Genomic DNA, 109,005 nt, shown 5'->3' with positions numbered 1-109,005 from the left:
AAAGGCCGTGTCGTCGTCTTCGAGGGCAAGGTCGTCGTCGACGTCGACCCTGCCGCCATCCGCAACCGAGAAAAGTAAGAGCGCCATGTTCGCCACTCTCTCCGCCCCTGTCCGGGCCGCCAGCCTTTTCGTTCTTGCCGCGGGCTTCGCACTGGCCGCGGGCCATGCCGGCGCCCAGCAGACGGCGAGCAAGATGAAGGGCGTGCAGCTCTCGAACGACCAGCCGATCCAGATCCAGAGCGACGCGCTGGAAATCCGCGACCAGGAGAACAAGGCCGAATTCACCGGCAATGTGAAGGTCGTGCAGGGCACGACGACGCTGCAGGCCGGCCGCATGGTCGTTCACTACAAGTCGGGCGGCAAGGGCTCGGTCGCCAGCGGCAATGCCGACATCGAGAAGATCGACGTCTTCGACAAGGTCTACCTGAAGTCGCAGACGCAGGAAGCGACCGCCGATACCGGAACGTTCAACCTCGACAACGAGACGCTGGTCCTCAAGGGCAAGAAGGTGGTGCTGTCGGAAGGCGAGAACGTCTTCGTCGGTTGTCAGCTCTCCGTCACCATGCGCACCGGTGAAGCGAAGCTGGATGCCTGCGGCGGCCGCGTCATGATCCAGCTCGACCCCAAATCCCGCCAGAAAACGAACTGATATAGCGCTTCTCCCGTGTCATCTTCCCTGCTCACCCGCCTGACGCGCCACCCGAAGAAGGGTGCGCAGGAACCCCACCGCAGCACCGACCTGTCGCGCTACGAGGGAACCCTCATTGCGCGAGGGCTGACGAAGACCTATCGCGACCGGCGCGTCGTCAACGGCGTGTCGCTCGTCGTCCGGCGCGGCGAGGCCGTGGGTCTGCTCGGCCCGAACGGCGCCGGCAAGACGACCTGTTTCTACATGATCACCGGTCTCGTGCCCGTCGACGAGGGCTCGATCGAGATCAACGGCCATGACGTCACCACCATGCCGATGTACCGCCGGGCGCGCCTCGGCGTCGGCTATCTGCCGCAGGAAGCCTCGATCTTCCGCGGTCTCACGGTGGAGGAGAACATCCGTGCCGTGCTGGAAGTGCACGACAAGGACAAGGCGCGGCGGGAGGAAAAACTCGACAGCCTGCTTGCCGAATTCTCGATCTCGCATCTTCGCAAGTCGCCCGCCATCGCGCTTTCCGGCGGCGAGCGCCGGCGCCTCGAGATCGCCCGTGCGCTTGCCACCGACCCGACCTTCATGCTGCTCGACGAACCCTTCGCGGGCGTCGACCCGATCTCGGTCGCCGACATCCAGGCGCTGGTGCGTCACCTCACCTCGCGCGGCATCGGCGTCCTGATCACTGACCATAACGTGCGCGAGACGCTCGGCCTCATTGACCGCGCCTATATCATCCATGCCGGCGAGGTGCTGACCCACGGCCGGGCGAACGACATCGTCAGCAATGCCGACGTGCGCCGCCTCTATCTCGGCGACAATTTCAGCCTCTGAGGGCAGGACGCGCCCGGTTGCCGCGATCTTCATCAAGTTCGCGCCCGCCGCTTGACCAAACGCTTTTAAAAAGCAATTTTTGGGCCAGTTGGTTTCTGCCGCCCCGATCCTGTGGCTTCGGGCGGATTTCCGGAGAGTAGAGCGTCCGCATGGCCCTCGCCGCCAGCCTTTTCCTGCGCCAGAACCAGTCGCTGGTCATGACGCCGCAGCTCATGCAGTCGATACAGCTGCTGCAGATGACGCATGGCGAGCTGACGCAGTTCATCGAGCAGGAAGTCGAGAAGAACCCGCTCCTCGAAATCGCCGCGAACGACGACGGTGGGCGCGACGAGCGCTTTACCGCCGAGGCCGAGCCATCCCCCACCGAGCGCGGCGGGGATGGCAGCCAGGCGGACCTTTACGAAACCGCCACCAGCGGCACCGCCGGCAGCGCACCCGAAACCCTCGACGGCGGGCTCGACAATGTCTTTCCCGACGATGCCGGGCCCCGCGCGGCGGACGCGCCGGAGCTGATCGGCCAGTGGAAGTCCATGCCGGGCGGCGGCGGGGACGGCGAGGGCTACGACCTCGACGACTTCGTGGCGAGCCGCAAGACGCTGCGCGACGTCCTGAACGAGCAGATCCCCTTCGCCCTTGCCGACCCCGTCGACCGGCTGATCGCCCAGCATCTCGTCGACCAGCTCGACGAGGCCGGCTATCTCCAGGGCAGCACGGCGGAGACCGCCGCGAAGCTCGGCAAGCCCGCCGCCGAGATCGAGCGCGTGCTCGCCCGCCTGCAGGAGCTCGATCCGCCCGGCGTCTTCGCCCGCTCGCTCAGCGAATGCCTTGCGATCCAGCTGAGGGCCAGGGACCGGCTCGACCCCGCCATGGCGGCGCTCGTCGGTAATCTCGAACTGCTCGCCCGGCGCGACTTCGCGACGCTGAAGAAACTCTGCGGCGTCGGCGAGGAGGACCTTCTCGACATGTTGGCAGAAATCCGCAAGCTCGACCCGAAGCCCGGCACGCGCTACGAGACCGGCGCTTCCGAGGCCGTGGTGCCGGATATCGTCGTGCGCGCAGCGCCCGACGGAAGCTGGCATGTCGAGCTCAATGCCGACACCCTGCCCCGCGTGCTGGTCAACCGCGACTACTATACCGCTGTTTCCAGCCGCACGAGCCGCGACAGCGCGGATTACGGCTTTCTCAACGAATGCCTCCAGACGGCCAATTGGCTGACGCGCAGCCTCGACCAGCGCGCCCGCACCATCCTGAAGGTGGCGAGCGAGATCGTGCGCCAGCAGGACGCCTTCCTCGTCAACGGGGTCGACCACCTGCGCCCGCTGAACCTGAAAACGATCGCCGAGGCGATCAGGATGCATGAATCGACGGTGAGCCGCGTCACCTCGAACAAGTACATGCTGACGCCGCGCGGCCTGTTCGAGCTGAAATATTTCTTCACCGTCTCGATCGGCTCGGCCGAGGGCGGCGATTCCCATTCGGCCGAGAGCGTGCGCCACCGCATCCGCAGCATGATCGCGCAGGAAGCGCCCGAGGCGGTGCTCTCCGACGACGACATCGTCGATGTCCTGCGCAAGGGCGGCGTGGAGCTTGCCCGCCGCACGGTGGCGAAGTACCGCGAGGCGATGAACATCCCCTCCTCCGTGCAGCGCCGGCGCGAAAAACGCGCGCTCGCCAAGGCCTCGGCCACCTGAAACAAAGCCTGGGACAGCCGCGTTCCGGCCTGTGAGAAGTTAACGATGGCTGAATCGGCCGATTGACTTCGCGGGCTGGAAGGGCTAATGCGCGCCCCACTTCCGAAGGGAAGGCAGGCCGGACTTCCAGACTATCCCCGCTTTTCCCAAGCGTGCGATGCAGCAAACAGCGCGTGTGTGAAACGCTTGGAACGCAGATGAGGTTGGAATAGACTGGTGTACGCAAATCATGAAAGAGAGGTACCCTCCATGAGTGTGCGTGTGTCCGGTAAACATATGGAAATCGGCGACAGCTTCCGCCAGCGTATTGAAGAGCAGGTGGAGGAGGCCGTAACCAAATATTTCGACGGAGGATATTCGAGCCAGGTCACCGTGGAAAAGGCGGGATCGCGGTACAGTGCGGACTGCAAGCTTCACCTGGACACAGGTACGGCGTTGCAGGCCAATGGCGAGGCCAACGATCCCCTGGCAGCCTTCCAGGCAGCCTCGGAGCGGATCGAAAAGCGCCTGCGCCGGTACAAGCGCAAACTCAAGGCACACCATAACGGCAACGGTCATGACGCCTTTGCAGAGGTGGCCTACACGGTGATGGATTCGGTCCCCGACGAAGACGAAGAGCTTCCCGAGGACTACGCGCCGACCATCGTCGCGGAAAGCACGAAGAAACTCCGGACCCTGTCCGTGGCAAGCGCCGTCATGGCGCTCGACATGACGGACGAACCGGTTCTTCTTTTCCGCAGCGCGGGGTCGGAGCAGCTCAATATCGTCTACCGACGCAACGACGGAAATATTGGCTGGATCGATGCAGCCAGTATCAAAGGCTGAGTGACGGGAGCGTGGTGCCGGGACGGGCACCACGCTTCTTCAAACCCTTCACCCAGCGCACGAGGACAAGAGCATGGCATTGGCAGGTCTACTGCAGCAGAGTGCGATTATTCCGGCGATGAAGGCCAATTCCAAGAAGCAGCTGCTTCAGGAGCTGGCAGCAAAAGCGGCAAAGATTACCGGGATTCCGGAACGCGAAATCTTCGACGTCATCCTTCAGCGTGAGCGCCTCGGTTCGACCGGCGTCGGCAATGGCATCGCCATTCCGCACGGCAAGCTGAAGGAGCTTTCGCAGATCACCGGCCTCTTCGCGAGGCTCGAAACCCCCGTGGACTTCGAGGCACTGGACGACCAGCCGGTGGACCTCGTCTTCCTGCTGCTCGCGCCGGAAGGCGCCGGCGCGGACCATCTGAAGGCCCTTTCGCGCATCGCCCGCGTGCTGCGCGACCCGGCCATGGTCGCAAAGCTGCGCGCCTCCGACAGCGAGAGCGCCATCTATGCCTGCCTCAGCGAGGAACAGGCATCCGCGGCCTGAGGCTGCGCAATATCCTATTCGATTGCTTGGGATGACCGCCGCGGACCAGAATCCTGCGGCGGTCTTCGCGTTTCGGGCGCATCGGAAACGGCACAGGAAAACGCCCGCACCATTGCTGATGCGGGCGTTGGAACTTACCTGGGAGACCGGTCAGGCCTGCGCGGTGCTCGTCTCGCCGGCAGGGGCCTTCGGGCCGCCCTTGGAGACGCCGACCATGGCGGGGCGCAGGACGCGCTCGCCGATGACGTAGCCGTCCTGCACGACCTGGACGACGGTGTTGCTGGCGACGTCGGGGTTCGGCACCTCGAACATGGCCTGGTGGAAATGCGGGTCGAACTTCTCACCGATCGGATCGAGCTTGCGCACGCCATGGCGCTCCAGCGCCGACAGCATGGAACGCTCGGTCATCTCGACGCCGTCCGCCAGCGCCTTGAGGCCGGCATCGTCGCCTGCAAGGGCTTCGGCCGGGATGGCGTCGAGCGCACGGCGCAGGTTGTCGGACACGGCCAGCATGTCGCGCGCAAAGCCCGCGACGGAATAGGACTTGGCGTCCTTCACGTCGCGTTCGGTGCGGCGGCGCAGGTTGTCCATCTCGGCGGCGAGGCGCAGGTACTTGTCGCGAAGGTCGGCGTTCTCCGCCTTCAGAACCTCGACCGGATCGGGTTCGGCCGCGACTTCCGCCTCGACGGCGGCGTCCGCTGCGGATGCTTCAGCGGCAAGGTTGCTGTCCACCGCTTCGTCAGGTCCGTGTTTCTTGGTCTCGTCGGTCATGACGTACTCCGAATTGCATTGCTAAGGGGTTGCGCCCGATATCGAGCTTCGGGCCTGAAAAATCAAGGGCTGACGGCCGGAAAGCCGGCGCATCGGATGGCATGCCGTTCGCGCAGGGCCACTGCACGCCTTCACGCGGCATGCTTCAGCGCGAAAGCCGCGACATCAATTGCGCCGTATAGTCCACCATCGGCACGATGCGGGAATAGTTGAGCCGCGTCGGACCGATGACGCCGACCGCACCGACGATCTTGTCGTCGCCATCCCGGTAGGGCGCGACGATGAGCGAGGAACCGGAGAGCGAGAAGAGCTTGTTCTCCGAGCCGATGAAGATGCGCACACCCGGCCCTGTCTCGGCGAGGTTCAGGAGCTCGATCAGGCTGTCCTTGCGCTCGAGGTCATCGAAGAGCATGCGCAGGCGGTCGATATCATCGGCGCCGGCAAGGCCTTCCAGCAGGTTCGCCCGGCCGCGCACGATGAGGCGCGTCGGCTTTGCCTCCTCGAAGCCGCCGGACCAGACGGCAAGGCCGCGCTCGACGAGGTCCTGCGACAGCTTGTCGAGCTCGCTGCTGATCTCGCCGCGCAGGCGCTCCAGCTGCGAGCGGGCCTCCAGCAGCGTGTTGCCCGACAGATGCGCGTTGAGGAAATTGGCCGCCTCGGTGAGTTGCGAACTGGTCACGCCCGCCGGCAGCTCGATGATGCGGTTCTCCACCTGGTCGTGATCGCCCACCAGCACGACCAGCGCCTTGGTCGGCTCCAGCCGGATGAACTCGACATGCTTCAGCACGGCGTCGTTCTTGGTGGTGATGACGAGGCCGGCGCCGCGCGACATGCCGGACAGCGCCTGGCTCGCCTCGTTCATCATGGTCTCGACGGCCGAGTGCTTCTGGCCGTGCGGGCGCACATGGCGCTCGATGGAGGCGCGGTCCTCGGCGGAGATATTGCCGACCTGCATGAAGGCATCGACGAAGAAGCGCAGGCCCAGCTGCGTCGGCAGGCGGCCGGCGCTGATATGCGGCGAATAGATGAGGCCGAGCTCCTCCAGGTCGCTCATCACGTTGCGCACGGAGGCGGGCGAGAGCGACATGGGCAGGATGCGCGACAGGTTGCGCGAGCCGAGCGGCTCGCCGCTTTCCAGATAGGTCTCGACGATGCGGCGGAAGATCTCGCCCGAACGCTCGTCGAGCGCCGCCTGAATGTCAGATCCCGGAGGATTCTTCAAAACCATCTTCGAACTGCAACCCTGTTGTCCGCCCGGAATATAGTGATTTCACCGGCCGGCGCAAAACGGATTTTCCCCCACCTTGCCCCTCCGCCATTCCCTCGCCCGGCGAAACGGTCTAAAGCAGCCTCACACATATCTCAGACAGGAGTTCGCGATGCGGCCGTCCGGCAGAAAAACCGATCAGATGCGCAAGGTTTCCTTCGAGCGCAACGTTTCCAAGCATGCCGAGGGTTCCTGTCTCGTCAAGTTCGGCGACACGCATGTGCTGGTGACGGCAAGCCTGGAAGACAAGACGCCGCCGTGGCTGCGCAACAGCGGCAAGGGCTGGGTGACGGCCGAATACGGCATGCTGCCGCGCGCCACCGGCGACCGCATGAAGCGTGAAGCCGCCGCCGGCAAGCAGGGCGGCCGCACGCAGGAAATCCAGCGCCTCATCGGCCGGTCGCTGCGCGCCATCGTCGACCTCGAAGCCCTCGGCGAGCGCCAGATCACCGTCGACTGCGACGTCATCCAGGCGGACGGCGGCACGCGCACCGCCTCCATCACCGGCGCATGGATCGCCCTCCATGACTGCCTGAAGTGGATGGAAGCGCGCAGCATGATCAAGGTCGAGAAGGTCCTGAAGGACCACGTCGCCGCGATCTCCTGCGGCATCTTCGCCGCACAGTCGGTGATCGACCTCGACTATCTCGAAGATTCCGCCGCCGAGACCGACGCCAATTTCGTCATGACCGGCTCGGGCGGCATCGTCGAAATCCAGGGCACCGCGGAAGGCAAGCCGTTCACGGAGGAGGAATTCTCCAGCCTGATGGCGCTTGCCCGGGGCGGCATCGCCGACCTCGTCGCCCTGCAGAAGCAGGCCATCGCCTGAGAAAAGGCGCAAGACCATGACCGCCGTGATCGAAGGCATTCTCGAAACCGCGCTTTACGCGGATGACCTCGACGCGGCGGAGGCCTTCTATGGCGGCATTCTCGGTCTCGAGAAGATCACGCGGCACGGCAACCGCCACGTCTTCTTCCGCTGCGGCCCCGGCGTTCTCCTGATCTTCAATGCGAGGGAGACCGCCGTGCCCCCGCCGCCGCAGGCCTTTCCCGTGCCGGTGCACGGCGCCAGTGGCCCCGGCCATGCCTGTTTCCGCGTTGCCGGCCCCGCGCTTGATTTCTGGGTGAAAAAGCTGGAAGAAGCCGGCATCGCCATCGAAGCGGATTTTCGCTGGCCGAACGGCGCCCGCTCCATCTATTTCCGCGACCCCGCCGGCAACAGTCTCGAATGTGCAGAGCCTGGTCTCTGGAACATCGCTTAGGAACCCTTATGCGCAAGCTCGATACCAAGACGATCGTCGTCGCCAGCCACAATGCCGGAAAGATCCGCGAGATCGAGGACCTGATCGGCCCCTTCGGCTTTTCCGCCAAGTCCGCCGCGGAACTGAAGTTCGAGGAACCGGACGAGACCGGCACGACCTTCGAGGAAAACGCGACGATCAAGGCGCTCGCCTCGGCAAAGGCCTCCGGCCTGCCGGCCCTTTCGGACGATTCCGGCCTCGTGATCGACGCGCTGGGCGGCGCGCCGGGCGTCTACACCGCCAACTGGGCGGAGAAGGAAGACGGCACGCGCGATTTCGCCATGGCCATGGAGAAGGTCGAAAAGGCCCTTTCGGAAAAGGGCGCGACGGATGCCAAGGACCGCACTGCGCGCTTCGTCTCCGTGCTGTGCCTTGCCTGGCCGGACGGTCATACGGAACTCTTCCGCGGCGAGGTGGAAGGCCATGTGGTCTGGCCGCCGCGCGGCGACAAGGGTTTCGGCTATGACCCCGTCTTCCAGCCGGAAGGCTACGAGACGACCTTCGGCGAGATGAGCGCGGAAGAAAAGCACGGCTGGAAGCCGGGTGACGCGACCGCGCTCTCGCACCGCGCGCGCGCCTTCAAGATCTTCGTCGAAACCTGCCTGAAAGCCTGACGCATCATGACGGCGGTGCCCTTCGATATCCGGCCGAGCATGGGAACGGACCTCTCCGATCCCGGCTTCGGCATCTATGTGCACTGGCCGTTCTGTGCCGCCAAATGCCCTTACTGCGACTTCAACAGCCATGTGCGCCACCAGCCGGTCGACCAGCCGCGCTTCGTGCAGGCTTTCCTGAAGGAAATGGCGACGATGCGCCGGCTGACCGGCTCGCGCACTGTCACCAGCATCTTCATGGGTGGGGGCACGCCCTCGCTGATGGCGCCGGAGACGGTGGATGCCATTCTTAACGGCATCGCCCGCCACTGGCATGTGCCCGATGGTATCGAGATCACCATGGAGGCGAACCCGTCCAGCGTGGAGGCCGAGCGTTTTCGCGGCTACCGCGCCGCCGGCGTCAACCGCGTCTCGCTCGGCGTGCAGGCGCTGAACGACCGGGACCTGAAATTCCTCGGGCGGCTGCATGACGTCGCCGATGCGCTGAAGGCCATACGCCTTGCGCGCGACATCTTCCCGCGCATGTCCTTCGACCTCATCTACGCCCGCCCGAACCAGACCGTGGAGGAATGGGACCGGGAGCTGAAGGAAGCGGTCTCCTACGCGGTCGACCACCTCTCGCTCTACCAGCTCACCATCGAAGAGGGCACGCCCTTCTACGGCCTCGCCAAGGCCGGCAAGCTGGTGGTGCCGGATGGAGAGCAATCCGCCGTGCTCTACGAGGCGACCCAGGAGATCACCGAGCGCGAGGGCATGCCGGCCTATGAGGTCTCCAACCACGCCCGCCCCGGCTCGGAAAGCCGCCACAACCTCACCTACTGGCGCTATGGCGACTATGTCGGCATCGGCCCCGGCGCCCATGGCCGGCTGACGACGGGTGGCGCGAAGATCGCGACCGCGACGGAGCGCAAGCCCGAGGGCTGGCTGTCGCTCGTCGAGGCCGAAGGCCACGGCATGGTCGATCAGGAGGCGCTGGAATACGAGGCGCAGGCCGACGAGCTTCTGCTGATGGGCCTGCGGCTGAAGGAAGGCGTGGACCTTGCCCGCTGGCAGAGCCTTTCCGGCCGCGATCTCGACCCGGATCGCGAGCAGTTCCTCATCGACCACGGTTTCATCGAGCGACTCGGCAATTCGCGGCTGCGCTGCACGCCAGCCGGGATGCTGATCCTCGACGCCGTCGTCGCCGATCTCGCCTGCTAGGGCCGGCGCTCTCTCCCATATCTGTCTTGAACGCCGACCGCCTGGCTCGCTCCGAGGGTCCGCGCACGCCCACGCAACCCCCGTGACGCAGAGGGACTTTCGATCCCGCGGCAAAGAAAAGGGGCCTTGCGGCCCCTTTTTTAAGCAGAGCCCGGTCGGCCCCCCACTATTCGTTGATCAGGCGCTTCAGAAGCTCGATCTCGTGGCTGAGCTTGGTATCGCCCGAGATCAGTTCCTCGATCTTGCGCACGGCATGCAGCACGGTCGTATGGTCACGCCCGCCGAAGCGGCGGCCGATCTCCGGGAAGGAGCGCGGCGTCAGGGTCTTCGACAGATACATGGCGATCTGGCGCGGCTTGACGATGACGCGCGTGCGGCGGTTCGAGACCAGTTCCTGACGCGAGACGTTGTAGTGCTTGGCGACGACGCGCTGGATGTCCTCGATGCGCACGCGGCGCGGCTCGCCGGCGGCGACCAGATGGCCGAGCAGCTCGTCGACGCGCTCGATCGTCAGGTTCGGCTCGAAGGAGCGGCGGAAAAGGAGCTGGTTGAAGGCGCCCTCCAGCTCGCGGCCGCTGGCCGTGATGTTGCGCGCGACATGGCTGAGGATCTCGACCGGGATGTCGAGCGACTGGTCTTCCTGCTGCGCAGCGGCAAGGCGGCGCTTGAGGATTTCAAGGCGCATCTCGTAGTCCGGCGCTTCCATCTCGATGGCGACGCCGCCCTGCAGGCGCGAGCGCACGCGCGGGTCGAGCGATTCCAGCTCCCAGGGCGCGCGGTCGGCAGCGACCACGACCTGCTTGGCCGAATCGAGCAGCATGTTGAGCAGGTGGCAGAACTCGTTCTGGATCGAGTTGCCCTGCAGGAACTGCATGTCGTCGATGATCAGGAGATCGATGTTGCGCAGCGTCTCCTTGAGGGAGAGCGCATCGTTGTCGCGGATCGCGGTGGCGAAACGCCACATGAAGTATTCGGCCGTCAGGTAGACGACGCGCGGGTTGCGGGCGCTGGAGAGCGCGCCGAGCGCGATCGCCTGGAGAAGGTGCGTCTTGCCGAGGCCGACGCTGGAATGGACGAAGAGCGGGTTGAAGCGCACGGCGCCGGCACCGGCTTCCGCGATGGTGCGGGCGGCGGCAAGGGCGACGCGGTTCGAGGTGCCCTCAACGAAGGCGTCGAACGTGTAGCGCTGGTCGAGCGGCGAGCCGAAGAGCGGGCCGGAATGCTGGGCGCGCGGCTGAGCCGTGGCGGTGACGGAAGCGGCGACGCTTGCCACCGGCTGCGGGCTACCCGACGAACGGCGCGGCTGGGCCTGCGGTGCGGGCTCCGCCACGGCAACGGCGTCGTCGGCCACGCCGATGCGCACGCCGCGGGTCGCGGTCCGCACAAGAATCTCCACCTTGAGGATTTCCGCATCCTCCTGCTGGAAGAGGCTGGTGATGAGGTCGAGATAACGGTTGTTGATCCAGGATTTCAGGAACGTCGTCGGCACCGACAGACGCACCACGCTCTTGGATACGGAATGGATTTTCAGGCGTCCGAACCAGCTTGCGAAAACGTCCGGTCCAACCTGCGCCTTCAGGCGCGCACTGACCCGTTCGAAAAGCGCATCATGCTTCATGTCGGATGCAACCCCCGCCGCCTCTTGCGCTCCTTCTTGCGGAAGCGTCTGTCGTGCATTTTCCCCGTTTGCGAATGCACCAGCCGTCCTGGCCGTATTCATCTGCATCTTGCCGCCTTTCATGCTCAATTCGCCACGTCGGCATTTCTGCCGGCGCCTTTCATGTTTGCCGTCCCCCGGCCGTGCCGAGCCATCGCCCGGTCCGGGATCTGGTGCCCCGATTGCACCGGCCCCCTGCTTCCGGCGCAATCCCTGTTTGCCAAACACAAATCGGTCCCACCCGATCCGGCGTCATGCCGGATCCGCAGTCCCGTCTGTGGCCGCGCCGCTCACTCCCTCGTAGAGCGCCCGGCGGGCATGCCCCTCAATCATCCGGCCGCTTTCGCGGCCTTCAACCGGCAAAACCGATAGTCGCAAAGACCTTTGCCAGCGCGCCGTGGGGCACCTGGGGCAAGCTCTGCCGATTGGATGATTTTACGAAGCGGAGCCGCTCCGTTACAGGGGACAAACAACCACCGCTGCCTCGTGAGACAGTCTTGTCGGCGATCATTCTAAGGCTATGTCCGCGCCCCCTGTGGAAAGCATTTAGGCAGGATCAGGCACCAAGATCAATCACGAATTTTACGCAAAATTAAGGGGCGGGCGTTGACTCGGGATGCCGTTTTTGACTCGGAATCGCCCTCTCGGGGGAGAATCCATTACGAATCAATGGCTTTGTTTTCGGGTGGCTTTCGGGCGGCTCCGAAAACGAAAAAAATAAAAATTCGCTTGACTCCAGAAGCTGTCAAACTCCCGCAACGAAAGGGCGAACGGCAGAGGACAACCTCCCGCAAATAACTGAATTTAAAGGATTTTTCTCGTCACTCTTTTGACACGATCGAGCCTTGCGCATTAACCATGGCCGGGCCAGAAAAGCAAAGAAAAAGCCCGGTGCGGGCACCGGGCTTTTACTAATATTGCATAGCTCTGTGGCGGGGCCGATCAGGCCGTCATCGCCTTCACCCGGCCGGCGAGGCGCGAAACCTTGCGGGAAGCCGTGTTGGAATGAAGCACGCCCTTGGTGGCGGCACGCATCAGTTCCGGCTGGGCGGCCTTGAGGGCGGCGGCTGCTACAGCCTGATCGCCCGCGGCGATCGCCTCTTCGACCTTGCGGATGAAGTTGCGGACGCGCGAACGGCGCGACTTGTTGACTGCGGTGCGCGCGGCGATCTTGCGGGTCGCCTTCTTAGCCGAGGTAGTATTGGCCATGTATGCCTCTCTTCAGAAATCTGACACAAACTCCACCCTCGCCGTGCCGGGTCACTGCGACCTGTCATCAAAGCAATTCGGGAGCAATATCGGAAAACCTTGGAGTGCGGCTTTCCAAACTGTGGGCGGCGTATAGCCGGAAACCGCGATGGCGTCAACGCGGATTCTGCAAGAAACGCCGCGCGAAGGCGTGTCGCGACCCTTTGGATCGGCCGGCCACGCCTTCGCGCTCCGATTCCCGCATGCCGCCCGGCGGCAGCGCCCGCCTAGCGATGGCGGAAGGCGGGCTTCCTCTTCTCGATGAAGGCCGTCATGCCTTCCTTCTGGTCCTCGGTGGCGAAGAGCGCGTGGAACAGCCGGCGCTCGGCGCGCATGCCCTCCGACAGCACCGTCTCGTAGGCGCGGTTCACCGCCTCCTTGGCCATGATGGCGGACGGGAGCGAGAAGCCGGCGATCTTCTCCGCCGCCGCCAGCGCCTCCTCCAGCAGTTTCTCCGGCGCCACCACGCGGGCGACGAGGCCCGAGCGCTCGGCCTCCGCCGCATCCATCATGCGGCCGGTGAGGATGAGGTCCATGGCCTTCGACTTGCCGATCGCCCGCGTCAGGCGCTGGGTGCCGCCCATGCCGGGAATGACGCCGAGCGTGATCTCCGGCTGGCCGAACTTCGCCGTCTCGGACGCGATGATGAAATCGCACATCATGGCGACCTCGCAGCCGCCACCGAGCGCAAAGCCGCTGACGGCCGCGATCATCGGCTTGCGGAAGGCGGCCACCTCGTCCCAGCCGGCGGCAAGGTCTTCCACCACCGCCTCGGCGAAGCCGTAAGGCTGCATCTCCTTGATGTCGGCGCCAGCGGCGAAGGCCTTTTCCGAGCCGGTGAGGACGACCGCGCCGATGCCGGCATCGGCCTCGAAGCCGGCGAGCACGGCCCTCAACTCGTCGAGAAGCTGGCGGTTCAGCGCGTTCAGCGCCTGCGGCCGGTTGAGCGTGATGAGGCCGACGCGGCCACGCGTCTCGACCAGCAGGGTTTCATGGGCCATGTTTGTCTCCTCTTCTATTATTTCTGGCAGACGGCGCAGTGGAAGGTCGACCGGCCGCTCTGCACGATGCGGCCGATTGTGCCCGTGCAGCCCGGCGTGCGGCAAGGCTCCTTCTCGCGGTCATAGACGGAAAAGGAGTGCTGGAAATAGCCGAGCGAGCCGTCGGCGCGGATATGGTCTCGCAGGGTCGAGCCGCCGGCCTCGATGGCGTCGGCGATGACCTGGCGGATCGCTTCGGTCAGCGCCACCAGTTCCTTCTTCGGCTTGCCGACCGCCGTCACCAGCGTTCCGGCCAGCCGCTCGGGCGAAAGATGGGCGCGCCACAGCGCCTCGCAGACATAGATGTTGCCGAGGCCGGCAATGTTCTTCTGGTCGAGCAGCGCCGCCTTCAGCGGCGCCTGGCGACCGCGGAACTTGGCCGCGATATAGTCGGCGTCGAGCGTGTTGCCGGTCGGTTCCTCGCCGAGATCACGGAAGAAGGGGTGGGCGGCCAGATCCTCGCGGCGGGCGAGATCCATGAAGCCGAAGCGGCGCGGGTCGTTGTAGACGACGCGGCGCTCGCCCTCCGCCGTCTCCAGATGGAAGACGACATGGTCGTGGCGCGTGTCCTTGCTCCGCGGAATTTGGAAGTCGCCGGGCGTCTCGGCCTCCGGCGCGCCCTCCACCCGGAACGAGCCGGACATGCCAAGATGGGCGATCACCACGTCGCCGCCCTCGATATCGATCAGCAGGTATTTGGCACGGCGGCCGAGAGAAACGATGCGGCGGCCTTCCAGCGCCTCGGAAAAGCCGGCCGGGAAGGGAAAGCGCAGGTCCGGGCGGCGCAGCTCCGCGCGGCGGATGCGCGATCCTTCCATGACGGGCGCAAGGCCGCGTTTGACCGTTTCCACTTCCGGCAGTTCCGGCATCCCGTTCTCCTTGAAGACGATTTAACCTTGAGCGCATTTGCCGCGGTCCGGCATTTCCCTCCCGGCCATCAATGTCCTATATACCCGGCGAAGCGTTCAGATAGCGCGGCCAAAGCCAATTCGCTATGGTCTTGCCAGCATTAAGGCTGCGACAGACCGGCCCATGGAGACGACGATGACCGAACAGCGCACATCCGCAGACGGCGGCATGGAAACCTCCTACGGCTTCCGCGAGGTGCGGGAAGGCGAGAAGCAGGCGCTGGTCAACGACGTGTTCCACAAGGTCGCCAAGCGCTACGACATCATGAACGACGTCATGTCCGCCGGCCTGCACCGGGCCTGGAAGGATGCGATGATCGCGAGCCTCAACCCGCGCAAGGACCCCTCCTACAGGTCGCTCGACGTCGCCGGCGGCACCGGCGACATCGCCTTCCGCATCGTGGAAGCATCCGACCGCCTCGCCCATTCGACGGTGCTCGATATCAACGGCTCCATGCTCGGCGTCGGCGCCGACCGGGCGGCGAAGAAGGGGCTTTCGGCCAATCTCGAATTCGTCGAGGCCAATGCCGAGGAACTGCCCTTCGATTCCGGCACCTTCGACGCCTATACGATCGCCTTCGGCATCCGCAACGTGCCGCGCATCGATGTCGCGCTTTCGGAAGCCTATCGCGTACTGAAGCGCGGCGGGAGGCTGCTGGTGCTGGAATTCTCCGAGGTGGAGATGCCGCTGCTCGACAAGGTCTATGACGCCTGGTCGTTCAAGGCGATCCCGCAATTCGGCAAGATGATCACGGGCGACGCCGAACCCTACCAGTATCTCGTGGAATCGATCCGCAAGTTCCCCAATCAGGAAGACTTCGCGGCGATGATCCGCACGGCCGGCTTCTCGCGCGTGTCCTACACCAACTATACCGGCGGCATCGCGGCGCTGCATTCGGGCTGGAAGCTCTGAGCATGGCCCTCTTCCCCACCAAGGACGGCCTTTCCGCATGAGCGTAGTCGGCGCCTATTTCCGCCTTGCCCGCGTGGGCTGGGTTCTCGTGCGCGAAGGCGTGGTCTCGGCGCTGCCGACTGAGGGCATGCCGACGCTTGCCCGCACCGCCCATGCCTTTGCCGGCCTCTTCGAGCGGCGCAAGGCCGCCAAGGGCGTGCGCGGCGACAACCTTGCCCGCGCCATCGAGCGCCTCGGCCCCTCCTATGTGAAGATGGGCCAGTTCCTGGCGACCCGCCCCGATGTCGTCGGCGCGGAGATCGCCGTCGAGCTTTCGGCCCTGCAGGACCGCATGGCGACCTTCCCGAAGGAAGCGGCCGTCGCGACGGTGGAAGGCTCGCTCGGCCGCTCGCTCAGCGATCTCTATGTGAGCTTCGGCGATCCCATCGCCGCCGCCTCCATCGCGCAGGTCCATCCCGCGACGGTGCGCGATGGCAGCGGGGAACGGCAGGTCGCGGTGAAGGTCATCCGCCCCGGCGTGCGCCAGCGCTTCGCCCATGACCTCGAGGCCATGTATGCCGCCTCGCGTCTTCAGGAGAAGATTCTACCGAATACGCGAAGGCTGAAGCCCGTCGAGGTGACGCGGACGCTGGAGCAGACGACCAAGGTCGAGATGGATCTCCGGCTGGAGGCGGCCGCCCTTTCCGAACTCGGCGAGAACACCAAGGACGACCCAGGCTTCCGCGTGCCGACGGTCGACTGGGAGCGTACCGGCCGCGACGTCGTCACCATGGAATGGATCGACGGCATCAAGATGTCCGACGTCGAGGGCCTGCGCGCCGCCGGCCACGACCTCGACAAGCTGGCGGACACGCTGATCCAGTCGTTCCTGCGCCATACGCTGCGCGACGGCTTCTTCCATGCCGACATGCACCAGGGCAATCTCTTCGTCGATCCTGAGGGCGTCATCGTCGCGGTCGACATGGGCATCGTCGGGCGGCTCGGCAAGAAGGAGCGCCGCTTCCTTGCCGAAATCCTCTACGGCTTCATCACGCGCGACTACCAGCGCGTCGCCGACGTGCATTTCGAGGCCGGCTATGTGCCTTCGCACCACGACACGGCGAGCTTCGCTCAGGCGATCCGCGCCATCGGCGAGCCGATCCATGGCCAGCCGGCCGAGACGATCTCGATGGCCAAGCTCCTGACGCTGCTCTTCGAGGTGACGGAACTCTTCGACATGGAGACCCGCACCGAGCTGGTCATGCTGCAGAAGACCATGGTGGTGGTGGAGGGCGTGTCGCGCACGCTGAACCCGCGCTTCAACATGTGGAAGGCCTCCGAGGGGGTCGTGGGCGACTGGATTCGCGACAATCTCGGCCCCAAGCGCCTGCTGGCGGACCTGCGCGACGGCGCGCATGCCGCGCTCCGGCTGGCCGAGGCCGCCCCCGAGATCGCCGCCAAGGCGGAGAAGTTCTCGCAGGACCTTACCGCCATGGCGGAAAAGGGCCTGCGTTTCGACGCGGAGACGGCGGAAGCCATCGGCCGCTCCGAGGCGCGGCACAGCCGGTCCGGCCGTCTCGCGCTCTGGGTGATCGCCGCCACGCTCGTCTATATCGCCTGGAAGCTGACCTGACCCGGCTCCGCTTGACCGGCGCCAGCCGGGCGCTAGTCTCTCCTTCATGACAGACGAGCCCCTGAGCGATGCCGAACCGCAACCCTTCATCGAAAGGCTGCGCCGGCAGTTGCGCGGGCTCTATTTCGGGCGCGACCGGGAGGCGATCCGCTTCCAGCTGGCGATGCTGCTGCTCGACATCGCCATCCTCGTCTTCTTCGTCGCCGGCCCCTATCTGCGCGCCGGCTCGACCTATGTCATCGTCGATTATCTCATCGCGGCGGTCATCGCCTTCGAACTTGGCGCGCGGGCGCTGATCGCGCCGAACCTGCGCTACTGGCTGCTGCGGCCGATGACCTGGGTGGATATCGTCATCCTCGGCACGCTGCTCGTTCCAAGCCACCTCCACAATTTCGCGTTCCTGCGCGTCCTGCGCATCTGGGCGATCAGCCAAAGCAAGCTGGTGACGCTGATGCTCCACCGCACGGGCAATGGCGACAAGGAGGACATCATCCAGGCTTGCGCCAATTTCCTCGTCTTCCTCTTCCTCGTCGCCGGCTTCGTCTACAGCAATTTCTTCTACGGCGCGGAGGGCTTTGCCGGTTTCGTCGACGCGCTCTATTTCACGGTCGCGACCGTCACCACAACGGGCTTCGGCGATATCGTGCTGCCCGGCACGCTCGGCAAGCTCACCGCCATCGTCACCATGATCATCGGCATCTCGCTCTTCGTGCGGCTCGCGCAGGCGATCGTGCGGCCCTACAAGGTGACCTTCCCCTGCCCGCAATGCGGCCTATCGCGCCACGAAGCGGACGCCGTGCACTGCAAGGCCTGCGGCCATGTTCTCAACATTCCCGACGAGGGGGCCTGAGCCGAAACGGCTTGGAAAAGCGCTTTCAAAGGGATAGGAGGATTTGACGGCCTTCGGGCCTGCCATGCGCCTTACGAGGATCCGCCATGTCGCTTGCAGGAAAACGCATCCTCCTCGTCATCTCCGGCGGCATCGCCGCCTACAAGAGCCTCGACCTGATCCGGCGTCTGCGCGAGCGCGGCGCGGAGGTGCGGCCGGTCATGACGGCTGGCGCGCGCGAATTCGTGACGCCGCTCGCCGTCGGCGCGCTCTCCTCCGGCCATGTCTATACCGACCTCTTCTCCCGCGAGGACGAGCAGGATGTCGGCCATATCCGCCTTGCGCGCGACTGCGACCTCATCGTCGTCGCACCGGCGACCGCCGACCTGATGGCGAAGATGGCGAACGGCCTTGCCGACGACCTCGCTTCGACCGTGCTGCTCGCCACCGACCGCCCCGTGCTCGTCGCGCCCGCGATGAACCCGAAGATGTGGTCGCACGCCGCCACGCGGCGCAATGTCGAGACGCTCCGCCGCGACGGCATCGCCTTCATCGGCCCCAATGCCGGCGAAATGGCGGAGGGCGGCGAGGCCGGCCTCGGCCGCATGGCCGAGCCGCTGGAAATCGTCGCCGCGGCGGAAGACCTGCTCGACGGCGGCAGGAAGCCGCTCGCCGGCCGCAGGGCCGTGGTCACGTCAGGCCCGACGCATGAGCCGATCGACCCGGTGCGCTACATCGCCAACCGCTCCTCCGGCCGGCAGGGTCACGCCATCGCCGCCGCTCTTGCGAAGCTCGGCGCCGACGTGACGCTCGTTTCCGGCCCGGTGACGCTGCCCGATCCGCGCGGCGTCAGGGTGATCAAGGTCGAGCGGGCGGAGGAGATGCTTGCAGCCGTTCTCGGCGCGCTGCCGGCCGATATCGCCGTCATGGTCGCCGCCGTCGCGGACTGGCGGGTGGCGACGGAGAATACCGAGAAGATCAAGAAGAAGCCCGGCGAAGGCCCGCCGCCGCTGATGCTGGCGGAGAACCCGGATATCCTGAAGACCATCGGCCATCATGCGCAGCGCCCGAAGGTCGTCGTCGGCTTTGCCGCCGAGACGCAGGATGTCGAGGACAACGGCCGGGTGAAGCTCCAGAAGAAGGGCGCGGACCTCATCGTCGCCAACGACGTCTCGCCCGAGACCGGCATCATGGGCGGCACGCGCAACAGCGTGAAGCTGATCACTGCCGCCGGCATCGAAGAGTGGCCGGATCTTTCCAAGGACGAGGTCGCCGGGCGCCTTGCCGGCTGGATCGCCGAACGGCTCAGCTGACGAGGGCGAGCCCCGCGTCCATCGTGCTCGCCGGCCGGCCGGCGGGCGAGAAGATGCGCACGTCCACCCCGTTTTCCCCGAGCACGACGGCGCTGCCGTCGGGGATTTCCACCCAGGCTTCCGTGTCGTCGTTCAGCGGCTCGGAGACGAGGCAGTAGCCGCCCGTCTCGCCCATCGGCGCAGCATAGAGCGTGGGGGCCGCATAATCCGTCGCATAGCGCACGGCATAGAGCTGCCTGCCGTCGGAAAACGCCGCCGTGAAGCGCACCAGTACCTTGCGCTCCAGATGCGCGGCGAGGCGCTCGACGAAGGCGATGGCCTCGGCCATGGCGCCGAGCGGATCGCGCTCCAGACCGAATTGCAGGGCCAGCAGGAACAGCAGCTCCGAATCCGTCGAGCCGGTGCGGGCGTTGTAGAGATCGTTGTCCAGCATGGTTTCGAGCGGGCGGCGCAGGTGATCGAAATCGGCGATCTGGCCGTTGTGCATGAAGGACCAGATGCCGTGCACGAAGGGATGGCAATTGTCGCGCCGCGTGCCGCCGCCGGTCGAGGCGCGCACATGGGCGAGGAAAAGCGGCGAACGGACCTGCCGGGCGATGCTCCTGAGGTTGCAGTCCGACCAGGCGGGCAGGATATCGCGGTAGCGGCCGGGCTCCGGGCGGTCGCCATACCAGGCGATGCCGAAGCCGTCGCCGTTGGTGGCCGTCTTGGCGCGGGTGGCGCAGTGGGATTGCTCGATCAGCGAATGGGCGGGCGAGGACACCAGTTCCTCGAGAAAAAGCGGCTCTCCGCGATAGGCTGCCCAACGGCACATGATGCTATTCCCGCTCTGAAAGGACCGGCGCGACCCGCTGACGGCCGCGACGCATTAACCATGGCATAGGCCGGATTCTCAATGGAAATGGGTAATAATGCGTTAACGAAAGTAAATGGCATGTGCCATGCGTGCCATTACGAGACCGGTGACCTACGGAAAAGCCGGTTTTGTGAACACTGCGTTTCGATCCGGCCCGATTTCGTGAACAATGGCGGAGGCGTATAAAGGCTCCAAGCAACCCAGTCGAAAGGACCTTTGAAATGTCCATACGCCCCGTAAAACACGAAAGCATCGCCCGCCCCGCCATGGAAGGCGCCGGCGTCAAGCTGCACCGGGTCTTCGGTTTCGGCGATCCGTCGATGACCGATCCCTTCCTGATGATGGACGATTTCCGCAACGACGATCCCGAGGATTACATCCGCGGCTTCCCGTGGCATCCGCATCGCGGCATCGAGACCATCACCTATGTGCTGGCCGGCTCCGTCGAGCACGGCGACAGCCTCGGCAATCACGGCGTGATGGGCGCGGGAGACGTGCAGTGGATGACCGCCGGCAGCGGCATCCTGCACCAGGAAATGCCGCGCGGCGATTTCGCCGGCAGGATGCACGGCTTCCAGCTTTGGGCGAACCTGCCCTCGTCGCTGAAGATGACCGCGCCGCGCTACCAGGACATCAAGTCCGGCGACATTCCCGTCGTCGTCGACGATGACGGCACGGCGGCGCGCATCATCGCCGGCAATTTCTGGGGCAGGACAGGCCCGATCGACGGCATCGCCGCCGAACCCGTCTATCTCGACATCTCCGTGCCGCCGGGCAAGACGAAGCGCCTGCCGGTCGATACCTACCGCTCGGCCTTCGCCTATATCTTCGCCGGCTCCGGCACGTTCCGCGACGCCTCGAAGCCCTTCGGCGTGAAGGTGGAGAAGGAATACCAGGGCGAGGAGCTGAACATCCACGACCTCTCCGGCAATCGCACGCTGGTCGTCTTCGACACGGGCGACGAGGTGACGGTGCAGGCCGGCGAGAAGGGCATCCGCTTCCTGCTCGTCTCCGGCAAGCCGATCCAGGAGCCGGTCGCCTGGCACGGCCCCATCGTGATGAACACGCAGGAAGAGTTGCAGCAGGCGATGCGCGAGCTTCGCAACGGCACCTTCATCAAGCCGGCGCATTGACGCGCGGCCACAAGCCCCTATCCTTCCGCCGTATCCTGCGGCGGAAGGACGTGTCATGCGGATCGACGGGCAATGCCATTGCGGCTTCGTGACCTATGAGGCCGAGATCGACCCCGAGGCGGTCTCGATCTGCCATTGCACGGATTGCCAGAGGCTGACCGGTTCGCCCTATCGCGTCACCGCCATGGTGCCGGAAAGCGCCGTACAGCTGACCGGCAACCCGCCCAGGCTCTATACCAAGACCGCCGGGAACGGCCGCTTGCGGCTGCAATATTTCTGTCCGCAATGCGGTTCGCCGCTCTTCACGACCGGCACCGGAGAGGACGCCGCGACCTGGGGCATCCGCTGGGGCAGCATCAACCAGCGCGCCAGCCTGACGCCGAAGCGGCAGATCTGGTGCGCCTCCGCCATGAACTGGTTCGGCGAGACGGCGGCGCTTCCCGGCGTGCCGAAGGATTGAGCCATGACGGCCGGGCGCTTCCAGATCTTCAGGACGGGCATAGACGGCATCGAAGCCGTCTTCGCCGATAGCCGGCATGCCTTCGCCCGCCACACCCACGACGCCTATGGCGTCGGCGTGATCGAGCGTGGGGCGCAGAAATCGGCGAGCGGGCGCGGCATGGTCGAGGCGGGGGCCGGCCATACGATCACCGTCAATCCCGGCGAAGTGCATGACGGATCGCCGATCGGCGATGTGCCGCGTGCCTGGCGCATGCTCTACCTGCAGCCGGCCGTCGTCGCTGCCGCGGCACGGGATATCTTCGAGGGCGACCCGCGCGAGGAGTTTCATGCGCCGGTGCTGGAGGACGGGCGTATCGCCGGGCTCGTTTCGGCAACGCTCGCCGCGCTCATGGACCGCGACGCCGCGCGCCTCGCCCGGGAGGAGCGGCTTCTCCTGCTCCTTGCCGCACTCCTGCGGGAAGAGGCGCCCCGCCGCGAAAGCCTTGCCTCGCCGGCCGTGAGCCGGGCGCGCGAACATCTCGACAGCGACCCGGCTTCGGCCGTGACCCTTGCAGCGCTTTCCGCCGAATGCCGGATCGGGCGTTTCCGGCTGGTGCGGGACTTCGCCCGCAGCACAGGCCTCACGCCCCATGCCTACCAGCTCCAGCGGCGCACCGAGCTTGCCCGCCGGCTGATCGCGGGCGGCGCGCCGCTTGCCGAGGCCGCCATGGAAGCGGGTTTTGCCGACCAGAGCCACATGACGCGCAATTTCACGCGGCGCTACGGCTATACGCCGGGCGCCTGGCTCGCCGCCCGCGCCTGATTGCGCAATTTCGTTCAAGACCCGGCCGGCCTTCCGGTGTTTCCTGCCGCTCCCAAGTCGCATGGAGCCCGTCATGACCACCGAATTCCTGATCACCTCACTCGTCGTCATCCTGCTTCCGGGCACCGGGGTGATCTATACGCTGGCGCTCGGCATCAGCGGCGGCTTTCGCGCCGGCCTGCTGGCCGCCTTCGGCTGCACGCTCGGCATCGTGCCGCATATCCTCGCCAGTGTCGTCGGCCTGGCCGCCGTGCTGCATGCGAGCGCGCTTGCCTTCGAGGTGCTGCGCACTATCGGCGTCGCCTATCTGCTCTTCATCGCCTGGAGCCTGCTGAAGGACAGCAACGCGCTCGATCTCGGGCCCGAGCAGGCGCCGGCGGAAAAGGCCATGCGCATCGTGCGCAAGGGCATCTTCACGAATATCTTCAATCCGAAGCTCTCGCTGTTCTTCCTCGCCTTCCTGCCGCAGTTCGTTCCCGCGAACGCGCCTGACGCCACCGCGCAGATGCTCGTCCTCGGCGGCGTCTTCATGGCGCTGACCTTCCTCGTCTTCGCCATCTATGCGGGGCTGGCCGCGAGTCTTCGCCAGCAGGTGCTGAGCCGGCCAAGGATCATGGTCTGGACGCAGCGCAGCTTCGCCGCCGCCCTTGGCGTGATGGGGCTGCGGCTGGCGCTGGCGGATCGCTGACGATCAGGCCCAGAGTGCGTGGAAATGATGGAGCGGCCCGTGGCCGGAGCCGACCGACAGCGCATCCGAGGACCGCACCGCGCCGGCGATGAAGCTCTTGGCCGCCGCCACGGCGTCAGGCAGCGGCCTGCCCTTGCCGAGTTCGGCGGCAATGGCGCTCGACAGCGAGCAGCCGGTGCCGTGGGTGTTGCGCGTCAGCACCCGCACGCCCTCGTACCAGCGCAACCCGCCCGGCGTCGCCAGCACGTCCGGGCTCTCGCCGCCCGGCAAATGCCCGCCCTTCAGCAGCACCGCCTTCGGGCCGAGCGCCAGAAGCCGCGTCGCCTGCCCTTCCATGGCGACCCGGTCGGCGGCCTCGGGCTCTCCGAGCAGCGCGGCCGCCTCCGGCAGGTTCGGCGTCAGCACTGTCGCGAGCGGCAGCAGGCGGCGGGTCAGCGCCTCCACGGCCGCCTCGGCCAGCAAGGACGCTCCGCCCTTGGCGACCATGACCGGATCGAGCACGACGGGCGTGCCGCGATGGGGGAGAAGCGCATCCGCCACCGCCCTGGCGATTTCCGCCGAGGCGATCATGCCGATCTTCACGGCATCGACGCTCACATCGCCGAACACATCCGCAATCTGCGCCGCGACGAAGGCCGGTGGCACGAGATGCACGCCGGAGACGCCCTGCGTGTTCTGCGCCGTCAGCGCGGTCAGCACGGCCATGCCGTAGGTGCCGCGGGCGGCGAAGGTCTTGAGGTCGGCCTGGATGCCGGCCCCGCCCGACGGGTCGGAGCCCGCGATCGAGAGAATGTTTGCGATGGCCATTTCGCCTCCTTGGGCGGAGGCGGTCTTCGGGCAACGGAATTGAGGCCCGTTCGACTCCCTCCGCCGGCATGATCCGGTTCAGGTTCAAAGGGTGCTTCTCAGCCCGCCTTCCGGCGGACGCCCCTGTCTCAAGCGGTTTTCGCAAATGTCGAGACACCTGTCACCCTGAAAGTGACAGGCATCGGTTACGCCTTGGTGACGTGATACTCCTTGATGGCGACCATCTTGATCGCCGGGTAGCGCTCCGCCTCATAGCGCAGCGAGAAGGCGTCCTGCGCCAGGAACACCGGATCGCCGTCGAGGTCGCGGGCGATATCGCCGCGGCGCTGGGTGACGAACTTGTCGAGCTCGGCCGCGCTGTCGGAAGAAATCCAGCGGCAGACGGAGAAGCGCGACATCTCGAAGGAGACCGGCAGGCCGTATTCCGCCGAAAGCCGCTCCTTCAGCACGTCGAGTTGCAGCGCGCCGACGACGCCGACGATGGCGGGCGAGCCGTCTTCCGGCGAGAAGAGCTGCACGACGCCCTCTTCCGCCATCTGCTGGAGCGCTTCCTTCAGCTTCTTGGCCTTCATCGCATCTTCCAGCCGCACGCGGCGCAGGATTTCCGGCGCGAAGTTCGGCACGCCCTCGAAGACCAGCGCCTCACCTTCCGTCAGCGTATCGCCGATGCGGAGCGTGCCGTGGTTGGGGATGCCCACCACGTCGCCGGCATAGGCCGTGTCGGCAAGCTGGCGCTGCGAGGCGAAGAAGAACTGCGGGGCCGAGAGGCCGATGGTCTTGCCCGTGCGGGCAAGGCGCACCTTCATGCCGCGCTCCAGCATGCCGGAGCAGACGCGGGCAAAGGCGATGCGGTCGCGGTGGTTGGGGTCCATATTGGCCTGGATCTTGAAGACGAAAGCCGTCATCCTGTCTTCCGCGGCATGGACCTTGCGCGTATCCGCCACCTGGTCGCGCGGCGGCGGCGCGAAGGCGCCAAGCGCGTTGATGAGGTCGCGCACACCGAAATTGCGCAGCGCCGAGCCGAAGAAGACCGGCGTCAGGTGCCCTTCGAGGAAGGCCTCGCGGTCGAACGGACGGCAGGCCTCGCGGGCAAGCTCCATCTCCTCGATGAAGGCGTCCCGCTCGTTTTCCGGCAGGTGCTTGGCGACCTCCGCCGCATCGTCCATCCGCGTCGGCTGAACCTGCGTGTCCGAGCCGCGGAAGGTGCGGTCGGCGAGGTGATAGGAGCCGCAGAAGGTCTTCGAGTGGCCGACCGGCCAGGTGACGGGGGCGGTGTCGAGCGCAAGCTTCTCCTCCACCTCGTCGAGGATTTCGAACGGATCGCGGCTCTCGCGGTCCATCTTGTTGACGAAGGTGATGATCGGGATGTCGCGCAGGCGGCAGACCTCGAAGAGCTTCAGCGTCCGCGGCTCGATGCCCTTGGCGGCGTCGATGACCATGACGGCCGCGTCCACCGCTGTCAGCGTGCGGTAGGTGTCGTCCGCGAAGTCCTCGTGGCCGGGCGTGTCGAGAATGTTGAAGACGTTGCCGTCATATTCGAAGGTCATGACCGAGGTCACGACCGAGATGCCGCGCTCGCGCTCGATCTTCATCCAGTCCGAGCGGGTCTGGATGCGGTCCTTCTTCGCCTTCACCTCGCCGGCGAGCTGGATGGCGCCGCCGAAGAGGAGCAGTTTTTCGGTGAGGGTGGTTTTACCGGCGTCCGGGTGCGCGATGATCGCGAAGGTGCGGCGGCGGGAGACCGCCTCGGCAAGGGTTTCGGCCATTTTCTGCAATATCCTGTGAGTTGCCGGGGTCTTTACAGGCTCCGCCGAAAAAGCGCAATTGACGAGGCGCGCCGCGCGCCGGCTTATGGGCGCATGAACGCGCACACCCCCTCCCAGCCCACGCTTTCCCTCGTCCGCCTGCCCCATGGCGACGGCATAGAGCTACCCGCCTACGAGACTTCAGGCGCCGCCGGCATGGACCTTCGCGCCGCCGTGGCGGCGGAGGCGCCGCTCACGCTTGCGCCGGGAAAACGCGCGCTGGTGCCGACCGGCTTCGTCTTCGAGATTCCGCATGGCTACGAGGGCCAGATCCGCCCGCGCTCCGGCCTTGCCTTCAAGCACGGCATCACCTGCCTCAACACGCCCGGCACCGTCGACAGTGACTATCGCGGCGAGGTGAAGGTGCTGCTCGTCAATCTCAGCGAGGAGCCCTTCGTCATCGAGCGCGGCATGCGCATCGCGCAGATGGTGATCGCCCCCGTGACGCAGGTCGCGGTGCGCGAGGCCTCGCAGGCGAGCGAAACCACGCGCGGCGCGGGCGGCTTCGGCTCGACCGGCGTTCGCTGAGGCGATGTCCGGCCGTACAGGTCTTTCCTTCCGCTCCGGCTATTTCGGCGATCCCCCGGCATCGCGCGCCCTTGCGGACCTGTTGCAGGATGTCTTCGGGATCGACGTGACGATCATGGACCGGCTCGGCGGATCGGACCCGACCGGCATTCCCTTCTCGTGGTTCGATGCGGACGGTGCCTGCATCGCCAATATCAGCGCCTTCTCGCTGCCGCTCGTCGTCGATGGCGTTTCCCTGCGCGTGGCCGGCCTGCAATCCGGCGCGGTGCGGCCGGGCCATCGCGGCATGGGCCTCTACCGTGACGTCATGGAGGCGGCGCTTGCCCATTGCGATGCGGAAGGATTTGCGGCCGTCGCCCTCCTGACCGATACCCCGGCGCTCTACGGCCGCTACGGTTTCGAGCCGCTGGCGCAGCACCGCTTCGCCGGTGCGGCGCTCGGCGGCGGGACGGCGGGCCCGGTGCGGCGGCTGGACCTTGGAAGCGCCGCGGATATCGCGCTGCTGCGCCGGCTGCTCGATGGCCGCCAGCCCGTTTCGGATCGCTTCGCGCCGGTGCGGCAGACCGGGATGTTCCTCTTCAACGCCGCCCTGATGCCCGACGTCAGGCTCGACCTGATCGGCGATGACGCCGTCGTCGCGTGGCGGATGGCCGGAGACGGGGCTTTCGAGCTGCTGGACGTCGCCGGCACGCGCATTCCCCACCTTGCCGATATCCTCGCCAGCATGCAGGCCGGCGCGGCGCGGGTCGTCGTCCATTTTCCGCCCGACAGGCTGGAATGGCAGGGCGAGGCCCTTGCCGATACGGGCGAGATGGTCCTGATGCTCCGCATGGCGAAGACCCTGCGGCCGGGAGGACCTTTCGCCCTTTCGCCGATGGCGGAATTCTGAGGCCGCACGCAAACGGCGAAGGAATATTCCGCTTTCGCCCACCTGCGGCGAAATCCGGACTCGTCTAAGGCCGCGTTCCCTCCTACATTCTCCGGCAAAGAGAACAGAGGAGCACCCGATGACCGAAACCCGCAAGCCCGGCCGCGGCCGTATCTATGCCTCCATCACCGAGACGATCGGCGACACACCGATCGTGCGGCTCGACAAGTTCGCGAAGGAAAAGGGCGTCGTCGCCACCCTTCTCGCCAAGCTCGAATTCTTCAATCCCATCGCCTCCGTCAAGGACCGCATCGGCGTGGCGATGATCGAGGCGCTGGAAGCGGCGGGCAAGATCACGCCCGGCACGTCGACGCTGGTGGAGCCGACATCGGGCAATACCGGCATCGCGCTCGCCTTCGCCGCCGCCGCCAAGGGCTACCGCCTGATCCTCACCATGCCGGAGACCATGTCGGTCGAGCGGCGCAAGATGCTGGCCCTGCTCGGCGCCGAGCTGGTGCTGACGGAAGGCCCCAAGGGCATGAAGGGCGCCATCGCCATGGCGGAGGAACTGGCGAGCACCATTCCGGGCGCCGTCATTCCCCAGCAGTTCGAGAACCCGGCCAATCCGGAAATCCACCGCAGGACGACGGCGGGGGAAATCTGGAACGACACCGACGGTACGGTCGACATTCTCGTTTCCGGCATCGGTACCGGCGGCACGATCACCGGCGCCGGGCAGGTGCTGAAAGCGAGGAAGCCGGGCTTCAAGGTCATCGCCGTGGAGCCGACCGACAGCCCGGTGCTCTCCGGCGGCAATCCCGGCCCCCACAAGATCCAGGGCATCGGCGCGGGCTTCGCGCCGGCGGTGCTCGACACGGCGATCTACGACGAGGTGGTGACCGTCACCAATGACGAGGCCTTCGAGAATGCACGCCTCGTCGCGCGGCTCGAGGGCGTGCCGGTCGGCATTTCTTCCGGCGCCGCGCTGGCGGCGGCGGCCAAGGTGGGCAGCCGGCCGGAAAATGCCGGCAAGACCATCGTCGTCATCATCCCCTCCTTCGCCGAGCGCTACCTTTCGACCGCGCTCTTCGAAGGCCTCGGCGGCTGAACCGGACAGCCCGTCGTGCGGTGATCGTGCGCGACGGGCCTCACCAAGCGAACCGGCACGGCCCATGCTCCACCATCTTTCCCTCGGCGTGCGCGACGTCGAACGCACGGCAACCTTCTACGACGCGGCGCTGGCGCCGCTCGGCTATGAGCGCGTCTGGTCGGACATCCGGCCCGGCGAGCCGGATCAGGCCATCGGCTACGGCCTGCCCGGCGGCGGCGACAAGCTCGCTCTCAAACAGTACGACGCCGCCGCCGCGCCGGGCCCCGGTTTTCACATCGCCTTCGACGCGCCGGACCGGCAGGCCGTCAAAGCCTTCCACAAGGCCGCGCTTGCAGCCGGCGGAACCGACAATGGCCCGCCTGGACTCCGCCGTCATTACGGCCCGACCTATTATGCCGCCTTCGTCATCGACCCCGACGGGCACCACCTCGAGGCCGTCTTCAAGGGGCCGGCCTGAGACAGAACCGGCACCGGCACGCTAACCACTTCAGACACGGTGCCGGCCGATATCGGCCCCCTGCCCGCCACCCCACCGTATGGCGCCGGCGCGCACAAATCTCCGGCATGTGCCGCTGGCCGGCACTCACGCCGGCGCCGTCAACCGCTCGCCAGCCATGCGGTAGGAAATCGCTTCCGCCAGATGGATGCGGCCGACAATAGAGGCCTCGTCGAGATCGGCCAGCGTGCGCGCGACCTTGAGGACGCGGTGGTAGCCGCGGGCGGAGAACCGCATCTTCTCCGCGGCGTCCCGCAGGAGCTGGAGGCCGCTGGGATCGGGCTCGGCCATCTTTTCGACGAGCGCCGTCGAGGCGCGGGCATTGCTCGTCACCCCGGCCATGCCGAGGCGGGCGAAGCGATCGATCTGCAGGGCGCGGGCCCTTGCGACCCTTGCGGCGACGGTTTCGCTGGTCTCGGCGGCCATGGGGCGGATGAGGTCCGTCGCCGAGACCGCCGGCACGTCGATGCGGATGTCGATACGGTCGAGCAGTGGGCCGGAGACGCGGGCCTGGTAGTCGCTCACGCAGCGCGGGCCGCGGGCGCAGGTGCGGCCCGGCTCGCCCGCCATGCCGCAGCGGCAGGGATTCATCGCCGCGACGAGCTGCACGGCCGCCGGATAGCTGACGCGGTGATTGGCGCGGGCGATGATGCATTCGCCCGTTTCGAGCGGCTGGCGCAGGGCGTCGAGCGCCTGCGGGGAGAATTCCGGCAGCTCGTCGAGGAAGAGGACACCGTTATGGGCGAGCGAGACCTCGCCGGGCCTTGCCCGCGGCCCGCCGCCGACGAGGGCGGCCATGGTGGCCGAATGATGGGGCGTGCGAAAGGGCCGGCGATCCGACAGCCGGCCGCCGGAAAGCTGGCCGGCGATGGAATGGATCATCGAGACTTCGAGCAGCTCCGCCGGCGAGAGCGGCGGCAGGATGGCGGCAAGGCGCGCGGCGAGCATCGACTTGCCCGAGCCGGGCGGGCCGACCATCAGGAGGTTGTGGTTGCCGGCGGCGGCCACTTCCAGCGCGCGCTTGGCGCTTTCCTGGCCGCGGATATCGGCAAGGTCTGGCAAGCCGGCGGCGGGGGCGCGGATCGCCGGCGCCGGCCGCGCGAGGACCTGCGTGCCCTTGAAATGATTGGCGAGCGCGATGAGGCTGCGCGGCGCGAGAATGTCGAGCCCACCGCCGGCCCAGGCGGCTTCCGCCCCGTTCTCCGCCGGGCAGATGAGGCCCTTGCCGAGCGCATTGGCGCCCATCGCGGCGGGAAGCGCGCCGGTGACGGAGGCGATCGTGCCGTCGAGGTTCAGTTCGCCGATGACGATGTAGTCCTCCAGCGCATCGCCGGGCACGGCGCCGAGCGCCATCATGAGGCCTAGCGCGATGGCGAGGTCGTAATGGCTGCCTTCCTTCGGAAGATCGGCCGGGGCGAGATTGACGGTGACACGCTTCGGCGGCAGGGAAAGACCGGACGCGTGCAGCGCGGCATGGACCCGCTCGCGGCTTTCGGCGACCGCCTTGTCCGGCAGGCCGACGATCTGCATGCCCACCTTGCCGGGCGCGACCATGACCTGGACGTCCACCGGAACGCCCTCGATGCCCTGAAACGCAATCGTACCGACCCGCGCCACCATGCCTGCCCCCGCCTGCCGTGCAGCGCCGCGCGCCGCTCATGTGCTAGCGACGCCGCAACACCTTTTTGCCGAAAACCGCTCCCGCAACCGCCTCTGGGTTGCAGCCGCAAATCTGGCATGAAAGACGGAATGAAACAAGAACAATTATAGAACTGAAGCGGGAATTTTCCGCCCATCGGTTGTGGGCGGTTGCATTTGCGGAACGAAGCCGGGACCGTTCGCGAACGGACGGTCCCGGCGCGCCTTGCCGTGGCGGCTCAGCGCTTCTTTTCGATAGCGTCCCAGAGGAGAGAAGCGATGTCGGCGCCGCCGAATTTCTTCACTTCGCGGATGCCGGTGGGCGAGGTGACGTTGATCTCGGTCATGTAGTCGCCGATGACGTCGATGCCGACGAAGATGAAGCCGCGCTCGCGCAGGGCCGGGCCGATGCGGGCGCAGATTTCCTTCTCGCGCGCCGTCAGTTCCGTCGCTTCCGCGCGGCCGCCGACATGCATGTTGGAGCGGGCGTCATGCTCGGCGGGCACGCGGTTGATCGCGCCGACCGGCTCGCCGTCGATGAGGATGATGCGCTTGTCGCCCTTGCGCACGTCCGGCAGATACTGCTGGGCGATGAAGGGTTCGCGGAACATCTGGCCGAACATTTCGAGCAGCGAGGAGAGGTTGCGGTCGTCCTTGGTGGAATGGAAGACGCCGGCGCCACCATTGCCGTAGAGCGGCTTGAGGATCATGTCGCCCATCTCGTCGCGGAAGCGGCGGATCTCGGCCGGGTCACGCGTGATGAGGGTCGCCGGCATCAGGTCGGCGAATTCGGTGACGAAGATCTTCTCCGGCGAATTGCGCACCCAGGCCGGGTCGTTGACGACGAGGGTCTTCGGGTGGATGCGCTCCAGAAGGTGCGTGGAGGTGATGTAGGACATGTCGAACGGCGGGTCCTGACGCAACAGCACCACGTCCATCGTCGACAGATCGATGCGCTCGGCCTCGCCCAGTGTGTAGTGGTCGCCCTTCACGTCGCGCAGTTCCATCGGCTCGACGGTGGCATAGACCTTGCCGTCGCGCAGGCTCAGCCGGTCAGGCGTGTAGTGGAAGAGCTTGTAGCCGCGGCTCTGCGCCTCGATGCTCATGGCGAAGGTGGAGTCGCCGGCGATGTTGATGGTCGACACATGGTCCATCTGGACTGCGACGTTCTTGATCTTTGCCATGAAAGGTCCCCTGAGAATTGCCCGACACATTTAGGATGCGGCAGGCGCTATGGCAACGGGCTCAGGCAAGGCCATCGATGCGGCAGATGATCATGTCGTGGTCCGAGAGCGGCTTGCCGGTGGGCGAGAGCGAGGAGACGATCTCCACCCCGGAGACGGCGAGGCCGCGCGAGAGGAACCAGTCGAGCTTCATCGCCCGGTCGGGCCAGCGGGTGATGAGGCTCGGGCGCGTGGTCATGACGTCGAGCGGGCCGCCGTGGCGGGTGAAGCCGCGCTCGGCCGCGCGGGCGAAAAGGCCCTCCGCCTCGAAATCGCCGCCCGTGTGGTTGCCGGTGTTGAGATCGCCGCCGATGAGGACGGGGCGGCCGGGGAACGCGGCGTCAAGCGCATCGATGATGCCGATCACCTGTCGCTCGCGGTAAGCGGCGGTGGTGGCGCTTTCGAGATGCGTGGAGACGAGCACGAGTGGGCCGGCCTCCGTGTTGATCGTGCCGCCAACGGCGATGCGCTCGCCAAGGCGCGGCTGGTCGACCTCACCGGTAAACCACAGGCGTTCGCCCTCCAACCGCAGAAGGAAGGGTTCGTGCAGCGGCACGGTGGAAAGCAGGGCATTGCCATGCAGGCCGCGACGGTTGAAATCGTCCTTGCAGAATTCGCGCTCGGTGTCGGAGCCGAGGCCGAGTTCGATGAATTCGACGCCGTAGAGATAGGCCATGCCCAGCTCCTCGGCGACATCTGCCGTGGTATGGGCCTGCCGCGTGCGGGCCATGCCGTCGTCCATCTCGGAGAGAAGCACGATTTCGGCACCGGTCGCGCCCAGATGCTCGGCGCTTTGCAGCGGGAAGAGGCAGCGCTCCAGGTTCCAGGCGGCGATGGTGAAGGGAAACGGCAGCGGCTCGGCGCGCTCGGCGCGGCCGCCCGCTTCCACCGCGTTCATGGAGGGCAGTTCCGCCATGCGGGCGTCATGGGCGGCGATGGTTCTTTCAAGGGTGGCGATGCCGGCGCGGTCCTCCGCGCTCGGGGCTGCGAGCCGGTCCGTGGTGGTGCGGATCATGATGCGGCGACCTCCAGACCGGAAACGCCGGCGGCCTGCCCCTGTTCCGCGCTCGTCCAGTCGATGCGCCGGCCGCTCGCCGTGTCGAAGAAATGCAGACGGGAGGGCGCGATGGAGAGCGAGGCGGTCTCGGGCAACGGGATTTCCGACGAGATGGCCGCCACCATCGGCTGGTCGCCGACGAAGCCGTGCACGAGGCGCTGGGAGCCCAGTTCCTCGACATAGTCGATGCGGAAGGGCATGGCGCCGTCCGATCCCGCATGGAGGCGCAGGTCCTCGGCGCGCAGGCCCACGGTCAGCGCGCCCTGCGCCGGCACGGCCGCGCCGAGATCGAGGAGAGCGGGGCCGAGTGCCAGCTTGCTGCCGTGCAGTTCGCCGCCGACGAGGTTCATGGCCGGCGAGCCGATGAAGCTGGCGACGAAGGTGGTGGCCGGGCGGTGATAGACATCCAGCGGCGCGCCGATCTGCTCGATCCGGCCGCCCGAGAGCACGACGAGGCGGTCGGCGAGCGTCATGGCTTCGAGCTGGTCGTGCGTGACATAGATCGAGGTGGTGCCGACACGACGCTGCAGGCGCTTGATCTCGCCGCGCATGGAGACGCGCAGCTTGGCATCGAGGTTCGACAACGGCTCGTCGAAAAGGAAGGCGGAGGGCTTGCGCACGATGGCGCGGCCCATGGCGACACGCTGGCGCTGGCCACCCGAGAGGGCGCGGGGCTTGCGCTCCAGATAGGGCTGCAGCTCCAGCATGCGGGCGGCCTCCGCCACGCGGGCGTCGATCTCGCTCTTCGGCGTGCGGCGATTCTTCAGGCCGTAGGCGAGGTTCTCGTAAACCGTCATATGCGGATAGAGCGCGTAGTTCTGGAAGACCATGGCGATGTCGCGGTCGGCCGGATCGACATCGTTGACCACACGGCCGCCGATGGTGACTTCACCCTCGCTGATCGTCTCCAGTCCCGCGACCATGCGCAGGAGCGTCGACTTTCCGCAGCCCGACGGGCCGACCAGCACGATGAACTCGCCGTCGGCGATGTCGATGCTGACGGAGCTGACGGCGGTCACGCCGCCATTGTAGATCTTGGATACGTCCTTGATACCAATGGATGCCATGGGACGGAACTCCTTACTTGTCGCTTTCGGTAAGACCCTTGATGAACCACCGCTGGAAGATCAGCACGATCATGACCGGCGGCAGCATGGCGAGGATCGCCAGCGCAAAGGCTTCGTTGTAATCGGGAATGTTGGAGCCGACCCAGACGAGCAGGATCTGCTTGATGCCGCGCACCAGCGTGAAGAAACGCTCGTCCGTGGTCATCAGCGTCGGCCAGAGATACTGGTTCCAGCCATAGACGAACATGATGATGAAGATGGCGGCGATCATGGTGCGCGACAGCGGCACCAGCACGTCGATGAAGAACTTGAACGGCCCCGCCCCGTCGATGCGCGCGGCCTCCAGCAATTCCTCCGGCACGGACTTGAAGAACTGGCGGAAGAAGAAGGTGCCGGTGGCGGACGCCAGCAGCGGCACGATGAGGCCGGTATAGGTGTTGGTGAGCGAGAGCTTGTTCATCACCTCGTAGGAGGGGACGATGCGCACTTCGAGCGGCAGCAGCAGCGTCGTGAAGATCATCCAGAAGAACAGCGTGCCGAGCCTGAAGCGGAAATAGACGATGGCATAGGCGGCGAGCATGGAGAGGACGATCTTGCCGGCGGCGAAGCCCACGCCGAGGATCAGCGAGTTCCAGATCATGCGCGCGCCGGTGATCTCGCCGGTAAAGCCGCCCTTGCGGGTCAGCACGGTGTTGTAGGTCTCGGCGAAATTGCCGCCCCAGGTGAGCGACAGGCCGTTGCGGTGGATGTCGGCGGCATCGTGGGTGGAGGTCATGAAGGCGACCACGACGGGCGCCACCATGACGAAGACGCCGAGCATGAGGACGAGATGATCGAAAAGGCGGATGCGGTTCATCGCGGGCGTCCTCTCAATTGTAGTGCACGCGCCGCTCGATGAAGCGGAACTGGAAGACGGTGAGCACGAAGACGACGATCATCAGGATGACGGACTGGGCCGAGGAACCGCCGAGGTCGTTGCCGCGGAAGCCGTCCATGTAGACCTTGTAGACAAGCGTGATCGGGTTGTTGGCGGCCTTGTCCTTCACCATCACGTCGATGATGCCGAACGTGTCGAAGAGCGCGTAGGTCATGTTGATGATGAGCAGGAAGAAGGCGGTGGGCGCGAGCAGCGGCAGCGTCATCGTCCAGAAGCGGCGGAAGCCGGAACGGCAGTCGATGGTGGCCGCTTCCCGCACCGAGGCGGGGATGCTCTGCAGGCCCGAAAGGATGAAGATGAAATTATAGGGGATCTGCTTCCAGACCGAGACGATGATCATCGCAATCGCGGTGTCGTTGTAGTTGAGGCCGACCTTCATGTCCCAGCCGAAGAGGGCGGCGAATTTCACCAGCGGGCCGATATGCTGGTCGAAGAACATCATGCCCATGAGGCCGGCGACCGGCGGGGCGATGGCATAGACCCAGATCAGCAGCGTCTTGTAGGTGGAGCCGCCCTTCAGCACCGCATCCGCCTTGACGGCGAGCAGCATGCCGATCCCGAGCGACAGGAACGTCACCAGCGCCGTGAAGACAACCGTGAAGCGGGCGATCGACTGGTATTGCACGGAGCCGAGCGCGTCCGAATAGTTGGAAAGGCCGACGAAGGTGGCGCCGAAGCCGAAGGGGTCCTCGAGGTAGAAGGACGACTGGATCGCCTGGATCGAGGGCCAGTAGAAGAAGACGAAGATGATCGCCATCTGCGGCGCAAGGAAGAGATAGGGCAGAAAGGGCGAGGAGAACTGGACGCGCTTCATGGCGTGGCCTTTGAAAGAACGGGAGAAGCGGGCGATTGCCCCTCACCCCAACCCACTCCCCGCCAACGGGGAGTGGGAGAGGCAATGTTGCGGCTTGTCCCTTCTCCCCGCAGGCGGGGAGAAGGTGGCCGGCAGGCCGGATGAGGGGCCTGCCGGACGCGGACCTATCAGCCGGCGGTCTTGGCGAAGCGGGCGAGCAGGTCGTTCGCTTCGGTCTCGATCGTCTTCAGGGCGTCCTCGACCGAGGTTTCGCCGGCGAAGATGCGGCCGTATTCGCGTTCCATGATTTCACGGATCTGCGGGTAGAAGCCGAGGCGGTAACCCTTCGACCATTCGCCCGAGGGCAGCATGAGCTGCTGGATGCCGACTTCGGCGACCGGCTTCTCCTTGTAGTAGCCTTCGGACTTCGCCAGCTCGTAGGCCGCCTTGGTAATGGCGACGTAGCCGGTGGCCTCGTGGTAGAACTTCTGCACTTCCGGCGAGGTCAGGAACTGGAAGAAGTCGGCCGTGCACTTGTTCTCGGCTTCCGGCTTGCCGGACATGGCGAAGAGGGCCGCACCGCCGATGAAGGTGTTGGTGCCGGCGCCCTTCACGCTCTGCCAGTAGGGCAGGAAGGTTGCGGTGAACGGCTTCTGCGCGGTCTTCTGGAGGCCGCCGAACGAACCCGAGGAGCCGATCCAGAAGGCGGCCTTGCCGTCTTCGAAGAGCTTCTGGTTGTCGTTCCAGCCGGCGCCGTAGTAGCCGAAGTAGCCTTCGTCAGCCCAGGCCTTGAGCTTGGTGAACATCATGACGAGATTCGGGTCCGTCATGTTGATCCTGGTATCGGCGACCGAGTCGTAGCCGTTGTTGTTCGTCGCGAACTGGATGTTGTGGCGCGAAAAGAAGTTTTCCGTGAACTGCCAGGTGAGCTGCGACTGGACGAGCGGCAGGTAGCCGGCTTCCTTCAGCTTCGGGGCGATCGCCTCGAACTCTTCCCAGGTCTTCGGCGCTTCGACGCCAACCTTTTCGAGAGCTTCGGTGTTCACATACATGATCGGCGCCGAGGAGTTGAACGGCATGCCGACGAACTTGCCGTCCGGGGCGGCGTAGAAGTAGCGCACGCCCTCGATGAAGGCTTCGCGGTCGAACTTGTAGCCGGCCTGGGTGATCAGGTCCTCGGCCGGGATGACGGCGCCCGGAGCATTGATGATCGTCGCCGCGCCGGCATCGAAGACCTGCAGGATGTTCGGCTGTTCGCCCGAACGGAAGGCGGCGATGCCGGAAGCGAGCGCTTCCTCGTAGGTGCCCTTGGAAACCGGCGTGATGGCGCAGGTCGACTGGGCGTCGTTGAACTTCTTGGCGACTTCGTTGATGACCTCGCCGTTGCGGCCGGCCATGCCGTGCCACCAGGTGATGTTGGTGGCGGCCATCGACGTCGTGGCGGAAATTGCGAGTGCGAAACCTGCGAGGGAAAGCGGCTTGAACATGAGTTGCTCCTCTTCACCGGACTTGGTGTGAGGGGTGCACTAAGGGCGGCCGATGACAGACGCGTTACGCTTTCATGTCAGTTTCGTTACATTTTCTTTTCAATCAAAACGCATCCGGAAGGTGTTTCGGAAGCCGCCAGGGCAGGACCGCAACGATATCATATCGTAAGGACAAGCGATGGGCGTCCGGCTGGCGGGAAAGCCAGATTTCACTCGCCGCGCGGATGCGTTGCTGCGCGGTTCCGGTGACGGCGAAGACGGCGCTGTCGACATCGCGGCGGGCTTTCACCTCCACGCAGATGACGAGATCGCCGCGCCGGGCGACAATGTCGATCTCGCCCAGTTTCGTGCGGTAGCGGATGGCGCGGATGCGATAGCCCCTGGCGAGGAGATAGAGCGCGGCGAGATATTCGGAGACGTGCCCCCGGCGGAAGGCTTTCAGCCGGTTCGGGTCCGCCGTCCTATTGCCCATCGGCGCCCTTAAGGTCGAGAAGGCGCTGGTAGAGATCCTTGCGCGGCAGGCCGGTCTGGCGCGCCGCCTCGGTCGCCGCCTTGCCGGTCGACATGTCCTTTGCGAGCATCGTCAGCAGCCGGTCGACATCCTCCGCGTCCGGCGCGGCCGCCTCACCCGGCGGGCCGATGACGAAGACGATCTCGCCCTTGACGGAAGCGCCGTCGCCATAATGGGCGGCGAGCTCGCCCAGCGTGCCGCGGCGGAATTCCTCGAAGGTTTTCGTGAGTTCCCGGCAGACGCAGGCCGCGCGCGCCTCGCCCAGCACATCGGCGGCGGCGGCGACCGTCGCGGCGATGCGGTGCGGCGATTCAAAGAAGAGGAGCGTTGCCGGAACAGTCGCCAGCTCCGCGAGGCGGTCGCGGCGCGCCTTGTCCTTGGAGGGCAGGAAGCCGGCAAAGAAGAAGGCGTCGTTCGGCAGGCCCGAGCCGACGAGGGCTGCGAGCGGGGCGGATGCGCCGGGGATCGGCACGACGCGGTGGCCGGCCGCGATGGCAAGCAGCGCGAGGCGATAACCGGGATCGGAGACGAGCGGCGTTCCCGCATCGGAGACGAGGGCGACGGACTTTCCGGCTTCCAGCGCGGCGATCAGGCGGGGACCTGCCTCGTCCGCATTGTACTCGTGATAGGCATAGGGCCGGTTGACGATACCGTAGCGGTCGAGCAGCACGCGGGTGACGCGCGTGTCCTCGCAGGCGAGCACATCCGCGCCGGCCAGTGTTTCCAGCGCGCGCAGCGTGATGTCGGAGAGATTGCCGATGGGCGTTGCGACGAGATAGAGCGCCGGCTCCAGCGGCCGGGCGGGGATCATGGCATTGTGGAGGCGGAAGCTTTTCGCGCCATCCCCTGCCCCGCTTGCCAAGCCTTCATCCCGCATCGTCAGTCCCTTTCCGGCCACGAATGGCCGCACTTTTCCCTCCTTATGGGCGAGCGCGGATGCCCCCGCAAGGTCCGGCGGTTGACTATCGTGTGTGCTGCACCGTTAGCACTTGCAATCGGGCCGGAACTTCTGCCATTTTGCCCGTCCACATCTTCCGGCACCTGCCGGACCTTCAAGGCAATGCCGCGCCGGGTTCCGGCGGGCTAGCGGTCGAAAGCGGTACAGTTCCATGCGCATTACTCTCGAGCGGTCCAATCTTCTGAAGTCGCTGAACCACGTCCATCGCGTGGTCGAACGGCGCAATACGATCCCGATCCTCTCGAACGTGCTGCTGCGGGCCGACGGCGCCAGCCTCGACATGAAGGCGACCGACCTCGACCTCGAGATCACCGAGGCGACGCCGGCGCAGGTGGAACAGGCCGGTGCGACGACCGTTCCCGCCCACCTTCTCTACGACATCGTGCGAAAACTCTCCGACGGTTCGGAAGTGCTGCTGGCGACGAGCGCCGACGGCGCGTCGATGACGGTCGCTTCGGGCCGCTCGAAGTTCTCGCTGCAGTGCCTGCCGCAGTCCGACTTCCCTGACCTTACGGCCGGCAGCTTCTCGCACACGTTCCGCCTCAAGGCGACGGACCTCAAGATGCTGATCGATCGCACCCAGTTCGCGATCTCGACCGAGGAAACCCGCTATTACCTCAACGGCATCTTCATCCACACGATCGAGAGCAAGGGCGACCTGAAGCTGCGCGCCGTCGCCACCGACGGCCATCGCCTGGCCCGCGCCGACGTGGACGCCCCCTCGGGCTCCGAGGGCATGCCGGGCATCATCATTCCGCGCAAGACGGTCGGTGAACTCCAGAAGCTGGTCGACAACCCTGACCTCACCGTGACCGTCGAAGTCTCGGACGCCAAGATCCGTTTCACCATCGGCTCCATCGTGCTGACCTCCAAGCTGATCGACGGCACCTTCCCGGATTACCAGCGCGTGATCCCGACCAACAACGACAAGGAACTGAAGATCGACTGCCAGTCCTTCGCGCAGGCCGTCGACCGCGTTTCCACCATTTCCTCCGAACGCGGCCGCGCCGTGAAGCTCGCGCTGACCGAAGGCCAGCTGACGCTCACCGTCAACAACCCGGATTCGGGCAGCGCGACGGAAGAGCTGGCGGTCGGCTACGAGAACGACCCGCTGGAGATCGGCTTCAACGCGAAATACCTGCTCGACATCACCGCGCAGCTTTCCGGCACGGAAGCCGTCTTCATGCTGGCCGATCCGGGTTCGCCGACGCTGGTGCGCGACCTTGCCGGCGACGACGCGCTCTACGTGCTCATGCCGATGCGCGTGTAGTCCGGCCGTCGCGGCATCGGGAAATCGTTCGAGGAACCCGCCGGTCGCCCGGCGGGTTCTTTTTTGCAAAAGGCAATACCGCCATCTTCGAGAAACTTGCCGGTGGCGGCGCAATCAGACTTGTTTTTGACGCAAACCGCGTCACATATTCGGCGGGGCCGAACCATGCGGACGGGATGAAACCTGCCGCCGGCCTCGGAAATGCTACCATGAAGGGGGAGACGACATGACGTTGCGCGTGAAGGTGAAGGAACGGCTCGGCAGGAAATTCGACGACGAGATCCGCTTCTTCAAGGGCTGGGTGAGCAACACCAAGGCGGTCGGCGCCATCATCCCGACATCCTCCGTCACCGCGCGCCGCATGGCGAGCGTCGTCAACCCGGCCTCGGGCCTGCCCGTCCTCGAACTCGGTCCCGGCACCGGCGTCATCACCAAGGCGATCCTGCAGGCCGGCATCACGCCGGACAAGCTGACCTCGGTGGAGTTCTCGACGGATTTCTACAATCACCTCGTCGAGCGCTTTCACGGCGTCAACTTCATCAACGGCGATGCCTTCGATCTCGACAGGACGCTCGGCGAGCTGCGCGACGCCACCTTCGACAGCGTCATCTCCGCCGTGCCGCTGCTGAATTTCCCCATGCACCGGCGCGTCGCGCTGATCGAGGACCTGCTCGCCCGCATCCCCGCCGGCCGACCGGTGGTGCAGATCTCCTATGGCCCGCTCTCCCCCGTCGTCGCCATGCCGGATCGCTACCAGATCACCCATCTCGACTTCGTCGTGCGCAATATCCCGCCGGCGCAGCTCTGGACCTACCGCCGCACGCACTGAGCGGCGGCAATGTTCGCGCTCTATATTACCCATCCGCAGGTCGCCATCGACCCGGCCGTGCCGGTGCCCGACTGGGGCCTGTCAGGACGTGGCCGGGAGCGCGCCGCTCTGGCCGCAGCGTCCGACTGGGCGGGGCGGATCGGTCGCTTCGTCGCGAGCACGGAGCGCAAGGCCGTCGAGACGGCGGACATCCTCGCCGCCGGCCGCGTGCCCGTCGAGACGGACCGTGCCATGGGCGAGAACGACCGCTCAGCCACGGGCTTCCTGCAGCCCGATGCCTTCGAGGCGGCAGCGGATGAATTCTTCGCCCACCCGCAGGAAAGCTTTCACGGCTGGGAACGGGCGATGGATGCGCAGGCGCGCATCGCCGCCGCCGTCGAGCGGGTGCTCGCGACCCATGACCCGGCCGTTCCCATCGCCTTCGTTGGCCATGGCGGTGTCGGCACGCTTCTGAAATGTCACCTCAAGGGCACGCCCATCCTCCGCGACGGCGACCAGCCGGCGGGCGGCGGCAATCTTTTCGCTTTCCGTCTTGCGGACCGCAGCGTCACATGCGACTGGACGGCAATGGAATCTTGGAAAGGGATGTGACCATGTCCGCGCGCGACCGCCTGATCGTTGGCCTCGATGTACCGACCATCGCGGAGGCGGAAAAGGTGGTCCGGACGCTCGGCAGCACCGCCCTCTTCTACAAGATCGGCTACCAGCTCGTCTTTGCCGGCGGACTGGAATTCGCCCGCGACCTTGCCAAGGACGGCAAGAAGGTCTTCCTCGACATGAAGCTGCTGGACATCGACAACACGGTGGCCAAGGGCGTCGAGAACATCGTGAAGATGGGCATGTCCATGCTGACGCTGCACGCCTATCCGAAGGCGATGGCCGCCGCCATCTCCGCCGCCAAGGGCTCGGACCTCTGCCTGCTCGGCGTCACGGTGCTGACGTCCATGGACGCCAAGGACGTCATCGACGCCGGCTATGAATACGATCCGCACACGCTGGTGCTGCGCCGCGCCGAACAGGCGCGCATCGCCGGCATGGGCGGCGTGGTCTGCTCGGCCGAAGAGGCGAGCGCCGTGCGCAAGGTCGTCGGTTCCGACATGGCGATCGTCACCCCCGGCATCCGCCCCGCCGGTGCCGAGCTCGGCGACCAGAAGCGCGTGATGACGCCCGCCGATGCGCTGAAGGCCGGCTCCAGCCACCTCGTCGTCGCCCGCCCCATCGTCAAGGCCGCCGATCCGCTTGCGGCCACAAAGGCGATCCTCGCCGAGATGGATGGCGCGCTTACAGCATAACAAGAGGGAGACAGACATGCCCAAGGGTTACTGGATTGCACAGGTCGATGTGCGCGATCCCGAGCGCTACAAGGACTATGTGGCCGCCGCCAAGCCGGCCTTCGAGAAATACGGCGCGAACTTCATCGCCCGCGGCGGCGCCTTCGCGCAGTTGGAAGGCCGCGTGCGCGCCCGCAACGTGATCATCGAGTTCCCCTCGCTGCAGGCCGCCGTCGACTGTTACAACTCGCCGGAATACCAGATCGCCGCCGCCATCCGCCAGGAAGTGGCGGATGCGGAGATGGTGGTCGTCGAAGGCCTCTGAGCCCCCGGGCCGCAAGCCCTTGCAAAACCGGCATGAGAGACGCTTCGCCGCGCTTCACCTTGCCGGTTGTTTGGGCTATGTAGGCCTCACCTACCTATCCTAGTCTTCAGGAGCAGCCTCATGACCTTGTCCAACCTTCCGCCGCTCGTCACCGTCTTCGGCGGCTCGGGCTTCGTCGGGCGTCATGTGGTGCGCGCGCTGGCGCGCCGTGGCTACCGCATCCGCGTCGCCGTGCGCCGCCCGGACCTCGCCGGCTTCCTGCAGCCGATCGGCGGCGTCGGCCAGATCTCCTTCGTCCAGGCGAACCTGCGCTACCGCCAGTCGGTCGACCGCGCGGTCGAAGGTTCCGACCATGTCGTCAACTGCGTCGGCGTGCTCTTCGAGACCGGCCGCAACACCTTCGATGCCGTTCAGGATTTCGGCGCCCGCGCGGTGGCCGAGGCCGCCCGTGCCGTCGGCGCGAAGCTCACCCACATCTCCGCCATCGGCGCGGACGAGAACTCCCCCTCCTCCTATGCCCGCACCAAGGCGCGCGGCGAGGCGGCGGTCATGCGCACGGTGCCGGACGCCGTGATCCTGCGCCCGTCCATCGTTTTCGGCCCGGAAGACGGCTTCTTCAACAAATTCGCCGAGATGTCGCGCTTCGCGCCGGCCCTGCCGCTCATCGGCGGCGGGCACACGAAGTTCCAGCCGGTCTATGTGAACGACGTCGCCGAAGCGGTGGCCCGCTCGGTGGACGGCACGATCGGGCGCGGCCGCGTCTATGAGCTCGGCGGCCCGGAAGTGCTGACTTTCCGCCAGTGTCTCGAAACGATGCTGCGCATCGTCGACCGCAAGCGCCCGCTCGTCGCGCTGCCCTTCGGCATCGCCTCGCTGATCGGCTCCATCGCCTCGCTGATCCCCTTCGTCAAGCCGCCGCTGACCTCCGACCAGGTCAAGCTGCTGCGCGCCGACAATGTGGTGTCCGAGACGGCCCGCAAGGACGGCCGCACGCTGGAAGGCCTCGGCATCGAGCCGGTCCTGGCCGAGGCGATCCTGCCGAGCTATCTCGTGCGCTACCGCCCGCAGGGCCAGTTCACCAAGATCGACCGCACGGCCTGATCGCCCCTTTTAGAAATGCAGAACCGGCCGTCGCGGGAGGATTTCCGCGGCGGCCGGTCCGTTTTTTTCAAAGCGCTCCGGCCTGCTGTTGCACTTATGCAGCGGTTCAAAAAAGCGTTGCGGCATTTACGCCCGATTCAGCATGTCGCGATATTGATTGTAACGGGACCTGCGAATAAACACCGCCCCCGCCGCGTCATGCAAAAGAGACGGACACGGCGCATTTCAGCACTTCAAGAGGCTTCCGGCGCAAATGGGCAAGGCAATTGCAATCTTCTTCGGATTTTCGGCTCTGATCATCGTGGCCGGGTCCTTTGCCGCGCCCACGACGGTCTCCGCCAGCAAGCACGGCTGCTCGCCGGCCTATGGCGTCGATCCCTGCACGACCGCTTCGGTCAAGTAAGCCCCGGCCAGCCCGTCGGGCCGGCCGAAGCCGGCCTTTCAGCCCCAGATTAGAAGCGCCGCAAGGCCCAGCACGCCGACGACGATCCGCCAGATCGCGAACAGCGTGAAGCCGCGGCGCGAGACGAAGTCGAGCAGCGAGCGCACGACGAAGAGGCCCGCGACGAAGGCGGCGGCAAAGCCGACGCCGATGAGAAGCACGTCGTCGGACGAAAGCGCGTCCCGGTTCTTGTAGAGGTCCAGCGCGAAGGCGCCGACCATGGTGGGCATCGCCAGGAAGAACGAGAATTCCGCCGCCGAGCGCTTGTCGGTGCCCATCAAAAGGGCGCCGGCGATCGTCGCGCCCGAGCGCGAGGTGCCGGGGATCATGGCAAGGCACTGGCAGAGGCCGATCTTGAAGGCGAGCGAGGGCGGATACTTCATCGCATCCGTATAGCGCGGCGTCAGCGGCATGCGGTCGATCGCATAGAGGATGACGCCGCCGACGATCAGCACGACGCAGATCAGCATCGGCGTCTCGAAAAGCACCGTCTTGATGAAATCATGCGCCAGCGCGCCGATCACCGCAGCCGGCAGGAAGGCGACGAGGATGCTGATGACGAAGCGCCGCGCCTCCGGGCTCGAGGGCAGCGCGAAGGCGATGCGCAACAGCTTGGCGCTATAGACCGACAGGATCGCGAGGATCGCGCCGAGCTGGATCAACACCGCGAAGGTGTTGCCGGGCGACTTGAAGCCGAGGAAATGCCCGGCGAGCAGGATATGGGCGGTGGAAGAGACGGGGATGAATTCGGTCAAGCCCTCGATTAGGCCGAGAACGAGGGCGCTGACGATGGACTGGTCTGCCATGGATGTTCCTTGGGATGGGAGGAAGGAAAGGCACGAAACGAAACCGGGCATACGGCAAAAAGCCCGATTCGCTTGTGTTTGTACCATCAAATTTCTATAGGTTCGTCAAATCAGCCGTGATCCGGATCTGCGCCGCACGCGCGCCAGGGCCCGGGGCAACCCCTTCCGCAAGACCAGTAAAGCAGCGTCCATGCCCACACTCTATCATCACCCGATGTCCTCTGCCTCCCGCTTCGTCCGGCTGATCCTGGCGGAATACGGCTTCCAGACGGAGCTTGCCGAGGAACAGCCCTGGGAAAACCGACGCGACTTCCTGGCGCTTAATCCGGCCGGCACCCTGCCCGTCTATGTCGACGACAGCATGCGGGCGCTCTGTGGCGCGAGCATCATTTCGGAATATCTCGACGAGACCCATGGCGTCCTCAAGCGCGACCGGCGGCTGCTTGCCGAGGACCCGTTCCAGCGCGCGGAAATCCGCCGCCTCACCGAATGGTTCCTTCAGAAGATGGAGCAGGACGTGACGCGGCCCCTGGTGCGCGAGCGCATCTTCAAGCTTCAGATGACCTCCGACCAGGGCGGCGGGCCGCCGGACAGCAAGATCCTGCGCAATTCGCGCGCCAATATCCGCCAGCACATGAAATATCTTTCCTGGCTTGCCGGTTCGCGCACCTATCTTGCCGGCGACCGGCTCAGCTATGCCGACCTTGCCGCCGCAGCCGCCGTCTCCGTTCTCGACTATATGGGCGAGATCAACTGGACGGACGCGCCGCAGGCCAAGGACTGGTACCAGCGGCTGAAATCCCGCCCCTCCTTCCGCCCGCTGCTCGCCGAGCGCGTGCGCGGCGTGACCCCGGTCTCGCATTACGCGGACCTCGACTTCTGAGGATGACGCCATGTCGGGCGACGACAGGCTCCGGCGCCGCCTGACCGACTTCCTCAAGGCGGAAGCGGCGGACAAAGGCTTCGACCTCTGTCGCATCACCGGCCCCGATTCTATTCCCCAGGCGCCGGCACGGCTCGCCGACTTCCTTTCCGCCGGCTACCACGGCACGATGGACTGGATGGCGGAGACCGAGGCGCGCCGGGCCGATCCGCGCGTCCTGTGGAGCGACGTGCGCTCCGTCGTCCTCTTCGGCATGAATTACGGGCCGGAGCACGATCCGCGCGCCGTGCTCGCCATGCCGGACCGCGCGGCGATCTCCGTCTATGCGCAGAACCGCGACTATCACGACATCATCAAGGGCCGGCTGAAGGAAGTGGCGACGCGCTTTGCCGCGCGCGGCGGGGCGGACGTCAAGGTCTTCGTCGATACTGCGCCCGTCATGGAAAAGCCGCTGGCCGCCGCCGCCGGGCTCGGCTGGCAGGGCAAGCACACCAATCTCGTCAGCCGCACGCACGGCTCCTGGCTCTTCCTCGGCAGCCTCTTCACCACTGCCGACCTCCTCCGCGACGAGCCGGAGCGCGACCATTGCGGCTCCTGCCGGGCCTGTCTCGACGCCTGCCCGACCGATGCCTTCCCGGCGCCCTACAAGCTCGATGCGCGGCGCTGCATCTCCTATCTCACGATCGAGCACAAAGGCTTGATCGAGCCGGACATCCGCGAACGGATCGGCAACCGCATCTATGGCTGCGACGATTGCCTTGCCGCCTGTCCCTGGAACAAGTTCGCCGCGGCCGCCTCCGAGATGAAGCTCGTCGCCCGCGAGGAACTGAAGGCGCCGGCCATCGCCGATCTCCTTACCTTCGACGATCCCGGCTTCCGCGCCCATTTCTCCGGCTCGCCCGTCAAGCGCATCGGCCGCGACCGCTTCATCCGCAACGTGCTGATCGCCGCCGGCAATTCCGGCGACCGCGACCTTATCGAAACCTGCATCCGCCTTGCCGACGATGCCGCGCCCGTGGTGCGCGGCATGGCCGCATGGGCGCTTTCCCGCCTGATGACGGCTTCCGAATTCGCGGAATTTGCGGCAGGAAGGACGGATGACGCGGACGAGGACGTGCGCGCGGAATATGCAAGAGCGAAGGCGGAAAGACCATGAAGCACCTCCTGATCCTCGGCGCCGGCTTTTCCGGCAAGGCCATCGGCGAAACCTTCCTGGCCGCCGGCTTCACCGTCTCGGGCACGACTCGCTCGGCGGAGAAGGAGGAGGCGCTGCGCGGCCTCGGGATGACGCCCCTCCTCTTCGACGGCACGATTTCCGCCGACCTTGCCGCCGACATGGCCCGCGCCACCCATGTCGTGCAGTCCATCGCGCCCGGCCGCGACGGCGATCCGCTGTTCCGCGCCAGCGTTCCCCCGCTTTCGCAATTGATGCCGAAGCTCGAATGGGCCGGCTATCTCTCCACCGTCGGCGTCTATGGCGACCACAAGGGCGGCTGGGTCGACGAGGGGACCGCGCTGAACCCCGTTTCCGCCCGCTCCGTCGAGCGGGTCGAGGCGGAGGAGCGCTGGCTCGCCCATGGCGCGGCCTCCGGCCTTCCTATCGCCGTGCTGCGCCTCGCGGGCATCTACGGGCCGGGCCGCAACGCGCTGCGCAACATGGAGGAAGGCACCGCCCGCCGCCTGATCAAGCAGGACCAGGTGTTCAACCGCATCCGCGTCGAGGATATCGGCCGCTCTGCCCTCTTCCTTGCCGAACGGCATCTCGGCGGCGTCTGGAACATCACCGACGACGAGCCCGGCCCGCCGCAGGACGTGGTCGCGGAAGCCGCCCGGCTGATGGGCCTGCCGACCCCGCCGGACATTCCTTTCGAAACGGCGGAACTTTCTCCCATGGCCCGGTCTTTCTACGGGGAGAACAAGCGCGTCTCGAACGCGAAACTGAAGGCTGCGGGCTTCGAATTCCGCTTCCCGAACTACCGTCAGTCGCTCGCCGAGCTTCTCTCGTCCGGGCGCTGGCGGGGCTGACGGAGGACGGGCCCGCGCGGCCCGTTTTGCGATTTTCTACAACTTATAATTTATCTGCCCCATTTTCGCCTCCGAATTCCTACGCAGAAATTGCTAATATTGAAAGTTTTTTCCGAAAATTTGCAGGATTGCCGCACAGACATTCCAACTTCCAAGTCGATCCAGTTTAGCGACTGATTCGCAAGCGCTTTTCCTGCCCCGTTAACCAAGGTTAAAAATCCATCGTGGGCGATGGACTGTATATCGGAGGGCCGTTTGCCGGCACTTGTGGCGGGTTGAGGCACGTTTTCGCCACTTTTGCTTCCTCATAGGGCGATCAACACAGTGGAAAACCGCAACTTTCCCGGAAGGTCGTCCGATACATGATGCTCAAGCTCTCCAGCCTCGCCCTTGCCTCCCTCCTCGCCGCCTCCTCGACATTCGTTACTTTCTCCGAAGCTGAAGCCGCCGGCTGCGGCCGCGCCTCGTGGTATGCGCTGCATTCGCGCACCGCTTCCGGCGAACGGATGAACCCGAACATGCTGACCGCCGCCCACCGGAGCCTGCGCTTCGGCACCAAGGTGAAGGTCACCAATTCGAACAACGGCAAGAGCGTCGTCGTCCGCATCAACGATCGCGGCCCGTTCATCCGCGGCCGGGTGCTCGACCTTTCCAAGGCAGCAGCCTCCAACATCGGCATGATCCGCTCGGGCCACGCCAAGATCTGTTACGAAGTCATCGGCTGACGCTCCGCGGAATCTGCGGCGCCCGGCTTGCCCTTCGCGCATTCCGCCGCTACCACGACGCAAAACGGAGTAGACGGATGCGATTGGGTGGGCGGCTCTCGGGAGCCATCGAGGTTCTGACGGATATCGAGACGCGGCGGCGCCCCGTCGCCGATGCGCTCAAGGACTGGGGCCTTTCCCATCGCTTCGCCGGCTCCGGCGACCGTGCCGCGATCGGCAATATCGTCTACGACGCGCTGCGCATGAAACTGTCGCACGCCTTCCTGATGGACGACGACAGCCCCACCGCCCTCGGCCATGCCGTGCTCCTGCGCCAGTGGGGACTTGCGCCCGAGGCACTTGCCGCCGAATTCGAGGGCGACCGCTTCGCCCCGCAGCCGCTTTCGCAGGACGCTCTCGCCGCCTTCCACGCCCGCGACCTCGCCACGGCCCCGCTCCATGTGCAGGGCGACATTCCCGAATGGATCCAGCCTTCCTTCGAGACGAACTTCGGCGGCGAGTGGCTGGCGGAAGCAAGAGCGCTCGCCGGCCGGCCGACGCTGGACCTCAGGGCCAACACGCTCAAGGCCGGCCGCGACAAGGTGCTGAAGGCGCTGGAGCGCAACGGGGCGCTGGCCTCCGCCATCGCAAGGCAGGGCATCCGCATTCCGGCCGGCGAAGGCCCGTCGCGCCTTCCCAACGTCACCGCGGACCTCGCCTTCCAGAAGGGCTGGTTCGAGGTGCAGGACGAGGGCTCGCAGATCGTCGCCGACCTCGTCGTGCCCGGGGAGGGCGAGCAGGTGCTCGACTTCTGCGCCGGCGGCGGCGGCAAGACGCTCGCCATGGCGGCCGCCATGCACAACAAGGGCCAGGTCCACGCCTATGACACCGACCGCAAGCGCCTCGCCCCGATCATCGAGCGGCTGAAGCGCGCCGGCACGCGCAATGTCCAGGTCCACGAGGACCTTGCCGGCCTCGCCCCCATGACCGCACGCTTCGACCGCGTGCTGGTCGACGCACCCTGCACGGGCACCGGTACCTGGCGCCGGCGACCGGACACCAAGTGGCGCCTCACCGAGAAGAACCTCGAGGAACGCCTCGCCCAGCAGCAGGAAGCTCTCGCCAATGCCAGCGCCTTCGTGCGCCCCGGCGGCCGCCTCATCTACGTCACCTGTTCCATCCTGCCGCAGGAGAACGAGGAACAGGTCCACGGCTTCTGCAAGGCCAATTCCGATTTCGAGATCCTGCCCGTCATGGAGACCTGGCAGACGCTCTTCGGCGCGGACAGGCCGCAGCCCCGCTCGCGCGACGGCAGGACCGTGACGCTGACGCCCGCCTCCACCGACACGGACGGTTTCTTCTTCTGCGCCATGGGCCGCAAAGGCTGAATTCCTTGTGCTCCGTCAAAAAACGGCGCAACAGGTTGAAACCATTCTAAACTATACACTTTGACACCAGTTTTTATTTGGTCCATGACAGCGAGGCCTGAATTACCCGAACCCGGCCGACCGCCGGGCCATCCGGGCGGCGTTCGCCGCTGCTCCGGTGTCGGGGGGACACGTCAAACAGGACACCAGGAGACGTCATGACCACTTCCTTCCTTCGCGCGGCCGCCTTTGCGCTTGCTGCCGCGGCGTCCAGCCTCGCCATCGGTTCCGCCCATGCGGCTGCCGATCCGGCTGCGATCGTCAAGCACTATACGGACATCGCCCACGCCAAGTATTCCGATGCGCTCGACGCCGCCAAGGCGCTCGACGCGGCAATCGACGCCCTCATCGCCAAGCCCGGTGACGACACGCTGAAGGCGGCGCGCGAGGCGTGGCTCAAGTCCCGCGTGCCCTACCAGCAGACGGAAGCCTACCGCTTCGGCAACCCGATCGTCGATGAATGGGAAGGCAAGGTGAACGCCTGGCCGCTCGATGAGGGCCTGATCGACTATGTCGACCCGAGCTACGGCACGGAAAGCGACGAGAACGCGCTCTTCGTCGCCAATGTCATCGCCAATCCGAAGCTGGAAATCGCCGGCAAGGCGATCGACGCCACGACGATCACGCCGGAAGTGCTGCAGGAACTGCATGAAGCGGGCGGCGTCGAAGCGAACGTGGCGACCGGCTACCACGCCATCGAATTCCTGCTGTGGGGCCAGGACCTCAACGGCACGGGTGCGGGCGCCGGCAACCGCCCGGCGACGGACTACGACACGGCCAATTGCACCAACGGCAATTGCGACCGCCGCGCCGCCTACCTGAAGGCCGCCTCCTCGCTGCTCGTCTCCGACCTCGAAGACATGGTCAAGGCCTGGTCGCCGGACGGCGACGCCACCAAGAACGTGACGGCCGACCCGAAGGCCGGCATCACCGCGATGCTGACCGGCATGGGCTCGCTCTCCTACGGCGAACTCGCCGGCGAGCGCATGAAGCTCGGCCTCCTGCTGCACGATCCGGAAGAAGAGCACGATTGCTTCTCCGACAACACGCACAACTCGCACTACTACGACGTCGTCGGCATCCAGACCGTCTATACAGGTGAATATACCCGCCCGGACGGCTCCAAGCTGACCGGTCCGTCGCTGCACGAGCTCGTCGCCGAGAAGGACGCCGCGCTCGACAAGGAGATGACGGCCAAGCTCGACGCCAGCCACACCGCCTTCAAGGCGCTGGTGGACCGTGCGGAAGGCGGCGAAGCCTACGACCAGATGATCGGCGAAGGCAATGCGGAGGGCAACAAGGTCGTCCAGACCGCCATCGACAGCCTGATCGACCAGACGAAGACGATCGAGCGCGTCATCACGGCGCTCGACCTCGGCAAGATCGAGCTTGAAGGCTCCGACAGCCTGGACAATCCTGGCGCGGTCTTCAAATAAGATAGAAGGCGGGCCGCCGCGCATGAACGGCGGCCCGATCCAGCAATGACAGAACGCCCCGCCCGTCGCCTGCTCGCGGTTTCCGCCGCGTTCACCGTCGCGGCGGGCGTTTTCGTCATCGGCAGCGCCGTTTCGGCCACCCGGGAGCGCGGGGACCTTTCCGCGAAGGACCTGAAGCGCGTCGCCGCCGTGACGGCACCGGCAACGGATTTCTCCAAGGCCGAGCAATACGAGGCCATGTCCGCCGGCGCCGCCACCTCGCTTGCGAGCGTCGACGTGAACAGCTTCTCGCATTTCTCGGAGAACATCACCTTCGAGGAGCGCGGGACCTTCAAGCTCGGCAACGCGCTCTTCCAGAAACTCTGGGTCTCCTCCCCCTCCTCCACGCAGGCCTCCGACGGGCTCGGCCCGCTCTACAACGCGCGCTCCTGCCAGTCCTGTCACATCAAGGACGGGCGCGGCCATCCGCCGGAGGGCGCGGCGGACGCGACCTCGATGTTCCTGCGCCTTGCCCGGCCCGCGGCGACGGCGGAGGAAGAAGCGGCGCTGAAGAGCTTCCATGCGATGAGCCTGCCGGACCCCATCTACGGCCGCCAGCTTCAGGACCAGGCCATTCCCGGCCTCAAGGCCGAGGGCCACATGGCCATCGACTACAGGGAAGAGCCTGTGACGCTTGCCGGCGGCGAGGTCGTGAAGCTGCGCCGCCCCACCTATTCCATCACCGACCTCGCCTATGGCGACCTCGATCCGGCGACGACGCTCTCGCCGCGCGTTACCCAACCGATGCTCGGCCTCGGCCTCGTCCAGGCGATCCACGAGGCCGACATCCTGGCGCTGGCCGATCCCGACGATACGGACGGCGACGGCATCAGCGGCAGGGCCGCCATCGCCATCGACCCGGCCACCGGCAGAAAGACGCTCGGCCGGTTCGGCTGGAAGGCGCAAGCCGCCACCGTGCGCCAGCAGAGCGCCGAGGCCTTCGCCATGGACATCGGCATATCGACGCCGGAAGTGCCGCTCCACGACGGCGATTGCACCCCCGCCCAGACCGCCTGCCTCGAACGGCCCAACGGCGTGCAGAAGCGCCTTGGCGATGCCGAGGCGCCGCCGCCGGTCATGGACCTCGTCACCTTCTATGCCGAGAACCTCGCCGTGCCGGCGCGGCGCAAGGCGAGCTTCCCCGAAACGCTCGCCGGCAAGCGGGTCTTCTACGAGACCGGCTGCGTCTCCTGCCACCATCCGAAATTCGTGACCCGGCGCGATGCCGGCAACAAGGCCCATGCCTTCCAGCTCATCTGGCCCTATTCCGATTTCCTGCTGCACGACATGGGCGAAGGCCTTGCGGACGGGCAGCCGGTGGGCGTTGCGACCGGAAGGGAGTGGCGCACGCCGCCGCTCTGGGGTATCGGCCTTACAAAAACCGTCAACGGCCATACGTTTTTCCTGCACGACGGGCGCGCCCGCAACCTCACCGAGGCCATTCTCTGGCACGGCGGGGAGGCACAGGCGGCGCGCGACCGCTTCGCCGCGCTGGAAAAGCAGGACCGAGACGCCCTTCTGACCTTCCTGGAGAGCCTGTAGATGCCGATGCTGCGTTCATCCCTGCTGCGTTTCGCCGCCCTTGCCGGGGCAAGCCTGATGCTTTCCACCGCCCTTCCGGCCATGGCGCAGGAAGAGGCGACGGCCGCGCCGCCCGAGCTTACCGACGAGAGCGTCGTCAGCGTCATGACCCATGCCGTCGACGACGTCATCCGCCCCGGCTACCGGGCCTTCGAGGCATCCGCCGGCAAGCTGGCCGGGGCGACGACCGCCTTCTGCAAGGCGCCTTCGGACGATTCACGCAAGGCGGTGGACGACGCCTTCCGGCAGGCCGTCGCGGACTGGGGCCACATCGAGATGGTGCGCATCGGCCCGGTGCTCGACGACAACCGCTTCGAGCGCATCCTCTTCTATCCCGACCGCAAGAGCACCGGCCTCAAGCAGGTGCAGGCGCTGCTCCAGAAGGCGGACGAGGCGGACACGAATGCCGCTGCAATGGGCGAAAAGAGCGTCGCCATCCAGGGTTTCGGCGCGCTCGAATTCGCACTCTACGGCACGGGTTCCGAAGACCTCGCAAAGACGCCGGAAAGCTTCCGCTGCCGCTACGCCGCCGCCGTCGCCAGCCATATCGAGACGACGGCCGGGCAGCTCACGGCGGCCTGGGACGCGCCTGACGGCGTCCAGCAGCACTGGAAGCATCCGGGACCGCAGAACCCCGTCTTCCGCACCGGCCGGGAGGCGATGACCGCCCTGCTCGGCATTCTCGTGCACGGGACGGAAGCGGTGCGCGACCAGCGCATCGAGACCTTCTACCGCAAGGGCGGCACGCCGCGGCCGAAATCGGCGGTCTTCTGGCGCTCCGGCAACACCTGGACCTCGATCGACGCCAATCTCGAAGGCCTGCAGACGCTCTTCGACCGGTCCGGCATCGCCGAATTCGTCGATCCCGGCCGCACGTCGCTCAGCGGCAATGTCGATTTCGCGATGAAGGCACTACGCGGCGTCGCACAGACCGTCGACCCAGACATCGAGAAGGCCGTCTCCACGCCGGCGGACGAGAAGAAGATCGGCTTCCTCCTCACCAATACCCGCGACCTGATCCTGGCGCTCAATGGCGATTTCGGCGGCGCGATCGGCCTCGGCGCCGGCTTCTCCTTCGCGGACGGCGACTGATGGAAGCTATGGGCCTGCCCAGCGCCGCGCTCGACCGCCGTGCCTTCCTGCGCATGGCGGGCACGGCCTTCGTGGCGTCGCTCGGCGCCGGCCCGGCCTTCGCGCTCGCCCGCACCGACGCCGTCTTCGCCTCCGGCTACATGGACCGCGACGGCCGCTTCGGCATCGCAGTGCTGGCCGAGGACGGGACGGTGATCGACCGAACGGCGCTTCCCGCCCGCAGCCACGGCATGGCCTTTTCGCCCGCGACGAACCATCTCGTCGCCTTCGCCCGCCGTCCCGGCACCTTCGCGCTCGTCATCGACCGGAGCGGCCGAGCCGAACCGCGCACCATCGCCGCCACCGAGGAGCGCCATTTCTTCGGCCATGGCTGCTTCTCGCCGGACGGCAGGCTGCTCTATGCCAGCGAGAACGACTTCGACGCCAATCGCGGCGTCATCGGCCTCTATGACGCGCGCGACGGCTACCGCCGCATCGGCGAATATTCCACCTATGGCATCGGCACGCACGACCTTTCCGTCAGCGACGACGGGAGGTTCCTGATCGCGGCGAACGGCGGCATCGAGACCCACCCGGATTTCGGCCGCACCAAGCTCAATCTCGACCATATGGAGCCCTCGCTCGCCCTGATCGACGCCGCGACCGGGGCGCTTGTCGAGCGTCATGCGCTGCCGGAGAAGCTGCGCCAGCTCTCCACCCGCCATATCGACCTTGATGAAAAGGGCCGCATCTGGTTCGCCTGCCAGTACGAGGGGCCGCGCAACGACCTGCCGCCGCTCGTCGGCCATTTCGGCAGGGGCGAGGACCTCGCCTTCATCGACCTTCCGGAAGAAACCACGATCGGCCTTGCCAACTATGTCGGCGCCATCGCCGTCAACCGGCGCGAGGGGCTGGTCGGCCTCACCTCGCCGAACGGCGGGCGCTTCGTCGCGCTGGATGCCAAGACCGGCCGCGTCGTCAGGGACGAGGCGGTCGCGGACGCCGCCGGCATCGCCGCCGCGCCGCACGGCTTTGCCGTCTCCTCCTATGACGGCCATTTTGCCGGCCGGCGCGAGGATGTCGCCTGGGATCAGCACATTGCCGGCCTGATGCCGCGGCGTTGACCCGCCTCTGGACGACGGCGCGGCGCGCACTAGCTCTGGGGGCATGAGCAACAAACCCCTCGTCTATCTCGCCTTCATCATCCTCGTTCTTGGCGGCGGCCTCGTCATCGGCGCCAACACGGTGCCCGGCGGCTGGTATGCCTCGCTCGCCAAGCCCGCCTTCAACCCGCCCAACTGGCTGTTCGCGCCGGTCTGGAGCATCCTCTACCTGATCATCGGCGTGGTCGGGGCGCGTACCTGGCTGGCATTCCGCCGGTCCATGGCCATGCGGTTCTGGTTCGCGCAGCTCGTCCTCAACTTCGCCTGGACCCCGGTGTTCTTCAGCCTTCAGGATCCGGCATCGGCGATGATCGTCATCCTCGCCCTCGATATCGCCGTCGCCGGCTTCATCGCCGCATCCTGGCGGCAGGACCGCCCGTCGGCCCTCGCCTTCCTGCCCTATCTCGCCTGGGTCCTCTTCGCGACGGCACTCAACGGCGCGATTCTCGTCCTCAACTGAGGGATATCGCCGCCCGGCGCTTGCAGTGCAGCATGCGCCGTGCAAACCTCGGCCACCTTCGGTTCAGGGCCGGCGTTCCGGCGATAGTGGGGTCATGACAGGCTTTCCTCCGTCGGGTTTCGCCGACCGCGTCTCGAGAAGTTTCGAACGGCAGGCCGCCATGCGGCTGATCGGCGCCGAGCTCACCCGCATTTCCCACGGCACGGTGGAAATCGAGCTGCCCTTCGACGAGAAGCTGACGCAGCAGCACGGTTTCCTCCATGCCGGCATCATTTCCGCCGCGCTCGACACGGCCTGCGGCTATGCCGCCTATACCGTCATCGATGCGGATGCCTCGATCCTCACCATCGAGTTCAAGGTCAACCTCATGTCGCCGGGGCGCGGCGAGCGCTTCCTGTTCCGCGGCGAGGTCACCAAGCCGGGCAGCAACATCATCGTCGCCGACGGGCGCGGCTATGCCCTGACGGACGGGCCGGCCAAGCTGATCGCGTCGATGACCGGCACGATGATGGTGGTGCGCGGGCGGGAGGACATCACCGAATGAGCTTCGTCCTCAAGACCGCCGGCCGCTACCGCATCCTCTATGTCATGGCCGTCGACGCCGAATACGGCCCGCATCTCAGGGCTCGCATGACGCCATTGATGACCGGCGTCGGCCCCGTCGAGGCCGCCGTGCAGCTGACGCTCGCCCTCTGCCACCTGGAGGCGGAGGGGAACCTGCCCGATCTCGTCGTCTCGCTCGGCTCGGCCGGCTCGGCGGTGCTGGAGCAGGCCGGCGTCTACCAGGCGACCTCGGTTTCCTACCGCGACATGGACGCCTCGCCCCTCGGCTTCACACGCGGCGCGACGCCCTTCCTCGACCTGCCGGCGGAGGTCCCGCTGACCGTGCATGTGCCGGGCCTGCCGGAAGCCCGGCTTTCGACGGGCGCCAACGTGGTTTCCGGCCCCGCCTATGCCGCCATCGACGCGGACATGGTGGAGATGGAGACCTATGCGGAGCTGCGCGCCTGCCAGGCCTTCGGCGCCCGGCTCGTCGCGCTTCGCGGCATTTCCGACGGCAAGGCCGAGCTCACCCATATCGGCGACTGGACGGAATACCTGCATGTGATCGACGAAAGGCTCGCCGCCGCCGTCGACAGGCTGGAAACCGCTGCCGCCGACGGAACGCTCGTGCTCAAAGGCTGAGAAACCGGCTTTTTCCCCGTTGCACGCCGCAAGGATATTCTTTAAAGGCTCGCCATGACCCAGACAGCCCATCCCGACAGCGTTCTCATCATCGATTTCGGCAGCCAGGTGACGCAGCTCATCGGGCGGCGCGTGCGCGAAGCAGGCGTCTATTGCGAGATCATCCCCTTCCAGTCGGCGGAGGAAGCCTTCCACCGCATAAAGCCGAAGGCGGTCATCTTCTCCGGCGGTCCCGCTTCCGTTCTCGACCAGGGCAGCCCGCGCGCACCGCAGATCGTCTTCGATTCCGGCCTGCCGATCCTCGGCATCTGCTACGGCCAGCAGACGCTCGCCACCCAGCTCGGCGGCACCGTCGAAGGCGGCCATGCCCGCGAATTCGGCCGTGCCGATGTGGAAATCCTGAAGGCCAGCCCGCTCTTCGAAGGCTTCTGGGAAGTCGGCAACAAATATCCGGTCTGGATGAGCCACGGCGACCGCGTCACCGTCGCCCCTGAAGGCTTCGAGATCATCGGCGTTTCCGAAAACGCCCCCTTCGCCATCTGCGTCAACGAGGCGAAGCGCTACTACACGACCATGTTCCACCCGGAAGTGGTGCACACACCCGATGGCGCCAAGCTGCTGTCGAACTTCGTGCACAAGATCGCCGGCATCAAGGGCGACTGGTCGATGTCCGCCTACCGCGCCCGCGCCGTGGAAGCGATCCGCGAGCAGGTCGGCGACAAGCGCGTCATCTGCGCGCTTTCAGGCGGCGTCGACTCATCCGTCGCGGCCCTCCTCATCCATGAGGCAGTCGGCGCGCAGCTCACCTGCATCCTCGTCGACCACGGCCTGATGCGCAAGAACGAGGCGGCCGACGTCGTCGCCATGTTCCGCGAGCACTACAACCTGCACCTCATCCATGTCGACGCCGTCGATCGCTTCGTCGGCGAACTGGAAGGCGTCTCCGACCCGGAGACCAAGCGCAAGATCATCGGCCGCCTGTTCATCGAGGTCTTCGAGGAAGAAGCCGGCAAGCTCGGCGGCGCGGAATTCCTCGCCCAGGGCACGCTCTACCCCGACGTCATCGAAAGCGTCTCCTTCACCGGCGGCCCCTCGGTCACGATCAAGTCGCACCACAATGTCGGTGGCCTGCCCGAGCGCATGAACATGAAGCTCGTCGAGCCGCTGCGCGAGCTCTTCAAGGACGAAGTGCGCGTGCTCGGCCGCGAACTCGGCCTGCCCGACTCGTTCATCGGCCGCCATCCCTTCCCGGGTCCGGGCCTTGCCATCCGCTGCCCGGGCGGCATTACCCGCGACAAGCTGGAGATCCTGCGCGAAGCCGACGCCATCTATCTCGACGAGATTCGCAAGGCCGGCCTCTACGACAAGATCTGGCAGGCCTTCGCCGTGCTGCTGCCCGTCCAGACCGTCGGCGTCATGGGCGACGGCCGCACCTACGAATTCGTCTGCGCGCTGCGCGCCGTCACCTCCGTCGACGGCATGACCGCGGACTTCTACCACTACGACATGAACTTCCTCGGCCGCGCCGCCACCCGCATCATCAACGAAGTCCGCGGCATCAATCGCGTCGTCTACGACGTGACGTCGAAGCCGCCGGGCACGATCGAGTGGGAATAACGGGGGCTCGCATGCGGGGATCCAAGAAAGCAGTGAAATAAGCCGCAACGACATCCTTGTTGTTGCGGCGTTCTGCTGAACCCTTTCAGACTACAGCGCAGACGCCGCCGAATTTCTCATTCAGCGGATGATCAATCATGCGTATTCGTGATCCACGCGCGTGGACCTACAGCCTGCCGGCAGCGCTGCTGCTGTTGGCTCCCTTCAACATTCTCGCTTCGCTCGGCATGGACATCTACCTGCCGGTCGTTCCCGCCATGCCCGCAATCCTGCAGACGACGCCGGATGTGGTGCAGCTCACCCTGACGGTCTACATGATCGCGCTCGGCGTCGGGCAGGTGCTGTTCGGCCCGCTCTCGGACCGTATCGGCCGCCGGCCGGTGCTGATCGCGGGGGCGGTGATCTTCGCCGCCGCCGCCCTCGGCCTCGCCATCACGACCTCGGCGCCGCTGTTCGTGGCGTTACGGCTCGTGCAGGCCGTCGGTGCCTCGGCGGCGCTCGTGGCGCTCTTCGCCACGATCCGCGACGTCTATGCCGACAGGCCGGAAAGCGCCGTCATCTACAGTCTGATGAATGCCATGCTGGCCTTCGTTCCCGCCCTCGGGCCGATTGCCGGCGCGCTGATCGCCCGCGCCTTCGGCTGGCAGGCGCTGTTCGTCGCGCTCGCCCTTCCCGCGATCGCCATGCTGTTCGTGGCCTTGCCGAAATGGCACGAGACGCGGCCCGCCGAGGCGATGGCGCAGAAGCGCGCCTTCGGTCCCGTGCTGGCAAGCCCTGCCTTCTGGACCTATACGCTCGCTTTCAGCGCGGCCATGGGGACGTTCTTCGTCTTCTTCTCGACCGCGCCGCGTATCCTGATGGATGGCGCCGGCCTTTCCGAACTGGGCTTCAGCCTCGCCTTCGCGACCGCCGCCCTGGTCATGATCGCGACGGCGCGGTTTGCGGAAAGGCTTGTCGGGCGCTGGGGCATTGCCGGCTGCACGGTGCGCGGCATGGCGCTGCTGCTCTCCGGCGCAGCCTTGCTGGTCCTCGGGCAACACCTGCTGGGACCGTCCTTCTGGAGCCTCATGCCCCCGATGTGGCTGATGGCGGTCGGCATCGTGCTGACGGCATCCGTCTCCGCCAATGGCGCGCTGCAGGCCTTCGCCCATGCCGCCGGCACCGCGGTTGCGCTGCATTTCTGCGTGCAGAGCCTGATCACCGGCATTGCCGGCACGGCCGCGGTCGTGCTGCTCGACGGCACCACCGTCTGGCCGCTGGCGGGCTATGCGGCCTTGATGGCGGCGGCCACCCTGCTCATGCTTGCCCGCCTGACAAGGCGCTCGCTGCGCGACTGAAGATCCGGGCGAGGCAGTCCTCGGGCTGCCCCGCCCCTCTTGATCTCGATTTCCCCCTCAAGCAACGGCGCCGGCTTGCGCTCGTGGCCATGGACGTAAAAAATTCCGCAACTCCATGTCACATCCGGCCTTCCTGCGTCGTCATGGCGGTGTAGGATCGAAAAGGAGACTGGAATGTCCGCTCGCATGACCGATTATTTCAAACGCGCCGAACCTGCCTTCAAGGCGATGTACGCGCTGGAAGCCGCCCTCAAGGCCAGCCCGCTGGAGGCGAGCCTGCTGCATCTCGTCAAGGTGCGTGCCTCGCAGATCAACGGCTGCGCCTATTGCATCCATATGCATGTCGGCGAGGCCCTGAAGGACGGCGAAGACCAGATGCGGCTCCATCTGCTGGCCGGCTGGCGCGACTCTTCCCTCTATCGCGAGCGGGAACGGGCGGCGCTGGCCTGGACGGAAGCGCTGACGCTGGTGGCGCAAACGCATGCGCCGGACGAGGACTGGGCAGCCCTCGAGGCCGCCTTCACGCCCGACGAGCAGGCATGGCTTTCCGTCGCGATCGGCGCGATCAATGTCTGGAACCGCGTACAGGTCGGCTTCCGCGCCGAGCACCCGGTCGACCGGCGCCATGCGGCGTGACGACCCGGCAACGGACGTCTTCGAGGCGCAGCGGCCGCGGCTGCTGCGCCTTGCCTATCGCATGCTCGGCTCGCACGCGGAAGCGGAGGATGTCGTGCAGGAAGCCTGGCTGCGCTGGCACCGCAGCGACCGCGCGGCGGTGGCCGAGCCCGCCGCATGGCTGACCCGCATCGTCTCGCGTCTCTGCCTCGACGCGATGAAATCCGCCCGCGCGCGACGCGAGACCTATCCCGGCATATGGCTTCCCGAACCGCTGATCGAGCCGGCGGACGATGAAACACGCGCCGACAACATCACCCTCACGCTCATGATGGCGCTGGAACGGCTTTCGCCGCTGGAGCGCGCCGCTTTCCTGCTGCATGACGTCTTCGACCAGCCGCTCGACGACATTGCGGCAACGCTGAAGCGCAGCCCGGCGGCCACCCGGCAGCTTGCGGCGCGGGCCCGCGCCCATGTGCGGATCGACCAGCCGCGCTATGAAATCCCCCGCGAGGACGGCGAGGCGCTGACGCGCGCCTTCTTCGAGGCCTGCCGTGTCGGTGACGCCGACGCGCTCGGCTCCATGCTGGCGACGGACGCGACGCTGCGCTCGGATGGCGGCGGCAAGGTGCTCACCTTCCCGAACGCCATCCAGGGCGTCGACCGGCTGGTCCGCCTCTTTCTCGGGCTGTCGCGGAAGCTGGGCGCGCGGATGGAATTCCTGGGCCATGCCGTGATCGACGGCCTGCCCGGCTTCGTGAGCCGCATCGACGGACACATGCAGACCACGGCCGTGGAAATCGTCGAAGGACGCATCGCCGCGATCTACATCACCCGTAATCCGGACAAGCTGACGAGCCTGACGCAGCCTGCCTAAAACCCGAACGACTGCTGCGCCGGCTCCGGCGGGGCGAAGGAAATGCCCTCCAGCGCCAGCATCCTCACCTTGGAGGATGCCCCGCCGGGCGCCGAGAAGCCGCCGACCTTGTTTCCGGCAGCCAGCACCCGGTGGCAGGGGATGATGAGGGCGACGGGATTCTTCGCCATGGCTTGGCCGACCTCGCGCGCGCCTTCGGGACCTGCGCCGAGATCGCGGGCGATCGTGCCGTAGGTCGTCGTCTCGCCCCAGTGCACGCGCCTCGCGGCATCGTAGATCGCCCGGAAGAACTCACTCTGGCCGGCAAGATCGAGCGGCACGTCGGTAAAATCCGCTTCCTCGCCGGCGAAATAGCGCTGCGCGGCTTCGATGGCGCGGGCGACGGCCGGCGGCGGCTCGGCAGGCTCGGCGGCCTCGGCATTTTCGAGACGGCGCAGCAGCAGGCGCTGCGTCCTGGCGGCGTCCTCGCCGGGCAACTGGAAGCGCACGACACCCGCTGCCGTCCAGGCGATGCCACAGGGTCCGCTCGCCGTTTCGAAGATATGATACTGGGTCTTGCCGGTCATTTTCGGCTCCCGTTCCCGTCTTGCCACAAGATCGGGCTTTGCCCGGCCGGTTTCAACCCGTTTCTTGCCGGGGCTTGCGCCATCCGCAACCAATTCGCATAACGCGGCAAACGATTTGAGGAGAAAAGGCGTGGAGCGTTCCGAGATCATCATTGGCGGGGATACGGCAGGCATCGAATGGCGTGTGCCGGTCTTCCGCTTCAAAGGCAGCGACAGCGCGGCGCCCTCGGCCTATATCCAGGCGGCGCTGCATGCCAACGAGCTGCCCGGCACCGCGCTCCTCCACTTCCTGCTGGAACGCCTGCAGAAGGCGGAGGCGGACGGCGCGATCCGCGGCGACATTACCGTCGTGCCGCAGGCCAACCCGATCGGCCTTGCCCAGTACCATTTCGGCGAGATGGAAGGCCGCTTCGACCTCGGCTCGCGCACCAATTTCAACCGCGACTTTCCGCTGGTGGCACTCGCCGGGCGGGATACGCTGCTCGAAACGTTCGAAAGCCGCAGCGCCGCCGACCGGCTGAAACGGACGCTGCTGCATACCGCGCTCGGCGCGGACCTCGTCCTCGACCTGCACTGCGACGACGAATCCCTGCAATATGCCTATATCGACGATGCCTTCTGGCCGGAGGCGGCGGACCTGGCATCGGCGCTCGACATGGAGGCCGTGTTCCTCTCGGACGGCGAAAGCACCGCCTTCGAGGAGGCCGTCGGCCATGCCTTCAAGCGCCAGGGCGGCGACAAACTCAAGAGCGTGCCGGGCCGCCTTGCCGTCACCGTGGAGCTGCGCGGCCGGCGCGACGTCTATCCGGAGATGGCGCGGCGCGATGCGGACGGCCTCTGGGCCTTCCTCGCCGGGCGCGGCATCGTCACCGACCCGGCGCACAAGGCGAAGCCCTATGCGGGACCTGCCGTGCCGCTCGACAATATCGAGATGGTCAAGGCGCCCGAGCCCGGCACCGTGCTCTTCCACCGCGGCATCGGCGACGAGGTGAAGGCCGGCGACGTGCTCGCCACCCTCATCATCCGGCCGGGCGAGGCGGGCGGCACGCTTGCCGTCACGGCCGGCCATGACGGGCTGATCGCCACGCGCTGCTCCGCCCGCTACGCCCGCCGGGGCGACGACCTGATGAAGATCGCCTGCCGCGAAGCCACCCGCAGGGACCGCAAGCCGGGCACGCTGGAAGACTGACGGGGGCGCGCAAAAATCTTCGCGCGGGGGATGGCCTTCCCCCTCGCATTCGTATCGTCCGAAGCAATATATAGAAGCAGCAAAAGAGCTTGCCGCCTTGGGATGATCCGCACGCATCATGTTTGAGACGCTCTCCGCCTATTGGCCGCATATCCTCGTCGCGCTGTCGATCGTACTCGGCGTTCCCGCCGCCATCCATGCGACGATGACGAAGGAGGAAGTGCGCGCGGCGATCGGCTGGGTCGGCGTCATCGTGCTGTCGCCGGTGGTCGGCGCGCTGATCTATGCCGTCGGCGGCGTGAACCGCATCCGGCGAAAGACCCTCAATCTCGGCCGCGAGGGCCTGCTAGCCGCCGGCTGGCACCATCTCGACGAATACGACGTCTCCAACGCCCATATGCAGGTGCGCTTCGGCGGGGCGCTCGCCGCCATGCAGCGCCTCGGCGATGCTGTCGGCCGCTGCCGGCTCACTTCGGGCAACCGCATCGCGGTGCTCTCGACCGGCGACGAGGCCTATGCGGCAATGCTCGCCGCCATCGCCGCCGCCGAGCGCTCCATCCTGCTCGAAACCTACATCTTCGACCGCGACAAGGCCGGCGAGCGCTTCGTCGAGGCGCTGTCGGCGGCGGTCGCACGCGGCGTCGAGGTGCGCGTGCTGATCGATGCGGTCGGCGCGCGCTATTCCATTCCCTCCATCGTCTCGGAGCTGCAACGGGCGAAGGTGCCGACGGACGTGTTCAACGGCAATATCGTCATGGGCCTGCGCCTGCCCTATGCGAACCTGCGCACCCACCGGAAGATCCTCATCGTCGACGGCACCACCGCCTTTACCGGCGGGCTCAACATCCGCGCCGGCTTCTGCGCGGAATTCGCCGGGCAGGCCGCGGCGCTCGACACCCATTTCCGCCTCACCGGCCCCGTCGTCAGCGACCTCTTCCGCATCGCCTACGAGGACTGGCGCTTTTCCGGCGGCGACGATCTTTCCGGCGAGGCCTGGCGCATTCCGCCGCCGCCGGACGCGCCGGATACCGGCATGCTCGCCCGCGTCGTGCCCTCCGGGCCGGACAAGAGTCTGGAGACCAACCACCGCATGCTGATGGGCGCGCTGTCGGTCGCCAAGAAGCAGATCCGCATCATGTCGCCCTATTTCCTGCCCGACCGCGAACTGATCAGCGCGATGGTCACGGCGGCGCGGCGCGGGGTGGAGATCGACATCGTCGTGCCCTCGGCCAACAATCTCAAGCTCGTCGACCTCGCCATGACCGCACAGTTCGACCAGCTGCTCAAATACGGCTGCCGCATCTGGCGCGCCTCCGGCGCCTTCAACCATTCCAAGCTGACGGTTATCGACGACATCTGGACCTATGTCGGCTCGTCGAACATCGATCCGCGCTCGCTGCGGCTGAACTTCGAGGTGGATATCGAGGTGATCGACCCGGATTTCGCCGACCGCATCACCGGGCGCATCACGGCCGCGCTGTCGAATGCCGAGGAGGTCACGCTGGAAGAGCTCAATGCACGGCCCTTCGCCCAGCGCCTCGTCGAGCGCATCACATGGCTCGGCTCGCCCTATCTGTAGACGCGCCGGCACGCTCCCAGACGACCTTGAGGTCGATATGGGCCTTGATCGGCAGGTGATCGGACGCCACGCGCGCCAGCGGCGAATCGTGCACCTCGACGGAGGTGACGAGGTCGTGCGGATGGCCGAGCGCCCGGTCGAGCGCCAGAACCGGAAAGCGGGAGGGAAAGCTCGGCACCGCGCCGGAGGCCGGATCGAAGGTCGGCTGCAGGCGCGAGAGCGACGAGCGCCGGCCGACGCGCCACTCGTTGAGATCGCCGACGAGAAGGGTCGGCATCTCCTCCTCTTCCGCGACGGAGGCGAGGATCGCCATCGCCTGCTGCTCGCGCGAGCGCTTCAACAGGCCGAAATGGGCGGCGACGAGCCTCAGCTTTCCCACCGGCAGGTCGAGATGGACGACGAGGGCGCCGCGCGGCTCGACGCCCGGCAGCTTCAGCTGCCGCACGCCGCCCACCACGCCCTTGCGCATCATGATCATGTTGCCGTGCCAGCCGTGGCCGGAGGAGGACAGCGCGTTGATCGGCACCGGCACGAGGCCGCAGTCGCGCTCCAGCGCCTCCAGGTTCAGCAGGCCCGACCGCTCGCCGAAGCGCTTGTCCGCCTCCTGGATGGCGATGATGTCGGCATTCATCTCGGCGATCACGCTCGCCGTGCGCTCGGGATCGAAGCGCCGGTCGACGCCGATGCATTTGTGCACGTTGTAGGACGCGATGACGGTGTCGCCCGGGCGATTGTTCTCCGGCGGCCGGTGGCCGCGACGATTGCGAATGGCCGCAAGCAGCGCGGCCGACGTGATCTTGCCGTTCCTGTCCAATGGACCTTCCTCATGGCACCTTCCCATCATATGGGGGCGGGCTTCCTCTCGGCAACCGCCCTGCGGCAAGAAGGTTCCGAAAAGTCGGGGCGGCGCAGCGTCCGGGAGGCAATGCAAACGTCTTGCGCCTCGCCCGCAATATCGTGGTCGAATTTTCGGGCGATTTGTCCTAAACCGGTTCCACCCTCCAGCCAGACAGGAAACCGGCCATGTTCGATGCCCTCACCCGCCAGCCCGACGATCCGCTGCTTGCCCTGATCGGCCTTTTCCGGGCGGACGAGCGCGCCGGCAAGGTGGACCTCGGCGTCGGCGTCTATCGCGACGAAACGGGCGTCACGCGGGTCTTCCGCGCGGTCAAGGAGGCCGAGCGCCGCCTCGTCGAGACCCAGCAGACCAAGGCCTATGTCGGGCCGGAAGGCGATCCCGTCTTCCTCGAACGCCTGTGGGCGCTGACGACGGGCGAGGCCGGCCGCGGCCGCGCGACCGCCGGACTGCAGACGCCCGGCGGCTCGGGCGCATTGCGCCTTGCCGGCGACCTCATGGCGCGCACCGGCACGCGGCGCATCTGGCTCGGCCTGCCGACCTGGCCGAACCATGCCAGCATCTTCACGGCCGCCGGCCTGGAGGTCGTCACCTATCCCTTCTTCGACATCCCCTCGCAGGCCGTTCTCTTCGACCGGATGATGGAGGCGCTTTCCGGCGCCGCGCCGGGCGATGCCGTGCTGCTGCATGCGAGCTGCCACAACCCGACGGGCGCGAACCTCAATACCGAGCAATGGCGCGCCGTTGCCGCGCTCGTCGCCGAGCGCGGCCTGCTGCCGGTCATCGACATCGCCTATCAGGGCTATGGCCGGGGCCTCGACGAAGACGCGGCGGGCCTGCGCATCCTGCTCAGCGCCGTGCCGGAGGCGCTGGTCGCCGTTTCCTGCTCGAAGTCCTTCGGGCTCTACCGCGAGCGCACCGGGGCGATCTATGCCGTCTGCGGCAGCGCCGAGACGACGCTGACCGTGCGCAGCAATCTCGCGGCGCTCGCCCGCGTCAGCTATTCCATGCCGCCGGACCACGGGTCCGCGGTCGTCAGCATGATCCTCGGTGACGAGGCGCTGATGGCGGACTGGAAGGCCGAGCTCGAATCCATGCGCCTGCGCATAACCGCGATCCGCGAGCGCCTTGCCGCGGGCCTTTCGAAGCGCTGGCAGGTGCTGACCGCCATCCGCGAGCAGGAGGGCATGTTCTCGCTGCTGCCGCTCGAGGAGGCGGACGTGATGAAGCTCAGGGCCGAGCACGCCATCTACATGCCGACCTCCGGCCGCATCAACATCGCCGGTCTCAAGACGGCGGAGGTCGATGCCGTCATCGAAAAGTTCCTGAGCCTGTGAGGACGCCATGACGGCCGACACCGCAGCCCCGCCCGAGCGCCACTCCGTCTACGAGGATGTCATCGCCATCGTCGTCGGCACGATGTTCGTGGCGCTCGGCGTGGTGATCTACACCAAGGCCGTGCTGCTCGCCGGCAGCACGGCGGGCCTTGCCCTCCTCCTGCAATATGCGACGGGCATCGGCTTCTGGTGGCTGTTCTTCGCCATCAACCTGCCCTTCTACGTGCTTGCCGTGCGCAAGCTCGGCTGGGCCTTCACGCTGCGGACCTTCGCCGCGGTGACGCTGGTCTCGATCCTTACCCGGCTCACATCCGGCCTGATCGCCTTCTCCCATCTCAATCCGCTCTATGCGGCGGTGATGGGCGGCGCGCTTTCCGGCACGGGCCTGCTCATCCTCTTCCGCCACCGCACCGGGCTCGGCGGCATCAATGTGCTGGCGATCTACCTGCAGGACCGGTTCGGCCTGCGCGCCGGCTATTTCCAGCTCGGCGTCGACCTTGCCATCCTCGCCGCGGCCTTCTTCGTCATCCCGGCGGACCGGCTGGCGCTTTCGGTGCTCGGCGCCGTCGTCGTCAACATGACGCTCGCCATCAACCATCGCCCCGGCCGCTATCTCGGGGTGACGTGATCCTCGCGGCGCTTTATGAAAGCGGCACATGACATGAGGAGACACGCGTGACCGTCACGATCTACGGCATCAAGAACTGCGACACGATGAAGAAGGCCCGCACCTGGCTCGACGCCAGGGGCATCGCCTATCGCTTCCACGACTACAAGGCGGAAGGCATCGACGAGGCGAGCCTTGCCCGCTGGGTCGATGCACTCGGTTGGGAAACGGTGCTCAACCGCGCCGGTACCACCTTCCGCGCCCTGCCGGACGGCGACAAGCATGACCTCGACGGGAAGAAGGCCATCGCGCTGATGATCGCTCAGCCATCCATGATCAAGCGCCCGATCCTCGACCGCGACGGGCAGCTTACGGCCGGCTTCAAGCCGGAGATCTACGAGACGCTATTCTAGACCGGACGGCGATAGCCCGTCGGCTGCTGGTAGAGATAGGCGGTGCGCTCGATGGCGGCGGCCAGCGGCTCGCGGGCGACGCTCATCGTATGGCCGTTGGCATGGATGATGGTCGTCTCGTCCTCCATGATCGCCACATGGCCCTTCCAGAAGACGAGGTCGCCGCGCCGCAGTTCCTCGCGGGCGACGGGCGTGCCGAGACCAGCGGCCTGCATGTCGGAATCGCGCGGGGCGCTTCGCCCCGCCATCATCATGGAAAGCTGCACGAGGGCCGAGCAGTCGAGGCCGAAGCCGGAGCGGCCGCCCCACAGATAGGGCGTTTCGAGGAAGCGGCCGGCAATCGTGACATAGTCGCCGCCCGCCGTCCCGCCGGCCGGCAGACAATGGCCGGCAATGACCGACTGGCCGCCTTCCAGCGTGAAATAGCGCGTGCCGCGCGTCTCGCTCTCGCCGACGACCGTTAGCCGGCTTCCGATGGAAAGCGCGAAGGCGGCGGGCGTCCTGAGGTCCGGGCCGGTATAGGCGAAGGTGCGCGGTACGCCGACGACATGGGTGGCGGGCGCCGCGGCCGCATCCAGCGCCGTTTCCGGCAGGTAGCCGACATAGCCGTCGAAATCCGACTTCACCCAGGCCCAGCCGGCGGCGCGGTCGAGCACGCGCACGCCCTCGCCGAACAGGACCTGCGTGTCGATGCCGGCGGCCTCGTCCGGCCGGGGCCGGAGGGCGGCGACGGGCACGGCGATGCGGGCCGGCACGCCCGTCACATAGCGCTCGGCGGTGACGGTGCCTTTCAAGGCTTCTTCGGCGAGGTCGGGGCGGAAGGCGTTGAGGCGGCGGTCTGGCAGGGCGTTCATGATGTTCTCGCGGAAGCCTTCAGGAATTCTGGGCGCGGGCCCTGGCGATGATAACATCGCCGAGATGTTCGAGATAGAGCGCCCCCTCGACGGTGCGCTTGATGACGACGTTGCGGCGGTCGCGCTCGTCGCGCAGGCGGGTGACGAGCCCCTGCTCACCCATCGTGTCGAGCGCGCGGGTGATCACCGGCTTGGTGACGCCGAGCTTCGCGGCGAGCCCCCGCACGGTATGCGGCGGGGGCACGAGATAGATCTCCAGAAGGATGGCGAGCTGGCGCAGGGTCAGGTCCCGCCCGTCCTCGCGGACCTGCTCCACGGCGACCGCGTGCCAGAGGCCGAGCGCCTGCGAGGGGGTGAGATCGAGCGGCACGGATCCTCCGGGCGTTGCTGGCGCAATCGCGGGCGCAGCCATCGGCTTCCCGCAATTGTTACGCTACCGTATCAACCGCCCGAAGGAAAGCTCAGGCGGTCATGCCGCGCAGGTGGTGGTAGAGCGCGCGGATCGCCTGCGCCTCGCCGCCGACCGGCGAATGCGGCCGCTCGGCCTGCGCCCAGGCATAGATGTCGAAATGCGCCCAATGCCGGTTGCGCGTGACGAAGCGCTTGAGGAAGAGCGCCGCGGTGATCGAGCCGGCCATGCCGCCCGACGGAGCGTTGGTGAGGTCGGCGATGCGGGCGGAGACGTCCTTGTCGTAGCCCATGTAGAGCGGCATGCGCCACATCGGATCGTCGACCGCAAGGCTCGCCTCGGTGAGGTCGTGGGCAAGGTCGTCGTCGTCGGTGAAGAAGGGCGGCAGGTCCGGGCCGAGCGCGACGCGGGCGGCGCCCGTCAGCGTCGCCATGTCGACGATGAGGTCGGCGTCCTCCTCGTCGGCATAGGCGAGCGCATCGGCAAGGATCAGCCGGCCCTCGGCATCGGTATTGTCGATCTGCACGGTCAGGCCCTTGCGGCTTTTGTAGATGTCGCCGGGGCGGAAGGCATTGGCCGAGATCGAGTTCTCGACCACCGGCAGCAGCACACGCAGGTCCACTTTCAGCTTGGCGTCCATGATCATCAGCGCGAGGCCCATGACATTGGCCGCACCGCCCATGTCCTTCTTCATCAGCAGCATGGAGGAGGCCGGCTTGATGTCGAGGCCGCCGGTGTCGAAGCAGACACCCTTGCCGACGAGCGTCACGCGCTTGTGGCCCTTCTTGCCCCAGCGCAGTTCGAGGAGACGCGGCGCCTGCTCCGAGGCGCGGCCGACCGTGTGGATGAGGGGGAAGTTCTCCTTGAGGAGATCCTCGCCCGCGATCACCGAGACCTTCGCCTTGTAGTGCTCGGCGAGCGCGCGGAAGACGTCTTCCAGCGCTTCCGGGCCCATATCGTTGGTCGGCGTGTTGATGAGGTCGCGGGCAAGGAAGACGCCGGCGAGCTGGCGCTTGATGTCGGCGGCGTCCGCATCGGTCGGGATGAGCAGGGTCGGCGCCTCGGAGGCCGAGGCCTTGTAGCGCTCGAAACGGTAGCTGCCGAGACCGTAGCCGAGGGCGAGGCGGTTGGCCGTCAGCGGCGCGGTCTCGATATGCCAGTCGCCGGCGGGCAGCGTGCGGGCGAGCTTGCCCGTCAGGAAAGGTGCATCGGACGGATTCCTGCCGAGGCCGAACAGCGCCCCGCCGAGATGGCCGTCGGCCGTCGGCACCATCAGCAGCGCGCCCGCCTCCGCCTTGAAGCCGGCCTTTTTCGCCCAGTCGAGCGCGATCGGGTCGATCGTGCCGGTTTCGATATGGGCCGGCGTGATCGCGAAGATCGGCAGCGTCCTGCCGCCTTTCGTGTTGAAGGGAGAGGGCCGGTCGATGAACTGGAAGGGGGCCATGGCGAACCTTTGGAGAGAGCCGGGAATCGGGCAATTAACACTCTGTTAGGGTTAACAGATTATTGCTGGAGTGGAGATTGCGGCGTGATTCTTGACGCCGCGGGGATGCGAAAATCGCTTCGGGGACCGATCATGGCTATCAGCCGCACGCGTTCGTCACTTCGCTCGGCACTTCTGAGAGGGGCGGCGCTGCTCGCCATCACGGTGGCGGTGGCGAGCTGCGCCAGCAAGAACAACCCGACCACGGGCTCGATCCCCACGACATCCAAGCCGGTCGGCGCGATGAACGCGACGGAACTGCGCGGTGCGGCCGACAGCATGGGCAAGGCCTACGAGAAGAACCCGCGCGATCCCCAGACCGGCATGAACTATGCCAGCGTCCTGCGCATGAACGGGCGCAACGACCAGGCGCTCGCCGTCATGCAGCAAGTCGCCATCAGCAATCCCGACAACCGTGAAGTGCTGGCCGCCTACGGCAAGGCGCAGGCGGCGGCCGGCCAGCTCCAGCAGGCGCTCGACACGATCCTGCGCGCCCAGACGCCGGACCGGCCGGACTGGAAACTGAAATCGGCGGAAGGCGCGATCCTCGACCAGCTCGGCCGGTCGGGCGAGGCCCGCCAGCGCTACCGCGAGGCGCTCGACCTGCGGCCGAACGAGCCGTCCGTGCTCTCCAATCTCGGCATGTCCTATCTCCTGACGCGGGACCTGAAGACGGCGGAGACCTATCTGCGCTCGGCCGCCGGCCAGCCCGGCGCCGACAGCGGCGTGCGCCAGAACCTGGCGCTCACCGTCGGCCTGCAGGGGCGGTTCCAGGAGGCGGAGACCATCGCAAGGCAGGAGCTGACCGCCGGGCAGGCCGAAGCCAATGTCACCTATCTGCGCTCCATGCTGACCCAGCAGAACGCCTGGAAGAAGCTCGCCGCGGACGACAGCGGCAGCACCAACTGAAGCTCATCCCAGCGTCCCTCCCAAGACGCCAACGCCCCGGCCGATTGCTTCGACCGGGGCGTTTTCGTTCGGTTAACCGCTGTCAGAAGCGGTCGGAAACCTGGATGCCGGCGGGGCCGAGAATGACGGCGACGAGCACCGGCAGGAAGAACAGGATCATCGGCACGGTCAGCTTCGGCGGCAGGGCGGCCGCCTTCTTCTCCGCCTCGTTCATGCGCTGGTCGCGGCATTCCTGCGCCAGAACGCGCAGCGCCTGGGCGAGCGGCGTGCCGTAGCGCTCGGCCTGGATGAGAGCCTGCGTGACGGACTTGACCGTGTCGAGCCCGATGCGGGTGCCGAGGTTATCATAGGCCACCCGCCGCTCCTGCAGGAAGGAGAGCTCGGCGGTGGTCAGCACCAGCTCCTCGGCCAGCTCCGGCGAGGCCATGGCGATCTCATCGGCCACGCGCTTGAAGGCGACTTCGATGGAAATGCCCGATTCCACGCAGATCAGCATGAGGTCCAGCGCATCCGGCCAGGCGCGGCGGATCGATTTCTGGCGCTTCGAGACCTGGTTGGAGACGAAGATGTTCGGCGCGTAGAAGCCGAGATAGCCGATGGCAACGGTGGCGAGGATGCGCATCGGCAGCGGCTTGTCGGCGAGGAGGCCGAGATAGAAGATGTAGAAGCCGGCAAGCGTCAGGAAGACGAAGGGCAGGACGAAGCGCGCGAAGAGGAAGATATTGAGCGCGTTCTGCGAGCGATAGCCCGCCTGCTTCAGCCGGTTCACCGTATTGGCGTCGACGAGCGCCTCGCGCAGGTTCAGCCGTTCGACGACCTGGCGCACGGAGGTGTTGTGCTGGGCGCGCAGCGAGGCCTTGCTCTGGACGGCCTGCGTGTTGAGGCGCGCCCGTTCTCGCGCGCGCATCTGCTCGCGCTCCAGCGCCACCGCCTTCATGCGCTTGCCGAGGTCGCCGCGGTCGAGATAGGGCGCCGCCAGCGTGTAGAAGGTCGCCAGCACGGCGATCATCACGAAGGCCGGCAGCAGGATGGCGGGATCGGTAAGCGTAGCGACCATGGTCTCGGCCCTAGATGTCGAAGTTGATCATGTTGCGCATCACGAGGATGCCGATCGACATCCAGAAGCCGGAAATGCCGAGGATGAGATGGCCGCGCGGATCCTGGAACAGGATCATGATGTAGTCCGGCGAGGTCAGGTAGACGAGGAAGGCGACGATGAACGGCAGGGCGCCGATGATCGCCGCCGAGGCTTTCGCCTCCATCGACAGAGCGTTGACCTTGGCGCGCATCTTGCGGCGCTCGCGCAGGACGCGGGAGAGATTGCCCAGCGCTTCGGAGAGATTGCCGCCCGCCTGGCTCTGGATGGCGATGACGATCGAAAAGAAGTTGACTTCCTGCAGCGGGATATTGGTGAACATGCGGGCGCAGGCCTCCGGCACGCTGAGGCCGACCTGCTGGGATTCGACGACCTTGCGGAATTCCGTCTTCACCGGCTCCTGGCCTTCGGCCGCGATCAGCCGCAGCGCATCCGTCAGCGGAAGGCCGGACTTGATGGAGCGCACCATCACGTCGAGCGAATTGGGAAACTCCTCGAGGAACTTGTTCATGCGGCGCTTGACGAGGAAGCCGACGAGCCAGCGCGGCAGGCCCGCCCCCATGATGAAGGCAACGCCGAGCGAGATGAGAAGCCCCGCGCCGGCCACGAGCGTCAGCACGAAGGCGAAGAGGCCGAAGATCGCGCTGAAGACATAGAATTTGGCGGGCGTGATCGAGAGGCCCGCCTGCATCAGCTTGGCCTTCAGGGTCGTGGCGATGCGCCGCGTCTGCTCCTGCTGCTTCTTTTCGAGGTCCTTCAGGGATTCCTGCACCGACTTGCGGCGCTTGGAGAGTTCCTGCATGCGGTCGCGCGCCGCCTTGGCCTTGTTCTGGTCGGTCTCGGCGGACTGGACGCGGCGGAAGCGGCTTTCGGTCTTTTTCTCCGCCTCGATGCGCGAAAAGAGCACGCCATAGGCAAGGCCGGCGGTGGAGAGCGCCGCCAGCGCGAAGATCGCAACGATGGTGATATCCAGCCCGAACATCCGCGGTATCCCCTGCCCTTACGGCTTTTCCATCGCGTCGAGCGTTGCCGCCAGGCGCCTGTCCTCGTTGAAGTAGCGGGCGCGCTCCCAGAAGTGCGGCTTGCCGATGCCGGTGCCCATATGCTTGCCGATGATGCGGCCGTTGGCGTCCTCGCCCTGCATGTCGAAGCGCATCAGGTCTTGGGTGACGATGACGTCGCCTTCCATGCCGACCACTTCGGTGATGTGGGTGATGCGACGCGAACCGTCGCGCAGGCGCGAAGCCTGGATGATGACGTCGATGGAGCCGGCGATGATCTCGCGCACCGTCTTGGCCGGCAGCGTATAGCCGCCCATGGCGATCATCGATTCCATGCGCGAGAGGCATTCGCGCGGCGTGTTGGCATGGATCGTGCCCATCGAGCCGTCGTGACCCGTGTTCATCGCCTGCAGGAGGTCGAAGACCTCCGGTCCGCGCACTTCGCCGACGATGATACGCTCGGGACGCATGCGCAGGCAGTTCTTGATGAGATCGCGCATGGTGATCTCGCCCTCGCCCTCGATATTCGGCGGGCGGGTTTCGAGACGCACGACATGCGGCTGCTGGAGCTGAAGTTCGGCCGAGTCCTCGCAGGTGATGACCCGCTCGTCCCGGTCGATATAGTTGGTGAGGCAGTTGAGCAGCGTCGTCTTGCCCGAGCCGGTGCCGCCGGAGATGACGAGGTTGCAGCGCACGCGACCGATGATCTGCAGCAGCGCCGCGCCCTCCGGCGTGATCGAGCCGAAGCGGACGAGCTGGTCGAGCGTCAGCTTGTCCTTCTTGAACTTTCGGATGGTGAGCGCGGTGCCGTCGATGGCGAGCGGCGGGGCGATGACGTTGACGCGCGAGCCGTCGGGAAGGCGGGCGTCGCAGATCGGGCTCGATTCGTCGACGCGGCGGCCGACCTGGCTGACGATGCGCTGGCAGATCGAGAGGAGCTGGGCGTTGTCGCGAAAACGGATCTCCGATTCCTGCACCTTGCCGCCCACTTCGATATAGGTCTTGCCGGCGCCGTTGACCATGATGTCGGCAATGTCGTCGCGCGCCAGCAGCGGCTCCAGCGGGCCATAGCCGAGAACGTCGTTGCAGATATCGTCGAGCAGTTCCTCCTGCTCGGAGATCGACATCGCGAAGTTCTTGATCGTGATGATGTCGTTGACGATGTCGCGGATTTCCTCGCGCGCGCTTTCCGTGTCGAGCTTTGCGAGCTGCGACAGGTCGATCGTATCGATCAGCGCGGAGAAGACCTGGCTCTTGGTATCGTAATAGTCTTCCGTGCGCGGCGAGCGGCGGCGGCTGGAGGCGGCGGGCGCGGGGGCCGGAGCCGCCACCGGCGCGGGCGCCGGCTCGAAGACGGGCTGGGCCACGGGCGTGGGCGCGGCCGGCCGTTCGGCCGTCACCGTCGCGGCGGCCGAAGGCGCGGCATGGGGCATCTGGCCCGCTGCGCCGCTCTTGCCGAAACCGTCATTGCCCCGTTTGCCGAACATGCCACGTCATCCAGTCTGTTGCATCGCCCCTTCGGGGCCTACTTGCGTCCGATCAGGCCCAGCATCTTGCCAAGCCCGGCCTTCTTGGGTTTCTTCACCGTCGCGCGGCCCGTCACGAGATGGGCGATCTGCGAGAAGGTTTCCGCGGTCGGCGACTTGCGGTCCATTTCCGCGATCATGCGGCCGCTGTTGGCGGCCGTGCCGAAAAGCTGCGCGTCGAAGGGAATGATCGCGACCGGCTCGATGCCGAGCGGCTCGCAGAAATCCGCCGGGGCGATTTCCGGGCGTTTCGGCAGGCCGACCTGATTGAGGATCAGGTGGGGCTGCTTGTCGTTCGGCCTGAGCTTCTTCAGCGCGTCGAGCATGTTCTTCACGTTGCGCAGGCTCGCAAGGTCCGGCGTCGCCGTGATGATCAGCTCGTCCACCTCGGACAGCAGCGTGCGGGTCCATTCGGACCAGGCATGCGGCACGTCGAGCACCGTCACCGGCGCGCTGCGCTGCAATACTTCGAGGACCGGCTGGAAGGAGCCACGCTCCAGATCGTAGGCGCGATCCAGCATCGAGGGGGCGGCCAGAAGCGAAAGATGCTCCGAGCATTTGGTCAGGAGGCGGTCGAGGAAGACCTCGTCGAGGCGGTCCGGCGCGTAGATCGCCTCGGAAATGCCCTGCGGCGGGTCCTGGTCGAAATCGATATTCGCCGTGCCGTAGGGCAGGTCGAGGTCGGCGAGGATCACCTCGGTCTGGAACAGATTGGAGATATCGAAGGCGCAATTGTGCGCGATGGTCGAGGAACCCGCACCGCCCTTGGCGCCGATGAAGGCAAGCGAGCGGCCGAGAGGCTCGGCCTCCGGGTCGATGAAGATCGCCGCCATGGCGTTCAGCACCTCGGCCATGCCGATCGGGCCGACCATATATTCGGAAATGCCGTTGCGGATGAGATCGCGATAGAGCGCGATGTCGTTGTAGCGGCCGACGATGATGACCTTGGTGGAGGGATCGCAGACCTCGGCGAGCGGCGCGAGCTCGTCCATGATGGCGTGCGGCTCCGCCGAAGTCTCGAGGATCAGGAGGTTCGGCGTCGGCGCGCTGGCGAACATGTTGGCCGCCGCGGCGATGCTTGCACTGGAGATGCGCAGGCTGACCTTCGTCATGCGCCGGTCCTGCCCGCACCGTTCCATGGTGCGCAGCATGGCCTCGCTCTCGCAGAAGGCGTGCACGGAGATGCGCGGCAGCGGGCGCACGGCCTCGAGGTCCGTCGGACGCACGGCCTCGTCCGCCTGATCCTGCGCGGTTTCGCTCGTGAAGGTGTAGTCGACCGTGCTCATCGTCACATTTCCTTCAGTTCGGTATAGGCGCCGCGATAGCGTTCGAGCGCTTCGCCGCGCTGCGTCGCGTCGGCCGGCGTCATGCGGCGCGGGCCGAGAAGGTCGTTCGGATCGGCCATCTGGGCGGCAAGGTTGTTCTGCGTGGCGCAGCCGAAATTGTAGTAGTTCTTGTTCTCGAAGGTATTGATCGTCAGGTCTTCCGGCCATTGGCCGCAAGCCTGCGTCGAGGCCGCGATGGCGAAATAGCTGAGACGGATCGGCGCCGCCTCATCCGGATCGGCGGCGGAATAGCTTTCGATCATGATCTTGCGGGCCGGTATGCCGTGGCGCCCGAGCAGCTTGCGGATCTGCCGGCCGGCGACCGATGTCGCGGCGTCGTTGCGCGCGCCGCGCGGCAGGATGACACGGAACATGCCGGAGGAGTCGGCGGAGTAGCCGGAGGCGAAGCCGGCGATGACCTCGCTCTGGCCGCGGGTCAGCTGGCTGGCGCCGGTGGCGATCGGTATATCGATGGTGCGTTCCTGCTCGCCGACGACGATGGGATGGCGCGTGCGGTAATCATCCGGCAGCGAGCCCGTCGCGCGGCGGTCGGCGCAGCCGGCAAGGGCGACGGCGAGCGCCGCCATGGCGAAGACGGCGACGGCGCGGCCGTTCCGGGTGCGGCCATTCCTGTTGCGGGTGGTGTGCATTTCGTTTGCCATTGGCTGGGTCCGTCCCTTCGTCACGTCGCACCCGATCACTTGTAGATGAAGCCGACGCTACCTTCGTAGCGCTGGGCCGGCAGGCCGTTCTTCCGGCCGTAGAGCTGGTTCACCTGGCCGAGGAAGACGCTTGCCGCGTCATTCGCCGGATTGAAATTGTCGTCCGGCCGAGCCAGCGCGTTCCGGTTGACCGGCTTGACGAGATAGGGCGTGGCGATGATCACCAGTTCCGTCTCGTTGCGCTCGATGGACTTGCTGCGGAACAGCGCGCCGAGGACCGGCACCTTGGAGGCGCCCGGCGTTCCGGAAACGGTCTGCTGGACATCGTCGCGGATGAGACCGGCCAACGCGATGGAGCCGCCGGACGGTAGCTCGACGACGGTCTCGGCGTCGCGGCGGCGGTATTCCGCAGTGTTCGCCCCCGAGACCACCGGTTCCGACACCTTGGTCTGGATGCGCAGGCCGATGCGGCCGGAGGAAAGCACGGTCGGCGTGAAACCGAGCGAAATGCCGTATTGATAGGTCGTCGTCGTGACGCCGCCGTTGCGGTCGGAGATGTAGAACACCTTCTCGCCGCCGGAATTGAAGGTTGCCGACTGGCCGGATACCGCCGTCAGGGTCGGTTCGGCCAGGGTGCGGATCGCCTTGGCCTGCTCAAGCGCGCTCAGGGCCGCCCGGATGCCGAACTTGCCGATATTTCCCGCAACGGTGCCCGACAGGCCGTCCTCCGCAGCATTGAAAACCAGGGTGTCCAGGCTGGAGCCGGATTTGTTGACGCGGCTGAAGGTGTTGTCGAAACCAAGCTGTTTGAGAACCTCGCGGCGGATTTCGGCGACCGTCACCTTCAGCGTGACCTGATCCTCGCCCTCGATCTGCAGCATGTTGACGACCTGGGAGGTCTGGCGCCCTTCGCCGAAGATCGCCGAATCGCCGTTGTTGCCCTGCGAGACCACCGTACGGGTGGTCGCTTCGCCGCCCTTGAGGAAGATCTGCGCGAGATTGACCGCCTGGGTGGCATCCTGCGGCGTGCGCACGGAGCCGGAGAGCACGATATTGTCGGAGATGATCTCGACCTGGATATCGGAATCGGGGATGAAGCGGCGCAGCTGCGTCTGCAGCCCGCTGACATCACGCTCCACATTGAGGTCGATGCTGACGATCTCCTCGCCATTGGGCCCGAAGACGAAGATGTTGGTCTGGCCGACTTCCTTGCCGAAGAGATAGATGCGGCGCGAGGTGCGCGTGACGGCATCCGCCTTGACCGGATCGGCGACGAGGATGTCGTGCGCGTCGGTCGGCAGGTCCACGACGATGGCCTTGTTGAGGCCGAGGCGCACCGACTTGCGCACGCCCGCGCCACTTTCCTGGATGCGGATGATCGACGACGTTGCCGCCTCGGCGACCTGGCCGGGAAGCGGGAGACCGGCAAAGGCCAGGCAGAAGCTCAGCCCGCCCGCGACAGAAGCCCGAAAAATCCTTGTGATTGCAAACACGGGTCAGCTCCTGCTCATTGCTCTGCGGTTGCGGCGGCGGCAGTGGTGCCGTTGACGATCGAACCGGTCTTGATCACCTGGATCTGCGGCCGGCCCGCGCCGCCGCTGAGGAGATAATCGGCTGCCCCGGTATCGGCTTCCTGGGCGTCGGCGACGCTGCGCAGCGCCAGCGACAGGCGCTCGGCCATCTGCTGGGCGACAGCGATCACCTTGGTCTGGTCGGGGGTCAGTTCGAGCGTCGCGGTGGTGCCGACGACCGCCTTCGAACCGTCCGGATTTTCCTGGATCTGCTGGTCGATGGCGAGGACGCGGACGTTCGACAGGATCGTCTCGGTGAGATAGGCGCCCGAATCGCCCTTGCGCACCATGGTCACGTCGACGCGGTCGTTGGGCAGGATGAAGCCGCCGGCGCCGGTCGCGACCGAGATCTCCGTCGCGACGGCCCGCTTTCCGGCGGGAAGCAGCGACGACATGATGCGGCTCGAGGAATCGGCGATCTTCTCCTGACGGATCGGCTCACCGTTGAAGATCGGCATGCGCGCGATGGCGCCCTTGAGCGTCTCGATCGCATCCGGCCGGCTCTTGTCGGTGATGAAGCCTTCGACGACGGAGCCTTCCGGCCAGGCCGCCCAGGCGACGACATCGGGATTGAGCCGCGCGCCGACCGGCAGGCTTTCCTTGGCGACGAGCACGTTGATCGTGGGCTCGCGCTCCACGACGGTCTGCGTCTCGATCACCGAGGGGCCGCCGCGGGCAACCTGCAAGGCAAGAAATCCTGCCACGCCCGCCGAGACGACGGCGACTGCCAGAATGATGATTCGTGCCGGTTTCATGTGGTTTCCCTGAGCTGCGGAGTCTCCTGTCAGCTCACATTGACCGGCAATGGTGTAATTATGGTTAATAAGCGCCTTACGGCTATGGTTAACGGCAGGTTGACGTCGCCCTCAACCGCCGAGCGCGGCGAGCATCAGCGGGGAAGACGGATAGGCCATGAAGGCCCCGATGCCGATGGCGATGCCATAGGGTATCTTCTTCGCCATGACGAGGGAGTCAGGCATAGGCAGGCCGCTGGCGAGAATGGAGTTGGTGTGCGCCCGCAGCGACAGGATAGCCAAGGTCAGGACACCGCCGAGGAATGACACATAGACTAGAAATTCGATTAGCGAAAATGTCAGGCCGAACCACACCGCGCTCGCCGTCAGAAGCTTCGCATCGCCACCACCCATCACATTGAAGGCGAACAGGGCGAAGCATGCCGAAAAGACGATGGCACCGGCTGCAAGATGCATCGCGATCTCTGTCATACCGAGACCGACGAGGGGAGCCACAATGAAAAACGATGCAAGAAGGATTGCAGACACCCGGTTTGGAATGAGCATCGTGAGGAAATCTGAACAGGCGGCAACTGCCAGGCAAAGCGGGAAAACCACAAAGATGATCGCCTGAGTCATGATGATCTCCATTTTGAAGCAGAATGCATCTGGCAGGTTTCAGGAAAGATAATCCTGAAAACAGAAAGCCGCCTTTGCATGAAAGGCGGCTTTCTCATCAAGCAAGTTTCATTTAGTTGGTGGGGGCGGTCTTGGTCGTACCGTCCGCGCCGATGTTCATTTTCTTCGACAGGCCCGTGAACTGGTTATTCAGCGAGCCGCCAAGCGCGCTGGCGCCGGCGATGAGGGCGACGGAAATCAGGGCGGCGATCAGGCCGTATTCGATGGCGGTTGCGCCAGACTCGTCCTTCATAAGGCGAGCGAAAATCTTGGTCATGGTATTCTCCTAGCTCCACGATGTTGGTTCAGCACGTCCGCCAACTGTTTCCGTTGTTCGGATGACTGCAACCTACAGGCAGGCCATTTCCATCGACTTAAGGAGTTGGGTTACCGAAACCTTAAGAAGAGGTCGCTGGATTTAGGGTTAACAACGCGTAAAACGCCGGTATTTGCACGCTCTTTCGCCGCTTCGGCCGTTTTCGCCGCAAGAACGCGCCCTGAGCGCCAGGGTTGAATCGAGAATGCCAGACTTCCGCTTAAACCTTCATTCACCATTCTTGGCGATGCTGTGGGCGTTTCTTTATCGGGATGACTGTTTATGGGACGCGACCGGACCTTCGCTGCGGGTGCAGCAACGCTTGCGACGACCGCCTTCGTGTTGCTGTCGGCGGCCGCCGATGCGGCGGCGCAGGAGCAATTCCTGCGCGTCTATATGGATCACGCCCGTGTCCTGCGGCTCGATCGTCCGGTCAGCAAGGTCATCGTCGGAAATGCGGCGGTGGCGGACGCGACCGTCGCCGACGCCCAGACCATCGTGCTCACCGGCCGCAACTTCGGGACCACCAATCTCGTGCTGCTCGATGCGGACGGCAACGCCATCGTCGACGAGCGCGTCCTCGTATCGATCGACGAGGGCAATACGGTGCGCGTCTTCCGCCAGACGGACCGCTCCGTCCTCTCCTGCACGCCCAATTGCGAGCAGCATGCCAGCAAGACGGCCGGCAGCAACTGAGCCGCAGTCCCGCTTCGGGCGTCCTGATGCGGGAAACCGGTCGAATCTTCACGGCCGCACACACGAAATATAAAGGGTCTGCCGCCTAGTCTGGCCTTCTAGATCCTTGGGAACCGCTCGCGATGTCGCTCGATCATGACACAGCCCCCCGGCGGCGGCCGGTTAAGGGCCTGTTCCGACGCCTCCTCCGGCGCCGCGACGGCGCGACGGCGATCGAGTTCGCGATCCTCGCCATTCCCTTCTTCGTCATCGTCTTCGCCTCGATCGAGACCTTCGTGGCCTTCATGGGCGACCAGCTGCTTGCCAACGCCACCGACACGATGGCGCGCAAGATCCGCACCGGCGAGATCCGCGCCGCCTCGGCCGCCACGAACGCCACGACGGAGGCGCAGTTCCGCACGGCGTTCTGCGAAGAGATCAAGATTTTGATGCCCTGCTCGGCGACGGAGGTGGCAAAGCCGGACAAGCTGTTCCTCGACGTGCGCCATTTCGACAAATATTCCGATATTCCGTCCACCGTGCCGCTCGTCGACGGCGATCTCAGCACCAAGGACTTCAAGTTCGATCCCGGCGGCAAGAAGACGATCAACATCGTCCGCGCCTATTATCGCTGGGACGTCATAACCGATCTCGTCCGCCCGATCCTGTCCAACATCCGCGCCGCCGACGGCTCGCGGCAGAACTACCTGATGGTGGCGACCGTCATCATGCAGAGCGAGGACTATCCGTGATGGGCAAGACCATGGCGACGTCCGGATCGGGATCGGGCCTCCTTCGGCACCTGCGCCGCTTTGTGGACGACCGCCGCGGCGTCGGCGCCATCGAATTCGCCATCGTCGCGCCGCTGCTCCTCATGACCTATATCGGCGCCTTCGAGATCACCGTCGCGGTGACGATGTCGCGCAAGATCAGCCGCGCCTCGAGCACCGTTTCCGACCTCCTGACCCGGACAGAGACGACGAACAAGACCACGCTGGATTCGATGAAGGACGTCACGAAGAACATCGTCGCGCCCTTCTCGCAGGACGGTTACTCGCTGAAGATCACCGGCATCGCTATCGACAGCAGCGGCAAGGCGACCGTCGCCTGGTCGCGCGACCAGGCATCCGCGGTTCCCTATGCCAAGGGAACGCCGGTGACCCTTCCCACCGAGATGGACGCGAAGGGCACCTTCATCGTGCGCACGGAATTCTCGGTGCCGCATACGCTCTTCCTGATGGCGCCGGGGCTCGCTTCGAACATCAACAAGATCAATCTCTCCAAGACGAGCTATTTCCGCCAGCGCACCGGCACGGCAATCGCCTGCGGCGATTGCTGACGCGCCTCCCCGCGACGGATTTTCCTTGAACGCCGCTCGGCGGGCATGCCATGTCAGACAGTCCAGCCGCCGTGCAAGCGGGCGGCGCGAACGATCGACGGGTGACATATGGCGCGGGCTTTTCTCTTCGTTCTCGATTCCTTCGGCATCGGCGGCGGACCGGATGCGGCGGCCTTCGGCGATCTCGGCGCCAACACGCTCGGCCATATCGCCGAGTTCTGCGCGGCGGGGGCCGCCGACCGGCCGGGGCTGAGACAGGGGCCGCTCCACCTTCCCAACATGTCGGCACTCGGGCTGCTGCATGCGGCGCGCGCGGCGACCGGCTTCTTTCCGTCGGGCATGGACGTGCCGCCGCGCGTCTTCGGCTATCACGGCGCGGCCAGCGAGGTTTCCAACGGCAAGGACACGCCGTCCGGCCACTGGGAGATCGCCGGCACGCCGGTCACCTTCGACTGGGGCTACTTCCCGGCGGAGGGCGACGCCTTCGAGCCCGAGCTCGTCGAAGCGATATGCGCCGCCGGCAAGGTATCCGGCATCCTCGGCAATTGCCACGCCTCGGGCACGGACATCATCGCCAGGCATGGCCTGGAGCACCGGCGCACCGGCAAGCCCATCTGCTACACCTCCTCCGATTCGGTCTTCCAGATCGCCGCGCATGAGGGCTCGTTCGGCCTCGACCGGCTGCTGGCCTTCTGCGAGACGGTGCGCGGGATCCTCGACGCACGGCCGGGCGGACGCATCGGCCGGGTCATCGCCCGGCCCTTCATCGGCGAGACGCCGGAGACCTTCGAGCGTACCGGCAACCGCCGCGACTATTCCGTGCTGCCGCCGGAGCCGACCCTGCTCGACCGGCTGACGGAAGCCGGCCGCACGGTGCACGCCGTCGGCAAGATCGGCGACATCTTCGCCCACCAGGGCATCGGCACGCTGGCCAAGGCGAACGGCAACATGGCGCTGTTCGACGCGACGCTCCGCGTGATGGACGAGGCGAAGGACGGCGACCTCGTCTTCACCAATTTCGTCGATTTCGACATGCTCTATGGCCACAGGCGGGACGTGGCCGGCTATGCGGCGGCGCTGGAGGCCTTCGACCGGCGCCTGCCGGAAGTGGACCGCAAGCTGAAGCCCGGCGATATCGTCATCCTCACCGCCGACCATGGCTGCGACCCGACCTGGCGCGGCACCGACCATACGCGCGAGCGCGTCCCGATCATGAGCTTCGGCCCGGGCATCCGCTCACGCCTCCTCGAAACCCGCACGACCTTCGCCGATATCGGCGAAAGCATCGCCCGGCATCTCGGTATCGCGCCCGGCCCGCATGGAAGGAGCTTCCTGTGACCAAAGCCATGCCCAAGGCGGAGCTGCACTGCCATATCGAGGGCGCGACGCCCCCTGCCCTCGCGCTCTCGCAGGCGCGGCGCTATGGCATCGACACGTCCGGCTTCATCCGTGACGGCGAATATGCCTGGCAGGATTTCACGAGCTTCGTCGCCAGCTACGACGCGACCGCCAATCTCTTCCGCACGGAGGAGGATTACGCGCTGCTCGCCGAAACCTATCTCACGGAGATCGCCGGAGCCGGGGCCATCTACAGCGAGCTTATCGTCTCGCCGGACCAGGGCGACGCCGTCGGCATCGGGGCGGACGCCTATATAGCCGGCCTTGCCGAGGGCGCGGAGCGGGCGAAGACAAAGACGGGCATCGAGACGCGGCTCCTTATCGTCGGCATCCGCCATTTCGGGCCGGAGCGGGTGGTCAGGGCCGCCGAATATGCCGCGCGCCGGCCGCATCCGCTGGTCACCGGCTTCAATCTCGCCGGCGAGGAGCGCATGCACCGGGTCGCCGACTTCACCCGCGCCTTCGACATCGCCCGAGACGCCGGCCTCGGCATAACCATCCATGCGGGCGAGCTTTCCGGCGCCTTCAGCGTGCGCGACGCGCTCGACCATGTCCGCCCCTCGCGCATCAGCCATGGCGTGCGCGCCATCGAGGATGCGGCGCTGGTGAAGCGGCTGGCCGACGAGGGCGTGGTGCTGGAGGTCTGCCCCGGCTCGAATGTCGCGCTCGGCGTCTTTGCCGATTTCCGGAGCCATCCCTTGCGGGCGCTGCACGAGGCGGGCGTGCGCGTCACGCTCAATTCCGACGACCCGCCCTTCTTCCACACCTCGCTTGCCCGCGAATACGAGGTCGCCTCGACGATCATGGGTTTCAGCGACGCGGATATCCTCGGCATGACGCGGACCGCCATCGAGGCGGCCTTCGTCGACGAGACGACCCGGCAGAGGCTTCTTTCCGCGCTTTGAGGCGCAAGCGGGCTGGGGATGTTGCCTCCAGCCGGCTCTCTTCTCTTGCAGGTTCCGGCCGTTCCGTGGAAAAAGAAGGCATCACTTACTTTCGGAAGGTTGGCCATGGACGGCGTCACAGTCATCGATCACCCGCTCGTGCAGCACAAGCTGACCATCATGCGCAAGAAGGAAACCTCGACCGGCAGCTTCCGCCGCCTGCTGCGCGAAATCTCCACGCTGCTCTGCTACGAGGTCACACGCGATCTGGAACTCACCACGGCACGCATCGAAACGCCGCTGGAGGAGATCGACGCTCCCGTGCTGGAAGGCAAGAAGCTGGTCTTCGCCTCGATCCTGCGCGCCGGCAACGGCCTGCTGGAAGGCATGCTGGAGCTGGTGCCCTCGGCCCGCGTCTCGCATATCGGCGTCTACCGCGATCACGAGACTCTGGAGGCGGTCGAATATTTCTTCAAGGCGCCCGACAGCATCGACGAGCGCCTCGTCATCGTCGTCGACCCGATGCTGGCGACCGGCAACTCTGCCATCGCCGCCATCGACACGCTGAAGAGCCGCGGCGCGACGAATATCCGCTTCCTCTGCCTGCTGGCCGCGCCGGAAGGCATCAGGAGCTTCCGCGCGCATCATCCGGACGTGCCGGTCTATACCGCCTCCATCGACCGCCAGCTCAACGAGAAGGGCTATATCGTGCCCGGCCTCGGCGATGCCGGCGACCGGATGTACGGCACGAAATAGGCGCATCCACCGGCCGGCCTGAAGGCCGCGTCATCTCGATTGCGAAACAGGCGGGGGAAACCCCGCCTTTTCTTTTGCCCTTGCCCACCGGGCGGGCTTGACGAGCGTTTCGTCAAAATGCCCACTTTAAACGATTGATAGCGTAGGCAGAGAATTGTATTTCTTTTGTCGACAAGAGGATTTTCAATGACCGATACCGATTCCAGCTCCCTGCCCGAACGAAAGCGCGGCTCCGGCGTCAAACTGGTCTATGACCTTTTGCGCGACGAGATCCTCGATCTGAAGCTCGCCCCGGGCAGCCCGATCGACGAGGTACAGCTTGCCGAGCGGTTCAAGATGTCGCGCACGCCGATCCGCGAGGCGCTGGTGCGGCTGGCCGGCGAGGGGCTGATCGAGACCTTGCCGAACCGCTCGACCATGGTCGCGAATATCGACTTCCTCAACCTCCACACCTTCTTCGACGCGCTGGTGCTGATGTACCGGGTGACGACGCGGCTTGCGGCGCAGTATCACCGCCCGGAAGACCTCGCCATCATCCGCGGCTTTCACGAGGACTACGCCCGCTCGCTCGCCGAGCGCGACACGCTGGGCATGATCGCCAACAACGCCGCCTTCCATGCGGCCATCGCCGAGGCCGGCCGCAACCCCTATTTCACCAGCCTGTTCCGCCGGCTGCTGGACGAGGGCCGGAGGATCCTGCGGCTTTATTACCAGTCCTACGATGAACAGTTCCCGCAGCTTTTCGTGGATGAGCATGCCGCCATCCTCGCCGCCATCGAGGCGCGCGACGTGGAGAAGGCCGACCAGCTCGGCAAGGCCCATGCCGAGCAGATCGTCGCGCAGGTACAGAAGCTCTTCAACCGCAACGACAGGCTCGACATCGCCTTGTGACCGCCGTGTATTTTTCTTGTCGACAAATAAAATACAAGCTGCTATAACCATCCTCGAGAGAGGGGGAGGCTTCGTGCAAGGTGCCGGCCGACCGCCCGACCGAACCGCCCAAAGGAGATCGACATGAAGGCCAAGATTTTTTCCGGTGTCATTCCCGCCCTGATGACCCCCTGCAAGGACGACCGCACGCCGGACTTCGACCAGCTCGTCCGCAAGGGCAAGGAGCTTATCGAGAAGGGCATGTCCGCCGTCGTCTATTGCGGCTCCATGGGTGACTGGCCGCTGCTCACGGACGAGCAGCGCATGGAAGGCGTCGAGCGCCTCGTGAAGGCCGGCATCCCGGTCATCGTCGGCACCGGCGCCGTCAACACCGCCTCGGCCGTCGCTCATGCCGCCCACGCCCAGAAGGTCGGCGCGCAGGGCCTCATGGTCATCCCGCGCGTTCTTTCCCGCGGCTCCGTCGTCGCTGCCCAGAAGAACCACTTCAAGGCGATCCTGTCGGCCGCCCCGGACCTGCCGGCCGTCATCTACAACAGCCCCTATTACGGCTTCGCCACCCGCGCCGACCTGTTCTTCGCCCTGCGCGAGGACCACAAGAACCTCGTCGGCTTCAAGGAATTCGGCGGCGCCGCCGACATGCGCTATGCGGCCGAGAACATCACCAGCCGCGACGATGACGTCTCGCTGATGATCGGCGTCGACACCTGCGTCTTCACCGGCTTCGTCGACTGCGGCGCCGTCGGCGCGATCACCGGCATCGGCTGCGTGCTGCCGAAGGAAGTGCTGCACATGTGCGCCCTCGCACAGGCCGCCGCCAAGGGCGATGCGGATGCCCGCGCCCGCGCGCTGGAACTGGAATCGGCGCTTGCCGTTCTTTCGTCCTTCGACGAAGGCCCGGACCTCGTCCTCTACTTCAAGCACATGATGGTTCTGAAGGGCGACAAGGAATACACGCTGCACTTCAACGAGACCGACGCCCTCTCCGAGAGCCAGCGCGGCTATGTCGAATCCCAGCTCAAGCTGTTCGACACCTGGTATGGCGAATGGAGCAAGCTGCCGGGCGCCGTGCAGAAGTACAAGGCCTGAGCTTCAAGCCTTCCCAAATGAGAGAAAGGCCCTCCGCAAGGAGGGCCTTTTTGATTCCTGACGCAGGTGCAGGAACCTCTCCTCCGTCATGCTCGGGCACAAGGCCGAGGATGACGACAGCGGTGGGGCACGGCATGCCGGAAAACTGAAAAGCCCTCCGCGAGGAGGGCCTCTTCTTTTGGTGGCAGGCGAAGGGAGGGCGCGATCAGGCGATCGCGCCCAGCCCCTTTTCCAGCAGGTGGTCGAGCTGTCCCACCTCGGCGGCCGTCAGCGTGACGCCTTCCGTTTCGGACTTCGTACGGGCGACGAAGCGGCGCTGGGAGGGCAGGCGTGCGCCCTGGCCGACGATGGCCTCGAAGAGGGTTTCGGCGCGGGCGAAGGGATCGCCGGGGCGGCCCTTGGCGAAGGCTTCCGGGGACATGGCGATGATGAGCTCGCCGTGGAAGGGGGCGAGCGTCGTCGTGCCGAGATAATCCAGCACTTCCGGGCTCGTGAGGTCGCCGATCATGATGCCGGCCAGAAGCTCGATCATCGTGCCGATGGCCGAACCCTTGTGGCCGCCGAAGGGCAGCATGGCGCCGGCAAGCGCGGCTTCCGGGTCCGTCGTCGGGTTGCCGTCGGCATCGATCGCCCAGCCCTCGGGAAGCTGCTTGCCGGCGCGGCGGTGCAACTCGATCTCGCCGCGGGCGGCGACGGAAGTGGCGAAGTCGAAGACATAGGGCGCTCCGTTCGGGCGCGGCCAGCCGAAGGCGAAGGGATTGGTGCCGAGCAGCGGCTTGTTGCCGCCCGTCGGCGCGACCGTCGCATAGCTCGGGCACATGACGAGGCCGGCAAGGCCTTCATTGGTCACGGCCTCGACTTCCGGCCAGAGGGCGGAGAAATGGGTGCAGTCGTTGATGACGAGCGCGGCGATGCCGAGTTTTCGCGCGCGTTCGGCAAGGGCGGGGACGCCGAGTTCGAAGGCGGGATTGGCAAAGCCGCCCTTGGCGTTGACCTTGACGATGGCCGAGCCCTCGTTGCTGTCGAGTTCCGGCACGGCGTCCGGCTTGACTTTGCCGGCCTTGACGGTGCGCAGCGCGCCCTCGATGCGGTAGATGCCGTGCGACTTGCAGGCGTCCCGCTCGCCGGCGACGATGACGCGGGCAAGCGCGCCGGCCTGCACGCCGTTCAGGCCAGCCTTCAGGAAGATGGCTTCGACCCGTTCCTGAAGCGCGGCAATCGACAGAGTGGTGGTTTGCGTCATCTTTCTCTCTTCAACGGCTGGTGCCAACCTTTGCAGGTTGGCGATTGAACATTTGCATACATAGAGTATACAAGATTTCGACAAGTGCAATTCGCCCCGCCGCTTCCTATATCGGGCGAGCATCATTCCGCAAGAAAGGTACGTCAAATGGCTTTCACCCCCAACGGTAAACACCTCGTCGCAGGCGAATGGCTGGACGGCAACGGCACCTTCACCTCCTCGCCGGCCCATGGTCCCGCCCACACCTTCGCCGTCGGCACGGTCGAGCTGGTGAACAAGGCGGCGGAAGCCGCGGAGGAAGCCTTCCTCAGCTACGGCTATTCCTCGCGCGCCGAACGGGCCGCGTTCCTGCGCGCCATCGCCGACGAGATCGAGGCCCGTGCGGACGCCATCACCGAGATCGGCACGCAGGAAAGCGGCTTGCCGGTCGCGCGCCTCCAGGGCGAGCGCGGCCGCACCACCGGCCAGCTCCGCCTCTTCGCCGACCATATCGAGAAGGGCGACTATCTCGACCGCCGCTTCGACGCCGCCCTGCCGGACCGTCAGCCGGCCCCGCGCCAGGAGATCCGCCTCGTCCAGCGGCCGATCGGCCCGGTCGCCGTCTTCGGCGCCTCCAACTTCCCGCTCGCCTTCTCCACGGCCGGCGGCGACACCGCCGCCGCGCTCGCTGCCGGTTGCCCGGTCGTCGTCAAGGGCCATTCGGCCCATCCGGGCACCGGCGAGATCGTCGCCGAGGCCGTGCTCGCCGCCATCAAGAAGACCGGCGTGCATCCGGGCGTCTTCTCGCTCATCCAGGGCGGTAACCGCCAGGTGGGCGAAGCCGTCGTGCAGCATCCGCTGATCAAGGCCGTCGGCTTCACCGGGTCGCTGGCCGGCGGCCGCGCCCTCTTCAACCTCTGCGCCGCCCGTCCCGAGCCGATCCCGTTCTTCGGCGAGCTCGGCTCGGTCAACCCGATGTTCTTGCTGCCGGAAGCCATGAAGGCCCGCGCCGAAGGCCTCGGCCAGGGCTGGGCAGGCTCGCTCACCATGGGCGCCGGCCAGTTCTGCACCAATCCGGGCATCGCCATCGTGGCCGACGGCCCGGATGCGGACCGCTTCACGGCCGCCGCCGTGGAAGCCCTCGGCAAGGTCGGCGCGCAGACCATGCTGACCGACGGCATCGCCAAGGCCTATCACGACGGCAAGGCGCGCTTTGAAAGCCGCAACACCGTCAAGCCGCTCTTCACCTCCGACTCCGCCGGCCGCGACGCGCTGCCGAACCTCTTCGAGATCTCCGGCGAGCAGTTCCTTGCCGACCATGCGCTCTCCGAAGAAGTCTTCGGCCCGCTCGGCCTCGTCGTGCGCGTTTCCTCGGTCGACGAGATGCAGCAGCTTGCCCGCAATTTCGAGGGCCAGCTCACGGCGACCATCCACATGGATGCCGGCGACCTCGACGATGCGAAGCGCCTGCGTCCGATCCTCGAGCGCAAGGCCGGCCGCGTTCTGATCAACGGCTTCCCGACGGGCGTGGAAGTGGTCGATTCCATGGTGCATGGCGGCCCCTATCCGGCCTCGACGAATTTCGGCGCGACGAGCGTCGGCACCATGTCGATCCGCCGTTTCCTGCGCCCGGTTTCCTACCAGAACATGCCGGAAGGCCTGCTGCCTGAGGATTTCCTCAACTGATTCAAGCCGCTGGCTTGCACCGGGCCGGGTTTTCCGCGAGGGAGACCCGGCCCATTTATTTTCTCCGATAGGGATATACTTTTTGTATATTTTTTGTATTTTATGAGACGGGTTTACGCTCTTGGCGCAGGACGGACCTCCGCCCGCGTGAACTGCCAGATCAATCCAGGGAGAGAGTAATGAAGAAGACCTCGGTCCTCGCCTTCGGCCTCGTTGCCGCCACCGCTCTGACCAGCCCGGCCAAGGCCGACAAGCTGGACGACATCATCTCGTCCGGCACGCTGCGTTGCGCCGTCGTCCTCGACTTCCCGCCGATGGGCGCCCGTGACGAGAACAACAACCCGATCGGCTTCGACGTCGATTACTGCAACGACCTTGCCAAGGCGCTCGGCGTTACGGCCGAGATCGTCGAAACGCCCTTCCCGGAACGTATCCCGGCTCTCATGTCCGGCCGCGTCGACGTCGGCGTCGCCTCGACCTCCGACACGCTGGAACGCGCCAAGACCGTCGGCATGACGATCCCCTACTTCGCCTTCCAGATGGCCGTCACGGCCAACGACAAGTCGGGCGTCAAGTCCTTCGAGGACATGAAGGGCAAGACGGTCGGCGCCACCGCCGGCACGTTCGAAGCCATCGCGCTCGAAAAGTCGGTGAAGGAATGGGGCGTCGGCGAGTTCCGCCCGTACCAGACCCAGGCTGACGTCTTCCTCGCCCTCAGCCAGGGCCAGATCGACGCGACGGTCTCCACGTCGACGGTCGCCCAGTCGAACGTCAAGAGCGGCAAGTTCGCCGGCATCTCCGTCGTCGGCAACGCACCCTACGACATCGATTATGTCGCGCTCTTCACCAACCGCGAAGAATACGGCCTGATCAACTACCTGAACCTCTTCATCAATCAGCAGGTTCGCACCGGCCGCTACAACGAACTCTACGAAAAGTGGGTTGGTGGCGAAGTCCCGGCCCTGTCCGTGAACGGCGTTTATCGCTAATCTGCCGCTTCCCCGGCGGCGCGGAACACACCGTTCCGCGCCGCCGATCGTTTCAAAGGGTGAGACGGCAATGTTCAGTTACTCCTTTCACTGGAACCAGGCGTTCAAGGCCCTGCCGCAGATGCTGGACGGCGCGCTGGTCACGCTGCAGGTCGCAATCCTGTCCATGGTCATCGGCCTTGCGGTGGCGCTCGCACTGACGCTCTTCCGCCTGTCGGGCAACCGCATCCTCAGCGGCTTCGCCACGGGCTGGGTCGAGATCGCGCGCAACACGCCGGCGCTCTTCCAGATCTACATGGCCCATTTCGGGCTCGGCAATTTCGGCATCCACCTCAGCCCCTATACGGCGCTCCTGGTCGGCATCGCCTTCAACAATGCCGGCTATCTCGCGGAGAACTTCCGCGGCGCGCTGAAGGCGATCCCGGAGACGCAGACGCGGGCCGGCCGATCGCTCGGCATGACCTCGCTGCAGGCCTTCCGCTACATCGTGCTGCCGCAGATGCTGCGCGTCGCCTTCCTGCCGGCCACCAACCAGATGGTCTGGGCGATCCTGATGACCTCGCTCGGCGTCACCGTCGGCATGAACACGGACCTCGCCGGCATCACGCAGGAACTGAACGCCCGTTCGTTCCGCACCTTCGAGTTCTTCGCGCTCGCGGCGGTGATCTACTACGTCATCGCCAAGATCGTGACGCTGGCGGCACGCCTCGCCGCCGCGCGCATGTTCCGCTACTGAGAGGGGTAAACCATGTTCGATACCGCTCTCTCCTGGGCCGATCTCGGCTTCCTCGCGCAAGGCGCCCTGATGACGCTTGCCGTTACCGCGGTCTCCGTCATCGCCGGAACCGTGCTCGGCGTCATCTTCGGCGTCATCCGCAACCAGGCCGGCCCCTACTGGTCGATGCCGCTCACCTTCCTGCTCGACATTTTCCGTTCCGTGCCGCTGCTCATCCAGCTCGTGCTCGGCAACGCGCTGCAGTCGATCATGAAGCTCGGCTGGGCGCCCTTCACCACCTCCTGCGTGGTGCTGTCGCTCTATACGGCAGCCTATTGCACCGAGATCGTGCGCGGCGGCATTTCCTCCGTTCCGCCAACCACGCGCCGCGCGGCCCGCTCGCTCGGCATGACCTGGTGGCAGGACATGCGCTACATCGTGGCCCCGCTCGCCACGCGCGTCTCGCTGCCCGCCTGGATCGGCCTGACGCTCGGCGTCATGAAGGATTCCGCCCTCGTGCTCTGGCTCGGCCTGATCGAGCTCCTGCGCGCTTCGCAGATCCTCGTCACGCGCCTGCAGGAACCGCTGTTCATCCTGCTGATCTGCGGCGCCATCTACTTCATCATCAGCTTCCCCATCGCCCGGCTGGGCGGGTATCTCGAAAGACGGTGGTCCAATGATTGAGATCGAAAACGTCCGCAAATCCTTCGGCCAGCTCGAAGTCCTGAAGGGGATCAACCTCACCGTCCAGAAGGGCGAGGTCCTGACCATCATCGGCGGTTCGGGCTCGGGCAAGTCGACGCTGCTCACCTGCATCAACGGTCTGGAGACCATCGACGCCGGCCGCATCGTCGTCGACGGCACGGATGTGCATGCCAAGGGCACCGACCTCAACAAGCTGCGCCGCAAGCTCGGCATCGTGTTCCAGCAGTTCAACGCCTTCCCGCACCTGACGGTGCTGGAGAACGTCATGCTGGCGCCGGTCAAGGTGCTTGGCCAGTCCAAGGCCGAAGCCGAGGCGATGGCCGTCAAGCAGCTCACCCATGTCGGCCTCGGCGACAAGCTCAAGGTCTACCCGAGCCGCATGTCCGGCGGCCAGCAGCAGCGCATGGCGATCGCCCGCGCGCTCGCCATGTCGCCGGCCTACATGCTGTTCGACGAAGTGACCTCGGCGCTCGACCCGCAGCTCGTCGGCGAAGTGCTCGACACGCTGCGCATGCTCGCCTCCGAGGGCATGACGATGATCTGCGTCACGCACGAAATGAAGTTCGCCCGCGAAGTCTCCGACCGCGTCGCCTTCTTCCACAAGGGCGTGATGGCCGAGATCGCTCCGCCGGAAGAACTCTTCGGCGCACCGAAGGACCCGGAACTGCAGGCGTTCCTCGCCGCTACCCACTGAGGCAAAAATGCAGACTGAAATCGAGCCCGGCGTCGTCGTCATCGGCGCCGGCGTGGTCGGCCTTTCCGCGGCCATCGCCTTGCAGGCCCGGGGCCTTGCCGTCACCGTCCTCGAACGCGAGGGCCCGGCGGCCGGCGCGTCCGCCGGAAACGCCGGCGCCTTCGCCTTCACCGACATCCTGCCGCTCGCGTCTCCGGGCATCCTGAAGAAGGCGCCGAAATGGTTGCTCGATCCGCTCGGGCCGCTCTCCGTGCCGCCGTCCTATGCGCTGCAGATCGCGCCGTGGATGTTCCGCTTCTGGCGTGCCTGCTCGGCAAGCCGCGTCGCCCATTCCATGACCGCGCAGACCGCGCTGATGGACCTTTCCAAGGCCGAGCTGGAGCCGTTCCTGGCCGAGACCGGCACGCTCTCCATGCTGCGCAAGGAAGGCAACCTGCAGGTCTATGAAAGCCAGGCCGAGCTCGACGCCTCGCTGCCCGGCTGGAAGGCGCGCGCCGAACACGGCATCGAATTCCGCCATATGGGCGCCGCCGAGATGGCGACGATCCAGCCCGGCCTTGCGCCGCGCTTCACCCATGGCACCTTCACGCCCGGCTGGTACTCCATCGCCGATCCCAAGCTCTACACGCTGGCGCTGGCCGATCATTTCCGCGCCAGGGGCGGCAGGATCGACCGCGCCGAGGTTTCCAGCCTGCACCCCATCGAGGGCGGCGTGGAAATTCGCACGACGGACGGCCGGACGGTGCGGGCACGCAAGGTCGTGCTCGCGGCCGGCGCCTTCTCGCATCAGGTCGCCCGTTCGCTGGGCGAGAACATCCCGCTCGAAACCGAGCGCGGCTACAACACGACGCTGCCGGCCGACGCCTTCGACCTGCGCACGCAGGTCACCTTCGGCGGCCATGGCTTCGTCGTTACCCGGCTTTCGACCGGCATCCGCGTTGGCGGCGCGGTGGAGCTTGGCGGACTGAAGCTACCGCCGAACTTCCGCCGGTCGGAAGCCATGCTGGAAAGGGCCCGCGCCTTCCTGCCGGGCCTGAAGCCCGAGGGCGGCGTGCAGTGGATGGGCTTCCGCCCCTCGCTGCCCGACAGCCTGCCGGCCATCGGCCGCGCCCGCGCGACGCCCGATGTCGTCTACGCCTTCGGCCACGGCCATCTCGGCCTCACCCAGTCGGCGGGCACCGCCCGCCTCGTCGCCGACCTCCTCACCGATGGCAAGACGGCGATCGACATCGCCTCCTTCTCGCCGCAACGTTTCTAGCCGAAGGACCCGTTCCATGGCCGACCTCTCCGCCCGCAGCATCCTTGCCGGAACAGCCTCCGGTCCGATCATCGCCGCCGGGGAGGCGCTGAGTTTCTGGGGCGGCGTGGATCCGGCGACGGGCCGGGTCATCGACGTGCACCATCCGCTGCATGGCGCCACCATCACCGGCGGCATCCTGATGATGCCGTCGAGCCGTGGTTCCTGCACGGGTTCCGGCGTGCTGCTCGACCTCGCGCTGACCGGCCGCGCGCCGGCGGCGCTGATCTTCAGCGAGGCCGAGGACGTGCTGACGCTCGGCGCGCTGATCGCCGCGGAAATGTTCGGCAAGGAACTGCCGGTGCTGCGCCTGTCGCATGACGCCTTCGATGCGCTCTGTCGCGCGAAGACGGCGAAGATCGGCGTGACGAGCATCGAGGCCGATGGCCTCACCATCCCCGTCGCCCCGCCGGCCACCGCCGCGCTCGACCTCACCGAAGACGACCGCGCCATGCTTGATGGCCGTGACGGCATCGCCGTGCAGCTTGCCCTGCGCATCACCGCCGCCATGGCCGCGCAGCAGGGCGCGACGAAGCTGGTCGACGTGGTGCAGGGCCATATCGACGGCTGCATCTATGCCAGCCCCGCCAATCTCACCTTCGCGGAGAAGATGGCCGACATGGGCGCGAAGGTGCGCGTGCCGACCACGATGAACGCCATTTCCGTCGACCGGGCGAACTGGGAAAAGCAGGGCGTGCCGCATGATTTCGGCGACCCGGCCGCCCGCCTTGCCGACGCCTATGTGCGCATGGGCTGCCGCCCGACCTTCACCTGTTCCCCCTACCTTCTCGACAGCGCGCCAAAAACCGGCGAGACCATCGCCTGGGCGGAATCCAATGCCGTGATCTTCGCCAATACCGTGCTCGGCGCACGCACGGCCAAGCACCCGGATTTCCTCGATCTCTGCATCGCGCTCACCGGCCGTGCGCCGCTGTCGGGCGTCTATCTGGAAGAGCATCGCAAGGCCAAGCGCGTGATCGACGTGACGCTGCCGGAGAATGTCGACGACGCCTTCTGGCCGCTCATCGGCTATCTCGCCGGCCGCGCCGCGCCCGACCGCATTCCGCTGCTCACCGGCCTTGCCGCCGCAAAGCCGACGCGTGACGACCTGAAGGCGCTCTGCGCCGCCTTCGGCACCACCTCCGCCGCGCCGATGCTGCATATCGAGGGCGTGACGCCCGAGGCGGACGGCGCTGCCGCCGCTGACGCTGACCGGGTCTCCATCACCCGCGCCGACATGGTCGAGGTCTGGCGGATGTTCAACGACGGACCGGCCGAGGTGGAGCTCGTCGCCATCGGCAGCCCGCATGCCTCGGCCTCCGAATGCCGCGCGCTGGCCGATGCGCTTGGCGAGCGCAAGCGGCACGAGAGCGTTGCGGTGATCGTCACGGCGGGCCGCGATGTCATGGCGGAAGCGGGCGACGTGCTGGCGCGGCTGAGGGCAAGCGGCGTGCAGGTCCTGCCGGATCTGTGCTGGTGCTCGATCTCCGAGCCGGTCTTCCCGACGAAGACGCGCACGCTCATCACCAATTCCGGCAAGTATGCCCATTACGGCCCGGGCCTTTCCGGCCGCACCGTGCGCTTCGGCAACCTTGCCGATTGCATCGAGGCGGCGCTGACCGGCCGCGTGCCGCCGCGCCTGCCTGCCTGGCTTTCCTGATCAGTCCCGACCGAAGACGTCGCGCGTATAGACCTTGTCCGCGACATCATCGAGCTCTTCGGCGTGCCGGTTGGCGATGATGACGTCGGCGCGGCGCTTGAAGTCCCCGAGATCGCGCACGATCTCGGAGCGGAAGAACGTATCCTCCGCGAAATCCGGCTCGTAGATGATGACGGGGATGCCCTTCGCCTTGATGCGCTTCATGATGCCCTGGATGGAGGATTCACGGAAATTGTCCGAATCCTTCTTCATGGTGAGGCGATAGACCCCGACGACCTCGGGATCGCGCCCGACGATGTCGGCGGCGAGGAAGTCCTTGCGCGTCGTGTTGGCGTCGACGATGGCGCGGATCAGGTTCTGCGGCACGTCGCTGAAATTGGAGAGAAGTTGGCGGGTATCCTTCGGCAGGCAATAGCCGCCATAGCCGAAGGAAGGGTTGTTGTAGTGCTGGCCGATGCGCGGATCGAGCCCGACGCCCTCGATGACCTGCCGCGTGTCGATGCCATGGGTCATGGCATAGCTGTCGAGCTCGTTGAAATAGGCGACGCGCATGGCGAGATAGGTATTGGCGAAGAGCTTGATCGCCTCCGCCTCGCCCGAGCCGGTGAAGAGCACCGGCACGTCTTCCTTCACCGCGCCCTGCTGGAGCAGCCCGGCGAACTGGCGCGCCTCCGGCGTGTCCGCCCCCATGACGATGCGCGATGGATGCAGGTTGTCGTAGAGCGCCTTGCCCTCGCGCAGGAATTCCGGCGAGAAGACGATCCGCTCGTCCTTGCGCGCCTCGCGCAGCCAGGCGGTATAGCCGACGGGAATGGTGGACTTGATGACGATGGTGGCGTTCGGATTGACCTGCCGCACGTCCTCGATCACCGCCTCCACGCTGCTCGTGTCGAAGTAGTTATATTCGGGATCGTAATTGGTGGGCGTCGCCACGATGACGAAGTCGGCCTCGGCAAAGGCCTCCGCCTTGTCCGTCGTCGCCCTGAGATGCAGGGGCTTCGAACGCAGGTAATCCTCGATCTCCGCATCGGCGATGGGCGACACGCCGGCATTCAGCGCCTCGACGCGCTGCTCGGTGATGTCATAGGCGGTGACGCCGTTGTGCTGGGCGAGCAGCACCGCATTGGAAAGGCCAACATAACCGATGCCGGCAACCGCGATATTGACCATGGCGACCCCGTCGACGCGTTGATCATGTCCGCAGGAGGCCTCGAATCGAGGTTTGCGGACCCGTGTCGCGGGATATAGCGGGCGATGATTACAGCCAGATGGCGGGATGGGATGGCGGCGCCGAAGGATCGGCGCCACCGGAAACCGGATCAGTCCAGCTCTGCCAGCATGTCGTCATAGAGCTTGCATGCGCCTTCCAGATCCGTGACGGCCTGGCCCTGCGCGGCGGACATCTTCTGTGCAACCTCGGTCGCCTTCTGGGGATCCTTCGCAGCAAGGTCCTGCATCTTCTGAGAAACCTCAGTCGCCTTTGCCGTGGCTTCCTCTGCCGTGCAGGCGAAGGAAGGGGTTGCCGCCATGGCGATGGCGAATGCAAGAAGGTGAGCTTTTTTCATGTCATTCCTCTTTGGCTTGAGCCGCTGGCGCGGCGCAGGTTCCTGCCCCGGATCGAGATCGGACATGACCCGGAGAGGCGCCACCTCGTATGGACGCCCATAGCCACGACGTCCCAGCGGAGCCGTTTAATCGGCAAAAATCCGCATGCGGCTCTGTGGAGAGAGCGTAGGGTACCAAAGAGAGGGAAAAGATGGCGGACAGAGAGGGATTCGAACCCTCGATAGAGTTTCCCCTATACACGCGTTCCAGGCGTGCGCCTTCAACCACTCGGCCACCTGTCCGTCCGCTCGCTGCCGGTGGTCAGTCCGGCGCGGGTCGCTTTCCTGTTTCCATTCCGGCGAGACGGCGCGATATATACCGAGGTTTCACGCAGGATCAACCGCTTTCTGACAGATTCTTGAAGGTTATTCGTTCCGCCGTGAAGGATTGCGCAAACCGGGCCGTCTTCCTATCTATAGGCAGGAATGAAGCGGAGCGGATTCCGGCTCCGGCAGGCGGCACCGGGAGGGTGCGATGATACGGTTCGTGCTCAGAGCCCTCAGTCTCGTTGCCCTCATCATCGCCGTCATGGCGGGCACGATCGACGCGATCCAGTCCGTCTCGGCTTCCGAACCGGTGCTGACACCGCTTGCCGTCGCCTGGAGCACGGCGAGCCCCGATACGATCGCCCTCGTCGCCGACGGCATCATGCGCAAGTTCCCCTATGCCTGGGACCCGGCCGCCCTGTGGGTGCTCTCGCAGCCCGCCTTCGCGGTGCTCCTGGTTCTTTCGCTGTTCTTCTGGGTGATCGCCTACAAGCGGCCGCCCGTCGCGGGCCGCTTCACGGCCTGAAACCACATCCCTGCAGGAGACCCCGATGTTCCTGATCGACATGTTCAACAAGAAGACCGTCATGCCCGCGCCCGAGGCGGCGCTTCCCGGGCGCGACGCGCCCATCCCGACATCCGCCACGCATTTCGTCAATGGGCGCGCGCTGAAGGGGCCCTATCCGGCGGGCTTCAAGACCGTGCTGCTCGGCATGGGCTGCTTCTGGGGCGCCGAGCGGCTGCTCTGGCAGATCCCCGGCGTGTGGGTGACGGCGGCCGGCTATTCCGGCGGCTTCACGCCCAACCCGACCTATCACGAGACGACCACCGGCCTGACGGGCCATACGGAAGTGGTGTTCGTCGTCTACGACCCCGCCGAGGTCTCGCTGGAAACCCTGCTGAAGGCCTTCTTCGAGGCGCACGACCCGACCCAGGGCATGCGCCAGGGCAACGATATCGGCACGACGTACCGCTCGGCGATCTATCTCGAGGACGAGGCGGACCTTGCGACGGCGCGGCAGGCGCGCGACGTCTACCAGGCGGCGCTGACGGCGGCGGGGCGGACGGACCGCATCACCACGGAGATCGGGAAGGCCGGGCCGTTCTATTTCGCCGAGGATGTGCACCAGCAATATCTCGCCAAGAATCCGGGCGGTTATTGCGGCTTGCGCGGCACGGGGGTTTCCTGCGCCATCGGCTGAACATGGCCGGCTTTTTCAACAGGTTCGGGCCGCCGCGAACGAGGTTTTCCACCTCCGATCGCAGCGGCCCCGCATTTTTTACCAACTGAAAAATTTCTGGTGAATTTTTCCGAGAGGCGTGCAAGGATGCCGCCAGCCTGACCCAAGGGAACGGGTCGGTGGCTCCGTCGCGCGCCTGTCATGCGCTGCGCGGAAGGTCCCTATAAGATCAATAGCGAACAGGGCTGAACAATGAAAAAGACCCTTCTCACCCTTCTTGCCACGGCCGCCATGTCGGCCAGCGCGCTCGCCGCGGACATCAAGCCGGCGATCATCTATGACCTCGGCGGCAAGTTCGACAAGTCGTTCAACGAAGCGGCCTATAACGGCGCGGAAAAGTTCAAGGCCGAGACGGGCATCGAATACCGCGACTTCGAGATCGCCAACGACGCGCAGCGCGAGCAGGCCCTGCGCCGCTTCGCCAGCGACGGCAACAATCCGATCGTCATGGCCGGCTTCTCCTGGGCCGCGCAGCTCGAGAAGGTCGCGGCGGAATATCCCGACACCAAGTTCGCCATCATCGACATGGTGCTCGACAAGCCGAATGTCCGCTCGGTCGTCTTCAAGGAAGAAGAGGGCGGCTGGCTCGCCGGCATCCTCGCCGGCATGGCGTCCAAGACCAAGACCGTCAGCTTCGTCGGCGGCATGGACATTCCGCTGATTCACAAGTTCGCCTGCGGCTATATCGGCGGCGCGAAGTCCCTCGGCCCGGACTATAACGTCCTCGAAGCCTATACGGGCACGACGCCGGACGCCTGGAACGACCCGGTCAAGGGCGGCGAGATCGCCAAGTCGCAGTTCGACCAGGGTTCGGACGTGGTCTACCACGCTGCCGGCGGCACGGGCGTCGGCGTCCTGCAGGCCGCGGCGGATGCCGGCAAGCTCGGCATCGGCGTCGATTCCAACCAGAACGGCCTGCATCCCGGCAAGGTCCTGACCTCGATGGTCAAGCGCGTCGACGTCGCCGTCTACGATGCCTTCATGTCGGCCAAGGAAGACAAATTCCAGCCCGGCATCAACGTGCTCGGCCTCAAGGAAAACGGCGTCGACGTCGCCATGGACGAGAACAACGCCCCGCTCATCACTCCGGAAATGAAGGCCGCCATCGACAAGGCGCGCGCCGATATCATTGCCGGCACGGTGAAGGTACACGACTACATGTCGGACGAGACCTGCCCCTACTAAGGCCTGTCGAACGGCCCGCTTGCGGCGACGCAGGCGGGCCGACTCCGTTCTGCCTGCTCAATAATGCGGCGGGCGGGTAATGGCCGGGGCATCGAGAGACCCCTCTTCCAATGCGAGGAAACGTTCCGTGAGCCGGTCGAGCTTCGAGCGCACCTGCTCGACGACGCGCCATTGCTCGGCGAGCTGGTCGGAAAGCTCCTCGATCGTCTGCGCCTGATGGGCGACATGCTCCTCCAGGCGGGCGATGCGCTCGGCCTGGCTGTCTAGGGAAGAATGGGACATGGTCGGGGCTCTCCTCGTCGGTCGGGGCCGGTCGAACGAGCTATAGCGGCCCTGGACGGCACCCGCAATCGGACTGGACAAGCGCTGCGGAAGCAACAAGACTAAGACCGATCGGCCCACGGCCGCCGGCCCCGAATCCCCGTAAGAGTGGATCGTCATGAACGAACTGGCAATCGAACTGAAGGGCATCGACAAGAGCTTCGGCCTCGTCCACGCCAACCGGAACATCAACCTGAAGGTCCGCAAAGGCACCATTCACGGCATCATCGGCGAAAACGGCGCCGGCAAATCCACCCTCATGTCGATCCTCTACGGCTTCTACCAGGCCGATCACGGCGACATCGTGATCAACGGGCAGAAGGCCGATATCCGCGACCCCAACGCCGCCATCGCGGCCGGCATCGGCATGGTGCACCAGCACTTCATGCTGGTCGAGAACTTCACCGTGCTGGAGAACATCATGCTCGGCGCGGAGGAGAGCCAGATCCTCAATGCCGGCATCACCAAGGCACGCGCCGAGCTGAAGCGGCTGGAGAAGGAATATGCGCTGGAGGTCGATCCCGACGCCGTGATCGAGGAACTGCCGGTCGGCATCCAGCAGCGCGTGGAAATCCTCAAGGCCCTCTACCGCAAGGCCGACATCCTCATCCTCGACGAGCCGACGGGCGTGCTCACGCCGGCCGAGGCCGACCATCTCTTCCGCATCCTCCAGCAATTGAAGGAGCAGGGAAAGACGGTCCTCCTCATCACCCACAAGCTGCGCGAGATCATGGCGATTACCGACGAGGTCTCCGTCATGCGCCGCGGCGAGATGGTGGCGACGCGCACGACGAAGGAAACCTCCGTCGAGGAACTGGCCGAGCTGATGGTCGGCCGCCGCGTCCTCCTGCGCGTCGAGAAGGGCGAGGCCAGGCCCGCCGACGTCAAGCTCTCGGTGAAGAACCTCACCGTGCGCGACAGCCGCGGCGTCACCATGGTCGACGACGTCTCCTTCGATATCCGCGCCGGCGAGATCGTCGGCATCGCCGGCGTTGCCGGCAACGGCCAGTCGGAGCTGCTGGAGGCGATCTCCGGCATCCGCCGCGCCCGGGCCGGCACCGTGCTGCTCAATGGCAGCCCCATCGACGTGACAGGCAATGCCGATCCGGCGGAACTGCGCAAGCGGGGCCTCGCCCATGTGCCGGAAGACCGCCACCATGTCGGCCTCGTCCTGAAGTTCGACGAGAGCGAGAACGCCATCCTCGGCTATCACGACGATCCGAAATACCGGAAGGGCCTGCTGCTCGACATCGACGCAATCCGCGCCGAGGCGGAGGAGAAGATCGCCGCCTACGATATCCGCCCGCCGAACCCGCGGCTGAAGACCGCCAATTTTTCCGGCGGCAACCAGCAGAAGATCGTGCTGGCGCGCGAGATGGAGCGTGGGCCCGACGTGCTGATCATCGGCCAGCCGACGCGCGGCGTCGATGTCGGCGCCATCGAATTCATCCACAGGCGCATCATCGAGATGCGCGACCAGGGCAAGGCCGTGCTGCTCGTCTCCGTCGAGCTCGACGAGATCCGCGCGCTGTCCGACCGTATCCTGGTGATGTTCGCCGGCCGCGTCGTCGGCGAGCGCGCTCCCGATGCCTCTGAAGGAGAACTCGGCCTGTTGATGGCCGGCGTGGAAGGCTCGAAGGAGGCCGCCGAATGAGTGTTCCCTATGCGAAGCTGCCGGCCTGGGCGGAATATGGCCTGATCCCGCTGGTCAACCTCGCCGTCGCCTTCCTGATTTCCGGCCTCGTCGTGCTGATCGTCGGCGAGAGCCCGCTGCAGGCCGCCTACCACATGGTCAACGGCGCCTTCGGCCGGGGCGAATATATCGGCTTCACGCTCTATTATACGACGACCTTCATCTTCACCGGCCTTGCCGTGGCGGTCGCCTTCCATTGCGGCCTCTTCAATATCGGCGGCGAGGGGCAGGCCTATATCGGCGGCATCGGCGTGACGCTGGCCTGCCTTGCCTTCGACCATACGCTGCCCTGGTATCTGCTCTTCCCCATCGCCATTGCCGGCGCCGCCTTCTTCGGCGCGCTCTGGGCGCTGATTCCCGGCTGGCTGCAGGCCAAGCGCGGCAGCCATATCGTCATCACGACGATCATGTTCAACTTCATCGCCGCGAGCCTGATGAACTACCTGCTCAACAAGGTGTTCAAGCCGCTCGGCTCCATGTCGCTCGAAACCCGCACCTTCGAAGCGGGCGGGCAGCTTCCCAAGCTCGACTGGCTGATGAATATCTTCGGACTTTCCGTCGGCACCGCGCCGTTCAACATCTCCTTCCTGCTGGCGCTTGTCGCCGCCTTCGGCGTCTGGGTGCTGATCTGGCGCACGAAGCTCGGCTACGAGATGCGCACCATGGGCCACAGCCCCGCCGCCGCGCGCTATGCCGGCATCAAGGAATCGCGGATCATCATCATCACCATGATGATCTCCGGCGGCCTAGCCGGCATGATGGCGCTGAACCCGATCATGGGCGAGCAGTTCCGCATGCAGCTCGATTTCGTGCAGGGCGCCGGCTTCGTCGGCATTGCCGTGGCGCTGATGGGCCGCTCGCATCCGGCGGGCATCATTCCCGCCGCCCTCCTCTTCGGCATGCTCTACCAGGGCGGGGCGGAGATCTCCTTCGAGATGCCCTCCATCTCGCGCGACATGATCGTCATCATCCAGGGCCTCGTGATCCTCTTCGCCGGCGCGCTCGAGCACATGTTCCGTCCGGCCATCACGCGGATCATCCTCGGCCTCTCGCCGAAGACGCGCGACGTCGCCGCCACCAAGGGAGCCTGATCGCCATGGATTTCTTTCAGGTCATCATCGAGCTGGCACAATCGACCGTCCGCCTTTCGACGCCGCTGATCCTCGCGGCGCTTGCCGGCCTCTTCACCGAGCGGGCCGGCGTCTTCGACATCGGTCTCGAAGGCAAGATGCTGGGCGCCGCCTTCGCCGCGGGCACCGTCTCCTATCTCACCCAATCGGTGGTAATGGGGCTTTCGGCCGCCATCCTCATCTCCGTGCTGCTCTCGCTGGTGCACGGCTATGCCTCGATCACCCAGCGCGGCAGCCAGATCGTCTCGGGCGTCGCCATCAACTTCGTCGTCGCCGGCGCCACCGTCATCCTCGGCCAGGCCTGGTTCGGCCAGGGCGGGCGCACCCCGGCGCTTTCCGACAGCGGCCGCTTCGGTACGATCAGGCTGCCCTTCGCGGATGCCGTCCGCGACGTGCCGATCCTCGGCCCGATCTATTCGGGCCTGCTTTCCGGCCATTCGCCGCTCACCTGGCTCGCCTTCCTGATGGTGCCGGTGAGCTGGTGGATCCTCTATCGCACGCGCTTCGGCCTTCGCCTGCGCGCCGTCGGCGAGAATCCGGGCGCGGTCGACACGGCCGGCATCTCGGTGCTCTGGCTGCGCTACCGCGCCGTCATCTGCTGCGGCATCCTGTGCGGCATTGCCGGCGCCTACCTGTCGCTGGCCGCCAATGCCGGCTTCACCAAGGGCATGACGGCGGGCAAGGGCTATATCGCGCTCGCCGCCCTCATTTTTGCCAAGTGGCGGCCGAAGAACATCCTCTTCGCCTGCCTGCTCTTCGGCTTCCTCGACGCCTTCGCCATCCGCTACCAGGGCTATGCCTTCCCGCTGATCGGCAAGGTGCCGGTACAGCTCATGCAGGCGCTGCCCTATATCCTGACGGTGATCCTGCTCGCAGGCTTCATCGGCAAGGCCATTCCGCCCAAGGCCGGCGGCGTGCCCTACGTCAAGGAGCGATGAAATGTCCCACGACCTCTTCGAGGCGGCGCGCGCGGCCATGCGCCTCGCCTATGCGCCCTATTCCAAGTTCCCGGTCGGCGCGGCGATCCGCGCCGAGGACGGCAAGATCTATGCCGGCGCCAATATCGAGAACATCTCCTTCCCGCAGGGCTGGTGCGCCGAGCCGACCGCGATCAGCCAGATGATCATGGCCGGCAACAGGAAGATCGTCGAGATGGCGGTGATCGCGGAAAAGCTGCCGCTCTGCCCGCCCTGTGGCGGCTGCCGGCAGAAGATCGCGGAATTCGCCGCGGCGAAGACGCCGATCTATCTGTGCGACGAGACCGGCGTGAAGAAGACCATGACCATGGAGGAATTGCTGCCGCACGGCTTTGCGACGGACACGATCGGATGAGCGCGTCAACCACCGACCTCCTGATCTCCCGCCTCGGCGGCGTCGCGCCGCGCTACGGCATCGTGCTCGGCTCGGGCCTCGGCGCGCTGGTGGAGGCCGTGCGCGATCCGTTGCGCATTCCTTATTCGGACCTGCCGAGCTTTCCGCAGAGCAGCGTCTCGGGCCATGCCGGCGAAATGGTCATCGGCTTTCTAGGCGCCGTGCCGGTCGTCATGCTGTCCGGCCGCGTACATTATTACGAGCGGGGCGACGCCAATGCCATGCGCACGCCCATCGAGGTGCTGAAGGGGCTCGGCGTCACCTCGCTGATCCTCACCAATTCGGCAGGCTCGCTGCGCGAGGACATGCCGCCCGGCTCGGTGATGCGCATTGCCGACCACATCAATTTCTCCGGCACCAACCCGCTGATCGGCCTCGAAAGCGACGACCGCTTCGTCGGCATGACGAACGCCTATGACGCCGGCCTCGCCGCGCGCATGGACGCGGCGGCGGCGAAGCTCGACATCCCGCTTTCGAGCGGCGTCTATATGTGGTTCTCGGGCCCGAGCTTCGAGACTCCGGCGGAGATCCGCATGGCGCGCGTCCTCGGCGCGGATGCCGTCGGCATGTCGACCGTGCCGGAAGTGCTGATCGCCCGGCATATCGGCCTCAGGGTCGCGGCCGCCTCGGTCATCACCAATTTCGGCGCCGGCATGACGGGCGCCGAGCTCAGCCATCACGAAACGAAGGACATGGCCCCGATCGGCGGAAAGCGGCTTGCCGCCATCCTCGCCGGGATGATCGCGGGCGGAGACGAAGACCATGCATGAGGATACGGCGAAGGCAGCCCTTTCGCTGCTCGACCTGACCGACCTGACCGACACCTGCGACGAAGCCGCCATCGAGACGCTGTGCGACAAAGCGCAGACACCGTTCGGCACGGTTGCCGCGATCTGCATCTGGCCGCGCTTCGTGGCCAAGGCGCGCGGCATCCTCGGCGCCGGCCATGCGGTGAAGATCGCGACCGTCGTCAACTTCCCCTCCGGCGATCTGCCGGTCGCCACCGTCGTCGCCGAGACGCGGCAGGCGATCGCCGACGGCGCGGACGAGATCGACCTCGTCATTCCCTATCGCGACTTCATCACCGGCGACGAAGAGGCCGTGACGGAAATGGTGGCGGCCGTAAGAGCCGCCTGCCCGCCGCCCGTTCTTCTCAAGACCATTCTGGAAACCGGCGAGCTCAAGGACCCGGCGCTGATCCGCGAGGCCTCGGACCTTGCCATCGCCGCCGGCAGCGACTTCATCAAGACCTCCACCGGCAAGGCCGCCGTGAATGCAACGTTGCCGGCCGCCGGGATCATGCTGAATGCCATCAAGTCGAGCGGCAAGCCGGTCGGCTTCAAGCCGGCGGGCGGCGTGCGCACGGTGGCGGATGCGGGCGAGTATCTCGCGCTTGCCGCCGCGATCCTCGGGGAAGGCTGGGCGACGCCGAAAACCTTCCGCTTCGGCGCCTCCGGCCTCCTCGACGACATTCTCGCCGTGCTCGGCGGCCGGCCTGCGCCGGCGGCGCCTGCGAGCTACTGAGATGCTGCCGCAGGAGACGATCCGCCGCAAACGCAACGGCGAGCCGCTCTCCCGCGCGGAGATCGCCGGCTTCGTCGCCGGCATCACGGATGGCAGCGTCTCCGAGGGGCAGGTCGCGGCCTTCGCCATGGCGGTCTGGTTCAAGGGCATGGCGCGCGAGGAGACCGTGTCGCTGACGCTCGCCATGCGCGATTCGGGCGACGTGCTCGACTGGTCCGGCATCGACCGGCCGATTGCCGACAAGCACTCCACCGGCGGCGTCGGCGACAATGTCTCGCTGATGCTGGCGCCCATCGCGGCGGCCTGCGGCCTTGCGGTGCCGATGATCTCCGGCCGCGGCCTCGGTCACACCGGCGGCACGCTCGACAAGCTGGAATCGATTCCCGGCTATGCGATCATGCCAACCGCCGACCTCTTCCGCCGCACGGTGAAGGACGTCGGTTGCGCGATCATCGGCCAGACGGCGGCGCTCGCGCCGGCCGACAAGCGCATCTATGCCATCCGCGACGTGACGGCGACGGTCGATTCCGTGCCGCTCATCACCGCCTCCATCCTCTCCAAGAAGCTCGCGGCGGGCCTCCAGTCGCTGGTTCTCGACGTCAAGGTCGGCAACGGTGCCTTCATGACGGATGCGGCGGAGGCCGAGACGCTCGCCCGCTCGCTAGTCGAGGTGGCGAACGGCGCCGGCGTCAGGACCGCCGCGCTCATCACCGACATGAACCAGCCCCTGGCGGACGCCGCCGGCAATGCGGTGGAGATCGCCAATTGCATCGCCTTCCTCAAGGGCGAGAAGGCCGGGACAAGGCTGGAGCGCGTCGTCCTCGCCTTCGCCGCGGAAATGCTGGTGCTCTCGGGACTGGAGACGGACCTTGCCACCGCAGAGGTGAAGGCGGCCGGAGCGCTCGCAAGCGGCGCGGCGGCGGAAACCTTCGGCCGCATGGTGCATGCGCTGGGCGGGCCCGCGGATATTCTGGAAAGGCCGGACGCCCATCTGGCGTCGGCCCCGGTCATCCGCCCTGTCATCGCCGCGCAAGCCGGCTATCTTTCCGCCTGCGATACGCGCGGCATCGGCCTTGCCGTCATCGAACTCGGCGGCGGGCGTAGCCGGCCGGACGACATGATCGACCACCGCGTCGGCTTCGACCGGCTGCGCCCGCTCGGAGTGAAGGTGGAAAAGGGCGAGGAGATCGCCCGCGTGCATGCGGCGAGCGAGGCCGATGCGGCCCGGGCCGCCGAGCGGCTTGCCGGGCTCTACCGGATCACGCCGGACGCCCCGGCGGTACTGCCCGAAATACGCACGCGCATCAGCGCGTGAGGTGCAGCCGGCCGTCCTCGACCTTGTAGGAGGCGAGGCCCTTCAGGAAGCTCATGCCGATCAGCGTGCCGGAGAGCGCCCTGTCGTCCAGCACCATCGCGCCGACATTCTCGATCCTCACCGGGCCGATCTCGATCCGGTCGAGGCGGACATAGGCGGCGCGCGCCTTGCCGTTGGCGGTTTCCACGGCATAGCGGAAATCGAGATTCGCCTTGTCGATGCCGATACGCTGGGCCGTCGAGACATTGAGGGCGACCATGCTGGCGCCCGTATCGACCATGCCCTCTTCCTTGCGGCCGTTGATGGAGAACAGGCCGGTGAAATGGCCATTCGCATCGGCGCCGATCACCGCGCTGCGGTTGCCGGTATAGCGCGCCGCATCGGCCGCCGGCACGGATGCCTTCTCGACCTTCGCCGGCGAAGCGGTCGCGCTCTGGTCCAGATAGCGGGTCGCAAGACCGGGCACGAAGGTGGCGGCGGCGATGGCCGAACCGACGAGAAATACGAGGCTGCGAACGAACATGGGACGGTCTCCGGAAGGATCTGTCCCGAAATAGCACGCCACCGGCTAACGGGCGGCAAAAGGCGCGCCAAAGCGCGCCCCTCTCCACGATCTTTCGCCGGCTTGGTAAACGACTGGTTAATCAGCCACGCTGCTCGCGCAGGAAGGTCATCAGCGATTTTCCGGCATCGAGGATGTGGTCCCGCGTCAGGCGCGAGGCGAGATCGGCATCGCCCTTCCCGCAGGCGGCGAGGATCGCCTCATGCTCGCGGCCGGCACGCGGCACGCCGTTGGTGAAGGTGAGCTGGGCGCGCAGGTAGCGGTCGATCCGGTCGAGCGAGGAGCGCACGTTCTGCAGATAATAGGGGCGCTGCGAGGCCTCATAGAGCGTGTAGTGGAAAAGCCGGTTGATCTCGCCCCAGCGGTGCGGGTCCGTCTCCCGGTCGAACTCGCTGCAATATTGCGCCGCCTTCTCCAGCGTTTCCCGGTCGAGATTGGGCACGGCGAGGCGCATGACCTCGGCCTCGATCAGCGCGCGGAACTCGAAGATCTCGGCGATCTCCTCGATGGAAAGGCCGGCGACGACGGCGCCCTTGTAGCGCTGGGTGGTGATGAGGCCGTGCTGCTCCAGCCGGGACAGCGCCTCGCGCACGGGAATGCGGCTGGTGTTGAACATCCGCGCAAGTTCTTCCTGGCGCAGGCTCTCGCCCTCGACAATCTCCCCCTCGATGATCGCCCTGCGCAGGGCCTCGTAGACGATGTCGGCGGCCGAAGCGGCCTGCCGGACATCGACGGCAGAAAATTTCATCACATCCTACCCCGATGAATTGAGGTTACGGTCATAGGTCGAAACCG

At 66.1% G+C, this 109,005-nt stretch carries 115 protein-coding genes, 1 tRNA gene and 1 riboswitch (1 of these 117 only partly in view); of the genes, 76 read left to right on the top strand and 40 right to left on the bottom strand.

Annotated elements, in window-relative coordinates; genetic code table 11:
• The 6 genes from lptC to ptsN form a co-directional block, all read left to right on the top strand.
• Nucleotides 1-78: the end of an LPS export ABC transporter periplasmic protein LptC gene (gene lptC, locus ACZ48C_RS00580; protein WP_318910708.1), read on the top strand. The gene continues 591 nt to the left of window position 1, outside the view; 78 of the gene's 669 nt are visible here — the last part of the coding sequence; its start codon lies beyond the left edge, outside the window; the stop codon is at nt 76-78.
• 7 nt (nt 79-85) lie between these two features.
• Nucleotides 86-649, top strand: a complete 564-nt coding sequence (locus ACZ48C_RS00575) for an LptA/OstA family protein (RefSeq protein WP_119257412.1) — start codon at nt 86-88, stop codon at nt 647-649.
• A gap of 27 nt (nt 650-676) precedes the next feature.
• Nucleotides 677-1,474: an LPS export ABC transporter ATP-binding protein gene (gene lptB / locus ACZ48C_RS00570; RefSeq protein ID WP_413251159.1), complete on the top strand. Its 798-nt coding sequence runs from the start codon at nt 677-679 to the stop codon at nt 1,472-1,474.
• Nucleotides 1,475-1,623: 149 nt separating this feature from the next.
• Nucleotides 1,624-3,165, top strand: a complete 1,542-nt coding sequence (gene rpoN / locus ACZ48C_RS00565; protein WP_464781862.1) for an RNA polymerase factor sigma-54 — start codon at nt 1,624-1,626, stop codon at nt 3,163-3,165.
• Between the two features lie 249 nt (nt 3,166-3,414).
• A complete protein-coding gene (hpf, locus tag ACZ48C_RS00560) occupies nt 3,415-3,990 on the top strand; it encodes a ribosome hibernation-promoting factor, HPF/YfiA family (RefSeq protein WP_318910704.1) in 576 nt (191 codons plus the stop codon).
• A gap of 73 nt (nt 3,991-4,063) precedes the next feature.
• Nucleotides 4,064-4,525 carry a PTS IIA-like nitrogen regulatory protein PtsN gene (ptsN, locus tag ACZ48C_RS00555; protein WP_119257409.1) on the top strand — a complete coding sequence of 154 codons (462 nt, stop codon included), beginning with the start codon at nt 4,064-4,066 and terminating at the stop codon, nt 4,523-4,525.
• A 150-nt stretch (nt 4,526-4,675) separates the two neighbouring features.
• Here ptsN and grpE read toward each other — a convergent pair whose 3' ends face one another.
• Together grpE and hrcA are read right to left on the bottom strand one after the other, a co-directional pair.
• Nucleotides 4,676-5,296 carry a nucleotide exchange factor GrpE gene (gene grpE, locus ACZ48C_RS00550; RefSeq protein WP_424548741.1) on the bottom strand — a complete coding sequence of 207 codons (621 nt, stop codon included), beginning with the start codon at nt 5,294-5,296 and terminating at the stop codon, nt 4,676-4,678.
• 145 nt (nt 5,297-5,441) lie between these two features.
• Entirely contained in the window at nt 5,442-6,524 is a 1,083-nt protein-coding gene (gene hrcA / locus ACZ48C_RS00545) for a heat-inducible transcriptional repressor HrcA (protein WP_464781861.1), read from the bottom strand.
• A 151-nt stretch (nt 6,525-6,675) separates the two neighbouring features.
• On the opposite strand from hrcA, the gene rph reads away from it, so the two are divergent.
• From rph to hemW, 4 genes are read left to right on the top strand one after another with little or no spacing between them, the layout of a single operon-like run.
• Nucleotides 6,676-7,392 (top strand): ribonuclease PH, encoded by a 717-nt coding sequence (gene rph / locus ACZ48C_RS00540; protein WP_318910698.1) that lies wholly within the window; start codon nt 6,676-6,678, stop codon nt 7,390-7,392.
• A 16-nt stretch (nt 7,393-7,408) separates the two neighbouring features.
• Entirely contained in the window at nt 7,409-7,825 is a 417-nt protein-coding gene (locus ACZ48C_RS00535; protein WP_464781860.1) for a VOC family protein, read from the top strand.
• A gap of 8 nt (nt 7,826-7,833) precedes the next feature.
• Nucleotides 7,834-8,478: an RdgB/HAM1 family non-canonical purine NTP pyrophosphatase gene (gene rdgB, locus ACZ48C_RS00530; protein WP_454630588.1), complete on the top strand. Its 645-nt coding sequence runs from the start codon at nt 7,834-7,836 to the stop codon at nt 8,476-8,478.
• Nucleotides 8,479-8,484: 6 nt separating this feature from the next.
• Nucleotides 8,485-9,678, top strand: coding sequence for a radical SAM family heme chaperone HemW (gene hemW / locus ACZ48C_RS00525; RefSeq protein WP_464781859.1), 1,194 nt, complete (start codon nt 8,485-8,487; stop codon nt 9,676-9,678).
• Between the two features lie 166 nt (nt 9,679-9,844).
• On the opposite strand, the gene dnaA is transcribed toward hemW, so the two are convergent.
• From dnaA to mutM, 4 genes are all read right to left on the bottom strand, one after another.
• Nucleotides 9,845-11,296, bottom strand: a complete 1,452-nt coding sequence (gene dnaA, locus ACZ48C_RS00520) for a chromosomal replication initiator protein DnaA (protein ID WP_454630584.1) — start codon at nt 11,294-11,296, stop codon at nt 9,845-9,847.
• Between the two features lie 981 nt (nt 11,297-12,277).
• Nucleotides 12,278-12,544 (bottom strand): 30S ribosomal protein S20, encoded by a 267-nt coding sequence (rpsT, locus tag ACZ48C_RS00515; protein ID WP_119257402.1) that lies wholly within the window; start codon nt 12,542-12,544, stop codon nt 12,278-12,280.
• A 266-nt stretch (nt 12,545-12,810) separates the two neighbouring features.
• A complete protein-coding gene (locus tag ACZ48C_RS00510; protein WP_318910692.1) occupies nt 12,811-13,584 on the bottom strand; it encodes an enoyl-CoA hydratase in 774 nt (257 codons plus the stop codon).
• A gap of 17 nt (nt 13,585-13,601) precedes the next feature.
• Complete coding sequence (mutM, locus tag ACZ48C_RS00505) at nt 13,602-14,492, bottom strand: bifunctional DNA-formamidopyrimidine glycosylase/DNA-(apurinic or apyrimidinic site) lyase (protein ID WP_464781858.1); 891 nt, start codon at nt 14,490-14,492, stop codon at nt 13,602-13,604.
• Nucleotides 14,493-14,667: 175 nt separating this feature from the next.
• On the opposite strand from mutM, the gene ubiE reads away from it, so the two are divergent.
• The 4 genes from ubiE to coaBC all read left to right on the top strand — a co-directional run bounded on the left by ubiE (nt 14,668) and on the right by coaBC (nt 19,198).
• Nucleotides 14,668-15,444, top strand: coding sequence for a bifunctional demethylmenaquinone methyltransferase/2-methoxy-6-polyprenyl-1,4-benzoquinol methylase UbiE (gene ubiE, locus ACZ48C_RS00500; RefSeq protein WP_464781857.1), 777 nt, complete (start codon nt 14,668-14,670; stop codon nt 15,442-15,444).
• A gap of 37 nt (nt 15,445-15,481) precedes the next feature.
• Complete coding sequence (gene ubiB / locus ACZ48C_RS00495; protein WP_464781856.1) at nt 15,482-17,056, top strand: 2-polyprenylphenol 6-hydroxylase; 1,575 nt, start codon at nt 15,482-15,484, stop codon at nt 17,054-17,056.
• Nucleotides 17,057-17,102: 46 nt separating this feature from the next.
• Complete coding sequence (locus ACZ48C_RS00490) at nt 17,103-17,906, top strand: ion channel (RefSeq protein WP_464781855.1); 804 nt, start codon at nt 17,103-17,105, stop codon at nt 17,904-17,906.
• 86 nt (nt 17,907-17,992) lie between these two features.
• The gene (coaBC, locus tag ACZ48C_RS00485; RefSeq protein ID WP_464781854.1) at nt 17,993-19,198 is read left to right on the top strand and encodes a bifunctional phosphopantothenoylcysteine decarboxylase/phosphopantothenate--cysteine ligase CoaBC; all 1,206 of its coding nucleotides are present in this window, start codon (nt 17,993-17,995) and stop codon (nt 19,196-19,198) included.
• Here coaBC and ACZ48C_RS00480 read toward each other — a convergent pair.
• A complete protein-coding gene (locus ACZ48C_RS00480) occupies nt 19,191-20,012 on the bottom strand; it encodes a class II glutamine amidotransferase (RefSeq protein WP_424546449.1) in 822 nt (273 codons plus the stop codon). The two genes, coaBC and ACZ48C_RS00480, sit on opposite strands and share 8 nt — an antisense overlap.
• Before the next feature lie 263 nt (nt 20,013-20,275).
• On the opposite strand from ACZ48C_RS00480, the gene ACZ48C_RS00475 reads away from it, so the two are divergent.
• The 4 genes from ACZ48C_RS00475 (at nt 20,276) to ACZ48C_RS00460 (ending at nt 23,139) form a co-directional block, all read left to right on the top strand.
• Nucleotides 20,276-21,187, top strand: a complete 912-nt coding sequence (locus ACZ48C_RS00475) for a pirin family protein (RefSeq protein ID WP_464781853.1) — start codon at nt 20,276-20,278, stop codon at nt 21,185-21,187.
• 55 nt (nt 21,188-21,242) lie between these two features.
• Nucleotides 21,243-21,647, top strand: coding sequence for a GFA family protein (locus tag ACZ48C_RS00470; RefSeq protein ID WP_464781852.1), 405 nt, complete (start codon nt 21,243-21,245; stop codon nt 21,645-21,647).
• Nucleotides 21,648-21,650: 3 nt separating this feature from the next.
• Nucleotides 21,651-22,451: an AraC family transcriptional regulator gene (locus ACZ48C_RS00465; protein WP_464781851.1), complete on the top strand. Its 801-nt coding sequence runs from the start codon at nt 21,651-21,653 to the stop codon at nt 22,449-22,451.
• 73 nt (nt 22,452-22,524) lie between these two features.
• On the top strand, nt 22,525-23,139 hold the full coding sequence (locus tag ACZ48C_RS00460) for a LysE family translocator (protein WP_464781850.1): 615 nt from the start codon (nt 22,525-22,527) through the stop codon (nt 23,137-23,139).
• A gap of 3 nt (nt 23,140-23,142) precedes the next feature.
• Here the strand turns inward: ACZ48C_RS00460 and thiD are convergent, their stop codons facing one another.
• Together thiD and ACZ48C_RS00450 are read right to left on the bottom strand one after the other, a co-directional pair.
• Nucleotides 23,143-23,946, bottom strand: a complete 804-nt coding sequence (gene thiD, locus ACZ48C_RS00455) for a bifunctional hydroxymethylpyrimidine kinase/phosphomethylpyrimidine kinase (protein ID WP_464781849.1) — start codon at nt 23,944-23,946, stop codon at nt 23,143-23,145.
• A gap of 38 nt (nt 23,947-23,984) precedes the next feature.
• A riboswitch (TPP riboswitch) is annotated at nt 23,985-24,081 on the bottom strand.
• Nucleotides 24,082-24,131: 50 nt separating this feature from the next.
• Entirely contained in the window at nt 24,132-25,712 is a 1,581-nt protein-coding gene (locus tag ACZ48C_RS00450) for a peptide chain release factor 3 (protein WP_464781848.1), read from the bottom strand.
• A 93-nt stretch (nt 25,713-25,805) separates the two neighbouring features.
• Here ACZ48C_RS00450 and dut point away from each other — a divergent pair, with 93 nt between their 5' ends.
• The 4 genes from dut to ACZ48C_RS00430 all read left to right on the top strand — a co-directional run bounded on the left by dut (nt 25,806) and on the right by ACZ48C_RS00430 (nt 28,715).
• Nucleotides 25,806-26,279, top strand: coding sequence for a dUTP diphosphatase (dut, locus tag ACZ48C_RS00445; protein WP_464781847.1), 474 nt, complete (start codon nt 25,806-25,808; stop codon nt 26,277-26,279).
• A gap of 4 nt (nt 26,280-26,283) precedes the next feature.
• Nucleotides 26,284-27,168, top strand: a complete 885-nt coding sequence (locus ACZ48C_RS00440; protein ID WP_464781846.1) for a GNAT family N-acetyltransferase — start codon at nt 26,284-26,286, stop codon at nt 27,166-27,168.
• Between the two features lie 118 nt (nt 27,169-27,286).
• Entirely contained in the window at nt 27,287-28,255 is a 969-nt protein-coding gene (gene cysK, locus ACZ48C_RS00435) for a cysteine synthase A (protein ID WP_464781845.1), read from the top strand.
• Between the two features lie 64 nt (nt 28,256-28,319).
• Nucleotides 28,320-28,715: a VOC family protein gene (locus tag ACZ48C_RS00430; RefSeq protein WP_464781844.1), complete on the top strand. Its 396-nt coding sequence runs from the start codon at nt 28,320-28,322 to the stop codon at nt 28,713-28,715.
• A 126-nt stretch (nt 28,716-28,841) separates the two neighbouring features.
• Here ACZ48C_RS00430 and ACZ48C_RS00425 read toward each other — a convergent pair whose 3' ends face one another.
• The 9 genes from ACZ48C_RS00425 to rsmI form a co-directional block, all read right to left on the bottom strand.
• Complete coding sequence (locus ACZ48C_RS00425; protein ID WP_464781843.1) at nt 28,842-30,374, bottom strand: YifB family Mg chelatase-like AAA ATPase; 1,533 nt, start codon at nt 30,372-30,374, stop codon at nt 28,842-28,844.
• A 257-nt stretch (nt 30,375-30,631) separates the two neighbouring features.
• Nucleotides 30,632-31,576, bottom strand: coding sequence for a glutathione synthase (gene gshB, locus ACZ48C_RS00420; protein ID WP_464781842.1), 945 nt, complete (start codon nt 31,574-31,576; stop codon nt 30,632-30,634).
• Between the two features lie 61 nt (nt 31,577-31,637).
• Nucleotides 31,638-32,630: an endonuclease/exonuclease/phosphatase family protein gene (locus ACZ48C_RS00415; RefSeq protein WP_464781841.1), complete on the bottom strand. Its 993-nt coding sequence runs from the start codon at nt 32,628-32,630 to the stop codon at nt 31,638-31,640.
• The gene (locus ACZ48C_RS00410) at nt 32,627-33,739 is read right to left on the bottom strand and encodes a sn-glycerol-3-phosphate import ATP-binding protein UgpC (RefSeq protein WP_464781840.1); all 1,113 of its coding nucleotides are present in this window, start codon (nt 33,737-33,739) and stop codon (nt 32,627-32,629) included. The genes ACZ48C_RS00415 and ACZ48C_RS00410 overlap by 4 nt, the downstream gene beginning before the upstream one ends.
• A gap of 13 nt (nt 33,740-33,752) precedes the next feature.
• A complete protein-coding gene (gene ugpE / locus ACZ48C_RS00405; protein WP_119257380.1) occupies nt 33,753-34,595 on the bottom strand; it encodes a sn-glycerol-3-phosphate ABC transporter permease UgpE in 843 nt (280 codons plus the stop codon).
• Between the two features lie 13 nt (nt 34,596-34,608).
• Nucleotides 34,609-35,490, bottom strand: coding sequence for an ABC transporter permease subunit (locus tag ACZ48C_RS00400; protein ID WP_464781839.1), 882 nt, complete (start codon nt 35,488-35,490; stop codon nt 34,609-34,611).
• 167 nt (nt 35,491-35,657) lie between these two features.
• The gene (locus tag ACZ48C_RS00395) at nt 35,658-36,956 is read right to left on the bottom strand and encodes an extracellular solute-binding protein (RefSeq protein WP_464781838.1); all 1,299 of its coding nucleotides are present in this window, start codon (nt 36,954-36,956) and stop codon (nt 35,658-35,660) included.
• Nucleotides 36,957-37,059: 103 nt separating this feature from the next.
• A complete protein-coding gene (locus tag ACZ48C_RS00390) occupies nt 37,060-37,428 on the bottom strand; it encodes a YraN family protein (RefSeq protein WP_464781837.1) in 369 nt (122 codons plus the stop codon).
• Complete coding sequence (gene rsmI / locus ACZ48C_RS00385) at nt 37,418-38,344, bottom strand: 16S rRNA (cytidine(1402)-2'-O)-methyltransferase (RefSeq protein WP_464782825.1); 927 nt, start codon at nt 38,342-38,344, stop codon at nt 37,418-37,420. Before rsmI ends, ACZ48C_RS00390 begins: the two co-directional genes overlap by 11 nt.
• A 232-nt stretch (nt 38,345-38,576) precedes the next feature.
• Here rsmI and dnaN point away from each other — a divergent pair, with 232 nt between their 5' ends.
• The 7 genes from dnaN (at nt 38,577) to ACZ48C_RS00350 (ending at nt 43,624) form a co-directional block, all read left to right on the top strand.
• Nucleotides 38,577-39,695, top strand: coding sequence for a DNA polymerase III subunit beta (gene dnaN, locus ACZ48C_RS00380; protein WP_318910657.1), 1,119 nt, complete (start codon nt 38,577-38,579; stop codon nt 39,693-39,695).
• 226 nt (nt 39,696-39,921) lie between these two features.
• Nucleotides 39,922-40,524, top strand: coding sequence for a phospholipid N-methyltransferase PmtA (gene pmtA, locus ACZ48C_RS00375; protein ID WP_119257374.1), 603 nt, complete (start codon nt 39,922-39,924; stop codon nt 40,522-40,524).
• 9 nt (nt 40,525-40,533) lie between these two features.
• Nucleotides 40,534-41,115: a histidine phosphatase family protein gene (locus tag ACZ48C_RS00370; protein WP_464781836.1), complete on the top strand. Its 582-nt coding sequence runs from the start codon at nt 40,534-40,536 to the stop codon at nt 41,113-41,115.
• A 2-nt stretch (nt 41,116-41,117) separates the two neighbouring features.
• Nucleotides 41,118-41,816: an orotidine-5'-phosphate decarboxylase gene (pyrF, locus tag ACZ48C_RS00365; RefSeq protein WP_464781835.1), complete on the top strand. Its 699-nt coding sequence runs from the start codon at nt 41,118-41,120 to the stop codon at nt 41,814-41,816.
• A gap of 16 nt (nt 41,817-41,832) precedes the next feature.
• On the top strand, nt 41,833-42,120 hold the full coding sequence (locus ACZ48C_RS00360) for a DUF1330 domain-containing protein (RefSeq protein WP_119257371.1): 288 nt from the start codon (nt 41,833-41,835) through the stop codon (nt 42,118-42,120).
• Nucleotides 42,121-42,240: 120 nt separating this feature from the next.
• On the top strand, nt 42,241-43,221 hold the full coding sequence (locus ACZ48C_RS00355; RefSeq protein WP_464781834.1) for a complex I NDUFA9 subunit family protein: 981 nt from the start codon (nt 42,241-42,243) through the stop codon (nt 43,219-43,221).
• Between the two features lie 253 nt (nt 43,222-43,474).
• Nucleotides 43,475-43,624 carry a hypothetical protein gene (locus ACZ48C_RS00350; protein WP_162911418.1) on the top strand — a complete coding sequence of 50 codons (150 nt, stop codon included), beginning with the start codon at nt 43,475-43,477 and terminating at the stop codon, nt 43,622-43,624.
• Nucleotides 43,625-43,662: 38 nt separating this feature from the next.
• On the opposite strand, the gene ACZ48C_RS00345 is transcribed toward ACZ48C_RS00350, so the two are convergent.
• Nucleotides 43,663-44,469 carry an undecaprenyl-diphosphate phosphatase gene (locus ACZ48C_RS00345; RefSeq protein ID WP_119257369.1) on the bottom strand — a complete coding sequence of 269 codons (807 nt, stop codon included), beginning with the start codon at nt 44,467-44,469 and terminating at the stop codon, nt 43,663-43,665.
• A 190-nt stretch (nt 44,470-44,659) separates the two neighbouring features.
• Here ACZ48C_RS00345 and ACZ48C_RS00340 point away from each other — a divergent pair, with 190 nt between their 5' ends.
• From ACZ48C_RS00340 to ACZ48C_RS00265, 16 genes are all read left to right on the top strand, one after another.
• On the top strand, nt 44,660-45,352 hold the full coding sequence (locus tag ACZ48C_RS00340; protein WP_119257368.1) for a glutathione S-transferase family protein: 693 nt from the start codon (nt 44,660-44,662) through the stop codon (nt 45,350-45,352).
• A gap of 10 nt (nt 45,353-45,362) precedes the next feature.
• Nucleotides 45,363-46,508, top strand: coding sequence for a tRNA epoxyqueuosine(34) reductase QueG (queG, locus tag ACZ48C_RS00335; protein WP_464781833.1), 1,146 nt, complete (start codon nt 45,363-45,365; stop codon nt 46,506-46,508).
• Nucleotides 46,505-47,377 (top strand): SDR family oxidoreductase, encoded by an 873-nt coding sequence (locus ACZ48C_RS00330; RefSeq protein WP_464781832.1) that lies wholly within the window; start codon nt 46,505-46,507, stop codon nt 47,375-47,377. The genes queG and ACZ48C_RS00330 overlap by 4 nt, the downstream gene beginning before the upstream one ends.
• 365 nt (nt 47,378-47,742) lie before the next feature.
• Nucleotides 47,743-48,102, top strand: coding sequence for a septal ring lytic transglycosylase RlpA family protein (locus ACZ48C_RS00325; RefSeq protein WP_119257498.1), 360 nt, complete (start codon nt 47,743-47,745; stop codon nt 48,100-48,102).
• A gap of 77 nt (nt 48,103-48,179) precedes the next feature.
• Nucleotides 48,180-49,469 carry an RsmB/NOP family class I SAM-dependent RNA methyltransferase gene (locus tag ACZ48C_RS00320; protein ID WP_464781831.1) on the top strand — a complete coding sequence of 430 codons (1,290 nt, stop codon included), beginning with the start codon at nt 48,180-48,182 and terminating at the stop codon, nt 49,467-49,469.
• Nucleotides 49,470-49,666: 197 nt separating this feature from the next.
• Nucleotides 49,667-50,944 (top strand): imelysin family protein, encoded by a 1,278-nt coding sequence (locus tag ACZ48C_RS00315; protein WP_119257364.1) that lies wholly within the window; start codon nt 49,667-49,669, stop codon nt 50,942-50,944.
• Between the two features lie 45 nt (nt 50,945-50,989).
• Nucleotides 50,990-52,525: a di-heme oxidoreductase family protein gene (locus ACZ48C_RS00310; protein ID WP_464781830.1), complete on the top strand. Its 1,536-nt coding sequence runs from the start codon at nt 50,990-50,992 to the stop codon at nt 52,523-52,525.
• Nucleotides 52,526-52,531: 6 nt separating this feature from the next.
• A complete protein-coding gene (locus ACZ48C_RS00305) occupies nt 52,532-53,656 on the top strand; it encodes an imelysin family protein (RefSeq protein WP_464781829.1) in 1,125 nt (374 codons plus the stop codon).
• On the top strand, nt 53,656-54,759 hold the full coding sequence (locus ACZ48C_RS00300) for a DUF1513 domain-containing protein (protein ID WP_464781828.1): 1,104 nt from the start codon (nt 53,656-53,658) through the stop codon (nt 54,757-54,759). The genes ACZ48C_RS00305 and ACZ48C_RS00300 overlap by 1 nt, the downstream gene beginning before the upstream one ends.
• Before the next feature lie 43 nt (nt 54,760-54,802).
• Nucleotides 54,803-55,258, top strand: a complete 456-nt coding sequence (locus ACZ48C_RS00295; protein ID WP_464781827.1) for a TspO/MBR family protein — start codon at nt 54,803-54,805, stop codon at nt 55,256-55,258.
• Between the two features lie 94 nt (nt 55,259-55,352).
• Complete coding sequence (locus ACZ48C_RS00290; protein WP_464781826.1) at nt 55,353-55,802, top strand: PaaI family thioesterase; 450 nt, start codon at nt 55,353-55,355, stop codon at nt 55,800-55,802.
• Nucleotides 55,799-56,443 (top strand): 5'-methylthioadenosine/S-adenosylhomocysteine nucleosidase, encoded by a 645-nt coding sequence (locus ACZ48C_RS00285; RefSeq protein ID WP_464781825.1) that lies wholly within the window; start codon nt 55,799-55,801, stop codon nt 56,441-56,443. The genes ACZ48C_RS00290 and ACZ48C_RS00285 overlap by 4 nt, the downstream gene beginning before the upstream one ends.
• Nucleotides 56,444-56,497: 54 nt before the next feature.
• A complete protein-coding gene (gene guaA, locus ACZ48C_RS00280; protein ID WP_464781824.1) occupies nt 56,498-58,060 on the top strand; it encodes a glutamine-hydrolyzing GMP synthase in 1,563 nt (520 codons plus the stop codon).
• Nucleotides 58,061-58,197: 137 nt separating this feature from the next.
• Nucleotides 58,198-59,397, top strand: a complete 1,200-nt coding sequence (gene cml, locus ACZ48C_RS00275) for a CmlA/FloR family chloramphenicol efflux MFS transporter (protein WP_464781823.1) — start codon at nt 58,198-58,200, stop codon at nt 59,395-59,397.
• A gap of 174 nt (nt 59,398-59,571) precedes the next feature.
• Nucleotides 59,572-60,033 carry a carboxymuconolactone decarboxylase family protein gene (locus ACZ48C_RS00270; RefSeq protein WP_464781822.1) on the top strand — a complete coding sequence of 154 codons (462 nt, stop codon included), beginning with the start codon at nt 59,572-59,574 and terminating at the stop codon, nt 60,031-60,033.
• Nucleotides 60,023-60,889, top strand: a complete 867-nt coding sequence (locus tag ACZ48C_RS00265; protein ID WP_119257355.1) for a sigma-70 family RNA polymerase sigma factor — start codon at nt 60,023-60,025, stop codon at nt 60,887-60,889. Before ACZ48C_RS00270 ends, ACZ48C_RS00265 begins: the two co-directional genes overlap by 11 nt.
• On the opposite strand, the gene ACZ48C_RS00260 is transcribed toward ACZ48C_RS00265, so the two are convergent.
• Complete coding sequence (locus ACZ48C_RS00260) at nt 60,886-61,455, bottom strand: methylated-DNA--[protein]-cysteine S-methyltransferase (RefSeq protein ID WP_464781821.1); 570 nt, start codon at nt 61,453-61,455, stop codon at nt 60,886-60,888. The genes ACZ48C_RS00265 and ACZ48C_RS00260 overlap by 4 nt on opposite strands.
• A gap of 130 nt (nt 61,456-61,585) precedes the next feature.
• Here ACZ48C_RS00260 and ACZ48C_RS00255 point away from each other — a divergent pair, with 130 nt between their 5' ends.
• Together ACZ48C_RS00255 and ACZ48C_RS00250 are read left to right on the top strand one after the other, a co-directional pair.
• On the top strand, nt 61,586-62,644 hold the full coding sequence (locus ACZ48C_RS00255) for a peptidase M14 (protein ID WP_464781820.1): 1,059 nt from the start codon (nt 61,586-61,588) through the stop codon (nt 62,642-62,644).
• A gap of 118 nt (nt 62,645-62,762) precedes the next feature.
• Nucleotides 62,763-64,223 carry a phospholipase D-like domain-containing protein gene (locus ACZ48C_RS00250; protein WP_119257352.1) on the top strand — a complete coding sequence of 487 codons (1,461 nt, stop codon included), beginning with the start codon at nt 62,763-62,765 and terminating at the stop codon, nt 64,221-64,223.
• Here ACZ48C_RS00250 and ACZ48C_RS00245 read toward each other — a convergent pair.
• Nucleotides 64,195-65,037, bottom strand: a complete 843-nt coding sequence (locus tag ACZ48C_RS00245) for an endonuclease/exonuclease/phosphatase family protein (RefSeq protein ID WP_313195526.1) — start codon at nt 65,035-65,037, stop codon at nt 64,195-64,197. The two genes, ACZ48C_RS00250 and ACZ48C_RS00245, sit on opposite strands and share 29 nt — an antisense overlap.
• Nucleotides 65,038-65,246: 209 nt before the next feature.
• On the opposite strand from ACZ48C_RS00245, the gene ACZ48C_RS00240 reads away from it, so the two are divergent.
• The 3 genes from ACZ48C_RS00240 to ACZ48C_RS00230 are packed head-to-tail and all read left to right on the top strand — an operon-like array spanning nt 65,247 to nt 67,436.
• On the top strand, nt 65,247-66,416 hold the full coding sequence (locus ACZ48C_RS00240; protein ID WP_464781819.1) for an amino acid aminotransferase: 1,170 nt from the start codon (nt 65,247-65,249) through the stop codon (nt 66,414-66,416).
• A 7-nt stretch (nt 66,417-66,423) separates the two neighbouring features.
• Entirely contained in the window at nt 66,424-67,044 is a 621-nt protein-coding gene (locus tag ACZ48C_RS00235) for a YitT family protein (protein ID WP_464781818.1), read from the top strand.
• A 47-nt stretch (nt 67,045-67,091) separates the two neighbouring features.
• Complete coding sequence (locus ACZ48C_RS00230) at nt 67,092-67,436, top strand: ArsC family reductase (RefSeq protein WP_454630495.1); 345 nt, start codon at nt 67,092-67,094, stop codon at nt 67,434-67,436.
• Here the strand turns inward: ACZ48C_RS00230 and ACZ48C_RS00225 are convergent.
• From ACZ48C_RS00225 to ACZ48C_RS00215, 3 genes are all read right to left on the bottom strand, one after another.
• Nucleotides 67,433-68,290 carry a C40 family peptidase gene (locus ACZ48C_RS00225; RefSeq protein ID WP_464781817.1) on the bottom strand — a complete coding sequence of 286 codons (858 nt, stop codon included), beginning with the start codon at nt 68,288-68,290 and terminating at the stop codon, nt 67,433-67,435. The two genes, ACZ48C_RS00230 and ACZ48C_RS00225, sit on opposite strands and share 4 nt — an antisense overlap.
• Before the next feature lie 19 nt (nt 68,291-68,309).
• A complete protein-coding gene (locus ACZ48C_RS00220; RefSeq protein WP_119257347.1) occupies nt 68,310-68,660 on the bottom strand; it encodes a MarR family transcriptional regulator in 351 nt (116 codons plus the stop codon).
• A 91-nt stretch (nt 68,661-68,751) separates the two neighbouring features.
• Nucleotides 68,752-70,143, bottom strand: coding sequence for a leucyl aminopeptidase family protein (locus ACZ48C_RS00215; RefSeq protein ID WP_464781816.1), 1,392 nt, complete (start codon nt 70,141-70,143; stop codon nt 68,752-68,754).
• A gap of 132 nt (nt 70,144-70,275) precedes the next feature.
• Between ACZ48C_RS00215 and ACZ48C_RS00210 the strand changes: the two genes are divergently transcribed.
• Entirely contained in the window at nt 70,276-71,091 is an 816-nt protein-coding gene (locus tag ACZ48C_RS00210) for a tetratricopeptide repeat protein (RefSeq protein WP_318910612.1), read from the top strand.
• 82 nt (nt 71,092-71,173) lie between these two features.
• Here the strand turns inward: ACZ48C_RS00210 and ACZ48C_RS00205 are convergent, their stop codons facing one another.
• From ACZ48C_RS00205 to ACZ48C_RS00165, 9 genes are all read right to left on the bottom strand, one after another.
• Nucleotides 71,174-72,148 carry a type II secretion system F family protein gene (locus ACZ48C_RS00205; protein ID WP_318910610.1) on the bottom strand — a complete coding sequence of 325 codons (975 nt, stop codon included), beginning with the start codon at nt 72,146-72,148 and terminating at the stop codon, nt 71,174-71,176.
• Nucleotides 72,149-72,158: 10 nt separating this feature from the next.
• Nucleotides 72,159-73,169, bottom strand: a complete 1,011-nt coding sequence (locus ACZ48C_RS00200; protein ID WP_119257343.1) for a type II secretion system F family protein — start codon at nt 73,167-73,169, stop codon at nt 72,159-72,161.
• Nucleotides 73,170-73,187: 18 nt separating this feature from the next.
• Nucleotides 73,188-74,675: a CpaF family protein gene (locus tag ACZ48C_RS00195; RefSeq protein ID WP_454630488.1), complete on the bottom strand. Its 1,488-nt coding sequence runs from the start codon at nt 74,673-74,675 to the stop codon at nt 73,188-73,190.
• A 38-nt stretch (nt 74,676-74,713) separates the two neighbouring features.
• On the bottom strand, nt 74,714-76,000 hold the full coding sequence (locus ACZ48C_RS00190) for an AAA family ATPase (RefSeq protein WP_119257341.1): 1,287 nt from the start codon (nt 75,998-76,000) through the stop codon (nt 74,714-74,716).
• A gap of 2 nt (nt 76,001-76,002) precedes the next feature.
• A complete protein-coding gene (locus tag ACZ48C_RS00185) occupies nt 76,003-76,689 on the bottom strand; it encodes a CpaD family pilus assembly protein (protein ID WP_464782824.1) in 687 nt (228 codons plus the stop codon).
• 47 nt (nt 76,690-76,736) lie between these two features.
• A complete protein-coding gene (locus ACZ48C_RS00180) occupies nt 76,737-78,194 on the bottom strand; it encodes a type II and III secretion system protein family protein (protein WP_119257339.1) in 1,458 nt (485 codons plus the stop codon).
• A 14-nt stretch (nt 78,195-78,208) separates the two neighbouring features.
• Nucleotides 78,209-79,027 carry a Flp pilus assembly protein CpaB gene (cpaB, locus tag ACZ48C_RS00175; RefSeq protein WP_119257338.1) on the bottom strand — a complete coding sequence of 273 codons (819 nt, stop codon included), beginning with the start codon at nt 79,025-79,027 and terminating at the stop codon, nt 78,209-78,211.
• Between the two features lie 111 nt (nt 79,028-79,138).
• Nucleotides 79,139-79,645, bottom strand: a complete 507-nt coding sequence (locus ACZ48C_RS00170) for an A24 family peptidase (RefSeq protein ID WP_119257495.1) — start codon at nt 79,643-79,645, stop codon at nt 79,139-79,141.
• Nucleotides 79,646-79,757: 112 nt separating this feature from the next.
• The gene (locus ACZ48C_RS00165) at nt 79,758-79,961 is read right to left on the bottom strand and encodes a Flp family type IVb pilin (RefSeq protein ID WP_119257337.1); all 204 of its coding nucleotides are present in this window, start codon (nt 79,959-79,961) and stop codon (nt 79,758-79,760) included.
• A 321-nt stretch (nt 79,962-80,282) separates the two neighbouring features.
• On the opposite strand from ACZ48C_RS00165, the gene ACZ48C_RS00160 reads away from it, so the two are divergent.
• The 8 genes from ACZ48C_RS00160 to ACZ48C_RS00125 all read left to right on the top strand — a co-directional run bounded on the left by ACZ48C_RS00160 (nt 80,283) and on the right by ACZ48C_RS00125 (nt 87,029).
• Nucleotides 80,283-80,696, top strand: coding sequence for a pilus assembly protein N-terminal domain-containing protein (locus tag ACZ48C_RS00160; protein ID WP_119257336.1), 414 nt, complete (start codon nt 80,283-80,285; stop codon nt 80,694-80,696).
• 122 nt (nt 80,697-80,818) lie between these two features.
• Nucleotides 80,819-81,427, top strand: a complete 609-nt coding sequence (locus ACZ48C_RS00155) for a TadE/TadG family type IV pilus assembly protein (protein WP_119257335.1) — start codon at nt 80,819-80,821, stop codon at nt 81,425-81,427.
• Complete coding sequence (locus ACZ48C_RS00150) at nt 81,427-82,014, top strand: TadE/TadG family type IV pilus assembly protein (RefSeq protein ID WP_245424850.1); 588 nt, start codon at nt 81,427-81,429, stop codon at nt 82,012-82,014. Before ACZ48C_RS00155 ends, ACZ48C_RS00150 begins: the two co-directional genes overlap by 1 nt.
• Nucleotides 82,015-82,122: 108 nt before the next feature.
• The gene (locus ACZ48C_RS00145) at nt 82,123-83,352 is read left to right on the top strand and encodes a phosphopentomutase (RefSeq protein WP_464781815.1); all 1,230 of its coding nucleotides are present in this window, start codon (nt 82,123-82,125) and stop codon (nt 83,350-83,352) included.
• A gap of 8 nt (nt 83,353-83,360) precedes the next feature.
• Complete coding sequence (locus ACZ48C_RS00140) at nt 83,361-84,317, top strand: adenosine deaminase (RefSeq protein ID WP_464782823.1); 957 nt, start codon at nt 83,361-83,363, stop codon at nt 84,315-84,317.
• A 105-nt stretch (nt 84,318-84,422) separates the two neighbouring features.
• The gene (gene upp / locus ACZ48C_RS00135) at nt 84,423-85,052 is read left to right on the top strand and encodes a uracil phosphoribosyltransferase (RefSeq protein ID WP_064332141.1); all 630 of its coding nucleotides are present in this window, start codon (nt 84,423-84,425) and stop codon (nt 85,050-85,052) included.
• A 186-nt stretch (nt 85,053-85,238) separates the two neighbouring features.
• Nucleotides 85,239-85,943, top strand: a complete 705-nt coding sequence (locus ACZ48C_RS00130) for a GntR family transcriptional regulator (protein ID WP_119257332.1) — start codon at nt 85,239-85,241, stop codon at nt 85,941-85,943.
• A gap of 123 nt (nt 85,944-86,066) precedes the next feature.
• On the top strand, nt 86,067-87,029 hold the full coding sequence (locus ACZ48C_RS00125; RefSeq protein WP_119257331.1) for a dihydrodipicolinate synthase family protein: 963 nt from the start codon (nt 86,067-86,069) through the stop codon (nt 87,027-87,029).
• A gap of 205 nt (nt 87,030-87,234) precedes the next feature.
• On the opposite strand, the gene ACZ48C_RS00120 is transcribed toward ACZ48C_RS00125, so the two are convergent.
• A complete protein-coding gene (locus ACZ48C_RS00120; protein ID WP_464781814.1) occupies nt 87,235-88,272 on the bottom strand; it encodes an Ldh family oxidoreductase in 1,038 nt (345 codons plus the stop codon).
• A 147-nt stretch (nt 88,273-88,419) separates the two neighbouring features.
• Between ACZ48C_RS00120 and ACZ48C_RS00115 the strand changes: the two genes are divergently transcribed.
• The 7 genes from ACZ48C_RS00115 to lhpI all read left to right on the top strand — a co-directional run bounded on the left by ACZ48C_RS00115 (nt 88,420) and on the right by lhpI (nt 95,997).
• Nucleotides 88,420-89,937, top strand: a complete 1,518-nt coding sequence (locus ACZ48C_RS00115; protein WP_454630472.1) for an aldehyde dehydrogenase (NADP(+)) — start codon at nt 88,420-88,422, stop codon at nt 89,935-89,937.
• A 179-nt stretch (nt 89,938-90,116) separates the two neighbouring features.
• Nucleotides 90,117-90,926, top strand: a complete 810-nt coding sequence (locus ACZ48C_RS00110) for an ABC transporter substrate-binding protein (protein ID WP_119257327.1) — start codon at nt 90,117-90,119, stop codon at nt 90,924-90,926.
• Between the two features lie 70 nt (nt 90,927-90,996).
• Nucleotides 90,997-91,662 carry an amino acid ABC transporter permease gene (locus ACZ48C_RS00105; protein ID WP_454630468.1) on the top strand — a complete coding sequence of 222 codons (666 nt, stop codon included), beginning with the start codon at nt 90,997-90,999 and terminating at the stop codon, nt 91,660-91,662.
• Between the two features lie 12 nt (nt 91,663-91,674).
• Nucleotides 91,675-92,325 (top strand): amino acid ABC transporter permease, encoded by a 651-nt coding sequence (locus ACZ48C_RS00100; RefSeq protein ID WP_464781813.1) that lies wholly within the window; start codon nt 91,675-91,677, stop codon nt 92,323-92,325.
• Nucleotides 92,318-93,040, top strand: a complete 723-nt coding sequence (locus ACZ48C_RS00095) for an amino acid ABC transporter ATP-binding protein (RefSeq protein WP_119257324.1) — start codon at nt 92,318-92,320, stop codon at nt 93,038-93,040. The genes ACZ48C_RS00100 and ACZ48C_RS00095 overlap by 8 nt, the downstream gene beginning before the upstream one ends.
• 7 nt (nt 93,041-93,047) lie before the next feature.
• Nucleotides 93,048-94,298 (top strand): NAD(P)/FAD-dependent oxidoreductase, encoded by a 1,251-nt coding sequence (locus ACZ48C_RS00090; RefSeq protein WP_464781812.1) that lies wholly within the window; start codon nt 93,048-93,050, stop codon nt 94,296-94,298.
• Between the two features lie 16 nt (nt 94,299-94,314).
• Nucleotides 94,315-95,997, top strand: a complete 1,683-nt coding sequence (gene lhpI, locus ACZ48C_RS00085; RefSeq protein ID WP_464781811.1) for a cis-3-hydroxy-L-proline dehydratase — start codon at nt 94,315-94,317, stop codon at nt 95,995-95,997.
• Here lhpI and ACZ48C_RS00080 read toward each other — a convergent pair whose 3' ends face one another.
• The 3 genes from ACZ48C_RS00080 to ACZ48C_RS00070 all read right to left on the bottom strand — a co-directional run bounded on the left by ACZ48C_RS00080 (nt 95,998) and on the right by ACZ48C_RS00070 (nt 97,844).
• Complete coding sequence (locus tag ACZ48C_RS00080; protein WP_464781810.1) at nt 95,998-97,167, bottom strand: nucleotide sugar dehydrogenase; 1,170 nt, start codon at nt 97,165-97,167, stop codon at nt 95,998-96,000. It lies immediately after the preceding gene.
• 149 nt (nt 97,168-97,316) lie between these two features.
• Entirely contained in the window at nt 97,317-97,628 is a 312-nt protein-coding gene (locus tag ACZ48C_RS00075) for a hypothetical protein (RefSeq protein WP_464781809.1), read from the bottom strand.
• Between the two features lie 126 nt (nt 97,629-97,754).
• Nucleotides 97,755-97,844 (bottom strand) — tRNA-Ser (locus ACZ48C_RS00070).
• A gap of 235 nt (nt 97,845-98,079) precedes the next feature.
• On the opposite strand from ACZ48C_RS00070, the gene ACZ48C_RS00065 reads away from it, so the two are divergent.
• The 3 genes from ACZ48C_RS00065 to ACZ48C_RS00055 all read left to right on the top strand — a co-directional run bounded on the left by ACZ48C_RS00065 (nt 98,080) and on the right by ACZ48C_RS00055 (nt 100,294).
• Nucleotides 98,080-98,394, top strand: a complete 315-nt coding sequence (locus ACZ48C_RS00065) for a hypothetical protein (protein ID WP_464782822.1) — start codon at nt 98,080-98,082, stop codon at nt 98,392-98,394.
• A 25-nt stretch (nt 98,395-98,419) separates the two neighbouring features.
• Nucleotides 98,420-99,070 (top strand): peptide-methionine (S)-S-oxide reductase MsrA, encoded by a 651-nt coding sequence (msrA, locus tag ACZ48C_RS00060; protein ID WP_464781808.1) that lies wholly within the window; start codon nt 98,420-98,422, stop codon nt 99,068-99,070.
• A gap of 231 nt (nt 99,071-99,301) precedes the next feature.
• Entirely contained in the window at nt 99,302-100,294 is a 993-nt protein-coding gene (locus tag ACZ48C_RS00055; protein ID WP_119257319.1) for a BMP family lipoprotein, read from the top strand.
• 57 nt (nt 100,295-100,351) lie between these two features.
• Here ACZ48C_RS00055 and ACZ48C_RS00050 read toward each other — a convergent pair whose 3' ends face one another.
• Nucleotides 100,352-100,576, bottom strand: a complete 225-nt coding sequence (locus tag ACZ48C_RS00050; RefSeq protein WP_318910572.1) for a SlyX family protein — start codon at nt 100,574-100,576, stop codon at nt 100,352-100,354.
• Nucleotides 100,577-100,733: 157 nt separating this feature from the next.
• Between ACZ48C_RS00050 and ACZ48C_RS00045 the strand changes: the two genes are divergently transcribed.
• The 7 genes from ACZ48C_RS00045 to deoA are packed head-to-tail and all read left to right on the top strand — an operon-like array spanning nt 100,734 to nt 107,648.
• Entirely contained in the window at nt 100,734-102,269 is a 1,536-nt protein-coding gene (locus ACZ48C_RS00045; RefSeq protein ID WP_464781807.1) for an ABC transporter ATP-binding protein, read from the top strand.
• The gene (locus ACZ48C_RS00040) at nt 102,266-103,399 is read left to right on the top strand and encodes an ABC transporter permease (protein ID WP_119257316.1); all 1,134 of its coding nucleotides are present in this window, start codon (nt 102,266-102,268) and stop codon (nt 103,397-103,399) included. Before ACZ48C_RS00045 ends, ACZ48C_RS00040 begins: the two co-directional genes overlap by 4 nt.
• A gap of 5 nt (nt 103,400-103,404) precedes the next feature.
• The gene (locus ACZ48C_RS00035) at nt 103,405-104,376 is read left to right on the top strand and encodes an ABC transporter permease (protein ID WP_415215768.1); all 972 of its coding nucleotides are present in this window, start codon (nt 103,405-103,407) and stop codon (nt 104,374-104,376) included.
• 1 nt (nt 104,377) lies between these two features.
• Entirely contained in the window at nt 104,378-104,770 is a 393-nt protein-coding gene (locus tag ACZ48C_RS00030) for a cytidine deaminase (protein ID WP_119257314.1), read from the top strand.
• The gene (locus tag ACZ48C_RS00025) at nt 104,767-105,579 is read left to right on the top strand and encodes a purine-nucleoside phosphorylase (RefSeq protein WP_464781806.1); all 813 of its coding nucleotides are present in this window, start codon (nt 104,767-104,769) and stop codon (nt 105,577-105,579) included. The genes ACZ48C_RS00030 and ACZ48C_RS00025 overlap by 4 nt, the downstream gene beginning before the upstream one ends.
• Nucleotides 105,572-106,333, top strand: coding sequence for a deoxyribose-phosphate aldolase (gene deoC, locus ACZ48C_RS00020; RefSeq protein ID WP_464781805.1), 762 nt, complete (start codon nt 105,572-105,574; stop codon nt 106,331-106,333). The genes ACZ48C_RS00025 and deoC overlap by 8 nt, the downstream gene beginning before the upstream one ends.
• 1 nt (nt 106,334) lies before the next feature.
• Entirely contained in the window at nt 106,335-107,648 is a 1,314-nt protein-coding gene (deoA, locus tag ACZ48C_RS00015) for a thymidine phosphorylase (RefSeq protein ID WP_464781804.1), read from the top strand.
• On the opposite strand, the gene ACZ48C_RS00010 is transcribed toward deoA, so the two are convergent.
• Nucleotides 107,638-108,171, bottom strand: a complete 534-nt coding sequence (locus ACZ48C_RS00010) for a TIGR02281 family clan AA aspartic protease (RefSeq protein WP_464781803.1) — start codon at nt 108,169-108,171, stop codon at nt 107,638-107,640. The two genes, deoA and ACZ48C_RS00010, sit on opposite strands and share 11 nt — an antisense overlap.
• 121 nt (nt 108,172-108,292) lie before the next feature.
• On the bottom strand, nt 108,293-108,958 hold the full coding sequence (locus tag ACZ48C_RS00005; RefSeq protein ID WP_119257309.1) for a GntR family transcriptional regulator: 666 nt from the start codon (nt 108,956-108,958) through the stop codon (nt 108,293-108,295).
• Nucleotides 108,959-109,005: the final 47 nt, after the last annotated feature.

Source organism: Shinella sp. 1A1, from assembly GCF_055379515.1.
Note: the sequence above shows the minus strand (reverse complement) of the source record. Positions and strands in the feature narration are given on the sequence as shown.

Excerpts from the sequence above, each read along its gene's own strand:
- ACZ48C_RS00575 (WP_119257412.1), top strand. The coding sequence starts at position 86 with ATGTTCGCCACTCTCTCCGCCCCTGTCCGGGCCGCCAGCCTTTTCGTT.
- rpoN (WP_464781862.1), top strand. The coding sequence starts at position 1,624 with ATGGCCCTCGCCGCCAGCCTTTTCCTGCGCCAGAACCAGTCGCTGGTC.
- hpf (WP_318910704.1), top strand. The coding sequence starts at position 3,415 with ATGAGTGTGCGTGTGTCCGGTAAACATATGGAAATCGGCGACAGCTTC.
- ptsN (WP_119257409.1), top strand. The coding sequence starts at position 4,064 with ATGGCATTGGCAGGTCTACTGCAGCAGAGTGCGATTATTCCGGCGATG.
- grpE (WP_424548741.1), bottom strand. The coding sequence starts at position 5,296 with ATGACCGACGAGACCAAGAAACACGGACCTGACGAAGCGGTGGACAGC.
- hrcA (WP_464781861.1), bottom strand. The coding sequence starts at position 6,524 with ATGGTTTTGAAGAATCCTCCGGGATCTGACATTCAGGCGGCGCTCGAC.
- rph (WP_318910698.1), top strand. The coding sequence starts at position 6,676 with ATGCGGCCGTCCGGCAGAAAAACCGATCAGATGCGCAAGGTTTCCTTC.
- ACZ48C_RS00535 (WP_464781860.1), top strand. The coding sequence starts at position 7,409 with ATGACCGCCGTGATCGAAGGCATTCTCGAAACCGCGCTTTACGCGGAT.
- rdgB (WP_454630588.1), top strand. The coding sequence starts at position 7,834 with ATGCGCAAGCTCGATACCAAGACGATCGTCGTCGCCAGCCACAATGCC.
- hemW (WP_464781859.1), top strand. The coding sequence starts at position 8,485 with ATGACGGCGGTGCCCTTCGATATCCGGCCGAGCATGGGAACGGACCTC.
- dnaA (WP_454630584.1), bottom strand. The coding sequence starts at position 11,296 with ATGAAGCATGATGCGCTTTTCGAACGGGTCAGTGCGCGCCTGAAGGCG.
- rpsT (WP_119257402.1), bottom strand. The coding sequence starts at position 12,544 with ATGGCCAATACTACCTCGGCTAAGAAGGCGACCCGCAAGATCGCCGCG.
- ACZ48C_RS00510 (WP_318910692.1), bottom strand. The coding sequence starts at position 13,584 with ATGGCCCATGAAACCCTGCTGGTCGAGACGCGTGGCCGCGTCGGCCTC.
- mutM (WP_464781858.1), bottom strand. The coding sequence starts at position 14,492 with ATGCCGGAACTGCCGGAAGTGGAAACGGTCAAACGCGGCCTTGCGCCC.
- ubiE (WP_464781857.1), top strand. The coding sequence starts at position 14,668 with ATGACCGAACAGCGCACATCCGCAGACGGCGGCATGGAAACCTCCTAC.
- ubiB (WP_464781856.1), top strand. The coding sequence starts at position 15,482 with ATGAGCGTAGTCGGCGCCTATTTCCGCCTTGCCCGCGTGGGCTGGGTT.
- ACZ48C_RS00490 (WP_464781855.1), top strand. The coding sequence starts at position 17,103 with ATGACAGACGAGCCCCTGAGCGATGCCGAACCGCAACCCTTCATCGAA.
- coaBC (WP_464781854.1), top strand. The coding sequence starts at position 17,993 with ATGTCGCTTGCAGGAAAACGCATCCTCCTCGTCATCTCCGGCGGCATC.
- ACZ48C_RS00480 (WP_424546449.1), bottom strand. The coding sequence starts at position 20,012 with ATGTGCCGTTGGGCAGCCTATCGCGGAGAGCCGCTTTTTCTCGAGGAA.
- ACZ48C_RS00475 (WP_464781853.1), top strand. The coding sequence starts at position 20,276 with ATGTCCATACGCCCCGTAAAACACGAAAGCATCGCCCGCCCCGCCATG.
- ACZ48C_RS00470 (WP_464781852.1), top strand. The coding sequence starts at position 21,243 with ATGCGGATCGACGGGCAATGCCATTGCGGCTTCGTGACCTATGAGGCC.
- ACZ48C_RS00465 (WP_464781851.1), top strand. The coding sequence starts at position 21,651 with ATGACGGCCGGGCGCTTCCAGATCTTCAGGACGGGCATAGACGGCATC.
- ACZ48C_RS00460 (WP_464781850.1), top strand. The coding sequence starts at position 22,525 with ATGACCACCGAATTCCTGATCACCTCACTCGTCGTCATCCTGCTTCCG.
- thiD (WP_464781849.1), bottom strand. The coding sequence starts at position 23,946 with ATGGCCATCGCAAACATTCTCTCGATCGCGGGCTCCGACCCGTCGGGC.
- ACZ48C_RS00450 (WP_464781848.1), bottom strand. The coding sequence starts at position 25,712 with ATGGCCGAAACCCTTGCCGAGGCGGTCTCCCGCCGCCGCACCTTCGCG.
- dut (WP_464781847.1), top strand. The coding sequence starts at position 25,806 with ATGAACGCGCACACCCCCTCCCAGCCCACGCTTTCCCTCGTCCGCCTG.
- ACZ48C_RS00440 (WP_464781846.1), top strand. The coding sequence starts at position 26,284 with ATGTCCGGCCGTACAGGTCTTTCCTTCCGCTCCGGCTATTTCGGCGAT.
- cysK (WP_464781845.1), top strand. The coding sequence starts at position 27,287 with ATGACCGAAACCCGCAAGCCCGGCCGCGGCCGTATCTATGCCTCCATC.
- ACZ48C_RS00430 (WP_464781844.1), top strand. The coding sequence starts at position 28,320 with ATGCTCCACCATCTTTCCCTCGGCGTGCGCGACGTCGAACGCACGGCA.
- ACZ48C_RS00425 (WP_464781843.1), bottom strand. The coding sequence starts at position 30,374 with ATGGTGGCGCGGGTCGGTACGATTGCGTTTCAGGGCATCGAGGGCGTT.
- gshB (WP_464781842.1), bottom strand. The coding sequence starts at position 31,576 with ATGGCAAAGATCAAGAACGTCGCAGTCCAGATGGACCATGTGTCGACC.
- ACZ48C_RS00415 (WP_464781841.1), bottom strand. The coding sequence starts at position 32,630 with ATGATCCGCACCACCACGGACCGGCTCGCAGCCCCGAGCGCGGAGGAC.
- ACZ48C_RS00410 (WP_464781840.1), bottom strand. The coding sequence starts at position 33,739 with ATGGCATCCATTGGTATCAAGGACGTATCCAAGATCTACAATGGCGGC.
- ugpE (WP_119257380.1), bottom strand. The coding sequence starts at position 34,595 with ATGAACCGCATCCGCCTTTTCGATCATCTCGTCCTCATGCTCGGCGTC.
- ACZ48C_RS00400 (WP_464781839.1), bottom strand. The coding sequence starts at position 35,490 with ATGAAGCGCGTCCAGTTCTCCTCGCCCTTTCTGCCCTATCTCTTCCTT.
- ACZ48C_RS00395 (WP_464781838.1), bottom strand. The coding sequence starts at position 36,956 with ATGTTCAAGCCGCTTTCCCTCGCAGGTTTCGCACTCGCAATTTCCGCC.
- ACZ48C_RS00390 (WP_464781837.1), bottom strand. The coding sequence starts at position 37,428 with ATGGGCAATAGGACGGCGGACCCGAACCGGCTGAAAGCCTTCCGCCGG.
- rsmI (WP_464782825.1), bottom strand. The coding sequence starts at position 38,344 with ATGCGGGATGAAGGCTTGGCAAGCGGGGCAGGGGATGGCGCGAAAAGC.
- dnaN (WP_318910657.1), top strand. The coding sequence starts at position 38,577 with ATGCGCATTACTCTCGAGCGGTCCAATCTTCTGAAGTCGCTGAACCAC.
- pmtA (WP_119257374.1), top strand. The coding sequence starts at position 39,922 with ATGACGTTGCGCGTGAAGGTGAAGGAACGGCTCGGCAGGAAATTCGAC.
- ACZ48C_RS00370 (WP_464781836.1), top strand. The coding sequence starts at position 40,534 with ATGTTCGCGCTCTATATTACCCATCCGCAGGTCGCCATCGACCCGGCC.
- pyrF (WP_464781835.1), top strand. The coding sequence starts at position 41,118 with ATGTCCGCGCGCGACCGCCTGATCGTTGGCCTCGATGTACCGACCATC.
- ACZ48C_RS00360 (WP_119257371.1), top strand. The coding sequence starts at position 41,833 with ATGCCCAAGGGTTACTGGATTGCACAGGTCGATGTGCGCGATCCCGAG.
- ACZ48C_RS00355 (WP_464781834.1), top strand. The coding sequence starts at position 42,241 with ATGACCTTGTCCAACCTTCCGCCGCTCGTCACCGTCTTCGGCGGCTCG.
- ACZ48C_RS00350 (WP_162911418.1), top strand. The coding sequence starts at position 43,475 with ATGGGCAAGGCAATTGCAATCTTCTTCGGATTTTCGGCTCTGATCATC.
- ACZ48C_RS00345 (WP_119257369.1), bottom strand. The coding sequence starts at position 44,469 with ATGGCAGACCAGTCCATCGTCAGCGCCCTCGTTCTCGGCCTAATCGAG.
- ACZ48C_RS00340 (WP_119257368.1), top strand. The coding sequence starts at position 44,660 with ATGCCCACACTCTATCATCACCCGATGTCCTCTGCCTCCCGCTTCGTC.
- queG (WP_464781833.1), top strand. The coding sequence starts at position 45,363 with ATGTCGGGCGACGACAGGCTCCGGCGCCGCCTGACCGACTTCCTCAAG.
- ACZ48C_RS00330 (WP_464781832.1), top strand. The coding sequence starts at position 46,505 with ATGAAGCACCTCCTGATCCTCGGCGCCGGCTTTTCCGGCAAGGCCATC.
- ACZ48C_RS00325 (WP_119257498.1), top strand. The coding sequence starts at position 47,743 with ATGCTCAAGCTCTCCAGCCTCGCCCTTGCCTCCCTCCTCGCCGCCTCC.
- ACZ48C_RS00320 (WP_464781831.1), top strand. The coding sequence starts at position 48,180 with ATGCGATTGGGTGGGCGGCTCTCGGGAGCCATCGAGGTTCTGACGGAT.
- ACZ48C_RS00315 (WP_119257364.1), top strand. The coding sequence starts at position 49,667 with ATGACCACTTCCTTCCTTCGCGCGGCCGCCTTTGCGCTTGCTGCCGCG.
- ACZ48C_RS00310 (WP_464781830.1), top strand. The coding sequence starts at position 50,990 with ATGACAGAACGCCCCGCCCGTCGCCTGCTCGCGGTTTCCGCCGCGTTC.
- ACZ48C_RS00305 (WP_464781829.1), top strand. The coding sequence starts at position 52,532 with ATGCTGCGTTCATCCCTGCTGCGTTTCGCCGCCCTTGCCGGGGCAAGC.
- ACZ48C_RS00300 (WP_464781828.1), top strand. The coding sequence starts at position 53,656 with ATGGAAGCTATGGGCCTGCCCAGCGCCGCGCTCGACCGCCGTGCCTTC.
- ACZ48C_RS00295 (WP_464781827.1), top strand. The coding sequence starts at position 54,803 with ATGAGCAACAAACCCCTCGTCTATCTCGCCTTCATCATCCTCGTTCTT.
- ACZ48C_RS00290 (WP_464781826.1), top strand. The coding sequence starts at position 55,353 with ATGACAGGCTTTCCTCCGTCGGGTTTCGCCGACCGCGTCTCGAGAAGT.
- ACZ48C_RS00285 (WP_464781825.1), top strand. The coding sequence starts at position 55,799 with ATGAGCTTCGTCCTCAAGACCGCCGGCCGCTACCGCATCCTCTATGTC.
- guaA (WP_464781824.1), top strand. The coding sequence starts at position 56,498 with ATGACCCAGACAGCCCATCCCGACAGCGTTCTCATCATCGATTTCGGC.
- cml (WP_464781823.1), top strand. The coding sequence starts at position 58,198 with ATGCGTATTCGTGATCCACGCGCGTGGACCTACAGCCTGCCGGCAGCG.
- ACZ48C_RS00270 (WP_464781822.1), top strand. The coding sequence starts at position 59,572 with ATGTCCGCTCGCATGACCGATTATTTCAAACGCGCCGAACCTGCCTTC.
- ACZ48C_RS00265 (WP_119257355.1), top strand. The coding sequence starts at position 60,023 with ATGCGGCGTGACGACCCGGCAACGGACGTCTTCGAGGCGCAGCGGCCG.
- ACZ48C_RS00260 (WP_464781821.1), bottom strand. The coding sequence starts at position 61,455 with ATGACCGGCAAGACCCAGTATCATATCTTCGAAACGGCGAGCGGACCC.
- ACZ48C_RS00250 (WP_119257352.1), top strand. The coding sequence starts at position 62,763 with ATGTTTGAGACGCTCTCCGCCTATTGGCCGCATATCCTCGTCGCGCTG.
- ACZ48C_RS00240 (WP_464781819.1), top strand. The coding sequence starts at position 65,247 with ATGTTCGATGCCCTCACCCGCCAGCCCGACGATCCGCTGCTTGCCCTG.
- ACZ48C_RS00235 (WP_464781818.1), top strand. The coding sequence starts at position 66,424 with ATGACGGCCGACACCGCAGCCCCGCCCGAGCGCCACTCCGTCTACGAG.
- ACZ48C_RS00225 (WP_464781817.1), bottom strand. The coding sequence starts at position 68,290 with ATGAACGCCCTGCCAGACCGCCGCCTCAACGCCTTCCGCCCCGACCTC.
- ACZ48C_RS00215 (WP_464781816.1), bottom strand. The coding sequence starts at position 70,143 with ATGGCCCCCTTCCAGTTCATCGACCGGCCCTCTCCCTTCAACACGAAA.
- ACZ48C_RS00210 (WP_318910612.1), top strand. The coding sequence starts at position 70,276 with ATGGCTATCAGCCGCACGCGTTCGTCACTTCGCTCGGCACTTCTGAGA.
- ACZ48C_RS00205 (WP_318910610.1), bottom strand. The coding sequence starts at position 72,148 with ATGGTCGCTACGCTTACCGATCCCGCCATCCTGCTGCCGGCCTTCGTG.
- ACZ48C_RS00200 (WP_119257343.1), bottom strand. The coding sequence starts at position 73,169 with ATGTTCGGGCTGGATATCACCATCGTTGCGATCTTCGCGCTGGCGGCG.
- ACZ48C_RS00195 (WP_454630488.1), bottom strand. The coding sequence starts at position 74,675 with ATGTTCGGCAAACGGGGCAATGACGGTTTCGGCAAGAGCGGCGCAGCG.
- ACZ48C_RS00190 (WP_119257341.1), bottom strand. The coding sequence starts at position 76,000 with ATGAGCACGGTCGACTACACCTTCACGAGCGAAACCGCGCAGGATCAG.
- ACZ48C_RS00185 (WP_464782824.1), bottom strand. The coding sequence starts at position 76,689 with ATGCACACCACCCGCAACAGGAATGGCCGCACCCGGAACGGCCGCGCC.
- cpaB (WP_119257338.1), bottom strand. The coding sequence starts at position 79,027 with ATGAAACCGGCACGAATCATCATTCTGGCAGTCGCCGTCGTCTCGGCG.
- ACZ48C_RS00170 (WP_119257495.1), bottom strand. The coding sequence starts at position 79,645 with ATGACTCAGGCGATCATCTTTGTGGTTTTCCCGCTTTGCCTGGCAGTT.
- ACZ48C_RS00165 (WP_119257337.1), bottom strand. The coding sequence starts at position 79,961 with ATGACCAAGATTTTCGCTCGCCTTATGAAGGACGAGTCTGGCGCAACC.
- ACZ48C_RS00160 (WP_119257336.1), top strand. The coding sequence starts at position 80,283 with ATGGGACGCGACCGGACCTTCGCTGCGGGTGCAGCAACGCTTGCGACG.
- ACZ48C_RS00155 (WP_119257335.1), top strand. The coding sequence starts at position 80,819 with ATGTCGCTCGATCATGACACAGCCCCCCGGCGGCGGCCGGTTAAGGGC.
- ACZ48C_RS00150 (WP_245424850.1), top strand. The coding sequence starts at position 81,427 with ATGGGCAAGACCATGGCGACGTCCGGATCGGGATCGGGCCTCCTTCGG.
- ACZ48C_RS00145 (WP_464781815.1), top strand. The coding sequence starts at position 82,123 with ATGGCGCGGGCTTTTCTCTTCGTTCTCGATTCCTTCGGCATCGGCGGC.
- ACZ48C_RS00140 (WP_464782823.1), top strand. The coding sequence starts at position 83,361 with ATGCCCAAGGCGGAGCTGCACTGCCATATCGAGGGCGCGACGCCCCCT.
- upp (WP_064332141.1), top strand. The coding sequence starts at position 84,423 with ATGGACGGCGTCACAGTCATCGATCACCCGCTCGTGCAGCACAAGCTG.
- ACZ48C_RS00130 (WP_119257332.1), top strand. The coding sequence starts at position 85,239 with ATGACCGATACCGATTCCAGCTCCCTGCCCGAACGAAAGCGCGGCTCC.
- ACZ48C_RS00125 (WP_119257331.1), top strand. The coding sequence starts at position 86,067 with ATGAAGGCCAAGATTTTTTCCGGTGTCATTCCCGCCCTGATGACCCCC.
- ACZ48C_RS00120 (WP_464781814.1), bottom strand. The coding sequence starts at position 88,272 with ATGACGCAAACCACCACTCTGTCGATTGCCGCGCTTCAGGAACGGGTC.
- ACZ48C_RS00115 (WP_454630472.1), top strand. The coding sequence starts at position 88,420 with ATGGCTTTCACCCCCAACGGTAAACACCTCGTCGCAGGCGAATGGCTG.
- ACZ48C_RS00110 (WP_119257327.1), top strand. The coding sequence starts at position 90,117 with ATGAAGAAGACCTCGGTCCTCGCCTTCGGCCTCGTTGCCGCCACCGCT.
- ACZ48C_RS00105 (WP_454630468.1), top strand. The coding sequence starts at position 90,997 with ATGTTCAGTTACTCCTTTCACTGGAACCAGGCGTTCAAGGCCCTGCCG.
- ACZ48C_RS00100 (WP_464781813.1), top strand. The coding sequence starts at position 91,675 with ATGTTCGATACCGCTCTCTCCTGGGCCGATCTCGGCTTCCTCGCGCAA.
- ACZ48C_RS00095 (WP_119257324.1), top strand. The coding sequence starts at position 92,318 with ATGATTGAGATCGAAAACGTCCGCAAATCCTTCGGCCAGCTCGAAGTC.
- ACZ48C_RS00090 (WP_464781812.1), top strand. The coding sequence starts at position 93,048 with ATGCAGACTGAAATCGAGCCCGGCGTCGTCGTCATCGGCGCCGGCGTG.
- lhpI (WP_464781811.1), top strand. The coding sequence starts at position 94,315 with ATGGCCGACCTCTCCGCCCGCAGCATCCTTGCCGGAACAGCCTCCGGT.
- ACZ48C_RS00080 (WP_464781810.1), bottom strand. The coding sequence starts at position 97,167 with ATGGTCAATATCGCGGTTGCCGGCATCGGTTATGTTGGCCTTTCCAAT.
- ACZ48C_RS00075 (WP_464781809.1), bottom strand. The coding sequence starts at position 97,628 with ATGTCCGATCTCGATCCGGGGCAGGAACCTGCGCCGCGCCAGCGGCTC.
- msrA (WP_464781808.1), top strand. The coding sequence starts at position 98,420 with ATGTTCCTGATCGACATGTTCAACAAGAAGACCGTCATGCCCGCGCCC.
- ACZ48C_RS00055 (WP_119257319.1), top strand. The coding sequence starts at position 99,302 with ATGAAAAAGACCCTTCTCACCCTTCTTGCCACGGCCGCCATGTCGGCC.
- ACZ48C_RS00050 (WP_318910572.1), bottom strand. The coding sequence starts at position 100,576 with ATGTCCCATTCTTCCCTAGACAGCCAGGCCGAGCGCATCGCCCGCCTG.
- ACZ48C_RS00045 (WP_464781807.1), top strand. The coding sequence starts at position 100,734 with ATGAACGAACTGGCAATCGAACTGAAGGGCATCGACAAGAGCTTCGGC.
- ACZ48C_RS00040 (WP_119257316.1), top strand. The coding sequence starts at position 102,266 with ATGAGTGTTCCCTATGCGAAGCTGCCGGCCTGGGCGGAATATGGCCTG.
- ACZ48C_RS00035 (WP_415215768.1), top strand. The coding sequence starts at position 103,405 with ATGGATTTCTTTCAGGTCATCATCGAGCTGGCACAATCGACCGTCCGC.
- ACZ48C_RS00030 (WP_119257314.1), top strand. The coding sequence starts at position 104,378 with ATGTCCCACGACCTCTTCGAGGCGGCGCGCGCGGCCATGCGCCTCGCC.
- ACZ48C_RS00025 (WP_464781806.1), top strand. The coding sequence starts at position 104,767 with ATGAGCGCGTCAACCACCGACCTCCTGATCTCCCGCCTCGGCGGCGTC.
- deoC (WP_464781805.1), top strand. The coding sequence starts at position 105,572 with ATGCATGAGGATACGGCGAAGGCAGCCCTTTCGCTGCTCGACCTGACC.
- deoA (WP_464781804.1), top strand. The coding sequence starts at position 106,335 with ATGCTGCCGCAGGAGACGATCCGCCGCAAACGCAACGGCGAGCCGCTC.
- ACZ48C_RS00010 (WP_464781803.1), bottom strand. The coding sequence starts at position 108,171 with ATGTTCGTTCGCAGCCTCGTATTTCTCGTCGGTTCGGCCATCGCCGCC.
- ACZ48C_RS00005 (WP_119257309.1), bottom strand. The coding sequence starts at position 108,958 with ATGAAATTTTCTGCCGTCGATGTCCGGCAGGCCGCTTCGGCCGCCGAC.